Origin of the sequence: Streptomyces sp. NPDC089424 (assembly GCF_044749345.1) — a bacterium.
In the GTDB taxonomy this organism is placed as follows: Bacteria; Actinomycetota; Actinomycetes; order Streptomycetales; family Streptomycetaceae; genus Streptomyces.
This window is the reverse complement of the sequence record NZ_JBIVHU010000003.1, coordinates 677,849-789,917: the sequence shown is the minus strand read 5'-3', so window position 1 is coordinate 789,917 and position 112,069 is coordinate 677,849. Positions and strand designations below refer to the sequence as shown.

At 71.4% G+C, this 112,069-nt stretch carries 110 protein-coding genes, 1 pseudogene and 1 riboswitch (2 of these 112 cut by a window edge); of the genes and pseudogenes, 37 read left to right on the top strand and 74 right to left on the bottom strand.

Going from position 1 to position 112,069, the window contains the following annotated elements; translation table 11 throughout:
• Nucleotides 1-338 carry the 5' portion of an ATP/GTP-binding protein gene (locus ACIP2X_RS18600; protein ID WP_401673981.1) on the bottom strand. 2,059 nt of this gene lie to the left of the window's left edge, so only the first 338 of its 2,397 coding nucleotides appear in the window; the start codon lies at nt 336-338; its stop codon lies off the left edge, out of view.
• A 283-nt stretch (nt 339-621) separates the two neighbouring features.
• On the opposite strand from ACIP2X_RS18600, the gene gabT reads away from it, so the two are divergent.
• Nucleotides 622-1,956, top strand: a complete 1,335-nt coding sequence (gene gabT, locus ACIP2X_RS18595; RefSeq protein WP_401673978.1) for a 4-aminobutyrate--2-oxoglutarate transaminase — start codon at nt 622-624, stop codon at nt 1,954-1,956.
• A gap of 432 nt (nt 1,957-2,388) precedes the next feature.
• Complete coding sequence (locus ACIP2X_RS18590) at nt 2,389-3,087, top strand: phosphatase PAP2 family protein (protein WP_401673975.1); 699 nt, start codon at nt 2,389-2,391, stop codon at nt 3,085-3,087.
• On the opposite strand, the gene ACIP2X_RS18585 is transcribed toward ACIP2X_RS18590, so the two are convergent.
• From ACIP2X_RS18585 to ACIP2X_RS18550, 8 genes are all read right to left on the bottom strand, one after another.
• Complete coding sequence (locus ACIP2X_RS18585) at nt 3,026-4,822, bottom strand: chitinase (RefSeq protein WP_401673973.1); 1,797 nt, start codon at nt 4,820-4,822, stop codon at nt 3,026-3,028. The two genes, ACIP2X_RS18590 and ACIP2X_RS18585, sit on opposite strands and share 62 nt — an antisense overlap.
• 86 nt (nt 4,823-4,908) lie before the next feature.
• Complete coding sequence (locus ACIP2X_RS18580) at nt 4,909-5,367, bottom strand: hypothetical protein (RefSeq protein WP_401673971.1); 459 nt, start codon at nt 5,365-5,367, stop codon at nt 4,909-4,911.
• Nucleotides 5,368-5,480: 113 nt separating this feature from the next.
• Nucleotides 5,481-6,911 carry an NAD(P)/FAD-dependent oxidoreductase gene (locus tag ACIP2X_RS18575; protein ID WP_401673969.1) on the bottom strand — a complete coding sequence of 477 codons (1,431 nt, stop codon included), beginning with the start codon at nt 6,909-6,911 and terminating at the stop codon, nt 5,481-5,483.
• A gap of 23 nt (nt 6,912-6,934) precedes the next feature.
• Nucleotides 6,935-7,735 (bottom strand): ABC transporter permease, encoded by an 801-nt coding sequence (locus ACIP2X_RS18570; RefSeq protein WP_401673967.1) that lies wholly within the window; start codon nt 7,733-7,735, stop codon nt 6,935-6,937.
• A complete protein-coding gene (locus ACIP2X_RS18565; protein WP_401673965.1) occupies nt 7,736-8,662 on the bottom strand; it encodes an ABC transporter permease in 927 nt (308 codons plus the stop codon).
• The gene (locus ACIP2X_RS18560) at nt 8,662-9,807 is read right to left on the bottom strand and encodes an ABC transporter ATP-binding protein (RefSeq protein WP_401674505.1); all 1,146 of its coding nucleotides are present in this window, start codon (nt 9,805-9,807) and stop codon (nt 8,662-8,664) included. The genes ACIP2X_RS18565 and ACIP2X_RS18560 overlap by 1 nt, the downstream gene beginning before the upstream one ends.
• A gap of 8 nt (nt 9,808-9,815) precedes the next feature.
• Entirely contained in the window at nt 9,816-11,060 is a 1,245-nt protein-coding gene (locus tag ACIP2X_RS18555; protein WP_401673963.1) for a spermidine/putrescine ABC transporter substrate-binding protein, read from the bottom strand.
• A gap of 52 nt (nt 11,061-11,112) precedes the next feature.
• Complete coding sequence (locus ACIP2X_RS18550) at nt 11,113-12,648, bottom strand: gamma-aminobutyraldehyde dehydrogenase (protein ID WP_401673961.1); 1,536 nt, start codon at nt 12,646-12,648, stop codon at nt 11,113-11,115.
• A 212-nt stretch (nt 12,649-12,860) separates the two neighbouring features.
• On the opposite strand from ACIP2X_RS18550, the gene ACIP2X_RS18545 reads away from it, so the two are divergent.
• A complete protein-coding gene (locus ACIP2X_RS18545; protein WP_401673959.1) occupies nt 12,861-13,475 on the top strand; it encodes an NADAR family protein in 615 nt (204 codons plus the stop codon).
• 177 nt (nt 13,476-13,652) lie between these two features.
• On the opposite strand, the gene ACIP2X_RS18540 is transcribed toward ACIP2X_RS18545, so the two are convergent.
• Nucleotides 13,653-14,615: a DUF4190 domain-containing protein gene (locus ACIP2X_RS18540; RefSeq protein ID WP_401673956.1), complete on the bottom strand. Its 963-nt coding sequence runs from the start codon at nt 14,613-14,615 to the stop codon at nt 13,653-13,655.
• Between the two features lie 109 nt (nt 14,616-14,724).
• On the opposite strand from ACIP2X_RS18540, the pseudogene ACIP2X_RS18535 reads away from it, so the two are divergent.
• From ACIP2X_RS18535 to ACIP2X_RS18520, 4 genes and pseudogenes are all read left to right on the top strand, one after another.
• Nucleotides 14,725-15,905, top strand: a pseudogene (locus tag ACIP2X_RS18535) (adenosine deaminase); the annotation flags it as partial.
• Between the two features lie 20 nt (nt 15,906-15,925).
• Nucleotides 15,926-16,612, top strand: coding sequence for a glycerophosphodiester phosphodiesterase (locus tag ACIP2X_RS18530; protein ID WP_401673954.1), 687 nt, complete (start codon nt 15,926-15,928; stop codon nt 16,610-16,612).
• A gap of 197 nt (nt 16,613-16,809) precedes the next feature.
• Nucleotides 16,810-17,967, top strand: coding sequence for a serine hydrolase domain-containing protein (locus ACIP2X_RS18525; protein WP_401674502.1), 1,158 nt, complete (start codon nt 16,810-16,812; stop codon nt 17,965-17,967).
• A 121-nt stretch (nt 17,968-18,088) separates the two neighbouring features.
• Nucleotides 18,089-18,751, top strand: coding sequence for a LuxR C-terminal-related transcriptional regulator (locus ACIP2X_RS18520; protein ID WP_401673951.1), 663 nt, complete (start codon nt 18,089-18,091; stop codon nt 18,749-18,751).
• Nucleotides 18,752-18,782: 31 nt separating this feature from the next.
• Here ACIP2X_RS18520 and ACIP2X_RS18515 read toward each other — a convergent pair whose 3' ends face one another.
• Nucleotides 18,783-19,973 carry a spermidine/putrescine ABC transporter substrate-binding protein gene (locus ACIP2X_RS18515; protein WP_401673949.1) on the bottom strand — a complete coding sequence of 397 codons (1,191 nt, stop codon included), beginning with the start codon at nt 19,971-19,973 and terminating at the stop codon, nt 18,783-18,785.
• A gap of 263 nt (nt 19,974-20,236) precedes the next feature.
• Nucleotides 20,237-21,676, bottom strand: a complete 1,440-nt coding sequence (locus tag ACIP2X_RS18510) for a gamma-aminobutyraldehyde dehydrogenase (RefSeq protein ID WP_401673946.1) — start codon at nt 21,674-21,676, stop codon at nt 20,237-20,239.
• 165 nt (nt 21,677-21,841) lie between these two features.
• Between ACIP2X_RS18510 and ACIP2X_RS18505 the strand changes: the two genes are divergently transcribed.
• The 7 genes from ACIP2X_RS18505 (at nt 21,842) to ACIP2X_RS18475 (ending at nt 28,651) form a co-directional block, all read left to right on the top strand.
• Nucleotides 21,842-22,390 (top strand): Lrp/AsnC family transcriptional regulator, encoded by a 549-nt coding sequence (locus ACIP2X_RS18505; protein WP_385379241.1) that lies wholly within the window; start codon nt 21,842-21,844, stop codon nt 22,388-22,390.
• Between the two features lie 2 nt (nt 22,391-22,392).
• Entirely contained in the window at nt 22,393-23,757 is a 1,365-nt protein-coding gene (locus ACIP2X_RS18500; protein ID WP_401673944.1) for an aspartate aminotransferase family protein, read from the top strand.
• Between the two features lie 216 nt (nt 23,758-23,973).
• Nucleotides 23,974-24,714 carry an ABC transporter ATP-binding protein gene (locus ACIP2X_RS18495; protein ID WP_401673942.1) on the top strand — a complete coding sequence of 247 codons (741 nt, stop codon included), beginning with the start codon at nt 23,974-23,976 and terminating at the stop codon, nt 24,712-24,714.
• Nucleotides 24,696-26,111, top strand: coding sequence for a hypothetical protein (locus tag ACIP2X_RS18490; protein ID WP_401673940.1), 1,416 nt, complete (start codon nt 24,696-24,698; stop codon nt 26,109-26,111). Before ACIP2X_RS18495 ends, ACIP2X_RS18490 begins: the two co-directional genes overlap by 19 nt.
• Before the next feature lie 118 nt (nt 26,112-26,229).
• Complete coding sequence (locus ACIP2X_RS18485; protein ID WP_401673938.1) at nt 26,230-26,637, top strand: VOC family protein; 408 nt, start codon at nt 26,230-26,232, stop codon at nt 26,635-26,637.
• A gap of 26 nt (nt 26,638-26,663) precedes the next feature.
• A complete protein-coding gene (locus ACIP2X_RS18480; RefSeq protein WP_401673935.1) occupies nt 26,664-27,794 on the top strand; it encodes an LOG family protein in 1,131 nt (376 codons plus the stop codon).
• Nucleotides 27,795-27,955: 161 nt separating this feature from the next.
• Nucleotides 27,956-28,651, top strand: coding sequence for an LAETG motif-containing sortase-dependent surface protein (locus ACIP2X_RS18475; RefSeq protein WP_401673933.1), 696 nt, complete (start codon nt 27,956-27,958; stop codon nt 28,649-28,651).
• 116 nt (nt 28,652-28,767) lie between these two features.
• On the opposite strand, the gene ACIP2X_RS18470 is transcribed toward ACIP2X_RS18475, so the two are convergent.
• The 5 genes from ACIP2X_RS18470 to rlmN form a co-directional block, all read right to left on the bottom strand.
• Nucleotides 28,768-28,932 carry a hypothetical protein gene (locus ACIP2X_RS18470; protein WP_401673931.1) on the bottom strand — a complete coding sequence of 55 codons (165 nt, stop codon included), beginning with the start codon at nt 28,930-28,932 and terminating at the stop codon, nt 28,768-28,770.
• A 21-nt stretch (nt 28,933-28,953) separates the two neighbouring features.
• Complete coding sequence (locus ACIP2X_RS18465) at nt 28,954-29,985, bottom strand: ABC transporter ATP-binding protein (RefSeq protein ID WP_401673928.1); 1,032 nt, start codon at nt 29,983-29,985, stop codon at nt 28,954-28,956.
• Nucleotides 29,985-31,649: an ABC transporter permease gene (locus tag ACIP2X_RS18460; RefSeq protein ID WP_401673926.1), complete on the bottom strand. Its 1,665-nt coding sequence runs from the start codon at nt 31,647-31,649 to the stop codon at nt 29,985-29,987. The genes ACIP2X_RS18465 and ACIP2X_RS18460 overlap by 1 nt, the downstream gene beginning before the upstream one ends.
• On the bottom strand, nt 31,625-32,704 hold the full coding sequence (locus ACIP2X_RS18455; RefSeq protein ID WP_401673924.1) for a thiamine ABC transporter substrate binding subunit: 1,080 nt from the start codon (nt 32,702-32,704) through the stop codon (nt 31,625-31,627). Before ACIP2X_RS18455 ends, ACIP2X_RS18460 begins: the two co-directional genes overlap by 25 nt.
• Nucleotides 32,705-32,784: 80 nt before the next feature.
• Nucleotides 32,785-32,890: riboswitch (TPP riboswitch) on the bottom strand.
• 21 nt (nt 32,891-32,911) lie between these two features.
• A complete protein-coding gene (rlmN, locus tag ACIP2X_RS18450; protein ID WP_401673922.1) occupies nt 32,912-34,018 on the bottom strand; it encodes a 23S rRNA (adenine(2503)-C(2))-methyltransferase RlmN in 1,107 nt (368 codons plus the stop codon).
• 822 nt (nt 34,019-34,840) lie between these two features.
• On the opposite strand from rlmN, the gene ACIP2X_RS18445 reads away from it, so the two are divergent.
• From ACIP2X_RS18445 to ACIP2X_RS18435, 3 genes are all read left to right on the top strand, one after another.
• Nucleotides 34,841-35,209 carry an amphi-Trp domain-containing protein gene (locus ACIP2X_RS18445; RefSeq protein ID WP_401673919.1) on the top strand — a complete coding sequence of 123 codons (369 nt, stop codon included), beginning with the start codon at nt 34,841-34,843 and terminating at the stop codon, nt 35,207-35,209.
• A 63-nt stretch (nt 35,210-35,272) separates the two neighbouring features.
• Nucleotides 35,273-35,506, top strand: a complete 234-nt coding sequence (locus ACIP2X_RS18440) for a hypothetical protein (RefSeq protein ID WP_401673917.1) — start codon at nt 35,273-35,275, stop codon at nt 35,504-35,506.
• A 44-nt stretch (nt 35,507-35,550) separates the two neighbouring features.
• The gene (locus ACIP2X_RS18435) at nt 35,551-35,775 is read left to right on the top strand and encodes a hypothetical protein (RefSeq protein WP_401673915.1); all 225 of its coding nucleotides are present in this window, start codon (nt 35,551-35,553) and stop codon (nt 35,773-35,775) included.
• Between the two features lie 43 nt (nt 35,776-35,818).
• On the opposite strand, the gene ACIP2X_RS18430 is transcribed toward ACIP2X_RS18435, so the two are convergent.
• Nucleotides 35,819-36,256, bottom strand: a complete 438-nt coding sequence (locus tag ACIP2X_RS18430) for an ArsI/CadI family heavy metal resistance metalloenzyme (protein WP_401673912.1) — start codon at nt 36,254-36,256, stop codon at nt 35,819-35,821.
• Nucleotides 36,257-36,336: 80 nt separating this feature from the next.
• Between ACIP2X_RS18430 and ACIP2X_RS18425 the strand changes: the two genes are divergently transcribed.
• From ACIP2X_RS18425 to ACIP2X_RS18410, 4 genes are all read left to right on the top strand, one after another.
• A complete protein-coding gene (locus tag ACIP2X_RS18425) occupies nt 36,337-36,735 on the top strand; it encodes an ArsR/SmtB family transcription factor (RefSeq protein WP_401673909.1) in 399 nt (132 codons plus the stop codon).
• Complete coding sequence (locus ACIP2X_RS18420; protein ID WP_401673906.1) at nt 36,732-37,490, top strand: aquaporin; 759 nt, start codon at nt 36,732-36,734, stop codon at nt 37,488-37,490. Before ACIP2X_RS18425 ends, ACIP2X_RS18420 begins: the two co-directional genes overlap by 4 nt.
• Nucleotides 37,491-37,517: 27 nt before the next feature.
• The gene (locus tag ACIP2X_RS18415; RefSeq protein WP_401673904.1) at nt 37,518-37,931 is read left to right on the top strand and encodes an arsenate reductase ArsC; all 414 of its coding nucleotides are present in this window, start codon (nt 37,518-37,520) and stop codon (nt 37,929-37,931) included.
• Between the two features lie 257 nt (nt 37,932-38,188).
• Nucleotides 38,189-38,956: a chaplin gene (locus tag ACIP2X_RS18410; RefSeq protein WP_401673901.1), complete on the top strand. Its 768-nt coding sequence runs from the start codon at nt 38,189-38,191 to the stop codon at nt 38,954-38,956.
• Between the two features lie 356 nt (nt 38,957-39,312).
• Here the strand turns inward: ACIP2X_RS18410 and ACIP2X_RS18405 are convergent, their stop codons facing one another.
• Nucleotides 39,313-39,588, bottom strand: a complete 276-nt coding sequence (locus tag ACIP2X_RS18405; RefSeq protein WP_401673899.1) for a hypothetical protein — start codon at nt 39,586-39,588, stop codon at nt 39,313-39,315.
• A 74-nt stretch (nt 39,589-39,662) separates the two neighbouring features.
• Nucleotides 39,663-40,436, bottom strand: coding sequence for a hypothetical protein (locus tag ACIP2X_RS18400; RefSeq protein WP_401673896.1), 774 nt, complete (start codon nt 40,434-40,436; stop codon nt 39,663-39,665).
• A gap of 467 nt (nt 40,437-40,903) precedes the next feature.
• Between ACIP2X_RS18400 and ACIP2X_RS18395 the strand changes: the two genes are divergently transcribed.
• From ACIP2X_RS18395 to ACIP2X_RS18385, 3 genes are all read left to right on the top strand, one after another.
• Nucleotides 40,904-41,392, top strand: coding sequence for a hypothetical protein (locus ACIP2X_RS18395; RefSeq protein WP_401673894.1), 489 nt, complete (start codon nt 40,904-40,906; stop codon nt 41,390-41,392).
• A 209-nt stretch (nt 41,393-41,601) separates the two neighbouring features.
• Complete coding sequence (locus ACIP2X_RS18390; protein WP_401673891.1) at nt 41,602-41,883, top strand: hypothetical protein; 282 nt, start codon at nt 41,602-41,604, stop codon at nt 41,881-41,883.
• Nucleotides 41,884-42,001: 118 nt separating this feature from the next.
• Entirely contained in the window at nt 42,002-42,286 is a 285-nt protein-coding gene (locus tag ACIP2X_RS18385; RefSeq protein WP_401673888.1) for a hypothetical protein, read from the top strand.
• Between the two features lie 131 nt (nt 42,287-42,417).
• Here the strand turns inward: ACIP2X_RS18385 and ACIP2X_RS18380 are convergent, their stop codons facing one another.
• The 11 genes from ACIP2X_RS18380 to rpsB form a co-directional block, all read right to left on the bottom strand.
• Complete coding sequence (locus ACIP2X_RS18380; protein ID WP_401673886.1) at nt 42,418-42,765, bottom strand: hypothetical protein; 348 nt, start codon at nt 42,763-42,765, stop codon at nt 42,418-42,420.
• A gap of 322 nt (nt 42,766-43,087) precedes the next feature.
• The gene (locus ACIP2X_RS18375; protein ID WP_401673883.1) at nt 43,088-43,363 is read right to left on the bottom strand and encodes a hypothetical protein; all 276 of its coding nucleotides are present in this window, start codon (nt 43,361-43,363) and stop codon (nt 43,088-43,090) included.
• Between the two features lie 170 nt (nt 43,364-43,533).
• Nucleotides 43,534-43,875: a hypothetical protein gene (locus tag ACIP2X_RS18370; RefSeq protein ID WP_401673880.1), complete on the bottom strand. Its 342-nt coding sequence runs from the start codon at nt 43,873-43,875 to the stop codon at nt 43,534-43,536.
• A gap of 76 nt (nt 43,876-43,951) precedes the next feature.
• Nucleotides 43,952-44,197, bottom strand: a complete 246-nt coding sequence (locus ACIP2X_RS18365; RefSeq protein WP_401673878.1) for a hypothetical protein — start codon at nt 44,195-44,197, stop codon at nt 43,952-43,954.
• A 197-nt stretch (nt 44,198-44,394) separates the two neighbouring features.
• Nucleotides 44,395-45,807 (bottom strand): condensation domain-containing protein, encoded by a 1,413-nt coding sequence (locus ACIP2X_RS18360; protein WP_401673876.1) that lies wholly within the window; start codon nt 45,805-45,807, stop codon nt 44,395-44,397.
• A gap of 161 nt (nt 45,808-45,968) precedes the next feature.
• Nucleotides 45,969-47,600, bottom strand: coding sequence for an FAD-dependent monooxygenase (locus ACIP2X_RS18355; RefSeq protein WP_401673874.1), 1,632 nt, complete (start codon nt 47,598-47,600; stop codon nt 45,969-45,971).
• A 151-nt stretch (nt 47,601-47,751) separates the two neighbouring features.
• Nucleotides 47,752-48,873, bottom strand: a complete 1,122-nt coding sequence (locus ACIP2X_RS18350; protein ID WP_401673871.1) for a phosphatidate cytidylyltransferase — start codon at nt 48,871-48,873, stop codon at nt 47,752-47,754.
• Nucleotides 48,873-49,430 (bottom strand): ribosome recycling factor, encoded by a 558-nt coding sequence (gene frr, locus ACIP2X_RS18345; RefSeq protein ID WP_365446906.1) that lies wholly within the window; start codon nt 49,428-49,430, stop codon nt 48,873-48,875. Before frr ends, ACIP2X_RS18350 begins: the two co-directional genes overlap by 1 nt.
• 184 nt (nt 49,431-49,614) lie before the next feature.
• A complete protein-coding gene (gene pyrH, locus ACIP2X_RS18340; RefSeq protein ID WP_401673869.1) occupies nt 49,615-50,373 on the bottom strand; it encodes a UMP kinase in 759 nt (252 codons plus the stop codon).
• A gap of 209 nt (nt 50,374-50,582) precedes the next feature.
• Nucleotides 50,583-51,419, bottom strand: a complete 837-nt coding sequence (gene tsf / locus ACIP2X_RS18335) for a translation elongation factor Ts (protein WP_401673867.1) — start codon at nt 51,417-51,419, stop codon at nt 50,583-50,585.
• A gap of 167 nt (nt 51,420-51,586) precedes the next feature.
• A complete protein-coding gene (gene rpsB, locus ACIP2X_RS18330; protein ID WP_401673864.1) occupies nt 51,587-52,507 on the bottom strand; it encodes a 30S ribosomal protein S2 in 921 nt (306 codons plus the stop codon).
• A gap of 271 nt (nt 52,508-52,778) precedes the next feature.
• Between rpsB and ACIP2X_RS18325 the strand changes: the two genes are divergently transcribed.
• On the top strand, nt 52,779-53,429 hold the full coding sequence (locus ACIP2X_RS18325; protein ID WP_401673861.1) for a murein hydrolase activator EnvC family protein: 651 nt from the start codon (nt 52,779-52,781) through the stop codon (nt 53,427-53,429).
• A 153-nt stretch (nt 53,430-53,582) separates the two neighbouring features.
• Here ACIP2X_RS18325 and ACIP2X_RS18320 read toward each other — a convergent pair whose 3' ends face one another.
• The 17 genes from ACIP2X_RS18320 to ACIP2X_RS18240 all read right to left on the bottom strand — a co-directional run bounded on the left by ACIP2X_RS18320 (nt 53,583) and on the right by ACIP2X_RS18240 (nt 66,566).
• Entirely contained in the window at nt 53,583-54,137 is a 555-nt protein-coding gene (locus tag ACIP2X_RS18320) for a TetR/AcrR family transcriptional regulator (protein WP_401674499.1), read from the bottom strand.
• A gap of 94 nt (nt 54,138-54,231) precedes the next feature.
• Nucleotides 54,232-55,074, bottom strand: a complete 843-nt coding sequence (gene whiG / locus ACIP2X_RS18315; protein ID WP_385379145.1) for an RNA polymerase sigma factor WhiG — start codon at nt 55,072-55,074, stop codon at nt 54,232-54,234.
• Between the two features lie 271 nt (nt 55,075-55,345).
• Nucleotides 55,346-56,506, bottom strand: coding sequence for a DNA-processing protein DprA (gene dprA, locus ACIP2X_RS18310; protein ID WP_401673858.1), 1,161 nt, complete (start codon nt 56,504-56,506; stop codon nt 55,346-55,348).
• Nucleotides 56,503-58,128, bottom strand: coding sequence for a YifB family Mg chelatase-like AAA ATPase (locus ACIP2X_RS18305; protein ID WP_401673856.1), 1,626 nt, complete (start codon nt 58,126-58,128; stop codon nt 56,503-56,505). The genes dprA and ACIP2X_RS18305 overlap by 4 nt, the downstream gene beginning before the upstream one ends.
• Nucleotide 58,129: 1 nt before the next feature.
• On the bottom strand, nt 58,130-58,492 hold the full coding sequence (locus ACIP2X_RS18300; RefSeq protein WP_401673854.1) for a YraN family protein: 363 nt from the start codon (nt 58,490-58,492) through the stop codon (nt 58,130-58,132).
• A 130-nt stretch (nt 58,493-58,622) separates the two neighbouring features.
• Nucleotides 58,623-58,931 carry a DUF2469 domain-containing protein gene (locus ACIP2X_RS18295; protein ID WP_003965949.1) on the bottom strand — a complete coding sequence of 103 codons (309 nt, stop codon included), beginning with the start codon at nt 58,929-58,931 and terminating at the stop codon, nt 58,623-58,625.
• A gap of 56 nt (nt 58,932-58,987) precedes the next feature.
• Complete coding sequence (locus tag ACIP2X_RS18290; RefSeq protein ID WP_401673852.1) at nt 58,988-59,509, bottom strand: NUDIX hydrolase; 522 nt, start codon at nt 59,507-59,509, stop codon at nt 58,988-58,990.
• Complete coding sequence (gene lepB / locus ACIP2X_RS18285; RefSeq protein ID WP_401673850.1) at nt 59,499-60,263, bottom strand: signal peptidase I; 765 nt, start codon at nt 60,261-60,263, stop codon at nt 59,499-59,501. Before lepB (ACIP2X_RS18285) ends, ACIP2X_RS18290 begins: the two co-directional genes overlap by 11 nt.
• A gap of 104 nt (nt 60,264-60,367) precedes the next feature.
• The gene (gene lepB, locus ACIP2X_RS18280; protein ID WP_401673848.1) at nt 60,368-61,339 is read right to left on the bottom strand and encodes a signal peptidase I; all 972 of its coding nucleotides are present in this window, start codon (nt 61,337-61,339) and stop codon (nt 60,368-60,370) included.
• Nucleotides 61,227-62,321: a signal peptidase I gene (lepB, locus tag ACIP2X_RS18275; RefSeq protein ID WP_401673845.1), complete on the bottom strand. Its 1,095-nt coding sequence runs from the start codon at nt 62,319-62,321 to the stop codon at nt 61,227-61,229. Before lepB (ACIP2X_RS18275) ends, lepB (ACIP2X_RS18280) begins: the two co-directional genes overlap by 113 nt.
• Entirely contained in the window at nt 62,314-63,030 is a 717-nt protein-coding gene (gene lepB / locus ACIP2X_RS18270) for a signal peptidase I (protein WP_401673842.1), read from the bottom strand. The genes lepB (ACIP2X_RS18275) and lepB (ACIP2X_RS18270) overlap by 8 nt, the downstream gene beginning before the upstream one ends.
• Nucleotides 63,031-63,075: 45 nt before the next feature.
• The gene (gene rplS / locus ACIP2X_RS18265) at nt 63,076-63,426 is read right to left on the bottom strand and encodes a 50S ribosomal protein L19 (protein ID WP_401673840.1); all 351 of its coding nucleotides are present in this window, start codon (nt 63,424-63,426) and stop codon (nt 63,076-63,078) included.
• A 135-nt stretch (nt 63,427-63,561) separates the two neighbouring features.
• A complete protein-coding gene (gene trmD, locus ACIP2X_RS18260; protein ID WP_401673837.1) occupies nt 63,562-64,395 on the bottom strand; it encodes a tRNA (guanosine(37)-N1)-methyltransferase TrmD in 834 nt (277 codons plus the stop codon).
• Nucleotides 64,395-64,937, bottom strand: a complete 543-nt coding sequence (gene rimM / locus ACIP2X_RS18255; protein ID WP_401673835.1) for a ribosome maturation factor RimM — start codon at nt 64,935-64,937, stop codon at nt 64,395-64,397. Before rimM ends, trmD begins: the two co-directional genes overlap by 1 nt.
• An 86-nt stretch (nt 64,938-65,023) precedes the next feature.
• Nucleotides 65,024-65,263 carry an RNA-binding protein gene (locus tag ACIP2X_RS18250; RefSeq protein ID WP_003973401.1) on the bottom strand — a complete coding sequence of 80 codons (240 nt, stop codon included), beginning with the start codon at nt 65,261-65,263 and terminating at the stop codon, nt 65,024-65,026.
• Between the two features lie 2 nt (nt 65,264-65,265).
• Nucleotides 65,266-65,691 carry a 30S ribosomal protein S16 gene (gene rpsP / locus ACIP2X_RS18245; RefSeq protein ID WP_401673832.1) on the bottom strand — a complete coding sequence of 142 codons (426 nt, stop codon included), beginning with the start codon at nt 65,689-65,691 and terminating at the stop codon, nt 65,266-65,268.
• 278 nt (nt 65,692-65,969) lie between these two features.
• Nucleotides 65,970-66,566 (bottom strand): hypothetical protein, encoded by a 597-nt coding sequence (locus ACIP2X_RS18240; protein ID WP_365458061.1) that lies wholly within the window; start codon nt 66,564-66,566, stop codon nt 65,970-65,972.
• A 658-nt stretch (nt 66,567-67,224) separates the two neighbouring features.
• Between ACIP2X_RS18240 and ACIP2X_RS18235 the strand changes: the two genes are divergently transcribed.
• The gene (locus ACIP2X_RS18235; RefSeq protein WP_401673829.1) at nt 67,225-68,109 is read left to right on the top strand and encodes an SAM-dependent methyltransferase; all 885 of its coding nucleotides are present in this window, start codon (nt 67,225-67,227) and stop codon (nt 68,107-68,109) included.
• Nucleotides 68,110-68,188: 79 nt separating this feature from the next.
• Here the strand turns inward: ACIP2X_RS18235 and ftsH are convergent, their stop codons facing one another.
• From ftsH to ACIP2X_RS18205, 6 genes are all read right to left on the bottom strand, one after another.
• Nucleotides 68,189-70,129 carry an ATP-dependent zinc metalloprotease FtsH gene (ftsH, locus tag ACIP2X_RS18230; protein ID WP_401673826.1) on the bottom strand — a complete coding sequence of 647 codons (1,941 nt, stop codon included), beginning with the start codon at nt 70,127-70,129 and terminating at the stop codon, nt 68,189-68,191.
• A gap of 127 nt (nt 70,130-70,256) precedes the next feature.
• On the bottom strand, nt 70,257-71,807 hold the full coding sequence (ffh, locus tag ACIP2X_RS18225) for a signal recognition particle protein (RefSeq protein WP_401673823.1): 1,551 nt from the start codon (nt 71,805-71,807) through the stop codon (nt 70,257-70,259).
• A 115-nt stretch (nt 71,808-71,922) separates the two neighbouring features.
• Nucleotides 71,923-74,367, bottom strand: a complete 2,445-nt coding sequence (locus tag ACIP2X_RS18220; RefSeq protein WP_401673821.1) for a [protein-PII] uridylyltransferase — start codon at nt 74,365-74,367, stop codon at nt 71,923-71,925.
• Between the two features lie 24 nt (nt 74,368-74,391).
• Nucleotides 74,392-74,730 (bottom strand): P-II family nitrogen regulator, encoded by a 339-nt coding sequence (locus tag ACIP2X_RS18215; protein ID WP_030990174.1) that lies wholly within the window; start codon nt 74,728-74,730, stop codon nt 74,392-74,394.
• Entirely contained in the window at nt 74,727-76,070 is a 1,344-nt protein-coding gene (locus ACIP2X_RS18210; RefSeq protein WP_401673818.1) for an ammonium transporter, read from the bottom strand. Before ACIP2X_RS18210 ends, ACIP2X_RS18215 begins: the two co-directional genes overlap by 4 nt.
• A 338-nt stretch (nt 76,071-76,408) precedes the next feature.
• Nucleotides 76,409-77,884 carry a hypothetical protein gene (locus tag ACIP2X_RS18205; RefSeq protein ID WP_401673816.1) on the bottom strand — a complete coding sequence of 492 codons (1,476 nt, stop codon included), beginning with the start codon at nt 77,882-77,884 and terminating at the stop codon, nt 76,409-76,411.
• 444 nt (nt 77,885-78,328) lie between these two features.
• Between ACIP2X_RS18205 and ACIP2X_RS18200 the strand changes: the two genes are divergently transcribed.
• Nucleotides 78,329-78,991 (top strand): bifunctional DNA primase/polymerase, encoded by a 663-nt coding sequence (locus ACIP2X_RS18200; RefSeq protein WP_401673813.1) that lies wholly within the window; start codon nt 78,329-78,331, stop codon nt 78,989-78,991.
• 353 nt (nt 78,992-79,344) lie between these two features.
• Here ACIP2X_RS18200 and ftsY read toward each other — a convergent pair whose 3' ends face one another.
• On the bottom strand, nt 79,345-80,553 hold the full coding sequence (ftsY, locus tag ACIP2X_RS18195) for a signal recognition particle-docking protein FtsY (protein WP_401673810.1): 1,209 nt from the start codon (nt 80,551-80,553) through the stop codon (nt 79,345-79,347).
• 159 nt (nt 80,554-80,712) lie between these two features.
• On the opposite strand from ftsY, the gene ACIP2X_RS18190 reads away from it, so the two are divergent.
• On the top strand, nt 80,713-81,684 hold the full coding sequence (locus tag ACIP2X_RS18190; RefSeq protein ID WP_401673808.1) for an LLM class flavin-dependent oxidoreductase: 972 nt from the start codon (nt 80,713-80,715) through the stop codon (nt 81,682-81,684).
• A gap of 121 nt (nt 81,685-81,805) precedes the next feature.
• Here ACIP2X_RS18190 and ACIP2X_RS18185 read toward each other — a convergent pair whose 3' ends face one another.
• The 4 genes from ACIP2X_RS18185 to ACIP2X_RS18170 all read right to left on the bottom strand — a co-directional run bounded on the left by ACIP2X_RS18185 (nt 81,806) and on the right by ACIP2X_RS18170 (nt 88,158).
• Nucleotides 81,806-83,224, bottom strand: a complete 1,419-nt coding sequence (locus ACIP2X_RS18185) for a sugar porter family MFS transporter (RefSeq protein ID WP_401673806.1) — start codon at nt 83,222-83,224, stop codon at nt 81,806-81,808.
• A 196-nt stretch (nt 83,225-83,420) separates the two neighbouring features.
• On the bottom strand, nt 83,421-87,044 hold the full coding sequence (gene smc / locus ACIP2X_RS18180) for a chromosome segregation protein SMC (protein ID WP_401673804.1): 3,624 nt from the start codon (nt 87,042-87,044) through the stop codon (nt 83,421-83,423).
• A 246-nt stretch (nt 87,045-87,290) separates the two neighbouring features.
• Entirely contained in the window at nt 87,291-87,497 is a 207-nt protein-coding gene (locus ACIP2X_RS18175) for a hypothetical protein (protein WP_401673801.1), read from the bottom strand.
• Nucleotides 87,498-87,876: 379 nt separating this feature from the next.
• Complete coding sequence (locus ACIP2X_RS18170) at nt 87,877-88,158, bottom strand: acylphosphatase (RefSeq protein WP_401673798.1); 282 nt, start codon at nt 88,156-88,158, stop codon at nt 87,877-87,879.
• Between the two features lie 159 nt (nt 88,159-88,317).
• On the opposite strand from ACIP2X_RS18170, the gene ACIP2X_RS18165 reads away from it, so the two are divergent.
• Complete coding sequence (locus tag ACIP2X_RS18165; protein WP_401673795.1) at nt 88,318-89,571, top strand: CAP domain-containing protein; 1,254 nt, start codon at nt 88,318-88,320, stop codon at nt 89,569-89,571.
• An 88-nt stretch (nt 89,572-89,659) separates the two neighbouring features.
• Entirely contained in the window at nt 89,660-90,055 is a 396-nt protein-coding gene (locus ACIP2X_RS18160) for a winged helix-turn-helix transcriptional regulator (protein WP_401673792.1), read from the top strand.
• Here the strand turns inward: ACIP2X_RS18160 and mutM are convergent.
• From mutM to recG, 8 genes are all read right to left on the bottom strand, one after another.
• Entirely contained in the window at nt 90,028-90,888 is an 861-nt protein-coding gene (mutM, locus tag ACIP2X_RS18155) for a bifunctional DNA-formamidopyrimidine glycosylase/DNA-(apurinic or apyrimidinic site) lyase (RefSeq protein WP_401673789.1), read from the bottom strand. The two genes, ACIP2X_RS18160 and mutM, sit on opposite strands and share 28 nt — an antisense overlap.
• Nucleotides 90,889-91,003: 115 nt before the next feature.
• A complete protein-coding gene (gene rnc, locus ACIP2X_RS18150) occupies nt 91,004-91,948 on the bottom strand; it encodes a ribonuclease III (RefSeq protein WP_401673787.1) in 945 nt (314 codons plus the stop codon).
• Between the two features lie 7 nt (nt 91,949-91,955).
• Nucleotides 91,956-92,129: a 50S ribosomal protein L32 gene (rpmF, locus tag ACIP2X_RS18145; protein WP_003951102.1), complete on the bottom strand. Its 174-nt coding sequence runs from the start codon at nt 92,127-92,129 to the stop codon at nt 91,956-91,958.
• A 2-nt stretch (nt 92,130-92,131) separates the two neighbouring features.
• On the bottom strand, nt 92,132-92,785 hold the full coding sequence (locus ACIP2X_RS18140) for a YceD family protein (protein WP_401673784.1): 654 nt from the start codon (nt 92,783-92,785) through the stop codon (nt 92,132-92,134).
• Nucleotides 92,786-92,916: 131 nt separating this feature from the next.
• Entirely contained in the window at nt 92,917-93,954 is a 1,038-nt protein-coding gene (locus ACIP2X_RS18135; RefSeq protein WP_401673780.1) for an ATP synthase F0 subunit B, read from the bottom strand.
• Nucleotides 93,955-94,064: 110 nt separating this feature from the next.
• On the bottom strand, nt 94,065-94,544 hold the full coding sequence (gene coaD / locus ACIP2X_RS18130) for a pantetheine-phosphate adenylyltransferase (RefSeq protein ID WP_401673778.1): 480 nt from the start codon (nt 94,542-94,544) through the stop codon (nt 94,065-94,067).
• 26 nt (nt 94,545-94,570) lie between these two features.
• Entirely contained in the window at nt 94,571-95,158 is a 588-nt protein-coding gene (gene rsmD / locus ACIP2X_RS18125) for a 16S rRNA (guanine(966)-N(2))-methyltransferase RsmD (RefSeq protein WP_401673776.1), read from the bottom strand.
• Between the two features lie 174 nt (nt 95,159-95,332).
• On the bottom strand, nt 95,333-97,537 hold the full coding sequence (recG, locus tag ACIP2X_RS18120) for an ATP-dependent DNA helicase RecG (protein ID WP_401673774.1): 2,205 nt from the start codon (nt 97,535-97,537) through the stop codon (nt 95,333-95,335).
• Between the two features lie 188 nt (nt 97,538-97,725).
• On the opposite strand from recG, the gene ACIP2X_RS18115 reads away from it, so the two are divergent.
• Nucleotides 97,726-99,570 (top strand): HSP90 family protein, encoded by a 1,845-nt coding sequence (locus tag ACIP2X_RS18115; RefSeq protein WP_401673771.1) that lies wholly within the window; start codon nt 97,726-97,728, stop codon nt 99,568-99,570.
• The gene (locus ACIP2X_RS18110; protein WP_401673768.1) at nt 99,567-102,572 is read left to right on the top strand and encodes a tetratricopeptide repeat protein; all 3,006 of its coding nucleotides are present in this window, start codon (nt 99,567-99,569) and stop codon (nt 102,570-102,572) included. Before ACIP2X_RS18115 ends, ACIP2X_RS18110 begins: the two co-directional genes overlap by 4 nt.
• 85 nt (nt 102,573-102,657) lie before the next feature.
• On the opposite strand, the gene ACIP2X_RS18105 is transcribed toward ACIP2X_RS18110, so the two are convergent.
• Nucleotides 102,658-104,343, bottom strand: coding sequence for a DAK2 domain-containing protein (locus ACIP2X_RS18105; protein ID WP_401673766.1), 1,686 nt, complete (start codon nt 104,341-104,343; stop codon nt 102,658-102,660).
• 304 nt (nt 104,344-104,647) lie between these two features.
• Between ACIP2X_RS18105 and rpmB the strand changes: the two genes are divergently transcribed.
• Nucleotides 104,648-104,833 (top strand): 50S ribosomal protein L28, encoded by a 186-nt coding sequence (gene rpmB, locus ACIP2X_RS18100; RefSeq protein WP_004924906.1) that lies wholly within the window; start codon nt 104,648-104,650, stop codon nt 104,831-104,833.
• A gap of 127 nt (nt 104,834-104,960) precedes the next feature.
• Here rpmB and thiD read toward each other — a convergent pair whose 3' ends face one another.
• Together thiD and ACIP2X_RS18090 are read right to left on the bottom strand one after the other, a co-directional pair.
• Entirely contained in the window at nt 104,961-105,752 is a 792-nt protein-coding gene (thiD, locus tag ACIP2X_RS18095) for a bifunctional hydroxymethylpyrimidine kinase/phosphomethylpyrimidine kinase (RefSeq protein WP_401673763.1), read from the bottom strand.
• On the bottom strand, nt 105,749-106,714 hold the full coding sequence (locus tag ACIP2X_RS18090; protein WP_401673760.1) for a thiamine-phosphate kinase: 966 nt from the start codon (nt 106,712-106,714) through the stop codon (nt 105,749-105,751). The genes thiD and ACIP2X_RS18090 overlap by 4 nt, the downstream gene beginning before the upstream one ends.
• Nucleotides 106,715-106,962: 248 nt before the next feature.
• Between ACIP2X_RS18090 and ACIP2X_RS18085 the strand changes: the two genes are divergently transcribed.
• Together ACIP2X_RS18085 and ACIP2X_RS18080 are read left to right on the top strand one after the other, a co-directional pair.
• Nucleotides 106,963-107,196, top strand: a complete 234-nt coding sequence (locus ACIP2X_RS18085) for an Lrp/AsnC family transcriptional regulator (protein WP_401673758.1) — start codon at nt 106,963-106,965, stop codon at nt 107,194-107,196.
• Between the two features lie 20 nt (nt 107,197-107,216).
• Nucleotides 107,217-107,714, top strand: coding sequence for a DUF3515 domain-containing protein (locus tag ACIP2X_RS18080; protein ID WP_401673756.1), 498 nt, complete (start codon nt 107,217-107,219; stop codon nt 107,712-107,714).
• A gap of 25 nt (nt 107,715-107,739) precedes the next feature.
• On the opposite strand, the gene ACIP2X_RS18075 is transcribed toward ACIP2X_RS18080, so the two are convergent.
• The 3 genes from ACIP2X_RS18075 to ACIP2X_RS18065 are packed head-to-tail and all read right to left on the bottom strand — an operon-like array spanning nt 107,740 to nt 110,851.
• Entirely contained in the window at nt 107,740-108,897 is a 1,158-nt protein-coding gene (locus ACIP2X_RS18075; RefSeq protein ID WP_401673754.1) for a D-alanine--D-alanine ligase family protein, read from the bottom strand.
• 59 nt (nt 108,898-108,956) lie between these two features.
• On the bottom strand, nt 108,957-109,967 hold the full coding sequence (locus ACIP2X_RS18070; RefSeq protein WP_401673752.1) for an NAD(P)H-dependent glycerol-3-phosphate dehydrogenase: 1,011 nt from the start codon (nt 109,965-109,967) through the stop codon (nt 108,957-108,959).
• Complete coding sequence (locus ACIP2X_RS18065) at nt 109,964-110,851, bottom strand: lysophospholipid acyltransferase family protein (protein WP_401673749.1); 888 nt, start codon at nt 110,849-110,851, stop codon at nt 109,964-109,966. Before ACIP2X_RS18065 ends, ACIP2X_RS18070 begins: the two co-directional genes overlap by 4 nt.
• Nucleotides 110,852-110,994: 143 nt before the next feature.
• Here ACIP2X_RS18065 and cofC point away from each other — a divergent pair, with 143 nt between their 5' ends.
• Both cofC and ACIP2X_RS18055 read left to right on the top strand, forming a co-directional pair.
• Entirely contained in the window at nt 110,995-111,633 is a 639-nt protein-coding gene (gene cofC / locus ACIP2X_RS18060; RefSeq protein WP_401674497.1) for a 2-phospho-L-lactate guanylyltransferase, read from the top strand.
• 9 nt (nt 111,634-111,642) lie between these two features.
• Nucleotides 111,643-111,846, top strand: a complete 204-nt coding sequence (locus ACIP2X_RS18055) for a hypothetical protein (protein ID WP_365450676.1) — start codon at nt 111,643-111,645, stop codon at nt 111,844-111,846.
• 75 nt (nt 111,847-111,921) lie between these two features.
• On the opposite strand, the gene ACIP2X_RS18050 is transcribed toward ACIP2X_RS18055, so the two are convergent.
• Nucleotides 111,922-112,069, bottom strand: partial view of an HU family DNA-binding protein gene (locus ACIP2X_RS18050; protein ID WP_401673747.1) — the 3' portion only. It continues 497 nt past the right edge of the window; only the last 148 of its 645 coding nucleotides appear in the window; its start codon lies off the right edge, out of view; it ends in the stop codon at nt 111,922-111,924.

The window sequence follows — 112,069 nt, the reverse complement described above, 5'->3', positions numbered from 1 at the left end:
AACATGCGCAGCGGCAGGTACTGGTACGGGATCACGCCACGGTGCAGCAACGACCACACCGCGGCGGCCAGGACCAGGGGAATCAGCATGCCCGCGACCGTCACGGGGGCGAGCCTCCCGCCCGACTCGGGCCTGGGCGGGCGGTAGCCGTACCGCCAGATCCCTGGCCCGGCGGCCGGGCGCGCCGCGTCCAGCCAGCCGGCGACGGTGGATGCCGGCCGGGGCACCTGCTGGGGAACGGGGGGTACGCCCGGTGCCCGGCTCGGCCGGGGCGGCGCGGCGGGCGGCACCCGATCAGCATGCGCGCCCCGCGCGTCCAGGTTCCCGTCGCTGTCCATCGCCCTTGCCCCCTGAGCAGCCGCTCCGTCCACCGTCCGCGAGCCAATCTAACGCCCCCGCAAGGGGAGTTCGTCGATTGCGTGCTCGGGTCGCGTCGGAGGGTCCGCGGCTCGCTATGTCCACCACGGACAAGCCGCTACCGCGACACCGCCCACATGGAGCATGCCCCGACCCCGTTCCCGGCCCTAGCCTGCGAAGAAACAAGGCAAGCGTCCGAAATCCCCACCCGGAACCTCCGGCTCGCCCGGAATCACCGGTTTGCACGATCATCAGGGAGCCCTCATGACCGCAATCCCGCAGGAGCGCCGCGTCGTCACCGCCATCCCCGGCCCGAAGTCGCAGGAGCTGCAGGCCCGCCGTACCGCCGTGGTCGCCCAGGGCGTCGGCTCCGTGCTGCCGGTGTTCACCGCGCGCGCGGGCGGCGGGATCATCGAGGACGTCGACGGCAACCGCCTGATCGACTTCGGTTCCGGCATCGCCGTCACGTCCGTCGGCGCGTCCGCCGAGGCCGTCGTACGCCGTGCGACCGCGCAGCTCGCCGACTTCACGCACACCTGCTTCATGGTCACGCCGTACGAGGGCTACGTCGAGGTCGCCGAGGCGCTGGCCGAGCTGACGCCGGGCGACCACGCCAAGAAGACCGCCCTGTTCAACTCCGGCGCCGAGGCCGTCGAGAACGCCGTCAAGATCGCCCGTGCGCACACCAAGCGCCAGGCCGTCGTGGTCTTCGACCACGGCTACCACGGTCGCACCAACCTCACCATGGCGCTGACCGCCAAGAACATGCCGTACAAGCACGGCTTCGGCCCGTTCGCGCCCGAGGTCTACCGGGTGCCGGTGGCCTACGCCTACCGCTGGCCGACCGGCCCGGAGAACGCCGGACCGGAGGCCGCCAAGCAGGCCATCGACCAGATCAGCAAGCAGGTCGGCGCGGACAACGTCGCCGCGATCATCATCGAGCCGGTCCTCGGTGAGGGCGGCTTCATCGAGCCGGCCAAGGGCTTCCTGCCGGAGATCGTGAAGTTCGCGAACGACAACGGCATCGTCTTCGTCGCCGACGAGATCCAGTCCGGCTTCTGCCGCACCGGCCAGTGGTTCGCCTGCGAGGACGAGGGCATCGTCCCGGACCTGATCACCACCGCCAAGGGCATCGCGGGCGGTCTGCCGCTCGCCGCCGTCACCGGCCGCGCCGAGATCATGGACGCCGCGCACTCCGGCGGCCTGGGCGGCACCTACGGGGGCAACCCGGTCGCCTGCGCCGGCGCGCTCGGCGCGATCGAGACGATGAAGGAGCTGGACCTCAACGCCAAGGCGAAGAACATCGAGGCGATCATGAAGAGCCGCCTCGCCGCCATGGCCGAGAAGTTCGACATCATCGGCGACATCCGCGGCCGGGGCGCCATGATCGCCATCGAGCTGGTCAAGGACCGCGCCACCAAGGAGCCCGACGCGCAGGCCACCGCCGCCCTCGCCAAGGCCTGCCACGCCGAGGGCCTGGTGGTCCTGACCTGTGGCACCTACGGCAACGTGCTGCGCTTCCTGCCGCCGCTGGTCATCGGCGAGGACCTGCTGAACGAGGGCCTCGACATCATCGAGCAGGCGTTCGCGCGCATCTGAGCGCGGGGGCGTTCATCCCTCGACTCCCCGGCGGAGCGTGTGAAGAACGTGTGCGAGGTGGATGGCGGGAAGGGAATCCGCCTGTCGCAGCCGCTGAGCCTGCCGTAAGTTCTTCTCAGTTGAGAGATACACCCCCACCCGCGGGAAACCGCGGGTGACAGGGCGAGGCCTCCCCAGCTTCGGCCTGGTCGTGCCCTCGCGCACACCCCGGTGCCCTCGGCTCCGGATCTCCTCACCGATCGGACGGTCGCCCGCCCCAAACCCCCCGGGGCGTGCGACGTTCCGGTCCGGACGGCCGCCAGGGAGCGGTACGCCCCGGAAGGGCCGGCGCACCCCCCCTTGCGCCGGCCCTTCCGCGTGTCCGGCGCCGTCAGAGGTCCAGACCTATGGCCGCGACATCACGGCACGTCGCCACCTGCGAAGCTGGTCCCCGTGTTTCCTCTGCTGCTCGCCCTGCCCGCCCTCCTCTTCGCGCTGATCACCTGGCAGGTCGTCGCCGGCGGTCCGCTGGTGCGACTGGACGAGCGGCTCAGCGGCGCCCTGGTCCGGCCGGACCGGCTCTCCAACTTCCTCGCCGATCTCGGCAACGCCCAGGTGGCCCTGCCCGTTCTCCTTCTGGTCGCGGGGTACGCCGCGTGGCGGGCCCGGCGGGCGGGGGCGGTCCGCTGGTGGCTGCCGGGCACGGCCGCCGTCGCGCTGATGGCGCTGGTGCCCGCCCTCGTCGTCCCCCTGAAGGAACTGACCGACCGCCCCGGCACGCCGGTCGTCCCACCAGCCACCGGCTACTACCCGTCCGGCCACACCGCGACCGCCGCCGTCGCCTACGGCTGCGCGGCGCTGCTCCTCCTCCCCCTGCTGCGCTCCACGGCCGCGCGCCGCGCGCTGGTCGTCGCGTGCGCGGCCGTGGTGCTCGGTGTCTCCTGCGGTCTGGTCCGCCGTGGCTACCACTGGCCACTGGACGTCGTGGCCAGTTGGTGCCTCTGCACGGTGCTGCTGGCCTGCTACGTGCGGGTGCTCACCCGAAGCGGCCCGAGCGGGCCCACCCGAAGCGGGCCCACCCGAAGCGGCCTCATCCGAAGTAGCCGTCGAACGTCCGCTGGAACTCCCAGTTCGCGAACCGGTCCCAGTTGATCGACCAGGTCATCAGGCCCCGCAGACCGGGCCAGGTGCCGTGGGTGGCGTACGAACCGCAGCTGACCTTCCTGGTCAGGCAGTCGAGGGTCTTCACGACCTCGGCGGGCGCCACATGGCCGTTGCCCGCGTTCACGGACGCCGGCATGCCGATGGCGATCTGGTCCGGCCGCAACGGCGGGAAGACGTTGTTCTGGTCGCCGGCCACGGGGAAGCCGGTGAGCAGCATGTCGGTCATGGCGATGTGGAAGTCGGCGCCGCCCATGGAGTGGTACTGGTTGTCGAGGCCCATGATCGGTCCGGAGTTGTAGTCCTGGACGTGCAGCAGGGTGAGGTCGTCGCGCATCGCGTGGATCACCGGGAGGTAGGCGCCCGCCCTCGGGTCCTGGCCGCCCCACTTGCCGGTGCCGTAGTACTGGTAGCCGAGCTGGACGAAGAAGGTCTCCGGCGCCATCGTCAGCACGAAGTCGTCACCGTAGCGGGCCTTCAGGGACTTCAGCGCCGAGATCAGGTTCACGATCACCGGGGTCTTCGGGTTCTTGAAGTCGGTGTCGTCGGCGTTCAGGGACAGCGAGTGGCCCTCGAAGTCGATGTCGAGGCCGTCCAGGCCGTACTCGTCGATGATCCTCGACACCGAGGAGACGAAGGTGTCGCGGGCCGCCGCGGTCGTCAGCTGGACCTGGCCGTTCTGGCCGCCGATCGAGATCAGCACCTTCTTGCCAGCCGCCTGCTTGGCCCGGATCGCCGCCTTGAACTCGGCGTCGGACTCGACGTTCGGGCACTCGGCCGCCGGGCAGCGGTCGAAGCGGATGTCCCCGGAGGTGACCGAGGTCGGCTCGCCGAAGGCCAGGTCGATGACGTCCCAGCTGTCGGGGACGTCGGCGAGGCGGGTGTAGCCGGAGCCGTTGGCGAAGCTGGCGTGCAGATAGCCCACCAGCGCGTGCGGCGGGAGGCCCGGGGTGCCGCCACCGCCCTGCGCGGTCGTCGCGGTCACGGTCGCCGACCTCGCCGACTCGCCCGCCTCGTTGACGGCGGCGACCTGGAAGCCGTACGCCGTCGAGGGCGCGAGGCCGGACACGGTGGCCGACGTCCCGGTCACCGTCTGGACCTTGGCGCCGTCGCGGTACACGGCGTATCCGGTGGCGCTCGGCACCGCCGACCAGGACAGGGCGACGCTGGAGGACGTGACCGAGCCGGCCCTCAGGCCGGTCGGCGGGGCGGGCGGCTGCCCGGTGTCCACGGCCGGTCCGACCAGCGTGATGTCGTCGGCGTGGTAGGCCCCGGTGCCGTACCAGCCGTGGGTGTAGACGGTGACGCGGGTGGTGGCGGGGCCCGTGCGGAAGGTGGTCGTCAGCTTCTGCCAGTCGGGGGCGGACTGGGTCCAGGTGGACACGTCGGTGGTGCCGGTGCCGGAGGCGCCGAGGTAGGCGTAGGAGCCGCGGACGTAGCCGCTGAGCGTGTAGGAGGAGTCGGGCTTCACGGTCACCGTCTGCGCGCAGCGGGCGTTGTCGCCGCCGGCCGGGGTCGCCCTCAGCGCGGAGGCGCCGCTGCGCACGGGTGAGGTGACCGTCGTTCCGGATCCGGCGGAGCAGGCCCAGCCGTCGAGGCCGGACTCGAAGCCGCCGTTGCGCGCGAGGTCCGCGTCGGCCGCCAGGGCGGCCGACGAGAGTGCCGTGACGCCGGACAGCGTCAGCGCGGCGGCGGCGAGCAGGGCGAGAGGTCTGAAGCGGTCCACAAGTGCCTCCAGGGACGGGGGGATTGGAGGGTGGAGCGCCCACAACTTGGTCCAGACCAATTGCTCTTGTCAAGGGTTCACGTCGACTAGCCCTCCCTCTCCCTGTCCATCGCGAGGCCCGCCGCCGCCTCGTGCATCGCCAGTTCCAGCAGGGTCGGGTCCGTCAGGGTGCCGGAGCCGTCCGGGGGGAACAGCCAGCGCACCCCGCCGGTCGAGCGGCCCGGATAGGGGACGACGATCCAGGTGCCGGCGCCTGCGGTGCGGATGCCCGTGCCGACCCAGCGGGCCGCCGTTCCGGGCGGCACGAAGAACCCCATCCGGGAGTCACCGAAGTCGACCAGCACCGGGCCGGGTTGGTCGAGGATGCGGGTGAGGACGTCGAGTGTGGGATAGCCGAGCTCGCCCGGCAGGATCAGTACGTCCCAGGCGCGGCCGGCCGGCAGCAGCGCGATCCCCTGGGGGTTGCGCTCCCATTCCCACCGGCAGGCCTCGGGGTCCGGCGCCACGGATGCGAGCCACTCGACCGCCGTCTTCGCCCCAGTCATGAGAAGACCTCCCTCGTTACGCGTCGACGCTGGTCGCGTCACGGGAGAGAGGGAGGTCTGGCCCAGGCATTACGCGGGTTCCGGCGCCCCGTTCGAGTGAACCGGATCACACCTCAGCTGTCGAAGCCGAGCCCCATCCGGTCCATGGCGCGCAGCCACAGATTGCGCCGGCCGCCCTGGGCGTCCGCCCTGGCCAGCGACCACTTGGTGAGCGCGATGCCGGTCCAGGCGAACGGCTCCGGCGGGAAGGGCAACGGCTTCTTGCGCACCATCTCCAGCTCGGTCCGCTCGGTCCGCTCCCCCGCCAGCAGATCCAGCATCACGTCGGCGCCGAAGCGGGTGGCGCCCACGCCGAGGCCCGTGTAGCCGGCCGCGTACGCCACCTTGCCGCCGTGCGCGGTGCCGAAGAAGGCCGAGAAGCGCGAGCAGGTGTCGATGGCACCGCCCCACGCGTGGGTGAAGCGGATCCCCTCCAGCTGCGGGAAGCAGGTGAAGAAGTGCCCGGCGAGCCGGGCGTAGGTCTCCGGGCGGTCGTCGTACTCGGCGCGCACCCGGCCGCCGTACGGGTAGATCGCGTCGTAGCCGCCCCACAGGATGCGGTTGTCGGTGGACAGCCGGAAGTAGTGGAACTGGTTGGCGCTGTCGCCGAGGCCCTGCCGGTTCTTCCAGCCGATCGCGCCGAGCTGCTCGGCGGTGAGCGGCTCGGTCATCAGGGCGTAGTCGTAGACCGGGACGGTGTACGGGCGGACCCGCCTGACCAGGCTCGGGAAGATGTTCGTGCCGAGCGCGACCCTGCGGGCGCGGACCCGGCCGTAGGGGGTGCGTACGGCCATGCCCGCGCCGTAGGGCTTCAGGGTGAGCGCGGGGGTGTTCTCGAAGACGCGCACGCCGAGGTCCAGGCAGGCCCGTTTGAGGCCCCAGGCGAGTCTGGCGGGGTTGAGCATGGCGACGCCGCGACGGTCCCACAGGCCGGCCCGGAACGTCGGTGAGTCGACCTGGGCCCGCACCGCCTCGGCGTCCAGGAACTCGACGCCGTCGGCGAGGCCCGCGCGCTCCATCTGGCCGTACCAGTCGCGCAGTTCACGCTCCTGGTAGGGCTCGGTGGCGACGTCGATCTCGCCGGTGCGCTCGAAGTCGCAGTCGACGGCGTACCGGGCGACCGCCTGCTCGATGCCGTCGAGGTTGCGGTCGCCCAGTTCCTGGAGCTTGTGCACCTCACCGGGCCAGCGTGTCAGGCCGTTGGGCAGACCGTGGGTGAGGGAGGCGGCGCAGAAGCCGCCGTTGCGGCCCGAGGCGGCCCAGCCCACCTCGCGGCCTTCCAGCAGGACGACGTCGCGCCCGGGGTCGCGCTCCTTGGCGTTGAGCGCGGTCCACAGTCCGCTGTAGCCGCCACCGACGACCAGCAGGTCGCAGGTCTCGGCGCCGGTCAGCGCGGGCTCGGGGCGGGGCCTGCCGGGGTCGTCCAGCCAGTACGCGACCGGCTGGGCTTCGGAAAGGGACTTGGTCCAGTTGTCGTTTCCACGGCTCATGGCGCTTGGGGCCATGATTTCAACTCCCTACGGGTGCATTACGCCTGTCGGCGCTTTCGGCGGCTGCCGATGGCCATGGAGGCCAGTACGAACAGTACGGCGACGACGAACATGGCCGTACCGATGACATTGATCTGAACGGGCGTTCCGCGCTGGGCCGATCCCCAGACGAACATGGGGAACGTGACGGTCGAGCCCGCGTTGAAATTGGTGATGATGAAGTCGTCGAAGGAGAGCGCGAAGGCCAGCAGCGCGCCCGCGGCGATTCCGGGGGCCGCGATCGGCAGGGTGACGCGGAGGAAGGTCTGCAGCGGCCCGGCGTACAGATCGCGCGCGGCCTCCTCCAGCTTCGGGTCCATGGACATCACGCGCGCCTTCACGGCGGTCACGACGAAGCTCAGACAGAACATGATGTGCGCGATCAGGATCGTCCAGAAGCCCAGCTGGACACCCATGTTGAGGAAGAGCGTCAGCAGCGAGGCCGCCATCACCACCTCGGGCATCGCCATGGGCAGGAAGATCAGCGAGTTGATGGCCCCGCGCGCCCGGAAGCGGTACCGGACGAGCGCGAAGGCGATCATCGCGCCCAGCAGGGTGGCGCCGAGCGTCGCCCACAGCGCGATCTGGAGGCTGAGGGAGAGCGAGCCGCACAGGTCGGCGACCCCGCACGGATCCCGCCAGGCGGCCGTGGAGAATTCCTGCCACTCGTAGTTGAAACGGCCCTTCGGCTTGTTGAAGGAGAAGACCGTCACCACGACGTTGGGCAGCAGCAGGAATCCGAGCGTGAACAGCCCCGCGAGGACGACGAGATGGCGCTTGAACCAATTGACGAAGGCCATTTAAACCAGATCCTCCGTCCCGGACTTGCGGATGTAGAGCGTCACCATGACGAGAATCGCGAACATCAGGATGAAGGAAAGGGCTGCGGCCGTCGGGTAGTCGAGGATCCGCAGGAACTGCGACTGGATGACGTTTCCGATCATGCGGGTGTCGGTGGAGCCGAGCAGGTCGGCGTTCACGTAGTCGCCGGCGGCCGGGATGAAGGTCAGCAGCGTGCCGGAGACGACGCCCGGCATCGAGAGCGGGAAGGTCACCTTCCGGAACGTCGTGGAGGGCTTCGCGTACAGATCGTTCGCCGCCTCGTGCAGCCGGCTGTCGATGCGCTCCAGCGAGGTGTACAGCGGCAGGATCATGAACGGCAGGAAGTTGTAGGTCAGACCGCACACCACCGCGAGCGGGGTGGCGAGCACACGGTCCCCGGCGGTCATGCCGAGCCAGCTGGTGACGTCCAGGACGTGCAGGGTGTTCAGGGCGCCGACGACCGGGCCGCCGTCCGCGAGGATCGTCTTCCAGGCGAGGGTGCGGATCAGGAAGCTGGTGAAGAACGGCGCGATCACCAGGATCATGATCAGGTTCCGCCAGCGGCCGGCGCGGAACGCGATCAGATACGCCAGCGGGTAGCCCAGGAGCAGGCACAGGATCGTCGCGGAACCGGCGTACAGCACCGAACGCAGGAACTGCGGCCAGTACTCGGTCAGGGCGTTCCAGTACGTGGCGAAGTGCCAGGTGACCTTGTAGCCCTCCTCCAGGGAGCCCGTCTGCACGGACGTGGAGGCCTGGTAGACCATCGGCAGGGCGAAGAAGACGATCAGCCACAGGATGCCGGGCAGCAGCAGCCAGTACGGGGTGAGCCGGCCGCGCCGGCGAACCGGCTTCTGCACCGGTTCGGGCGCGAGCGGCGGTGGCGCCTCGGTGAGCGTCGACATCAGGCGGCCTCTTCCTCGATGCCCGCGTCGATGTCCTGGGTGGCGTCCAGCCCGAAGGTGTGCGCCGGGCTCCAGTGCAGGACGACGTCGGCACCCGGGGTGAGCCGGCCGTCGCGCTCGACGTTCTGCACGTAGACGGCGAACTCGGGGCAGACGGCGCTGTCGACGACGTACTGCGTGGAGACGCCGATGAAGCTGGCGTCGGCGATCTTGCCGGTGATCCGGTTGCGGCCGGCCGGGATCTCCCCGGCGTCGTCCGCGTGGACGAGGGAGATCTTCTCGGGGCGCACGCCGACCAGCACCTTGCCGCCGGTCTCCGTGGAGGCCGTACATCGCCCGGCGGGGAGCGTGAGCTTGCCGCCGCCCGCCTTGACGACGACCTCGTCGCCGGACCTGCCGTCGACCTCGGCCTCGATCAGGTTGGAGGTGCCGAGGAAGTTGGCGACGAACGTGGAGCGCGGGTTCTCGTACAGCTCGGCGGGGGCGCCGAGCTGCTCGACCCGGCCCGCGTTCATCACGGCGACGGAGTCGGCCATGGTCATGGCCTCCTCCTGGTCGTGCGTGACATGGATGAAGGTGATGCCGACCTCGGTCTGGATCCGCTTGAGCTCCAGCTGCATCTGGCGGCGCAGCTTGAGGTCGAGGGCGCCGAGCGGCTCGTCGAGGAGCAGCACCTCGGGGTGGTTGATCAGGGCGCGGGCGACGGCGACGCGCTGCTGCTGGCCGCCGGAGAGCTGGTGCGGCTTCTTGCGGGCCTGCTCGCCGAGCTGGACCAGGTCGAGCATCTCGTCGACCTGCTTCTTCACCGACTTGATGCCCCGCCGGCGCAGGCCGAAGGCGACGTTCTCGTAGATGTCGAGGTGCGGGAAGAGCGCGTAGGACTGGAACACCGTGTTCACCGGCCGCTTGTAGGGCGGCAGCGCGGTCACGTCCCGCTCGCCGAGCGAGACGGTGCCGCCCGACGGCTCCTCAAGTCCCGCGATCATCCGCAGGGTTGTGGTCTTGCCGCAGCCCGAGGCGCCGAGCAGGGCGAAGAAGGAGCCCTGCGGGACGGTCAGGTCCAGCGGATGTACGGCGGTGAAGGAGCCGTAGGTCTTGCTGATTCCGGAGAGGCGGACGTCGCCGCTGCTGTCCTTCGTCGTCATCGTCGTCGTCACGCCCCTGTGAGCTTCGCGAACTTCTCTTCGTAGGCCGTCTCTTCCTTCGAGCTCAGGGAGCGGAAGGCGCGAGACTTCGCGGCCATGTCCTTGTCGGGAATGATCAGCGGGTTGTTCGCCGCGTCCGGGTCGATCTTGGCCAGCTCCGGCTTCACCCCGTCGACCGGGCACACGTAGTTGATGTACGCGGCGAGCTGTGCGGCCGGTCCCGGCTCGTAGTAGAAGTCGATGAGCCGCTCGGCGTTGGTCTTGTGGCGGGCCTTGTTGGGCACCAGGAGGTTGTCGGTCGACGTCATGTAGCCGCTGTCGGGTATGACGAAGTCGACGTCCGGGCTGTCCGCCTTGAGCTGTACGACGTCGCCCGCCCAGGCGATGCAGGCCGCGAAGTCGCCCTTGCTGAGGTCCGAGGTGTAGTCGTTGCCGGTGAACCGGCGGATCTGGCCCCGGTCGACGGCCTTCTGCATCCGGGCGATCGCCGCGTCGAAGTCGTCGTCGCTGAACCTGCCCGGGTCCTTGCCCATGTCCAGCAGCGTCATGCCGACGCTGTCGCGCATCTCGGACAGGAAGCCGACGCGGCCCTTGAGCTTGGGGTTGTCGAGCAGGTCGGAGACGGATCGCACCTCGACGCCGTCCAGCGCCCTCTTGTTGTAGGCGATGACCGTGGAGATACCGGTCCAGGGGTAGGAGTACGCCCTGCCCGGGTCCCAGTCGGGGCTGCGGAACTGCTGGGAGAGGCGGGCGTAGGCGGTGGGCAGGTTGGACGCGTCCAGCTTCTGCACCCAGCCGAAGCGGATGAGGCGCGCGGCGAGCCAGTCGGTCACGCAGATCAGGTCGCGTCCGGTGGCCTGCCCGGCCGCCAACTGCGGCTTGATCTTGCCGAAGAACTCGACGTTGTCGTTGATGTCCTCGGTGTACTTGACGGTGACGCCGGTGCGCTTCCTGAACTCGTCGAGCGTCGGATGGCTCTTGCCGCTCTCGTCGACGTCCATGTACTCGGTCCAGTTGGAGAAGCTGACGGTCTTCTCCTTCGCCGAGTGGTCCTCGGAGGACACTCCGGCGTTCTGTGCCGCGGGCGGGATGCCGCAGGCGCTCAGCGCTCCCGCTCCGCCGACCGCGAGCGCGCCGCCGGCGGAGGCGCGCAGCAGCGAACGGCGGGTGAGGGAGGCCCTGCCGCTGCGCAGGCTGCGCCGCATGGCGGCCACCTGGGCCGCGGACGGGCGGTCGGGCTCGTACTGCTCCATGCGCGTGGTGCCCTTTCGGGAGGGGCGGCCGCGGTCGGGCGGCCTGTCGTGGTTATCGGTCCCCGAAGATCGTGCGGTGCCAGTCCTTGCGAACGACCGCCGTATTATCGAACATAACGTGCTTGAGCTGCGTGTACTCGTCGAACGAGTACATGGACATGTCCTTGCCGAAGCCGGACTGCTTGTAGCCGCCGTGCGGCATCTCGCTGATGATCGGAATGTGGTCGTTCACCCACACGCAGCCCGCCTTGATCTCGCGAGTGGCGCGGTTCGCACGGTAGACGTCACGGCTCCAGGCGGAGGCCGCGAGACCGTACGGCGTGTCGTTGGCGAGCCGGATCCCCTCCTCGTCCGTGTCGAAGGGCAGGACGACGAGGACCGGCCCGAAGATCTCGGACTGCACGATCTCGCTGTCCTGCGGCGCGTCCACGACGAGCGTGGGCCGGTAGTAGGCGCCCCGCTCGAACTCGCCCCGCGGCGCCTCGCCACCGGTGACCACGCGCGCGTAGGCACGCGCCCGGTCGACGAAACCGGCGACCCGGTCCCGCTGGACGTGCGAGATGAGCGGGCCCAGGTCGGTGCCCGCGGCGAACGGGTCGCCGAGCCGGACGCTCTCCATGAGGGCGGCGGTCCGCTCCACGAACGCCTCGTAGAGCGGCCGCTGCACATACGCGCGCGTGGCGGCCGTGCAGTCCTGGCCGGTGTTGATCAGCGCGCCCGCGACCGCGCCGTTGGCGGCGGCCTCCACATCGGCGTCGTCGAAGACGAGGAACGGCGCCTTGCCCCCCAGCTCCAGATGGAGCCGCTTGACGGTGGCGGTGGCGATCTCGGCGACGCGCCTGCCGACGGCGGTGGAGCCGGTGAAGGACGTCATCACCACGTCCGGGTGGCCGACGAGGTGCTCGCCGGCCTCCCTGCCGGTGCCGGTGACGATGTTGATCACACCGTCCGGGACACCCGCGTCGGTGGCGGCCTGCGCGAACAGCAGGGAGGTGAGGGGAGTCAGCTCGGCGGGCTTGAGGACGATCGTGTTGCCCGCGGCGATCGCCGGGAGGATCTTCCACGCGGCCATCTGGAGGGGGTAGTTCCAGGGCGCGACCGAGCCGACGACACCGATGGGCTCGCGGCGGACGTAGGAGGTGTGGTCGCCGGAGTACTCACCGGCCGACTGGCCCTGGAGGTGCCGGGCGGCGCCCGCGAAGAACGCGGTGTTGTCGACCGTGCCGGGCACGTCGAACTCGCGGGTCAGCTTGAGGGGTTTGCCGCACTGCAGGGACTCGGCGCGGGCGAACTCCTCGGCGCGCTCGGCGAGTACGGCGGCGAACCGGTGCAGGGCGTCGGAACGCTCGCCGGGGGTGGCGGCCGCCCATGCCGGGAAGGCCTCGCGGGCGGCGGCGACGGCCGCGTCCACGTCGTCCCGGCCCGCCAGCTCGTAGGTGAGGACCTCCTCGCCGGTGGCCGGGTCGACCACCGCGTGCGTGCGTCCCGAGGTGCCCTTCGTGAGGCGGCCCGCGATGTACTGCGCGCCGTCCGCGAAGCGCTCCTGGGCGGGGAATCGTTCCGGGTTGCTCTTGCCCGGGTTGTGCATGTCGCTCTCCTCCGCCGTCGCCCCGCTGGTCCCTCGGAGCGGGTGGCGTAGCTCCAGCTCGAATTGAGTGCCGATCCTGACAGAGGGGTGGTCGACCAACAAGTGATTCCGTTGTTTCCTTTTGGTTAAGCGACGGAATCTGTCGACCAGGTGTCGAGTCGGCGGCGAAAAGGAGGGACGGAGTGTCAGTGGTGCCTGCCAGACTCGCATGCATGGAGAACATCAGGGGAGTGATCGACTCCAGGGACGCGCTGGTCAGAGCGGTCCGTGCGGGTGCCCGCCTGAAGTATCTGCACTTCTGGGGGCACCGTCCGCGTGCGGACGGTCGGGTCGGCGCGAGCTGTCTGAGTCAGTGGTGGCCGTCGCCGTTCACCGTGGACGGCGTGGAGTACGCGACGGCGGAGCACTGGATGATGGCCCGCAAGGCGCGGCTCTTCGAGGACCCGGAGGGGGAGCGTCGGGTGCTGGCGGCCGGGCATCCCGCCGAGGCGAAGAAGGCGGGGCGGCTGGTGCGCGGCTTCGACGGCGAGGTGTGGGAGCGCGAGCGGTTCCGCATCGTCGCCGAGGGCAGCTTCCACAAGTTCGCCCGCCACGCCGAGCTGCGGGAGTTCCTGCTGGGCACCGGTGAGCGGGTCCTGGTAGAGGCGAGCCCCGTGGACCCGGTCTGGGGAATCGGCCTGGCGGCCGACGACGAGGCCGCGAACGACCCGGAGCGGTGGAAGGGGCTGAACCTGCTGGGGTTCGCGCTGATGGCGGCCCGCGAGAGACTGCGCACCGCGCCGGACACCCCGGCGACCTCAGAGGGATCCGACTCCGACGGCTCCTGACCAGCAGGAGGCGGTCAGCGGCGAAACGACCCGGAGAGCGGTGGCCAGGGTTGAACCCCGCGGGTTCGCGCTGATGGTCGCCGGGAGACGAGAGGCTGCGGACCGGGACGCACGCCCCGGCCGCGCCAACAGCCGCCTAAGGATCCGGCCCCGACGGCTCCTGACCCGAAGGAGCCGTCAGCCCAGCGACCCCCCGATGACGATGACGCCCAGCACGACCGCGAGGACCACGCCCGCGGCGCCGCAGATGATGCCCGCCAGGGCCATGCCGGGATTGGTGGCCTCGCCACGGCTCGCCTTGGCCCGGCCGAGGGCCCCGAAGATCACGGCCAGGATGCCCAGGACGATCGCCACCGGCCAGAGGCAGAAGAGGACGACCCCGACGATGCCGACGACCATGCTGGCGGTGCCCATGCCGTTGCTGGGTTCGGCCTGACCGCCGGGCCAGCCGTAGTAGCCGGGGGCGCCGTGCGTGTGCGGGCCGCCGTAGACCTGCTGCGGGGGTGTGGGGTAGCCGTACCCGGCCGCCGGATAGCCGTACGGGACCTGGCCGGGACCGCCCGGGGCGATCGGCGGGGGCGGGACGTCCTGGGGACCCGGCGCCGGCGCGGCGAAGGGGTTGTCGGCCGCCGGTTGGGGCGGCGGGAAGGACGCGGGGGTACCGGAGGAGGGCGTGCCGAATCCGGGCTGCGCGGTCGGCGCCGCCCACGGCGGGGAGGCGTCCGGCGCCGGGAAGGACGTGACCGTCTGCTGGTCGTGCACCGAGGGCGGTACCGGAGCGCCGGGGCCGCTCGGCGACACCATGGTCTCGCCGGGACCCGCCGGGGCGCGGTGCGCCGGAGGCGCCCACGGGTCGGGCTCGGGGCCGCGCGGATCCGCGGTGGCCCCCTTGTCCAGCGGGACCTGGGCCGGGGCGTCCTGGCCGACCTCGGGAATCGCGCCCGCGTCCAGCGAGGTGTCCGTCGTCTCCGGGGCCGCGTCCTCGGGCCAGCGCGGAGGCGTCCACGCACCCCCGGCGGCAGGGGCACCACCCGGCGCGGCGGCACCGGGCGTCGCACCGCTCGGCGCCGCCCCCGTTCCGTCGGCACCGTGCCCGCCGTTGCTCTCCGGCGCGGCCGGCCGCTGCGCGTCGTCGGTCATGCGCGGAGTCCCCTCTGTCGAACGTTCCGTCATGCTACGGCCCGGACGTGACGCCTCGGGTGCCGACCTCCCCCGGTTCCCGGAAACCCCTTCCACTCCCCCTCGCCCCCCGGCCTACGATGATCCGGTACCGCCGATCAGCCGATCACCCGCGTCCCGCCGCCGCGCGCGGCCCGGACGCCGTTCCGGGGAGGAACCTTGACCGACCACTCCACCGCGCCCGTGCCCGCCGGACCCACCGGGTCCGCCATCGCCGGCGCCCGCGACCAGCACGCCTTCATCGCCGGACTGCCCAAGGCCGAACTGCACGTGCACCACGTCGGCTCCGCCTCCCCCCGGATCGTCGCCGAGCTCGCCGCCCGCCACCCCGACTCCAAGGTGCCCACCGATCCCGAGGCCCTGGTCGACTACTTCACCTTCACCGACTTCGCCCACTTCATCGAGGTGTACCTGTCGGTCGTCGACCTGATCCGCACCCCCGAGGACGTGCGGCTGCTGACCTACGAGGTGGCCCGGGACATGGCCCGCCAGCAGGTGCGGTACGCCGAGCTGACCATCACCCCCTTCTCCTCCACCCGGCGCGGGATCGACGAGAAGGCCTTCATGGACGCGATAGAGGACGCCCGCAAGGCGGCCGAGGCCGAGTTCGGGACCGTGCTGCGCTGGTGCTTCGACATCCCCGGCGAGGCCGGCCTGGAGGCCGCCGAGGAGACCGCGCGGCTGGCCACCGACGACCGGCTGCGCCCCGAGGGCCTGGTCTCCTTCGGCCTCGGCGGGCCCGAGATCGGCGTGCCACGGCCGCAGTTCAAGCCGTACTTCGACCGGGCCGTCGCCGCCGGGCTGCACTCCGTGCCGCACGCCGGTGAGACGACCGGCCCGGAGACGGTGTGGGACGCGCTGCACCATCTGCACGCCGAGCGGATCGGGCACGGCACCAGTGCCGCCCAGGACCCGAAGCTGCTCGCGCATCTCGCCGAGCACCGGATCGCGCTGGAGGTGTGCCCGACCTCCAACATCGCCACCCGCGCGGTCCGCACCCTCGACGAGCACCCGATCAAGGAGTTCACCCGGGCCGGCGTCCTGGTCACCGTGAACTCCGACGACCCGCCGATGTTCGGCACCGACCTCAACGGCGAATACGCCGTCGCCGCCCGCCTCCTCGACCTCGACGAGCGCGGTCTCGCGGACCTCGCGAAGAACGCGGTGGAGGCGTCGTTCCTGGACGAGGCCGGCAAGGGCCGTATCAGGACCGAGATCGACCAGTACACCTCGGCGTGGCTCGCGCGCTGAGCCACCACCACAATGGCTCCATGCCGAACGTGACCGCCGTGGCCCACCGTGGCGCCCCCTATCACTTCCGCGAGAACACGATCGACTCCCTGCGCTCCGCGCTCCGGCTGGGCGCGGACGCGGTGGAGATCGACGTGCGGCTGACCCGCGACGGTGTGCCCGTGCTGCTGCACGACGCGACGCTGAAGCGGCTGTGGGGGCGCGACCGGCCGCTGCGGTCGCTGTCGGCGGACGAGGTGCGGGGGCTCACCGGCGGCCGGGTGCCGACGCTCGCGGAGGCGCTCACGGCGACCGAGGGGCACCGGGTGATGCTCGACCTGCCGGGCACGTCCGACGTCCGGGCGGCCCGCCGGGTCGTCGACGTCGTACGGGAGTGCGGCGCCGCGGAGCGTGTGTACTACTGCGCGGACGCCGGCGCGATGCTCGCGGTACGGGCCGCCGACCCGGCCGCCGAGATCGCCCTCACCTGGACGACCCTCGCGCCGCCGCGCCCGGCGCTGCTGGACGCGGTGCGCCCACGCTGGCTCAACTACCGCTTCGGCCTGGTGAGTCGCGAACTGTCGGCGCGCGTCCACAAGGACGGCTACCTGCTGTCCGTGTGGACCCCCGACACCCGCCGCACCATGCGCCGCCTGCTGTCCCTGGGCGTCGACTCGATCACCACCAACCGCGTCGACACCCTCTGCACCCTGCGCACACCGGCGTAGGCGCACGGCGGCACAGGCCGACAGCGCACGCCGGGACGCCGACCCTTACGGCAGGTCCCCCACAACTCCCCTGACCGGCCGCGCACTTGGGTCGGGGCTCCACCAGGGCCGGGGTCGTCCTCGGCGACGATCCGGGTGAGGTCGTGACGCCCAAGGATGATCACGACCACCTCGTCCTCGGCAACTGGAGCCCGCCCATGCGCCCCCTCACCCGCAGAACCGTCCTGGCAACCTCCGGCGCCCTCACCCTCGCCGCCGGCGGCCTCGCCACGCCCGCCTCGGCGGCACCGGCACCGGCACCCGCACCCGCACCCCCGTCCGCCCCCGGCCCGGACGGGAAGGCCCTGCGGGCCGCGATCCACGGGCTGCCCGACCAGTACGCGACCGCCGCGCTGGTACGGATCGGCGGCAGGAACGGCTGCTGGCACGGCAGTTCAGGCGTGCGGGATCTGGTGAGCGGGCGGGCGGCCGATCCCGACGCCAGGTTCCGGGCGGGTTCGACGACCAAGGTGGTGACGGCGGCGACCGTACTGCACCTCGCGGCGGAGGGACGTATCGATCTGGACGAACCCGTGCAGCACTACCTGCCGGGGCTGCTCGGGTCGCTGTTCACGCTGCCGATCGCGGTGCGCCGGCTGCTGAACCACACCAGCGGCATCCCGGCGGGCGACGGATTCACCGACCCGTACGCCCACCGCTTCGACACACTGCCGCCCGAGCGGCTGGTGGAGTCGGCGGCGGCGAAGGGTCCGGAGTTCGCTCCCGGCGACCGGCAGCACTACCTCAACATCAACTACACGATCCTCGGCATGCTGATCGAGCAGGTGACCGGGGACTCCTACGCCATGGCGGCCACCCGGCGCGTGCTGCGCCCCGCCGGGATGCGGAACTCGTACTTTCCCGGCACCGACCCACGCATCCACGGCCCGCACCACCGCGGCTACCAGGTCATGGCGCGACCGGACGGCTCGACCCGGCTCGTCGACGTGACGGAGTGGAACCAGGCGGACCGCTGGGCGGCCGGCGACATGATCTCCACGACGGCGGATCTTGAGCGGCTCATCACCGCGCTGGTGCGGGGCCGGATCGTGCCGCGACCCCAGCTGCACGAGATGTTCACCGGACCGGCGAACCTGCCCGAGGACGAGGCGCCGTACAGCGCCGGGCTGCAACGGCATGTGGTCGGGGAACGTGAGTTCTGGTTCAAGTCCGGGGCGCGGTACGGATACGCCACCGCGGTCGCCGCCGATCTCGAACTCGACCGCACGCTCGTGTACTCGGTCAACGCGACCGACGCCAAGGACGAGTCGATGAACCCGGTCGCGGCGCGGATCGTGCAGGCCGCCCTGCGCTAGCGGGACACCTCGTGTGATCCAGCCCACCGGGAAAACGATGCCGTTTCGATGACGTGCGGGGCTACGCTGGACATCTGAACGAAACCGTTTCGTTCGCCAGCGGGAAGGGCAGGACCGCAGCATGGTCTCCGTACTCGTCGTCAGCGACGACCAGTCCCTCCAGCGCCACGCCCTGCGCCTGCTGCTGGCCGCCGAGCCCGACCTGCACGTGCTGGGCGAGACCTCGGGCGGCGAGGCGGTCCGCGCGAGCGCCGCGCTGCGCCCCGACGTCGTCCTGCTGGACAGCGAACTCTCGGAAGCGACCGGCACCGAGGTCGTCCAGCGGATCGCCCGGCTCCCGGACCCCGCTCCCCGTGTCCTCGCCCTGGCTCCCGCGAACGACGAGGGCCAGGCCGCCGCCACGGTGCGGGCCGGGGCCACCGGCTTCCTGCTCAAGGATGCCACCCCGGGCGAACTGACCGCGGCGATCCGGGTGGTGGCCTCCGGCGACGCCGTCCTCACCCCGGCGCTGACCCACGCCCTCATCGAGGCCGTCCGCCGGCAGGACGCCGTGAACGCACCCCCTCCCGGTCCGGGGCCCCTCCTCCTCACGCAACGCGAGCGTGATGTCCTGGTCGCCGTGGCCTCCGGCTCGACCAACGCGGAGATCGCGGCCCGTCTGTCCATCGCGACGACCACCGTGAAGTCCCACGTCAGCCACATCCTGACCAAGATCGGAGCCCGCGCCCGGGTCCAGGCGGTGACCTTCGCCTACGAGACCGGCCTGGTACGCCCGGCGGCCTGATCGCCCGCACGGCCCGGCGCCCCGCCCCGTCTCACAACCCCACGATGCCGTTCCACCGCCGCGCGAACTCCACCCGCTCCTGCGCGTCGATGTCCCGTGCGATCGCGAGGCGCCGGCGCATCGCCGTGTCCGGGAAGATCAGCGGGTCCTCGGCCAGAGCCGCGGTCTCCGCGTCCTTGGCGGAGGCCAGGACGTCCTGCGCGGCGGGCACGGGGCAGACGTAGTTCACCCACGCCGCCAGCTCCGCCGCGACCTCGGGCTCGTAGTAGTGGTCGACGAGCCGCTCCGCATTGGCCTTGTGGGCGGCGAGGTTGGGGATCATCAGGGACTCGGACCACAGCTCGGCACCCTCCTCGGGGACCACGAACTCGATGTCCGGGTCGTCCGCCTGGAGCTGGATCACGTCGCCCGAGTAGGCCTGGCACGCCAGGACGTCGCCGCTGGACAGGTCCTTGATGTAGTCGTTGCCGGTGAAGCGGCGGATGTGACCGGCCTTGACCCGCTTCTCCAGGTGGTCGCACATCCGGTGGAAGTCGTCGGCCGTCCACCGCGTGATGTCGACACCGTCGCCCTGCATCAGCAGGGCGAACGCCTCGTCGAGCCCCGACAGGAGCGTGACCCGGCCCTTGAGGTCGTCCGCCCACAGCTCGGAGACATGGCGCACCTGCCGGCCCAGCGCCCTGCGGTTGTACGCGATGCCGGTGATGCCGGACTGCCACGGCACGGTGAACTTGCGGCCGGGGTCGAAGGCCGGGGAGCGCAGCAGCGGATCGAGGTAGCGCGTGACGTGTGCCTGGCGGGCGCGGTCCATCTCCTGCACCCACCCCAGCCGCACGAACCGCGCGCACATCCAGTCACTGATGACGATCAGATCGCGGTCGGTGGACTGGTGGTTCATCAGGGAAGGGCTGATCTTCCCGAAGAACTCGTCGTTGTCGTTGATCTCCTCGACGTAGTCGACGGCGATGCCGGTACGCCGCTCGAAGGCGTCCAGCGTCGGCCGCTTCCTGCCGGAGTCGTCGGTGTCGATGTACAGCGGCCAGTTGGCCCAGGTCAGCCGCCTGTCACGGTCCGAGCGGTCGACGGCGGCCCGGTCGCCGGCCCTCACGTACGCGGCCGGTACCCCACAGCCCGCGAGCGCGCCCGCCGCGGCGGTGCCGCCGAGGGCGAGCAGCAGGGAGCGACGGGACAGGTTCGGCGCATGCGCGGGTGGGAGGGCCATGACTTCCAGCATGCCGCGCGCGTCACGGCACGGACAATGGACGCTGCGTCGAGCCCCTCGGCGCCGCGCGGACACCTTGTCGATCACCCCGGGGCAGACGCGGGAGAGCGGCCCGGGGACACCGTCCCGGCGCACCCTTCGGACGCACCACGGCCCCGGACGGTCCGTCCTCCGTCCGGGGCCGAGCTCTGAACACCGGCGCGTGCGCGACGCCTTGCGGAAGGCGCGGGGAGAGGCACTCCCCGAACGCCCCCGGGGGCGCGCTACGCGTCCAGCGAGGTCATGACGTGCTTGATCCGCGTGTAGTCGTCGAAGCCGTAGCCCGACAGGTCCTTGCCGTAACCGGACTTCTTGAAGCCGCCGTGCGGCATCTCGGCGACCAGCGGGATGTGGGTGTTGATCCACACACAGCCGAAGTCGAGCTTCTTCGACATCCGCATCGCGCGACCGTGGTCCTTCGTCCAGACCGAGGAGGCGAGGGCGTACTCGACGCCGTTGGCGTACTCGACGGCCTGGTCCTCGTCGCGGAAGGACTGGACGGTGATGACGGGGCCGAAGACCTCGTTCTGCACGATCTCGTCGTCCTGCCGCAGGCCGGAGACGACGGTGGGGGCGTAGAAGTAGCCCTTGTCGCCGACCTGGTGACCGCCGGCCTCGACCTTGGCGTGCGCGGGCAGCCGCTCGATGAAGCCGGTGACCTGCTTGAGCTGGTTGGGGTTGTTCAGCGGGCCGTAGAGCACGTCCTCGTCGTCCGGCTCACCGGTCTTGGTCTCGGCCGCGGCCTTGGCGAGGGCCTGCACGAACTCGTCGTGGATCGCCTCGTGCACCAGCACGCGGGTGGCCGCGGTGCAGTCCTGCCCGGCGTTGAAGAAGCCCGCCACCGAGATGTCCTCGACGGCCTTGGCGATGTCGGTGTCCTCGAAGACGACGACCGGCGCCTTGCCGCCCAGCTCCAGGTGGACCCGCTTGACGTCCTTGGCGGCGGACTCGGCCACCGACATGCCGGCGCGCACCGAGCCGGTGATGGAGGCCATCGCCGGGGTGGGGTGCTCGACCATCATGCGACCGGTGTCACGGTCACCGCAGATCACGTTGAAGACGCCCTTGGGGAGGACCTCCCCGAGGATCTCGGCGATGAGGACGGTGGAGGCCGGGGTGGTGTCGGACGGCTTCAGCACGACCGTGTTGCCCGCGGCGATCGCCGGGGCGAACTTCCACACGGCCATCATCATCGGGTAGTTCCACGGCGCGACCTGCGCGCAGACGCCGACCGGCTCACGCCGGACGATCGAGGTGAGCCCCTCCATGTACTCGCCGGCGGAGCGGCCCTCCAGCATCCGGGCCGCACCCGCGAAGAAGCGGATCTGGTCGACCATCGGCGGGATCTCCTCGGAGCGGGTCAGCCCGGTCGGCTTGCCCGTGTTCTCCACCTCGGCCGCGATCAGTTCCTCGGCGCGCGTCTCGAACGCGTCCGCGATCTTCAGGAGGGCCTTCTGCCGCTCGGCCGGGGTCGTGTCACGCCACGCCGGGAACGCGGCCTCGGCGGCCGCCATGGCGGCGTCGACGTCGGCCTGCCCGGACAGCGGCGCGGTGGCGTACGCCTCGCCGGTCGCCGGGTTCACCACCTCGGTGGTCCGTCCGTCGGCGGCGTCCCGGAACTCTCCGTCGATGTAGTTGCGCAGACGACGCAGCTCGGTGCTCACTGCCGGCCCTCCAAGTTCGGGTGTCCAATCACTGAGACACCCACCCTAATCGCTAGTCCCACGGTTTCAACACCCCCCGGGCCGCCAGATCTGCGATATCCGCAAGATTCGAACGCCTACACAACGAATTTCATCGATGCGGCCTTGCAAAACTGTCGAGACGTCGTGCACAGTGTGGCCGTGGCCAGTCGAAGCGCAGACCAGAGGAACTCGCGGGACCTCCGCGAGTCCTTCCGTGAGTCCTCCCGCGAGTCCCGGAACGGCACCCCCCAGCTGGACGCCGTCTCCCTCGCGATCATCGAGCAGCTCCAGGAGGACGGCCGCCGGCCGTACGCCGCCATCGGCAAGGCCGTCGGCCTGTCCGAGGCGGCGGTGCGCCAGCGCGTCCAGAAGCTGCTCGACCAGGGCGTGATGCAGATCGTCGCCGTGACGGACCCGCTCACCGTGGGCTTCCGCCGGCAGGCGATGGTCGGTGTCAACGTCGAGGGCGACACGGAGAACGTGGCCGACGCTCTGACCGGCATGTCGGAAGTCGAGTACGTGGTGATGACCGCGGGCTCGTTCGACATCCTCGCCGAGATCGTCTGCGAGGACGACGACCACCTGCTGGACGTCATCAACAAACGCATCCGGGCACTGCCCGGCGTGCGCTCCACCGAGAGCTTCGTCTACCTCAAGCTCAAGAAGCAGACCTACATGTGGGGAACCCGATAACCGTGAGTACCAAGGACCTCAGCAAATCCGCGTACGACCACCTGTGGATGCACTTCACCCGGATGTCCTCGTACGAGAACTCGCCCGTGCCGACGATCGTGCGGGGTGAGGGCACCTACATCTACGACGACAAGGGCAAGCGCTACCTCGACGGTCTGGCGGGTCTGTTCGTGGTCCAGGCCGGTCACGGCCGCGTCGAGCTCGCCGAGACCGCGTTCAAGCAGGCCCAGGAGCTGGCCTTCTTCCCGGTCTGGTCCTACGCCCACCCGAAGGCCGTGGAGCTGGCCGAGCGCCTCGCGGACTACGCCCCGGGCGATCTGAACAAGGTCTTCTTCACCACCGGTGGCGGCGAGGCCGTCGAGACCGCCTGGAAGCTCGCCAAGCAGTACTTCAAGCTGCAGGGCAAGCCGACCAAGTACAAGGTCATCTCGCGCGCGGTCGCCTACCACGGCACCCCGCAGGGCGCCCTGTCCATCACCGGCCTGCCGGCCCTCAAGGCCCCCTTCGAGCCGCTCGTCCCGGGCGCGCACAAGGTGCCGAACACCAACATCTACCGCGCCCCGATCCACGGCGACGACCCCGAGGCCTTCGGCCGCTGGGCCGCCGACCAGATCGAGCAGGAGATCCTCTTCGAGGGCCCGGACACGGTCGCCGCCGTCTTCCTGGAGCCGGTGCAGAACGCCGGTGGCTGCTTCCCGCCGCCGCCCGGCTACTTCCAGCGGGTGCGCGAGATCTGCGACCAGTACGACGTGCTGCTCGTGTCGGACGAGGTCATCTGCGCCTTCGGCCGCCTGGGCACGATGTTCGCCTGCGACAAGTTCGGCTACGTACCGGACATGATCACCTGCGCCAAGGGCATGACCTCGGGCTACTCCCCGATCGGCGCGTGCATCGTCTCCGACCGCGTCGCCGAGCCCTTCTACAAGGGCGACAACACCTTCCTGCACGGCTACACCTTCGGCGGCCACCCGGTCTCCGCGGCCGTGGGTCTCGCCAACCTCGAACTGTTCGAGCGCGAGAACCTCCCCCAGCACGTGCTCGACAACGAGGGCGCCTTCCTGCAGACCCTGCAGAAGCTGCACGACCTGCCGATCGTCGGCGACGTCCGCGGCAACGGCTTCTTCTACGGCATCGAGCTGGTGAAGGACAAGGCCACCAAGGAGTCCTTCGACGACGAGGAGACCGAGCGCGTCCTGTACGGCTTCCTGTCCAAGGCCCTGTTCGACAACGGCCTGTACTGCCGTGCCGACGACCGCGGCGACCCGGTCATCCAGCTCGCCCCGCCGCTGATCTCCGACCAGGGGACCTTCGACGAGATCGAGCAGATCCTGCGGGCCACGCTGACGGAGGCGTGGACGAAGCTCTGATCCTCCGGCACGACGATCCTCCTCCGGCAAGTCCGGAATGATCGGCAACGGCCCCGGCGCCGCCGTTCGAGTGAGAACGGCGGCCCGGGGCCGTGTGCTGTCCGGGAGCCCGGTGGCCGCTGCCTAGCGTGCCCAGTGACCGATCGGCCCAGCCTTCGTTCCCCCGCACGAGGGACCAGGCACGGCACATACGGATCAGAACTGAGGTGTACGCCCATGGTGGCTCCGCCGGACAACGACGTCCTCTGGGCACGCGCCCTGCACTTCCAGCACCCCGACGGCACCCCCGCGCTCGGCGGGGTCTCGCTGGGCGTCCGGGAGGCCGAGATCCTCGCCGTCACCGGCCCGCGCGGAAGCGGCAAGAGCACGCTCCTGGCCTGCCTGTCCGGACTGCTGCGCCCCAAGGACGGCGAGGTCTGGTTCAACAGCGTGCCCGTGCACACCATGGGCCCCGTCGCCCGCGAACGGCTGCGCCGCGACCGGTTCGGCTGGATCGACCCCGCCCCCGTCCTCGTACCGGAACTGAACGTCTGGGAGAACGCCGCGCTCCCGCTGATGCTGCGCGGCACCAGCCGGCGGCGCGCCAAGACGGTCGCGCGCGAGTGGCTGGACCGTCTCGACGTGGGTGACTGCGCCCGCAAGCGCCCGCACGCGCTGCGCCAGGCGGAGCGGCAGCGGGTGTGCATCGCCCGCGCGCTGGCCCCGGCACCGACGGTCCTGTTCGCCGACGAGCCCACCGCGCCGCTGCACCACGCCGACCGCGGGCACGTGCTGCGCACCCTCACCACGGCGGCCCGCTCGCACGGCATCACGGTGGTCCTGGCCACCCACGACCCGACCACCGCGGCCCTCGCCGACCGCACGGTCTCCCTGCTGGACGGGCGGTGCGTCACCACCCTGCAGCTGCCGCCGGTCACCGAGTCGGAAGGCCGGGCCGCGTGCTCGCTCTCCGTCTGACCCGCAGCGCCCGTCCGGCCGTCCAGCTGCGGCGGCTCCTCGTCGCGGCGGCGTCGGCCGGCACGGGGCTCCTCCTGCTGGGCACCCTCGGCTACGCGCTCGGCCACCCCGACGATCCCCCCGCGGCCGCTCTCCGATTGGCCTGGTGCGCGGTCCCGCTGGCCGCCACGGTCCAGTTCGCGGTCGCCGTCGCCCGCACCGACCCCGGCACCCGCCCCCGTCCGGGCCTGTCGGCGATCGGCCTCGGCCCGGCCCGCCTGATGACGATCTCGGCCACGACGACGGCCCTGTCCACGGCCCTCGGCTCGATGCTGGCGCTGTTCTTCTTCCTGCACCTGCGCGGCACCATCACGGGCATGCCCTTCGACGGGGCGGGCGCCCAGTTCCTGGCCGCCGACCGGCCCCTGCCGGTGGCGGGCGCCCTGACCCTGCTCGCCCTGGTCCCGGCGGCCGCGTCCCTGTCGGTGGCCCTGGTCCTGCGCCCGCGCGAGGCCCGGCCGGCTCAGCCGGGCGGCGCGCGGAAGGCCTTCGGCCGCTTCGGGGCGTACGGGACCGGGGCGATGCGCGAGACGTTCGGGGCGTACGGCCGTTTCGGCGCGCGTCTGCGGCGGGGCCCGGACGACGAGGGGCATGGGGCGGACGGCGGCGCTGTCGCCACGGCCGCCGAGCAGTCGCCCCCGCGCACGGCCGGCCCGGCCCCCCTGCCGCGCAACGGCGACGCCCCCCAGGGGCCGGACGCCCAGGTGGCCCTCCTGCCCCTGACGCCCGGCGCCCCCGCGTCCCCGGACCGGCGGCCCCACCCCACCGCGGCCCTCCCCTGGGGCATCTCCACCCTCGCCGCCGGCCTCGCCGTGGAGGCCTACGCCGGCCACACCACCGCGACGACCGACATGCCCGGCGGACTCACCAGCGGGCCCTTGGGCGTCCTCCTCGGCTGGCTCCTGACCGCCGTCGGCCTCGCCCTGGCCGGCCCCGGCCTGACCCATGTCTGCGGCCACCTCCTGCAGGCGGTCCGCCCCGGCGCCCTGCGCCTGCTCGCGGGCCGCGTGCTGATGGAGGAGTCCTCCCGCATCGGCCGCCCGCTGGGCATCGTCTGCGCGGTCGCGTCCGCCGCCTACGCCATGGCCGCCCTGCAGAACCCGGACGGACCCACCTTCGGCCCCCTGACCACCCTCGGCGCGCTCCTCGTCGCCGGGTGCACCCTGGCCACGCTGCTCACCGCGGCCGTGGAGGCCAAGCACGCCCGCGCCGACACCACGGCCGCCCTGCTCCGCCTCGGCGCCCCCGCGACCATGCTGCGGGCCGCCGCCACCCTGCGCGCCGCGGCCCTGGTCGCCCTGTTCGCCCCGCTGACCCTGGTCGTCGCCGCCCTCGCGGCGCAGCCGCTGACCCGCTGAGGCCCGCCGCGCGGCCACGGAAAACACGTGCGAAAAAAATCTCCGGCCGGCGATGAGTTCCGCACGGGTCCCGGGTCTATCCCACCGAACGGCACGACACCGATGGGAGAGGCCCCAGATGTACCAGCAGATGATCTTCGTGAACCTGCCCGTGAACGACCTCGACGCCTCGAAGAAGTTCTTCACGCAGCTCGGCTACACGATCAACGAGCAGTTCAGCGACGAGTCCACGGCCTCGGTCGTGATCAGCGAGACGATCGTGGCGATGCTGCTCACCAAGCCGAAGTACGCCGGGTTCACGAAGAAGGAGATCGTGGACGCAACGAAGTCCAGCGAGGTGCTGCTGTGCCTGAGCGCGGAGAGCCGCGAGAAGGTCGACGAGCTGGTGGACAACGCGATCGCGGCCGGTGGCTCCGCCTCCGGCGAGACCCAGGACTACGGCTTCATGTACGGCCGCGCCTTCGACGACCCCGACGGGCACACCTGGGAGGTCATGTGGATGGACCCGGCGGCCGTCGAGGGCTGAGCGACCCGCGCGCCTAGCATGGGCGGGTGCATCCGACGCCACCCGCCCACGCCGCCCACACCGCCGCCCACGACCGCGAGATCGAGTCCCTCCCCGAGTTCGACGAGGTCCTCTCCGCGCACGGCACGCTGGCCCTGTTCCGCGTCCAGGCCGTCGACCTGACGGACCGTACGCAGGAGCTGCTGTCCGTCGACGTCACCGGCGCCGTCTTCCTCGGCTGCCCCATGGCCGACGCCGCGGCCACCCGTGTCGCCGCCGCCGGCGCCCTGGTCTTCCCGCCCATACCCGACCTGCCCTTCGACCCGTACCGCGGCCTCGTCTACACGCCCGGCGAACTGTTCGAGGGTCTGGCGGACGGGTACGAGGGCACCCCGGACGCGCTGTCCTACGCCTGGTTCCAGCGGACCAAGGCGGACGGCGACGTCTTCGCGTCGATGCTCCGTGCGGTGCACGACGACGCCGTCTCCGACGCGCTGGACGAACTCCTAGCCGGCCACCGCGTGGTGGGCGTGATGGGAGGGCACGCGATGGCGCGCGGCTCGGAGGCGTACGCCGGAGCCGCGCGCCTGGGCCGGGAACTCGCGCGCGCCGGGTTCACCGTCGCGACCGGTGGCGGCCCCGGCGCGATGGAGGCGGCGAACCTGGGCGCCTACGCCGCCCCGCACCCCGACGGGATGCTGGACCAGGCACTGCGGCTCCTGGCGAAGACACCGAAGTTCGTCCCGTCGATCACGGACTGGGCCCGCGCCGCCTTCGAGGTGCGCGAGCGCTGGCCGGACGGCGGGCCCTCGGTCGGCGTCCCCACCTGGTTCTACGGCCATGAGCCGCCCAACGCCTTCGCGGCGCACATCGCCAAGTACTTCGCCAACGCCACCCGCGAGGACGGCCTGCTGGCCCGCTGCACCGCGGGCGTGGTGTTCCTGCCGGGCGCCGCCGGAACCGTTCAGGAGATATTCGACAACGCGACGCCGAACTACTACGAATCCCGTGGCGAACCCACCCCTATGGTGCTGGTCGACCGTGAGCACTGGACGGAGCGGTTGCCCACCTGGCCGCTGTTGCGGTCGCTGGCCCGGGAGCGGGCGATGGAGGCACGCATCGCCCTGGTCGACCGGATCGAAGAGGCTCCGGACGCCTTGAAACGTCTGGGCGGTTAATAAGAGGGCAAAGCCAACGGCCGGGACCCGCTTACGGATTGACACTGCTTATGGCGCGCTTATAAACCTGTGAGCCTCGTGGGGGTGATGGGACCGGCCGGTGCCGGCGCCTCATCTCCCCCTCAGCCCCCCGCAATTTGCGCATCCCATGAAGGACAAACGTGTCCATAAATCACCGTAACGCACGCCGTTCCGTGCGCATCCTCGGTGTCACCGCCGCCTCCGCCGCGCTCGCGCTCGGCGTCGCGGGCAACGCGCTCGCCTGCAACATCAGCGAGTTCTCCGCCGCGGCCGCGTGCGAAGGCACCAAGGGCGTCATCACGGTCACCGACAAGGACCCGTCCGGGGTCCCGGCGACCGTGTCGGTCTACCTGGAGAACAAGGGCGCCGACGAGCGGCTCGTCGGCTCCCAGGAGGTCAAGGGCTCGCGCGAGGGCGTCACGATCACCTTCGCCGAGGACTGGAAGCCGAACGCGACGTACCGCGTCCACGTCAAGGCCGGCAACCAGGTCGACGAGGACATCAAGCCCAACCTGACCACCCCGGCCACGGCCTGCACCACCGAGGACACCCCGAAGCCGACCCCGTCGGAGACGGCTCCGGAGCCCTCGGACACCCCCTCGACCCCGGCCGAGTCCGACAGCCCGGCCCCGACGCCCTCCGAGGACGGCAGCACCCCGCCCGCGGACGCCCCGAGCAACGCCCCCTCCCCCGCGGTCGGTGACTCCAACCTCGCCGAGACCGGCGCCAACTCCAGCACCGGCATGATCGCCGGCATCGCGGCGGCCCTGGTCGTCGTCGGTGGCGGAGCGGTCTTCCTCGGCATGCGCCGCCGTGGGGCGAACAGCAACCGCTGATCCCTCGCGCACGGTGTGCACCACGATGGCCCGTCCCCTTCACGGGGGCGGGCCATCCGCCTTCTCAGGACCGGCCGCTCCCTGTGCCCTACCGGCCCACCTCCCGCGCGGGCCCCTCAACCGACCGTCGCCTTCTCCGCGTGCAACTCCCGCCCGGTGTCGGTCGCGTGCAGACGGATGCTCCTGCCCGCCCCGCGCAACTCCCGCACCGCGTCGTGCGGCATCGTCCGCCGCGCGAACCGCACGACCTCCAGCCACTCGTCGATCGCATCAGCCGCCACCTCGGGCGCCGCACCCTACGATCAGCCGGATCGGCCGAGCACCACGACGTCCGCCGCGTCGAACTCGACGCCCACGCTCCCGCCCACCTCGGGCGCGTCCCGCAGCGCACAGGCCGCCTCCAACCGCGGCGCGCCGTCCATCGGTTGCAGGTGTACGGCGACATGCGTGCCCTTGAACGTCCGCGCGGCCACCGTGCACCGCAGCCCGGCGTCGGGGGCGACGAGGCGCACTCCGGCGGGCCGTACGAGCACGGTCCGCGCCCCCTGCTCCGCACCCTCCGGCACCGGCAGCTTCCCCCACACCGTGTCGGCGGCCTGCGCGCTCACCGTCGCCGCGGTGACGTTCTCGAAGCCCAGGAAACGCGCCACGAACTCGTCCGCGGGCCGTTGCCAGACCTCGAGCGGCGTACCGGACTGGGCGATGCGCCCGTCCCGCATGACCACCACCCGGTCGGCCAGCGCGAAGGCCTCCCCCTGGTCGTGGGTCACCGCGAGCACGGTCGTCCCCAACCGGCCGAACAGCTCCCGCAGTTCCACCACGAGCCGCTCCCGCAGCGACCGGTCCAGCTGGCCGAGCGGCTCGTCCAGCATGAGCAGCCGGGGCCGGGGCGCCAGCGCCCGGGCCAGCGCCACCCGCTGCTGCTCACCTCCGGACAGAGCGGCGACCGCCCGGCGTTCGGCGCCCGGCAGCCCCACCAGGTCGAGCAACTCCGCCACCCGCACCTGCTGCTGGGCCCTGGGCGTCCCGTGCATGCGCAGCCCGAAGGCCACGTTGCCGCCCACGTCCCGCTGCGGGAAGAGCTGGTGGTCCTGGAACATCAGCCCGACGCCCCGCTGATGCGCGGGCACCCCGGACTGGTCGCGGCCGTCGAGCACCACCCGCCCGGCGTCCAGCGGTTGCAGCCCCGCGACGGCCCGCAGCAACGTCGACTTTCCGCTGCCGCTCGGCCCGAGCACGCACACCACCTCGTGCTCGGCCACCTCCAGTCCGACGCCGTCCAGCACGGGCCGGGCGCCGAACCGCACGGTCGCGTTCTCCAGGCCGAGCAGCATCAGAACTCCCCCGTCCGGTCGGTCCGCAGCCGCTCAAGCACCAGCAGGGCCACCGCGCACACCACCATCAGAATCGTCGAAAGGGCCATCGCCTGCCCGTAGTTGAGATCGCCCGGCCGCCCCAGCAGCCGCGCCACGGCGACCGGCAGCGTCGGGTTGTCCGGCCGCGCGATGAAGACCGTCGCCCCGAACTCCCCGAGCGACACGGCGAAGGCGAACCCTGCCGCCACCAGCAGCGCCCGCCGCACCATCGGCAGATCCACCGCACGCCAGGCCCGCCACGGCGACGCCCCGAGCACCGCCGCGGCCTCCCGCAACCGCACGTCCACCGCCCGCAGCACCGGCAGCATGGTCCGCACGACGAACGGCACCCCGACCAGCGCCTGCGCCAGCGGCACCAGGATCCAGGAGGCACGCAGGTTCAGCGGAGGCTCGTCGAGCGCGATCAGGAAGCCGAACCCGACCGTCACCGCGGACACGCCCAGCGGCAGCATCAGCAGCGCGTCGAAGCCGCGCACGAACCGCCCCGCGTCGCGCCGGGTCAGCGCCACCGCGGCGAGCCCTCCGACCAGTACGGCGATCGCGGTGGCGACGACCGCGTACGACAGCGAGTTGCCGATCGCGTCGATCGGCGGGACGAGGAAGGTGCCGCCGTCCTCACTGGTCAGCGCCCGGTAGTAGCCGAAGCCCGGCGCGTCGAGGGAACGCTGCACCAGCACGGCGAGCGGCAGCAGGATCAGCAGGGCGACGACGGCAAGGACACCGGCTGCCAGTGCCCACTGCCCGGTCCCGCGCGGCCGGCGCGCGGTCACGGACGCGTCCACCAGCCGCAGGGTGCTCTCCCGCCGCCGTACGGTCCAGGCGTGCACGGCGAGCACCGCGCCCACCGCCGCGAACTGGACCATCGTCAGCACGGCGGCGGTGGCGAGGTCGAAGACCTCCGTGGTCTGCCGGTAGATCTCCACTTCGAGGGTGGCGAAGGTGGGCCCTCCGAGGATCTGCACCACGCCGAAGGAGGTGAAGGTGAACAGGAAGACCATCAGCGCGGCGGCGGCCACGGCAGGTCCGAGCGCCGGCAGGGTCACGCTCCGCCAGGCGCCGAGGCGTGAGGCGCCGAGCACACGCGCGGCCTCCTCCTGGCGCGGGTCCAGCTGCGCCCAGAGCCCGCCGACCGTCCGTACGACGACCGCGTAGTTGAAGAAGACGTGCGCGAGCAGGATCGCCCACACGGTGGAGTCCAGCCGTACGCCCCACAGGTCGTCCAGCAGCCCGCCGCGCCCCACCAGCGCCAGGAACGCCGTGCCGACCACGACCGTCGGCAGCACGAACGGCACGGTCACGACCGCCCGCAGCACCTGCTTGCCGGGGAAGTCGAGCCGGGCGAACACATAGGCGCCCGGCAGCGCGATCAGCAGCGTCAGCGCGGTCGAGACGAGCGCCTGCCAGGTGGTGAACCACAGCACGTGCCGGATGTCGGACTGGGCCAGCACGTCGGCGAGCCGCCCGAACTGCCAGGTCCCGTCGGTCTTCAGCCCGCGCCCGACGATCGCGGCGACGGGATAGGCGAAGAAGACCGCGAAGAACGCGACGGGCAGGGCGAGGAGCCCGAGCCGCGCCGCGTTCCCGCGCGCCTTGGCGGCTACTTGAGTACGAGCGACGTCCACGCCTTGACCCACTCGTCACGGTTTTCGGCGATCTTCGCCGGGTCCATGGTCTGGGGATCCTCGGCCTGCGGGCCGAACTTCACGAACTCCTGCGGCACCTGGGCGGCCTCCCGCACCGGGTAGACGAACATGTTGAGCGGCATGTCGTCCTGGAACTCCTTGGTGAGCATGAAGTCCAGGAGCGCCTTGCCGCCCTCGGGGTTCTTCGCGTTGCTCAGCAGCCCCGCGTACTCGACCTGCCGGAAGCAGGTGCCCATGGCGACGCCGGTCGGCGCGGTCTTGGGCTTCGGGTCGGCGAAGAGGACCTCGGCGGGCGGGGAGGAGGCGTAGGACACGACCAGCGGCCGGTCGCCGCCCGCCTTCCTGCCGCCCGCGGAGCCCGAGAACTCCTCGTTGTAGGCCTGCTCCCAGCCGTCGACGACCTTCACGCCGTTGGCCTTGAGCTTCTTCCAGTAGTCCACCCAGCCGTCGTCGCCGTACTCCGCGGCGGTGCCGAGCAGGAAGCCGAGACCGGGCGAGGAGGTGGACGCGTTCTCGGTGACGAGGAGGTTCTTGTACGCCGGGTCGGCCAGGTCGTCGAGGGTCTTCGGCGGGTCCAGCTTGCGCTCGCTGAACCAGGCCTTGTCGTAGTTGACGCAGATGTCGCCGGTGTCGACGGGAGTGACCCGGTGCTTGTCCTTGTCCGCCCAGTACTCGGCCAGGACCATGTCGCCGCCCTTCGCCCGGTACGGCTGGAAGAGCCCGTTGTCGAGCGCGCGCGACAGCAGGGTGTTGTCGACACCGAAGAGGACGTCGCCCTGCGGGTTGTCCTTGGTCAGGACGGCCTTGTTGACGGCCTGACCGGCGTCGCCGTCCTTGAGGACCTTGACCTCGTAGCCGGACTGCTTCTCGAACGAGGCGATCACGCTCTTCGACACGACCCACGAGTCGTGGCTGACGAGGGTGACCGTCTTGGAGTCCGCGCCCTCGCCGCCGGACTCCGAGGACCCGCACGCGGACAGCGTGACGAGGCCCAGCCCGATGACGGCGGCGGTCAACTTCGTGGTGTGGCTCACTGATTTTCCTCCTGGCTGACCAGGAAGAGACGCGGCCCTGCCCGGGGACCTGGAACGGGTTCCCGGGCAGGGCGCAACAGCTTGAGTGACGACCGATCTCCCTACCCAGAATGACCTGGGCGAGGTTCAGAGGGTCTGCGGACTGTCCCGCACTCTCAGCGCTGTGGCGCTCCCCTGCCGGAATATGAAGATGTGTACGGCGTCAGACTACCGCTCGGTGGCGGCGAGCTGACCACACGCCCCGTCGATCTCCTGGCCGCGGGTGTCCCGGATCGTCACCGGCACCCCATGGGCGGCGATGGCCTCGACGAACGCCTTCTCGTCCTCGGGCCGGGACGCGGTCCACTTGGAGCCCGGAGTCGGGTTCAGCGGGATGAGGTTGACGTGCACGGGCTTGCCCTTGAGCAGCCGGCCGAGCCGGTCACCGCGCCAGGCCTGGTCGTTGATGTCCCGGATCAGCGCGTACTCGATGGACAGCCGCCGACCCGACTTCTGGACGTAGTCGAACCCGGCGTCCAGCACCTCGCGCACCTTCCAGCGGGTGTTGACCGGCACCAGCGTGTCGCGCAGCTCGTCGTCGGGGGCGTGCAGCGAGATGGCAAGACGGCACTTGAAGCCCTCGTCGGCGAAGCGGTGGATCGCCGGCACCAGTCCGACCGTCGAGACGGTGATCCCTCGCTGCGACAGACCCAGCCCGTCCGGCTCGGGGTCGGTCAGCGCCCGGATGGCCCCGACGACCCGCTTGTAGTTGGCCAGGGGCTCGCCCATGCCCATGAAGACGATGTTCGACAGCCGCGAGGGCCCGCCGGGCACCTCACCGTCGCGCAGCGCCCGCATGCCGTCCACGATCTGGTGGACGATCTCCGCGGTGGACAGATTGCGGTCGAGTCCCGCCTGCCCGGTGGCGCAGAACGGACAGTTCATCCCGCACCCGGCCTGTGAGCTGATGCACATCGTCACCCGGTCCGGGTACCGCATCAGCACGGACTCCACGAGCGTCCCGTCGAACAGCCGCCACAGCGTCTTACGGGTGGTGCCCTCGTCCGTCGACAGATGCCGCACGACGGTCATCAGCTCCGGCAGCAACGCCTCCCGCAGCTTGCCGCGCGACCCGGCGGGGATGTCGGTCCACTGCTCCGGCTCGTGCGCGTACCGCGCGAAGTAGTGCTGCGAGAGCTGCTTGGCACGAAACGGCTTCTCACCGATCTCGGCAACGGCGTCCTTGCGCTCCGCAGGCGTGAGATCGGCAAGATGCCGCGGCGGCTTCTTGGCTCCGCGCGGGGCGACGAATGTGAGTTCTCCGGGCTTAGGCATGGCCCCACCAGTGTCGCAGATCCACTTGAGTGACCTACGGCTGCCGCTACGACCGTCGTTAGTAGCCGCCACCGGTCGCACCGAGGGGCTCTGGCCACTTGATGTACAGCCAGCAGAACTGACCGGGCTCGCTCACAGCGCGCCGGTCAGCATCATCCGACGCACACGACAGCGTCACACCACCAGTTCGGAAGGTGGTTCTTCGCTGAATGCCCGTCAGGCGAGCAGGCTGAAGGCCGGGATCAGTCCGCCAGCGGGGTCAGAGGGTCCGGTCGGGACAACGCCTCGGACAGCGGCAGCCCATCTCTTGCGGCGACGGTCCGACGGACCCGCAGTTCGGCTCGTGTCCGCGGGCGATACTTGGGTTCCTTGCCACACCCGCAAGGCGACATCCCCTCGTAGCGCAGCCCTTCACCCAGCACCGCAGCCACCACAGACCAGCCGCGGACATCGCGCCTGGGCGGCGGAGCGAAGTCATGACCAGCGCAAATGAGGGGCTGAGAGCAGTTCGGGCACACGTGCTCTCGCTCCGGATACACATGCCGCTTGAAGCTGACACGGCACGAGACACACGCGTAGTGCAGCTTGTAGGAGGTCATGGCGTAGAAGCACACGCGGGCACCGTACCGAGGCGCCCTGCAAGGGGACCACTCGTTTCCGGCGGCCGAGAGTCCACCGTCAGAAACGGTGTCTTAGCCATGGCCTACACCCGGTGCCGCAGCCGCCGACCGCCCCGGCGCTTCCGCGCTCGGGTGGGCCCGCCCTGTGCAGCAGGTCAGAATGGGACTTACGTGGCTTATTGCTTCAAATGGGAGGTCACCCATGAAGGATCTCAAGTTTGAGCAGAAGCGCTCACTGTCACGCGAGGAGGCCGCCGACCAGCTCACGGCACTCGCGGAGGCACTGAGGGAAGGCGGGGACGCCGAACTGGAACTCAGCCCCGGAACGCTGAGCCTGCGGATCCCCGACGACCTGCGCAGCGAGATCGAGGTGGAGATTGGCAGCGGGGAGATCGAGCTGGAGATCGAGTTCAAGTGGCCGGCCGCGACGACACGAGCAGCGCCCTCGCGTGCGGGGTCAGACACGGAGAGGGCGCCGAAGCGGAAGACCGCGCCCGCCGGCGCGACGCGGAGCAGCTCGGAGACCGGCAGGAGCAAGACCGCGAGACAGCCCGCCACCAAGACACCCTGAGCGCCACCACCGGCACAGCCTCCTCGGTGGACTCAAAAATCGAACACATGCTTGAATTCGGTCATGCGAACGTTCCCCGCCGACCTCGCCCGGGCGCAGCAGGAATGGAGCGCCACATACCGGCAGCTCGCCGACCGGCCCGGCCGTACCGAACTGCGTCGGCGCCTGTACCGGCTGTCGACCCAGGTCTTCTTCCATCCCTACTGGGAGCAGCGCCGCCCGGACCCCGCGACGTGGTGGGCCCTGCGGGACCTGGGACGGCCGGGCAGGGACCTCGGCGAGCGGCCGCGACGGTGACCCGCCGGCATGCGGGGCCGCACGGCCCGGATGATCCTGAAGGCATGTCCGGACCGCTGCGCGTGATCGTGCATCCGCCGTCACCCACGGGCGGTCGGCGCGTACGCGTGGACGGCGAGATCCTCGGACTGGCCCACAACCTGACCGACGTCGCGGAATTCCTCCGCCGCGCCGGACTGGACGTCGACCCGGCGGAACTCCCGGGTGCGCCGTGGATCGACTGGCGAGGCGTCGGGCCGGAGAGCTGGGGACCGGAGTCGGCGAGCTGAGCCGGCGGATGCCCGCCTCACGGAAAACCGTCCCCCGAGCGCCTCACCCGGCCTTCCGGCCGGCACAGCAGCCGTCATCCGCGCCGTCGGGCCGGTCCTCCCTGCCGAGCGAGTCGACGTCCGCCTTCACCACGTACACCTCCCAGGGCTCGCGGCCGGGGCCGTGGACCCACACCTTGTCCTGGAGGGCGTAGCAGCATGAGGTGTCGTTCTCCTCGACGGTGGCCAGACCGGCGGCCGCCAGCCGGGCGGCGGCGGCGCCCACCTGTTCGGTGGACCCGACCTCGACGCCGAGGTGGTCCAGGCGCGTCTCCTCGCCCGCCTCGCCCTCGATCAGCACGAGCTTGAGCGGGGGCTCCGTGAGGGCGAAGTTGGCGTAGCCGTCGCGGCGCTTGGCCGGTTCGGCGCCGAAGAGCTTCGAGTAGAAGGCGATCGACGCTTCGAGGTCGCCGACGCGCAGGGCGAGCTGAGCACGAGACATGACGTTGCCCCCATCTCCTTGCATTGATGCCTGTCGATACAGACCTTGCTCTCTGGATAGATGCTTGTCAATATAGAGAAATGTCGAAGCAAGAACTCACGGTGCTCGGGCAGGACGACGGGTCCACCGGCTGCTGCCCCTCGCTGCTGACCACGCCACTGGACGAGGACCGGGCGACCGATCTGGCGAAGGTCTTCAAGGCGCTGGGGGACCCCGTACGCCTGCGCCTGCTCTCGCTGATCGCCTCACGGGCCGGCGGCGAAGTCTGCGTGTGCGATCTGACTCCCGCCTTCGACCTCTCCCAGCCGACGATCTCGCACCACCTCAAGTTGCTGCGGCAGGCGGGGCTGATCGACTGCGAGCGCCGGGGCACGTGGGTCTACTACTGGGTGCTGCCGGACACCCTCGATCAGCTCACGGCGTTCCTCGCCACGACCACCACCGCGACCACCACGCACGGGTCCGAGGTGACCGCGTGAGCGCTTCGCTCGGGCGCCGGACCCTCGCCGAGGCCGTCGGGTCGGCCGCCCTGGTCACGGTCGTGGTCGGCTCCGGCATCCAGGCCACCGAACTGACCGAGGACGTCGGCGTGCAGTTGCTGGCCAACTCCCTGGCGACGGTGTTCGGCCTGGGCGTACTCATCGCGCTGCTCGGTCCGGTCTCCGGCGCGCACTTCAACCCCGTCGTCACCCTCGCGGCATGGTTCACCGGCCGCCGCACGCCCGACGGGCCGAGCCTGCGTGACGTTGCCTCGTACGTCCCCGCGCAGGCGGTCGGGGCGATCGGCGGTGCCGTCCTGGCCGACGCCATGTTCGCCGAACCGCTGCTGCGGTGGTCCGCCCATGACCGCTCGTCCGGCCACCTGCTGCTCGGCGAGACCGTCGCGACCGCGGGCCTCGTCTTCCTGGTCCTCGGGCTCGCCCGGACCGGGCGGGTCCGGCACGCGCCGGTGGCCGTGGCGTCCTACATCGGAGCGGCGTACTGGTTCACGTCGTCCACGTCCTTCGCCAACCCGGCCGTCACCGTCGGCCGCGCCTTCACCGACACGTTCGCGGGCATCGCCCCCGCCTCCGTCATGCCGTTCATCGCGGCGCAATTCGTCGGCGCGGCACTCGGCCTGGCCCTGGTGGCCGCCGTGATCCCCCAGCCCACCACCCCGGCACCCGCGCCCACACCCACACGGACCGTTCCTCGCCCCAACGAACCCACCCCCATCCCTCCCACCACCTCCTGACCGACCCCAGCCACAAGGACACTCGTCATGCCCACCCCTCCCCCACCACCCTCCGTCCTCTTCGTCTGCGTCCACAACGCCGGGCGCTCGCAGATGGCCGCCGCCTTCCTGACCCACCTGGCCGGAGATCGCGTCGAGGTGCGCTCCGCCGGCTCCGCGCCCGCCGACACCGTGAATCCCGCCGTCGTCGAAGCCCTGGCCGAGGTGGGCATCGACATCTCGGCCGAGGTCCCCAAGGTGCTCACCGTGGACGCGGTCCAGGCCTCCGACGTCGTCATCACGATGGGCTGCGGTGACACCTGCCCGTTCTTCCCGGGGAAGCGTTACCTCGACTGGGAGCTCCCGGATCCGGCCGGTCAGGGGGTGGACGCCGTTCGCCCGATCCGCGACGAGATAGAAAAGCGCGTCCACGAACTGCTCGGCGAGATCACGGGCAAGTGAACCCATTTCGGTACGGTGCGTTTATCGGATTTGAAGTCTCGACGTCCGCACCCGACCCATACCGACGTCAATAGCACCACCAAAACCCCTTCCCCGTACGACATCGCGAAGCCAGGCCCCGTGTCGAACCGTTGACGAAGTCCGAGGGCTAGTGCCCCCGGGTGGCCTAGGAGTCCGCACCCATAACTCTGATCGTGAAGCGGCGTTTTATGAGTGCGGGTGAGTACCCGCGATGGTGTCAGGAAGGTAATTAACCTATGAAACGGGTTACCCGAAACAGTGTGTTCGCCGTCGCCGCGTCGGGCGCGATGGCCATGGCGCTCCCCATGTCCGCCGCCCTCGCGGCCGACGGAAGCAGCGCCGAGGGAGTGGCGGCCGGCTCGCCCGGGGTGGCCTCCGGCAACGCCATCCAGATCCCGGTGCACGTGCCGGTGAGCATCTGCGGCAACACGGTCAACGTCGTGGGTCTGCTCAACCCGGCCGCGGGTAACTCCTGCGCGAACAAGGGCGGCTCGAAGGCTGCCGGTTCGAAGGACAGCACCGCCACGGATGCCGGCAGCACCTCCGAGGACAGCACCACCTCCTCGGAGGAGACCGCTGCGTCCGGCGGGGCCTCGGCTCAGGGCCTCGCCACGGATTCGCCCGGCCTGCTCTCGGGCAACGGCATCCAGCTCCCGATCGACCTGCCGGTGAACGTCTCCGGGAACAGTGTCAACGTGGTCGGCCTGGGCAACCCGGTCTTCGGCAACACCTCGGTCAACGGCCCCGGCGAGCAGCCCACCCAGCCGCCGAAGACCTCGACCCCGAACATCCCGGCCCCGACGCCGGCGCCCAGCACCCCGGCGAAGCCCGTGACCCCGAAGTCCCCGGCTCTCGTGCCGGCCCAGCCGGGCCCGCACGTCGAGGTGCCCCAGCTGGCTCACACCGGTGCGGACCTGGCGGCCCCGGCCGCCGCCGGCACCGCCGCGCTGCTGATCACCGGCACGATCCTGTTCCGCCGTGCCCGTGCGGGCCAGTCCCGCTGACCTGGACGCCGTCGATCCCGGTCGCCGCAGCAGAACCGCAGCCTGATTCCTGATCTTCGATCAGTTCCTGCGGGTGAAGCCGCCGTCACTGCCGCCACCTCGGGCGTCAGGACGGCGGCTTCCGCTTTGTGTCGGCGTCCACTGCCGCGGGACCGGTGCGCGTGACCCCGGGGCCGCCTCCTCGTTAGAAGGATGCGTTCCTTGGAGAGACAGGGCCCCGGGAGAAGTCAGTCGTACGTTCTCCCGGGGCCCACTCGCGTTTCGCCGCACGGCGGACACACGCCGGCAGACACACGCCAGCGGCCGCCCTTCGGCGGCCGCTGGCGTGGATTTGCTCTGTACGGATCGGTGATCGGTCAGAGGGCCTGGCTGTTGCAGCCCATGTCCGAACCGAGGTGGCTCTGCTGCGCCCCCGGGTTCCCTTCACCGTTCAGAATGTTGCCGGCCAGGCCGGTGAGGGCGCCGACGCTGCCGATCAGCTCGATGTTCATGTCGTGCGAGCGGCACTCGATGCCCTGCGTGAGCTCGAGGTCGTTGCCCCAGTCGTCCGCGACGGCGGTGGTGGCGCCGCCGAGGGAACCGACGCTGCCGAGGAGGGCGCCGACGAGGACGGCCTTGTGGAACGTGCGCATTACTACTCCGTTGATCGAGCGGTTGGGGGGTGCAACAGAGGGATCTGGTCTGGCGGGTGGTGACGCGGCGACCCTCAGCCGAGTCGGGGAAGCCCCAGCTGTCCGACGGGCGGGGCCGCGATCTGGCCGAGGCCGACCGGCGACAACTCCGGCGCGGTCGGCGGCGCGACGAGCGGGTTGACGATCGGGTTCACCTGCGGGTTGATCTGCGGGTTCAGCTGCGGCATGACCTGCATCGGGGGCTCCGGGGCGAAGGTCTGGGGCACGGCCACCTGCGGAGCGACCTGGGGCATGACCTGAGGTACGACCTGAGGCATGACCTGCGGCTGCTGCGGCGGCGGAGCGGCCTGGACCGGCTGCTGCGGGTACGGCGCCGGAGCGGCCTGCTGGTACGGAGCGGGGGCGGCCTGCTGGTACGGGGCGGGGGCGGCCTGCTGGGGGTAGGGCGCCTGCTGCTGGTAGGGCGCCGGGGCGGCCTGCTGCGGATACGGCGCCGGAGCGGCCTGCTGGGGCTGCGGCGACGCGGCGGCCTGTGCCGTGCCCTGCGACGAGGCGGCGGAGTAGGCGTAACCGGTCTGCTGCGGCGCGGGCGGGGCGGCCTGGTACTGCTGCGGCGGCGCGGCCTGCTGCTGCGGGTAGGGCGACGCGGTGGCCTGTGCCGTTCCTTGCGAGGCGGCGGCAGCAGCGGGACCTGCCTGCTGCGGGGCGGCCGCGGGGTGATCGGGAGCCGCCATCGGAGCGCCGTTGCCGTATCCGGCGGGACTGTCGGCATGGCTGACGCCGGCGCCGATGCCGGTCAGACCGCCGGCCGCTGCTACCACGAGCGCGGCCTTGTGAAGCTTGCGCATTAAACCCTCGGCCCTTCGATACCTGTAACGGTAATCCATTGCTTTTCAGTGCGTGATCACGCGCGCGGAAGGCGCGGCACCGCACTGCTCTTCAGCAGCGGTCAATCTTGAGGAGCACGCGGACTTCGCATCTCAGCCAGCAGCGAATTCCCGCACGCCTCTTCAGGTTCACGGTTGCTGCCCTCCCCCGTGGAACGAGGTCTTCTTCGCCACGGTCACGGCACATGGCGGCCCGTCACCCATTTGCCGCTACCGAGCAGGGAGTTGGGTGTGGGCGTCGGCACCCTTGCGTCAAATGGGTGACCACGATCCGGCGCCCGTATCTGCGTCCGCGCCAACTTCGTTCCCCACGGGGCGAGAACGACGGTCGTCGCAGCCGCAGAGGGCGGCAGAACTGCGGCAACCGCGCCGCCTCATCAGCATTTCACCAGGTTCCGTGCACAGGTCAATGAAGGGCCGAGGATTCCATGCGCAAGCTTCAGCACGTCGCGCTCATCGTCGCAGCAGCCGGCGGTCTGTCCGCCGTCGGCGCCGGCCCCAGCTCCGCCGCCACTCCCGCCAACTACGACGGATCCGCGCCGCCTCCCGTTTCGCAGCCGGACGCCCAGGCCGCCTCGGCCACTTCCGCGCAGGCGTCCGCGCAGACCTACGGCTCCCCGGCTCCGCAGCAGGCGGCTCCCCCGCGGGGCACCCAGGTCAACCCGCAGGTCAACCCGCAGCTGAACCCGCAGATCAGCCCCCAGCTCTCGCCGCAGGCCCCGCAGGCCCGGCCGGCCGGGCAGGCCGCCCCGGTGAGCCAGGCCAATCTGTTCCGCCCGTCCCAGGAGTGCAGCCCGCAGAACCTGCTCGCCGCGAATGTGCCGGTCGCCCTGCTCGCCGCCTCCCAGACCCGCGGCGTCGACTGCACCCAGGCCAACAGCCAGGCGAACTCGTTCGCCAATGCGCGGGCGAACTAACGCAATTGAACGGCGCGGCGTCGCTGTCGGCACTCCGATATCGACGCCTGCACCCTTTCCCGTGCGATACGGCTTTCGGGTGCTATTACCGCAGGATCACGAGATCGGCGCGTCGCCGCCCAGTTCTTGACATATTTCGCATTAATCTCCCGTAACTGTAGAAAGTCGATCTTCCGCAGATCGCACCCACTCACTTCACCGGAGATGACATGCGCAAGCTTCGCAACGTTGCCGTCCTGGTCGCTGCAATCGGCAGCATCGGACTCGTGGGCGGCACGGCCCACGCCGACCAGGGCAAGGGCGGCGACGGCGACAAGTTCAACATCACGCAGAGCTCGCAGTGCAAGTCGCACGACCTGAACCTTGACGTCCTCGGCCAGGTCGGCCTGCTCAACGGCCTGCTGGGCAACGGCCTCAACGGCGAGGGCAACCCGGGCGCCCAGTCCACCCACATCGGTTCCACGATGGGCTGCAACAACAGCGCCTTCTGAGGTCGCGGCCGACGCCACGTCGTCAGTCAGTTGATGGTCCCGGCACCCGGCCACAGGGCAGGGCGCCGGGACCTCTTGCGTGCACTGATCGTTCACTCTCACACTCCTTGGAGATGCCATGCACAAGCTCCGCACCGCCGCCCTCCTCGTCGCCGCGCTCGGCAGCGCGGGACTCCTGGCCGCCGGGACCGCCCACGCCGACCAGGGCGGCAACGGCAAGGGCGGCTACGAGATCGTTCAGAACACCAGCTGCGGGTCCCACGACTCGAACGTCGACATCCTCGGCCAGGTCGGCGTCGGCAACGGCCTGGGCGGCAACCTCCTCAACGGCGAGGGCAACCCGGGTGGGCAGCAGACTTCCCTGGGCTCGACGATGGGCTGCAACAACGAGATCGGTCAGTAGGACGCGATCCAGAGCCCGTTGCGCCGGCCGTCGGCCGGGGCAACGGGCTTTTCCGTGTTCACCGCCGGGCCGGCACACAAAAAACAATGCCGGGCCGGGACGAATCCCAGTCCGGCATCGGCCGAAATCTCTCAGAAGTCGAAACGCGGCTTCGCACCTTCCGGGATCTTCGCCGTGTTGGAGCAGTCCACCACCGCGCCGGTTCCCGCCGTCTCCGGCTTGTCACCGAGCAGTTGGTACTCCCGGAACACCACGTTCGGCCGGTCGGCGGTCGTGCACTGCTGATCCTGCTTGATGATGTGCTCGCCGTCCTTCTCGACGTGCGTCTCGGTCTTGCGGATGCAGACGGACTCACCCTTGGTGGTGCTGTGGCAGTCACCTGAGTGTCCGTCTGCGTGTGCGTGTCCGGCGCCGACGGAGATCGCGGCGAGACTTCCGACGATCGCCGAGAGGGTGGCGAACTTCCGCGGAGTGAACATGTGCTGCATTCCTTTACGACGCAGGCCCGGGCGCATGGACCGGATGACCGGTTGCGCCCGGGCCGAGAAGGGAAAATGATCATTCTGCGTCTGGCCGCGCTGTCAGATGTACCAGACGGCGGAATTGCCGCAGCCCGGACGCACACCGGGTGGAACTGCCGTGCGTCCGGGCTGCCTTCGCCACTGCAGTCACTCGGCACAAGGTGGAGCGGGCCGAGTCGTCACCGGGCGAGGTCGTTGCGATGGTGCGATGTGCATCGGCCTCCACGAGAGGTCGACGCGTGAGGGGCGGTACAGAGAAGGGTGAGCCCCGGTACGCCTCTTACTCGCCTTCGTGCTGGCCCTCGCCGTGCTGGCCGTAGTCCTGCTCGGGCGCGGCCTGGTGCTCCTCCGGCCCGGTCTTCTGCTCCGGCTGCGCCTGCGGCTGCTGCGGCTGCGCGTAGTAACCGCCCCCGACAGCCAGCGCGGTGGCCGACGAGTTGGCAACGGCGGAGACGGGGACCGGGGGGTTCTCGCCCGCAAAGCTGACCCCGGCACCGAAGGCGGACAGGCCCGTGACCGCCACGGCTACGACAGCGGCACGCTGAAACTTACGCATGGTATGACCCTTTCTTGTCCAGGCAGGACGCCTGGCTTGACTACTCAGTGTGAGGATATACACACGTTTCGTCACATCTCAGGATCTACACCTCTGGTGTCGTGTCGGCCGTTTCACCGCGTCACGGGAAGGCGGCGCAAACCGGCGGGAAGGACCGGGGTCGTTCGGACTCAGCGCGGCATACCGAAGGTCCCGAGCACGGCGTCGGCCTCGTCGGCCGCTCCCGTCGTCGCGGGATTGCAGGTCACCTTCGGCCCGAGCTGCGTCGTCCCGTTGCCCATGGCCGCGGGCAACGTCAGGGGCTGCACCGGGGTGCAGGTCTCGTAGTGCGGGATGACCCCGTCCTCGGGGACCTCGCCCACGATGTGCTGGCTGCAGCTGATGTTGCCCAGGAGGTCACGGTTGCAGGAACCCGGACCCCTGACCTCGGACGCGTGGGTGACACCGGTGGTGGTCACCATGAGGCCGCCGGCGAGCACCAGGACAGCGGCGATCTTCTTGCTGCTGGACATGTGATGCGCTTTCCTTCGTTCGGATGCCCGGTCCGCTCGGACGACGGGCGCGCCGGGCACGATGACGCCGCGAATGTCAGCTGGTGAAGTCGTTGTTGAACTGGCCGCAGGTCGTGTCCATGGTCCCGGCGATACCGAGCACGCCGATCGGGACGTCGTTCTCGGACACCGTCTGCGGGCTGCACTCCTGGTAGGGGCGGTAGAGGTCGTACACCTTCTGCCCGTTGTCGGCGGTGTCGGCGACAGCGGTGCCGGCGCCGACGGCGGACAGGCCACCCGCCGCCGCCACTGCTGCGATCACGACCTGCTGAAGCTTGCGCATGGAACCCTCGGCTTTTCGCTCGTACATCGAGGCTGATTGCCTAACGTGACTGCCCAGACGCTATCAGTTACCAAGCGCGGCTTTCCACACCGGACATCCCTTACGCGGGCCATTGACGCACAACAACACCGCATGGGCGAATTGGCCTGATAAGAAGTTGAATTGCCTCAACGCTCGGGAAAGTCGGCGAAGTTGCGTCACCGGAGTGCCGGGTCCTCAACTCCCGTGTGCTCGCGCGTGGGCACGGACACGATGAGGTCCCGCAGTCTCTCCATGTAGCGCCGCACGTTCTTGTACGCGAGGTCGGTGTCCGGGTAGCGGCACGCGAACCACAGGCCCTCGTGCAGGCGGTTGACCCAGGCGCACACCTGGTCTCCGTAGGAGACCCGGATCAGTCCGTACGCCTTTCCCTCGGTCCAGCGGGCCGAGCCGGGAATGAGGCGGGCGTCCACGTACGAGACGATCGAATACATGTCCGGCGACGTCGGCCTGAAGTCCGCGCCGAGCAACCGCAGTACGCGGGCCAGCGGAATACGTGCCAGCGACCTGTTGGCCCGCAACTCGCCCCGGACCGTCTCCAGCGCCTCGTCGAAGTCCCGTGCCGCGGGCACCTCGACGGGGGCTCCACCGACGTACCAGCCGACGGAGTCCGACCACGCGGACTTCAGCCGGGTGTGGAACGGCACGACGGTGCGGTAGACCGGCCGGCCACCGAGTTCGTGGACGATCAGGCTGGTGGCGGCCAGGATGCCCACCAGGCTTCCGCCGTAGGGCCGGCAGTACGACTCGAACGCGGCGGCGGCGTCCGCGTCGACCAGCGGCTCGCACATGAGTTGCTGCGCGGGCAGGACGTCACCGGGGCGCAGGCCGAGATCGACCGGGAACTCCGGCAGCCTTCCGTCGCACCGGCCGATGAACTCCCGCCAGCGCGCGACGATCGTGTGGGTGTCGTCGATCCCGTCCGCGTTCGCCCGCTCCTGCCGGCAGAAGTCGACGTAACTGCCCGCGGTACTGCCGACGCCGGGGCGTCCGGTGACGTCCGCGACGTACAACTCGTGGATCTCGTCGGGGATGCGCTGGAGGGAGTAGGCGTCGACGTTGGTGTGGTCGAAGGCCGTGTACACGCTGGTGGAGTCGTCGCGGACCACCGCCGCGTAGAGGAAGTTCGGCCAGCCGAGGGCGTCGGCCGCGACATCGAATCGGTTCTGCAGGTACCGGATCAGCGCCTCGGAGTCGCCGAAGTCCCCGACGATTCGGCGTTGCAGCGACACGTCGGTCTCGGGGAGCGTGAACCGCTGCATGTCGTCGCCGGCCCATCGGAAGCCGCTGCGCAGCGTCTCGTGGCGCAGGGTCCAGCCGTGCAAGGCCCGTTCCAGCGCGTCGAGGTCGGCGCTGCCCGGCAGGTCGAAGGCCGCGCCGAGCCAGGTCGGGACGAACAGCCCGTCCTCGCGCACCGATCGCGCGGTGCGGATGTGCGACTCCTGGATGTATGCCGGCGGTCGCGGGTCCGCCGGCAGCGTCGCCGCGGCCGCGACGGTCGCCTTGCTCAACGTCCACTCGACGAGCTGTCCGGGCCGGACCTCACAGCGCTGAATGTCAGAAATTCGCACGGCGGCGTCTCCTTCGCAGAAGACACCAGCTTGATCAAGGGGGGCCTGCGCGTACGCGGTGATCGCTGTGTCGTCGGCTTTTCAGCAGGACGTGTGACGTCTCGAACGGTGAAGCGGTTGTGCGGCGTTGGCCGCTGTCCGGCCCGCTCTCCCGTCCTCGGTCAGCGCGTGAAGACCTGCGCGAGGTGATGCGACAGGGCCGTCGCGGACGGGGGCGTGAAGCGTGCTCCGATGTGCCCGTCGGGCCGGACGAACAGGGCCGTGGGGCCCGCCTCGACCCGGTAGCCGCGACGGAACTCGCCCTCGCTGTCCCACAGGACGGGCAGCCCGGCCCGGTCGGCGTCGGTCCCGGGCGCCAGCACCGCGTACGCCCGCACATCACCGTGACTCGCCGCGCGCGCCTGGTTGGCCAGGTCCGCGAAGGGATCCGCCTGTCCGTCCGCGTCCGCGTAGAGCAGCAGGACGTGCCCCCGGTCGCGCAGCACGTCGTGCAGGCGCATCGGGTAGGCGGCGATGCTGTCGGTCAGGCCGCCGCAGTCGGGTGCGCGGTCCCCGGCGTCGGGGCGGGCGTTGCCCGGGGCGCGCGGGCCCACGACGGGGCTGGCCGGGTAGGCGACGAGGAGTTGCGCCTCGCGCATCATGATCGTGCCGGGGTCGTCGGGGTCCGCCTGGATGCCCTCCCTCGCGTGCCGGACCGTGCGGCCCACCACCTCCTCCCCGACCGGCCGCCGTTCGGCGTCGTAGCTGTCGAGCAGGCGTGGCTGGGCCAGGCCGCGCACGGCGAGCGCCATTTTCCAGGCGAGGTTGACCGCGTCCTGGATGCCGGTGTTCATGCCCTGCGCGCCGGTGGGCGGGTGGATGTGCGCGGCGTCGCCCGCCAGGAACACCCGGCCGGCGGAGTACCGGTCCACCAGGCGGTGGCTGATGCGGAAGACGGAGGACCAGCGCATGTCGGAGGCGGTGGCCCGTCCCGGGGCGAGCCGGTCGAACACCGCCTGGACGTGCGCGAGGGCCGGGCGCCGGCCGCCTTCGAGTCCGTGCGTGACGTCCTCGGCCCCGGGTTCGGGACGGACCTGCCCCGCCTGTGGGGAGAGTTCCGGCGGGACCAGCATGGAGGCGCGGTAGCGGGAGCGGCCGGGAAGCGGGATGCACACGAGGAGGTCGTCGACGTCACCTTCGCGGAGGCGCATGGCGCGTACGCCGTAGCCCTGGGGCAGGTCCCAGTCGACCTCCACGTCCGCGAGCATGTACTCCTCCGGGAATGCGCCGCCGCCGAAACCTAGTCCGAGCGCCTTGCGGACGGTGCTGTGGGCGCCGTCGCAGCCGACGAGGAAACGGGACCGGATCTCGTGCTCGGACCCGGCGGTCGTGCGGAGGCGGCCGGTGACCCCGTCGGCCTCCTGCGTGAGCGACCGCAGTTCGGTGCCGCGCTCGATCCGTGTGCCGTAGCGGGCGAGGTGCTCCTCGAGGAGGCGCTCGGTCTCGTACTGCGGCAGGGCGGCGAACCGGTAGGGGACCTCGGGTGGGAGGGCGAGGTCGACGCGTCCCCGCTCCTCGCCGTTGACGTAGACCAGTTGCCCGCGCATGAGGACGGCGCTGTCCAGCGCGTCGCGCACGAGGCCCATGCGGTCCCACAGTTCCAGGGTCCGTGGCTGGATGCCCACGGCCTTGGCGTACGGCAGCCGTTCGGGAAGCCGGTCGACGATGCGGCAGCCGACACCGTGCCGGCGCAGTTCCGCGGCCGCCGTCAGACCTACGGGGCCGGCACCCACGATCAGCACGTCGGTGTCCATCCCGCACCTCCCGTCACTTCAGCCTCGCAGGGCTGCCGCCGCACCGCAGGTCGGAGGGTCGGCACCCCGCGCGGGTGAGACGGGCCCCGGGAACGACCGGAGCCCCCGCCCGTCACCGGGCAGGGGCTCCTCGACGCGAAGAAAAGACGGCTCAGCCGGAACCCACGAACAGCACCAGCAGCAGCCAGACCACGGGGGCCGTCGGCAGCAACGAGTCCAGCCGGTCCATGATCCCGCCGTGCCCCGGCAGGAGCGTGCCCATGTCCTTGATGCCGAGGTCGCGCTTGATCATCGACTCACCCAGGTCGCCCAGCGTGGCGCTGGCGGCGACCGCGAGGCCCAGGAGCAGGCCCTGCCACCATGTGCCGTCGTCGATCAGGTACTGCATGCACAGCGCACCGGCGGCCATCGCGAAGCTGACCGCGCCGACCAGTCCCTCGCGGGTCTTGCCGGGGCTGATGCGCGGGGCGAGCTTGTGCCGCCCGAAGCGCCAGCCCACCGCGTAGGCGCCGGTGTCGCTGACCACGGTGAGCAGCAGGAACATGAAGACCCGCTGCGGACCGTCCTGCGCGGTCAGCATCATCGCGACGAAGGTCGCGAGGAACGGCACATAGAAGGCCGCGAAGACCCCTGCCGTGACGTCCTTGAGATAGCCCTCCGGCGGTTCCGTCATCCGCCAGACCAGTACCGCGAGCGCGGTGAGCGCCATCGCCACCCATGCGCCCTCGGCGCCCCGCACGTACCCGGCGACGACCATGCCGGCACCGCCCACCGCGAGCGGCACGAGCGGCGCGTGGATGCCCTTGCGCTCGTCCAGCCGTTTGGTCAGCTCCCACAGGCCGACCACGACGGCCACCGCCACGACCCCGACGAACACCGCCTTGACGATGAACAGGGACGCGACGATCACCGCACCCAGTCCGGCCCCGACCCCTATCGCCGCGCCCAGGTCACGGCCCGCACTCTTCTTCGGTGCGGGGGCCGGCTGAGGGGCGTCGTGCATGGGCTCCGGATTCTGCGGCACCGCGCCGTAGGGCGGCGCCGACGGGCTCTGGTCGCGGAACAAGGGGCCGCCCGGCCGAGCGGCCCCCCGGTCGTCATCCTGGCCTCCGCCATGGGCGGATACGTCGGGCACGATGGGCATGGGGCGAGTCTGCTGCGCGTCAAGCGCATCGTACGTGGGACCCGCCGGGGCAGCCCCCTGGACAGGCCCCCGGTCGGACGGCCCCCAGTACCCGGCGTGGGGCGGCGCCCCCCAGGAAGAGTCGTTCATCAGACCTCGAGCAGCTCGGCTTCCTTGTGCTTGAGCAGCTCGTCCACCTGGGCGACGTACTTCGCCGTGGTGTCGTCGAGCTCCTTCTCGGCACGACGGCCCTCGTCCTCGCCGACCTCGCCGTCCTTGACGAGCTTGTCGATGGCGTCCTTGGTCTTGCGGCGGACGGAGCGGATGGACACCTTGGCGTCCTCGCCCTTGCCCTTGGCGACCTTGATGTACTCGCGCCGGCGCTCCTCGGTCAGCTCGGGGAACACCACCCGGATGATGTTGCCGTCGTTGCTGGGGTTGACGCCCAGGTCGGAGTCCCGGATCGCCTGCTCGATGTTGCGCAGCGCGCTCTTGTCGAACGGGGTGACGACCGCCATCCGCGGCTCCGGCACGGAGAACGAAGCCAGCTGGTTGATCGGCGTCGGCGCGCCGTAGTAGTCGGCCACGATCTTGTTGAACATCGCCGGGTGCGCACGGCCCGTGCGGATCGCGGCGAAGTCCTCCTTGGCGACCACGACGGCCTTCTCCATCTTCTCCTCGGCTTCGAGGAGGCTCTCTTCGATCACCACTTGCTCCTGCGTGTCTTGAGTAGGCCCGGCTGCGGTTCCTTGGCGGCGGCGGCCGGCTGCGTCGCGTCTTCTTCCTGCACGGTTCCCGACCGGTGGAACATTGTCCATCCCCCGGCCTGGGTCCGTCCCGTCCGTCCCCCGGACAGGTGGCGTTCCGGCGGACGGCGTGGCGGAAACCGGGTCAGCCCCGGCTGTCCTGGTCACCCACCAGCGTGCCGATCTTCTCACCCTTGACCGCGCGGGCGATATTGCCCTCGGTCAGCAGCTCGAAGACCACGATCGGCAGCTTGTTGTCGCGGCACAGGGTGATGGCGGTGGCGTCGGCGACCTTGAGGTCGCGGGTGATGACCTCGCCGTAGCCGAGCGAGTCGAACTTGACCGCGTCCGGGTTGGTCTTCGGGTCGGAGTCGTAGACCCCGTCCACACCGTTCTTGCCCATCAGCAGGGCCTCGGCGTCGATTTCCAGGGCGCGCTGGGCGGCGGTGGTGTCGGTGGAGAAGTACGGCATGCCCATACCGGCGCCGAAGATGACCACGCGGCCCTTCTCCAGGTGCCGCACGGCGCGTAGCGGGATGTACGGCTCGGCGACCTGCCCCATGGTGATGGCGGTCTGCACCCGGCACTGGATGCCCTCCTTCTCCAGGAAGTCCTGGAGGGCGAGGCAGTTCATCACGGTGCCGAGCATGCCCATGTAGTCCGAGCGGGCGCGGTCCATGCCGCGCTGCTGGAGTTCGGCACCGCGGAAGAAGTTGCCGCCGCCGATCACGATCGCGATCTGCGCGCCGTCACGGACGACGGCCGCGATCTCGCGCGCCATGGCGTGCACCACGTCCGGGTCGACGCCCAGGCCCCCGCCACCGGAGAAGGCCTCTCCGGACAGCTTCAGCAGAAACCGGCCGCGTACTTTGCCGTCGTCGCTCTTCTGGGCCTTGGTGCTCATGGGGTTCTCGCCTCTTTTACGGGTTGCACATACGAAGAAGGCCATTGCCGGTGGTGGGTTTCTCTCCCCTACGCGGCAATGGCCTCCTCGTCAGATCTGCTGTCGTCCGTCGCGGGCGCCGGCGCGCCGGCCGATACCGACGACGTGGACGACTGCGGTCGACCCTAGCGGCATTCCGCCCCGGGCCGCGCGTCGATCGCGGTACGGACTCAGATGCCGACCTTGATGCGCGTGAAGCGCTTCAGGGTGACACCGGCCTCGTCCAGGACCTTCTGGACCGACTTCTTGTTGTCGAGCGCGTACGGCTGGCCGAGCAGCGTGGCGTCCTTGAAGAAGCCGTTCACACGACCCTCGACGATCTTGGCGATCGCGGCCTCGGGCTTGCCCTCGGCGCGGGTGGTCTCCTCGGCGATCCGGCGCTCGGTCTCGACGACCTCGGCCGGGACGTCCTCCTTGGAGAGGTACTTCGGCGCGAACGCGGCGATGTGCTGCGCGATGCCCTTGGCGACCTCGGCGTTCGGCTTGTCGAGCTCGACGAGGACACCGATCTGCGGGGGCAGGTCGGGCATCGTGCGGTGCATGTACGCGGTCACGAAGCCGTCGGAGAACTGCGCGAAGCGGTCCAGGACGATCTTCTCGCCGAGGTTGGCGTTGGCCTCGTCCACGTACGCCTGGACGGTCTTGCCGGCCTCGATCTCGGAGGCGAGCAGGGCCTCCAGGTCGGCCGGGGAGGTCTTGGCGACGTGCTCGGCGATGGCGAGGGCGGCGGCCTGGAACTTGTCGCCCTTGGCGACGAAGTCCGTCTCGCACTTCAGCTCGACCAGGACGCCGGAGGAGTTGTCGTCGGCGATGATGGAGACCACGGCGCCGTTCTCGGCGGAGCGGCCCTCACGCTTGGCGACGCCCTTCTGGCCCTTGATGCGCAGCGCCTCGACAGCCTTCTCGACGCTGCCGTCGGCCTCGTCCAGCGCCTTCTTGCAGTCCATCATGCCGGCGCCGGTGAGCTCACGGAGCTTCTTGACGTCGGCGGCGGTGTAGTTCGCCATGAGTCTGTGAATCTTTCTCGAAGTCTGGAAGATCGAAGATCTACGGGTTCTTACGCCTGCGGGTTCTACGGTCTACATGTAGATCCAGACCCTGGACGTACCCGTGACCTACGGGTGAACGGCGGGAGCGGACTGCGTGTCACCGCTCCCGCCGTCACACCGACGGGTCAGGCCTGCTCGGCGTCGGCGGCCGGAGCCTCCGGGGCGGCCTCGGCAGCCGGAGCCTCGGCGGCCGGAGCCTCGGGGGCGGCCTCGGCGGCCGGAGCCTCGGGGGCGGCCTCGGCAGCCGGAGCCGCTTCCTCGGAGTCGGCCTTCTTCTCACCCTCGAGCAGGTCGCGCTCCCACTCGGCGAGCGGCTCGCCGGCGGCCTTCTCGCCCTTGCCCTCACCGGCACCGCCGGAGCGGGCGATCAGGCCCTCGGCGACGGCGTCGGCGATCACGCGGGTGAGCAGGGTGACGGAGCGGATCGCGTCGTCGTTGCCCGGGATCTTGTAGTCGACCTCGTCCGGGTCACAGTTGGTGTCGAGGATGGCGACGACCGGGATGTTCAGCTTCCGGGCCTCGCCGACCGCGATGTGCTCCTTCTTGGTGTCCACGATCCAGACGGCGCTGGGCACCTTCTGCATCTCGCGGATACCACCGAGGGTCTTCTCCAGCTTGGCCTTCTCGCGCGAGAGCACGAGAAGCTCCTTCTTGGTCAGACCGGAGGCGGCGACGTCCTCGAAGTCGATCTGCTCGAGCTCCTTGAGGCGCTGCAGACGCTTGTAGACGGTCGAGAAGTTGGTGAGCATGCCGCCCAGCCAGCGCTGGTTGACGAAGGGCATGCCGACGCGGGTGGCCTGCTCGGCGATGGCCTCCTGCGCCTGCTTCTTCGTGCCGACGAACATGACCGTGCCGCCGTGGGCGACGGTCTCCTTGACGAACTCGTAGGCGCGGTCGATGTACGACAGCGACTGGAGCAGGTCGATGATGTAGATGCCGTTGCGCTCCGTGAAGATGAAGCGCTTCATCTTCGGGTTCCAACGACGGGTCTGGTGACCGAAGTGGACGCCGCTTTCCAGCAGCTCCCGCATCGTGACGACGGCCATGGCCGTTCTCCTCGTGTTTCTCGGTTGTGCCGCGGGGACCGGACGGCTCCCGCGCCTGACGCCCGCGTGCGCCGTGCCACAAGGGACCGAGGGGCGCTGATACGGACCGTCTCCGGCCTGGTATCGGGGCGTGCGAAGTCGACCCGGTGACCCGGATCGCCACCAGAAGTGTACGGGACCGCCGACCCCCCGGGTGACGCCGCTGTCCACAACCGGGCGGTACTCCACAGGCCGGGGCCCGTGCCGTGGCCGGTACGGCACGGTTCGTTCCATGCGAGCGAAGCGAAGCGCACATGCGATGGGGGTGCTGTTGCTGGCCCTGACGGCGGCCGCGCCGGCCGAGGCGGCCGGTGCGCAGCCGGTGTCCGCGACCGGTCCCGAGGTGGTGGCCGTTGCCGGTCCGGAAATGGTGGCCGCGGGCGGTCCGGAAGCGCGGGTTCCGGCTGATCAGGACGGCTCGGTTCCGGCGATCGGCCGCAGCTGGCCGGTCGGGGAGCGGCCGCCGATCCTGCGCGGCTGGGAGCCCCCGGCGACCCGCTACAGCCGCGGCCACCGCGGTGTGGACCTCTCGGCCCCACCCGGAACACCGGTGCGGGCCGTCGCACCGGGCCGGGTCTCGTACGCGGGCAGGGTGGCCGGAAAGGGGGTGGTCTCGGTGGAGCTCACGGGAACCGGCGACCCACCCCTGCGAGTGACCTACCAGCCGGTGCACGCCTCGGTACGCAAGGGCGACGAGGTCGCCGCCGGAGAGGTGATCGGCACGACGGAGACCTCCGGCTCCCACTGCGCGAGCCCCTGCCTGCACTGGGGCCTGCGCAGAGGGGAGGCGTACCTGGACCCCTTGTCGCTGCTGCCGCCATGGCTGCTGCGGAACGGGCCGTCCCGCCTGCTCCCGGTACTGGGGGTGCCGCTCCCGACCTAGCCCGAGCCGACCGAGGGCGAGGAGGGCACGGTCCGCCGGCCTTCGGGGTCGGCCCGTCCGACGCCCACGGCAGCCCGCCGCTCGTCCCACTGGGCCAGCCGCTCGCAGCGCATCCTGCCCAGGCCCGCCGACGAACCCGGGTTCGGTGGAGGTTCAGCCGCGTACGCCCCGCAGCACCATCGACACCGCGGCCTCGGCCACGACCGACGGCTCCTCAAGGCCCAGCTCGATCCGTCGCACGGCCGAGTCCACGACTCCCTGCACCAGCATCGCCGCCAGGCGGGGCTCCTCGTGCCCGAGGTCCCGCAGCGCGTCCACGATCATCGAAACGAGCCCTCCGTGTGCCGCCCGGATCTTCTCCCGGGCCCCGGCGTCCAGCTCGCTGGCGGAGATGGCCACGACGGCCCGGTGCCGCCGGTCCCCCACCAGCGCGAGCTGCGCCCGCACATACGCCTCGGCCTTGGCATCGGCACCGTCCACCGCGGCCATCGCCGCCTCGACCTCCGCCGCCCAGACCGGGAAGTCGACCTCGCACAACTCCTCGACCACGGCGGCCCGGGACCGGAAGTACTCGTACACGGACGAACGCGCGAGCCCCGTCCGCTCGGCGAGGGCCGGAAAGGTCAGCGCCTCCGTCCCGCCCTCGGACAGCAGGGAACGGGCCGCGTCCAGCAAGGCGGCTCGCTGCATCGACCGGTGCTCGGCCACGGAGGCCGCTCGAATCCTTGGCACGTCGTCCACTGTACGGACGCGCCGCCCCCGGCGGGAGTGCAGCACACCACGCCGTCGGCATCGGGCCAGGTCAGCGACCGAAGCCCGCCAGTTTCGCGCGCAGCTGCAGGACCGACTTGGTGTGGATCTGGCTCACCCGGCTCTCCGTCACCCCGAGCACATTGCCGATCTCGGCGAGCGTGAGCCCCTCGTAGTAGTACAGCGTGACCACGGTCTTCTCCCGGTCGGGCAGCGTGTTGATCGCCCGCGCCAGAAACCGCCGCAGCTCCCGGTCCTCGGCCACCTCCACCGGATTGTCCGCGGCGGTGTCCTCCAGCGTGTCCATCAGGCTGAGCCGGTCGCCGCCCTCGCCCCCGACATGCAGCAGCTCCTCCAGCGCCACGACGTTGGCGAGCGACAACTGGCTGAAAACCGCGTGCAGTTCGTCCACCGGGATGCCCAGCTCGGCGGCCACCTCCCCCTCGTTCGGCGTCCGTCTGAGCCGCGCCTCCAGCGTCGCGTACGCCCGTTCCACGTTCCGCGCCTTCTGCCGCACGGACCGCGGGATCCAGTCCAGGGCCCGCAGTTCGTCGATCATCGCGCCCCGGATCCGCGTGATCGCGTACGTCTCGAACTTGATCTCGCGGTCGATGTCGAACTTCTCGATCGCGTCGATCAGCCCGAACACCCCGGACGAGACGAAGTCCGCCTGCTCGACATTGGGCGGCAGCCCCACGCTCACCCGTCCCGCCACGTATTTCACCAGCGGCGAGTAGTGCAGAATCAGCTGCTCCCGCAGCCGCTCGTCCCCTGTCTCCTTGTACGACCGCCAGAGCTCGTCGAGCGTCGAGGGAGCGGGCGGCCGATCGCTGCCACCGTCGCGGGCGGCTGGGGGGATCGCCGCCCGGTCGGACCCGGAGGTGTGCTGGGGCATTCGTCGCCTTGTGCCGTTCTGCCGTGAAGGGTGGTACGTGGGTGAGCTGTCGCTCTGGTGTCGAGTTGCCGGACTGTGTCTGGATCCTCGTGAGCGTAGCGTGACTGAAGAGTCGCGGTGTGCGAAGGATGGGGCGGGCGCCGTGCGCAGAAACGTTCCACAGGACGCTCCACCGAGGCATGCCGGTAGCTCTCCGTGACCACCACGCCCAGCCCAACTGCCGGATTTCCCAAGGGCATCGGGATTCCCCCGGACGGCCGAACACGCTCGGTCAACATACCTCCCGGCCACCGCGAAGGGAGATCATCGCCTGGCGTGTCAACTTCCAGCCATCGCCGTGTCGTTCGACGTATCCAAGTGCTCTGAGTTCGTACAGCCGGGCGATCGCGTCGTCCTCGGTCGTGGGCACCCCCCTGGCGATCTCCGTCGCGGTCGACGCCCCGTGCCCTGGCAGCGCGGCCAGGACCTGCCGCGCTCCGGCCGGGAGCAGGTCGCGCGGCAGTACCGGCCCGCGCCGGGCCGGCGCCAGCTCGCCCATGTCGCCCACCAGCTCCACGATCTCCGCCGCGTCGGTGACCAGCGTCGCCTCCCCGCGCAGCAACTCGTGCACCCCCGCCGACTGCGCGCTGGTGGCCGGCCCCGGCACGCCCATGGTGTGCCGTCCCAGTCGCTGCGCGGCCCGGGCGGTGACCAGCGAACCGCTGCGCAGCGCGGCCTCGACGACCACGGTCCCCCGGGTCAGCGCGGCGATCAGACGGTTCCGCACGATGAACCGGCTGGGCGTCGGATGGTCCCCCGGTGGCAGCTCGCCCACCACCAGCCCCTGCTCGGCGATCCGGTCGATCAGGCGCGCGTGCCCGCGCGGATAGGGCCGGTCGACTCCGCAGGCCAGCACGGCGACCGTGGCACCGCCGGCGCCGAGGGCGCCCCGGTGGGCGGCGCCGTCGACACCGTAGGCGCCGCCGGAGACGACCACCCAGCCGCGCTCGGCGAGGCCGGCGGCGAGGCCGAGGGCCATGTGGGCGCCGTACTCCGTGCAGGCCCGGGCGCCCACGACGGCGACGGACCGAAGCGCCCACATCCGCAGGCCCGCCGGCCCTCTCACCCAGAGCCCCAGTGGCCGGCCGTCGCCGAGGTCGTCGAGCTGACCGGGCCACTCCATCGTCCCCGGGCGCACGAACCGCACCCCCGCGGCCCCGGCCACCTCCAGGTCCCGCTCGGGCTCGGCCCGCCCGGCCCGCGCCCGCAGCCCGGCCCACCGCTTCTCGCTCACCCCGGGCAGGGGCGCCCCCTCGCCGCGCAGCCGCCGCACCACCTCGCCGACCCCCAGCTCGCGCACCCACCGCCCGGCCACCTCGTCGCCCGGCTCCAGCACCCGGGTCAGGAGGATCCGCCCGAGCAGCTCTCCGTCGGGATCGCCGGCGCCCGTCACGTCAGCGCCCCGATGGCCATCGGCACACCGCGCGGCACTCCGGTGCGCAGTTGCAGGGCCAGCGTCACGTCCGTCGCGCCGGGCCGGTCGTGGCCCACCAGGTCCGCCACGGTCCAGGCGACGCGCAGGACCCGGTCGAGTCCACGGGCCGTGAGCGCGCCTCGCTCCAGTTGGCGCTCGGCCTCGTCCATCGCGCCGATGTCGGCGTACCAGCGGCTGCGCAGCTCCCTGCCGGGCACCTCGCTGTTGGTCCGCCACGGTGTGCCCGCGAGGCGCGCGGCCGCCCGCTCCCGGGCCGTGCGCACCCGGTCCGCGACGGCCGCCGTGGGTTCGCCGCGGGCCCCGCGATCGGTGAGCTCGGCCCGGGTGACGCGGTCGACCTCGACGCGGAGGTCGACCCGGTCCAGCAGCGGCCCCGAGAGCCGGGCCTGGTAGCGGCGGATCGCGGAGGGCGGGCACTCGCACAGGTCGTCGCGCTGCGAGAAGCGCCCGCACGGGCACGGGTTGGCGGCGAGCACCATCAGGAACCTGGCGGGGAATCGCACCACCCCCGCGCTGCGGGCGATCACGACGTGCCCCGCCTCCAGGGGCTGGCGCAGGGCGTCGAGGGCCTGGCTGCTGAACTCGGGCGTCTCGTCGAGGAAGAGCACCCCCCGATGGGACAGCGACACGGCGCCGGGCCGGGCGACGCCGGCGCCGCCGCCGACGAGGGCCTGCATGGTCGCCGAGTGGTGCGGGGCGCAGTAGGGGGCGACGTCGATCAGCGGCTTGCCGGGCGGCAGCAGCCCGGCGACCGAGTGCACCGCCGTCACCTCCAGGGACTCCTGCCGGGTGAGCCGGGGCAGGATTCCCGGCAGTCGCTCGGCGAGCATGGTCTTGCCTGCGCCGGGCGGGCCCTCCAGGAACAGGTGGTGTCCGCCGGCCGCGGCGACCTCCACCGCCGTGCGTGCCGAGATCTGGCCCACGACGTCCGCCAGGTCGTGCCCGTGGTCGTGCTGGGCGGCTCCGACGCTGTGCATGCCGGTGGCCGAGCCCGCTCCGGGCACCCGCAGCCCGGCCAGCAGCGGATCGGGGCGGCCGTGCGCGTCGGGTTCCTCCTCCGGCACGGGCTCGTCCGCCAGCACGGCGATCAGCTGGCGCAGGGTGCGCACGCCCAGTACGGACATTCCGGGGACGAGCGCCGCCTCGGCGGCCGCGCACTCGGGCACGACCACCTGCTCGTAGCCCGCGTCGGCCGCGGCCAGCACGGCCGGCAGGATGCCGCGCACCGGCCGCACCCGGCCGTCCAGGCCGAGCTCCCCGATCATCACGATGTCGGCGAGCACCCGTGGATCGATCCGCTCGCCGGCACCGAGCACCGCGCACGCGACGGCCAGGTCGAACCCGCTGCCGGCCTTCGGCACGGACGCCGGGCTGAGCCCGACCGTGAGCTTCTTCTGCGGCCACTGGGCTCCGGAGTTCACGACGGCCGCCCGCACCCGGTCGCGGCTCTCGGTCAGGCTCTTGTCGGGCAGCCCCACCAGCGTGAACGCGGCCACGCCCGGTTCCAGGTCGGCCTGGACCTCCACCACCACGCCCTCGACGCCGACCAGGGCGACGGAGCACGTACGCGCGAAGCCCATCTCAGGCCACCCCCCGCGCGTGCTCCACGGCGGGCGCGCCGCGATCGGGCAGGACGACACCGATCAGATCGATGCGGACCCCTCCGGGCGGGGCGCCGCCATGGGCGTGGATCCACTGCTCGGCCAGGGCGCGCAGCCGCTCCGCCTTGTCCGGCCGGACGGCGGCCATCGGATGCTGGAAGCGGCCGGCCCTGCGTGTCTTGACCTCGCAGACCACCAGGACGTCCCCGTCCCGCGCCACGATGTCGATCTCGCCGGTCCGGCCACAGCGCCAGTTGCGCTCCAGGACCGTCATACCGGCCGCCACCAGCCGTCGGGCGGCCAGTTCCTCGCCGTACCTGCCGAGTGCGTCTCGTGCGTTCATGTCGGCACCTCCTTGGGCGCCAACGGTCACGCATCCACCACCACGAAGTGGATCTTGGTGGGCTACTCGGCGGTTGTGGACAACTTCGTCACCCACACGAGCGACACGGACGGGACGGCTCCGGGAATCATCAGCCGCCCGGCAGTTCGAGGTCGCTCTTGTTCAGCTCCTCGATGTTCACGTCCTTGAACGTGAGGACACGCACCTGCTTCACGAACCGAGCCGGCCGGTACATGTCCCAGACCCAGGCGTCCGCCATGGACACCTCGAAGAACACCTCACCCTGGACCGAGTGCACCTGCATCTCGTAGTCGTTGGTCAGGTAGAAACGCCGCTCGGTCTCGATCACGTATTTGAACAGACCGACGACATCGCGGTACTCCCGGTAGAGCTTCAGCTCCATCTCGGTCTCGTACTTCTCGAGGTCCTCGGCGCTCATGGCATGTTCCCCTTCAGCCGTGCGATCCCACCATTGTGCGCCAGTCCCGTGAGCCCCTAGACGATTTCCGTGTCAAGGATCTCCGGCTTGGCGGGGGGACCTTCGTCGAGCAGCCTGCGCAGCAGCTCGGCGAGTCTGGTCGGATACACCGTCTCATGAGCCCGGGTCAGATCCTCACAGGTCCACCACCGGGCCCCCACCACACTGCGTCGCTCCAGCTCGGTGAGCGCCACCGCCTCCGTCACCGTCTGGGTGGTGCGGGCCAGGTAGTACCACTCGTCCTGGTCCCAGCGCCGCCCGGCGAACGGGAAGGAGCACAGCCGCCGCCACAGCACCGGCCCGAGCTGGACCTCCGTGATTCCGGTCTCCTCCGCGAGTTCCCGCAGCGCGGCCTCCTCACGGGTCTCGGTGCCCTCCAGTCCCCCGCCCGGCGTGAACCACCAGTCGTCCGCCGGATCGTCCGGCTCGTGACCGTGCAGCAACAGGATCCGGTCGTCGGGGTCGAGCAGCACGACCCGGGCCACCTTGCGGGCCCGGCCGCCGTCGATCTCGTACCCCTCCGTCGCCTCAGCGGGCACCCGCGGACCCCGTCCGCTTCCGGGACCCGAGGATCTTCGCGACCGGCCCGTACGCACCGCCGCCCAGCACCAGCACGGCGCCCGCGACGATCATGAAGCCGATGGTCCGCAGCGGGCCCGGCGAGGAGAGGCCGCCGAGGACCTCGAAACCGGTGGGGCGGGCCAGCATGCCGTCCAGGGGGAAGACGACGGCGTCCACCCGGGCGGAGACGTCGCCGCGCGCCACGGTGCCGCTCGCTGCGTCCGTGAGGTGGGCGGTGGAGTCCAGCGAGCCCTGCCGCTCGTCGCCGAGCAGGAACAGGCGTCCTTCGGGCACGTTCACCGTGAAGTTCATGTCCTCGGCCGGCTGTCCCCCGGCCAGGTACGGCTCCTCGATCGCCTTGCCGTTGACGGTCAGCCTGCCGCTCTGGCAGCAGGACACCCGGTCACCGCCGACGGCCACCACGCGCTTGATCAGGGGGGCGTCGCCCCAGGTCGCGTCCTTGAACACGACGACGTCACCGCGGCGCACCTCGGAGCCGTCGACGCGCTGCGCCAGCACCCGGTCACCGGCGTCGATGGTCGGTGTCATGGAGGGGGTGGGCACGGTGTAGGGCAGATAGGTCAGCGCCGCCCAGCCGAAGCCGCCCAGGAACAGCACAAGGCCCAGCGCGACCGCCAGCCCGGACAGTCGCTGTCCGGTCCGGCCGCCCGCCGGGCCCTTGCTCGTTCCACCGCGGTGCGGTGCCGTACGTGTCGCGCTCTCGCCACCCATGGATCCGCACCCTACCCGGGGGTACCAGACCCGGTCAGCCCCTCATCCCGCCCGGTCCGGCAGCTCCACGAGGACTTCACGCCCCCGGGAGGCCGGACGCGGGATCAGGCGGCCGTACGACGGCGGCGCCACAGGGCCACCGGCACGACGCCGGCGAGCGCCAGCGCGTTCGGGGCGCCGGTGAGCACCGCGGCGGCCGACGACTGCTCGTTCAGGCCGGGCTGGTCGAAGGTGTCCGGCACGGGGAGGGTGCCCCAGCGGTTGATCGGCCAGGCCTTCACGATGGCGCGTCCGACGACCTTGTCGACGGGGACCATGCCCTTGTTGGCGTCGCCCTGGTTGTAGCGCGAGTCCCGGGAGTTCTGCCGGTGGTCGCCCATGACCCACAGGAAGCCCTCGGGGACCTTCACCTTGAACTGACCGCCCTGGTCGTCCTGGCTGCACGGCGTGTTGCCGGGGTAGACGTACGGCTCGTCCAGCGCCTTGCCGTTGACCTTCAGCGGGCCCGTGCCGTTGCACTCGACGGTGTCGCCGCCGACGCCGATCACGCGCTTGATGAGGTCCTTCTCCTCGGCGGACGGCATCAGGCCGATCCAGCTGAGGAACGTCTGCAGGGCGTTCGGGTCCGCGGTGGGCTCACCCGCCAGCCAGTTGTCGGGGTCGTGGAAGACGACGACCTCGCCGCGCTCGGGCTCGGAGCCGAACCACGGGGTGAGCTTGTCGACCAGGACGCGATCGCCCTCCTGCAGGGTGTTCTGCATCGAGTCGGAGGGGATGGAGAAGGCCTGCACCAGGAATGTCTTGATCAGCAGCGCCAGCACCAGCGCGATACCGATCAGGATCGGCAACTCCTTCCAGAAGGAGCGCTGCTTCTTCGGCTGCTGGGGATCGGGGCCCTCCGGCCCGTGCTCCCCGGTCTGGCTCTGTTCTTCCGTCACCGTGCCGTCCTCGGCCCTTCGGCCATCATTCCCGGAGTTCACAGCGCGGGCCGCGGCCTGGTGGCCCGCTTGCACGGGGCGTCCGCGGTGCTCCTCGCCGTCGTGTCCGGACCGTGCGCCAACCGCCACATCCCCCACGCCATCTCCTCAGTCTGTGCCGCCGCCCGCGCCACCCAAGACGCAGGCCCACCACTCCCATAACGAGCGGGAGTTCCGCAGGGGTCGGGAGGTGGATCGTTCCGTTCGGATCGTCGGGGGCAACCCTATGCGACGCCTGGGGGGCCGCGGTCGACCCGGCTGCCGAGTCGGACACGGAAGCGTAGGTATTCGGTTCGTTCAGCGTGGTCCAGTGGCCCAGCGGCCAGGCGATCACGACGGCCCGGCCCACCACCTCGTCCTGCGAGACGGTGCCGCCGTAGTCGGTGTCCTGGTGCGAGCGGGAGTCCGCGGAGTTCGACCGGTGGTCGCCCATCACCCACAGGCGGCCCTGCGGCACCGTGATGTCGAACGGCGTCGCGGACGGCTCGTTGCCGGGGTAGAGGTAGTCCTCGTCCAGGGGGACGCCGTTGACCGTGACCCGCCCTTGCGCGTCGCAGCACTGCACCCGGTCGCCGCCGACGCCGACGACCCGCTTGATGAGGTCCTTCTCGTTCTCGGACGGCAGCAGGCCGATGAAGGTGAGCCCCTCCTTGACCTGCTTGACGACGACGGGGTCGTCCTTCTTCTGCGTCGGCTGCTCGTCCTGGAGCCAGCCGCCGGGGTCCTTGAACACCACGACGTCGCCGCGCTCCGGCTCGGTGCCGAACCACGGCGTGAGCTTGTCGACCAGGACCCGGTCGCCGATCTGGATCGTCTGCTCCATGGAGCCGGACGGGATCACGAACGCCTGGACGAGGAACGTCTTCAGCACGAGCGCTATCAGCACGGCCACGCCGACCAGGAGCGGTATCTCCTTGATGGCGGACCGGCGCCGGCGCCGCTTGACCTTCCGCTGGAGTTTGCGCCGCTCGGCGCGGGAGCGCCCGCTCCCGGCCGCGGCGAAGGTCCGCCGGGAGCCGGTGGGCAGCAGGTTCTCGGCGGCGCTGACGGGCGCGCCGCGCGGCTTGCCACGGTTACCCATGGGCACCGTCCGCCGCGGGCACGCGCGCGTAGACGCCGGTGCGGTCCAGCCGGGTGGCGTGGCCGGCCGGCCAGACGATCCAGTCCGCCCGGCCGATCACCCCGGCCACGGGGATCATGCCGCCGCCTGGTGAGCCGAGGTGGTCGCGGGAGTCGCTGGAGGCGCTGCGGTGGTCGCCGAGGACGAACAGGGTGCCGTCGGGCACCACGACGTCGAAGGCCACCGTGGAGGCGCCGTCGCCGGGGTACAGGAACGTCGACTCGTCGACCGACCGGCCGTTCACCTGGAGCCGTCCCTCCTTGTCGCAGCAGACCACGTGATCTCCACCCACACCGACGACGCGTTTGACGTAGTCGGCGTTCCCGAAGTAGCCGGTGCCGTCGAACACGACCACGTCACCGCGTCGCGGCTGAGCACCGAAACGGTACGCCAACTTGTTTACGAGAACGCGGTCGCCGATCCTCAATTCCCGCTCCATCGATCCACTGGGAATGCGGAACGGCTGCACCACGAAGGTGTTGAGCAGCAGCGCGAACACCAGGCAGACCAGCACGGACAGGGTGATCCGCCCGCCCGGAACCCACGCGGCGACCCGCGCCACCAACGCGGAACGCGACCGATCCTCCGGCCCCCCTGTGTCCGAGGTCTCCTCGGTTCGGGAAGGGCGGGAGGAGCGGTCGCGCTCCGTCTGCTGTGCTTCGGTGTCCATCGGGGCCAGATGCTATCCGGCCCCGCGCGGAACCCCGGGAGGCGCTCAGTTCTCGCGCTTCTCCTTGATCTTCGCCGCCTTGCCGCGCAGGTCGCGCAGGTAGTACAGCTTGGCGCGGCGGACGTCACCCTTGGTGACGAGCTCGATCTTCTCCACGATCGGGGTGTGCACCGGGAAGGTGCGCTCGACGCCGACGGAGAAGGAGACCTTGCGGACCGTGAAGGTCTCGCGCACGCCGGCACCCTGGCGGCGGATCACCACGCCCTTGAACTGCTGCACACGGGAGCGGTTGCCCTCGATGACGCGGACGTGCACGTTGACGGTGTCGCCCGGGCGGAAGGCCGGGATGTCGCTGCGCAGCGACGAGGCGTCGACGGTGTCGAGCAGGTGAGCCATTTCTTCTGCTTTCCTCGCTAATGCCACAGGTCATCAACGGAAACTAGGTTTCTGGTGAGAGTGCCGTGCGGGTCGGGGCGGGCGTCGTGTCCCCCTGTGGCAGGGGCGCACGCCGGACAGGCGCACAACAGCGGCCTATTCTTCCACGCCCTCGGTCCTGCGCCAAAATCGGCCGAACGGCTCACCGTCGGGGTCCGGCGCCCAGCCCAGGATGGAGAGCATCTCGCGGTCCTTCTTGTCGAAGGCCTTGGGGTCGCACCGCTCGATCAGGTCCGGCCGGTTGGCCGTCGTACGCCGCAGGGCCTCGTCGCGCCGCCAGCGGGCGATCCTGCCGTGGTGCCCGCTGAGCAGCACGTCCGGGATCCCCTGCCCGCGCCACTCGGGCGGCTTCGTGTACACGGGCCCTTCCAGGAGGCTCTCCATGGCGCCGGGCGCGAAGGAGTCGTCCCGGTGCGACTCGGCGTTGCCGAGGACGCCGGGCAGCAGCCGCGCCACGGCCTCCGTGACGACCAGCACGGCCGCCTCGCCGCCGGCGAGGACGTAGTCGCCGATGGACACCTCGTAGACCGGCATCCGGGCGGCGTACTCGTCGACGACCCGGCGGTCGATGCCCTCGTAGCGGGCCGGGGTGAAGATCAGCCAGGGGCGCTCGGAGAGCTCGACGGCGAGTTCCTGGGTGAAGGGTCGTCCGCTGGGCGTGGGCACGATCAGGGCCGGTCCGTGCGCGCCCGTCTCGTAGCCGTCGGCGAGGACGGAGTCGAGGGCGTCGCCCCAGGGCTCGGTCTTCATGACCATGCCGGGGCCGCCGCCGTAGGGGGTGTCGTCGACCGTGTGGTGCCGGTCGTAGGTCCAGGAGCGCAGGTCGTGCACGTGCACCTTGAGCTGTCCCCGCGCGCGTGCCTTGCCGACCAGGGAGACGTTCAGCGGGTCGAGGTACTCGGGGAAGATCGTGACGACGTCGAGCCGCATCAGGACTCGTCCCTGGACGAGGCGATGTCCGCGCGGTCGTCGATCAGGCCGGGCGGCGGGTCGATGACGGCCCGCTGCTCCTCCAGGTCGATCTCGGTGACGATCTCCGCGACGAACGGGATCATGACCTCGCTGCCGTCGGGGCGCTCCACGATGAACAGGTCCTGCGAGGGCAGGTGCGAGATCTCGGTGATCCGGCCGACCTCGGCCCCGTCCGTGGTGACGACGTCGAGGTCCATGAGCTGGTGGTCGTAGTACTCGTCCTCGCCCTCGGGCAGTTCCTCCGGGTCGATCTCGGCGATGAGGAGGGTGTTGCGCAGGGCCTCGGCGCCGCTGCGGTCGCGCACGCCCTCGAAGCGCAGCAGCAGGCGGCCACTGTGCACACGGCCCGTCTCGATCGTCAGCGGCCCGGTGGAGGCCGGGTCGGTGGCGAGTACGGCGCCGGGCGCGAGCCGGAGTTCGGGCTCGTCCGTACGTACCTCGACGGTGACCTCGCCCTTGATGCCGTGGGCACGGCCGATCCGTGCGACTACCAGCTGCACTGTGCTTGTTCTCCTGTCGTACGACTACGGGCCGGGGACGGCCCATTGGCCCTCCCCGGCCCGAGCCGGTGCTGCGCTGCCTTGTGTCAGCGGACGTGGTCCACGTCGACGAGGTCGACACGGACACCGCGGCCGCCGATGGCGCCCACGACGGTGCGCAGGGCGCGCGCGGTGCGGCCGTTGCGGCCGATCACCTTACCGAGGTCGTCGGGGTGCACCCGGACCTCCAGCACACGCCCGCGACGCAGGTTGCGCGAAGCGACCTGCACATCGTCCGGGTTGTCGACGATGCCCTTCACGAGGTGCTCGAGAGCCTCCTCGAGCATGCTCAGGCCTCGGTGGACTCAGCCGCGGACTCGGCCGGGGCCTCGTCCTTCTTGTCGGCCTTCTTCTTCTGGGTGATGGCCTCACCCTTGCCCTCGTCGTCACCGCCGAGAGCCTCGAAGGACGGACGCGCGGCCTTCGGCTCGGCGACGAGCAGCGGAGCCGGGGCGGGCTCGCCCTTGAACTTCTGCCAGTCGCCGGTCTTCTTCAGGATGGCGAGCACGGGCTCGGTCGGCTGGGCGCCGACACCGAGCCAGTACGCCACGCGCTCGGCGTCGACCTCCATCACCGACGGGTTGTACGTCGGGTGGTACTTGCCGATCTCCTCGATCGCACGGCCGTCACGGCGGGTGCGGGAGTCGGCGACGACGATGCGGTAGTGAGGCGAACGGATCTTGCCCAGACGCTTCAGCTTGATCTTGACTGCCACGGGAGTGGGTTCTCCTGGATTTGACGTGGTTGGGCACGGCGAGAATGCCGCGTGGGGTTGCGGTACCCGAGTGCCCGATGGACGCGTCAGCCGGAGGAGAGAGGGGTCCTGTGCGGCTGTCGAGTACAGCTGTCCATTGTGCCACAGCCCACGAGCCGCTCCCGACCACGGGGGCGCCCGGGCACACCGGAGCGGCACCCGGCGTCCCCGCGACGGACACCGGGCGCCTGACCCGCGGCACTACGGGTGCCGCACGGCTGCCACGAACAGCCGTGCGCTCACCTCGCGCCCGCGCCCACCACCTCGGGGATCCGGAACGGCTTGCCGCAGCCGCCGCACATGATCGGAGCCTGGGCCAGAACGGACGGGACGACCCGTACGTTGCGGCCGCAGTCGCACACCGCCTTGACCCGGACGCCGCCGCCGGAGGAACCGTGGCGGGCGGCCGGGCCGCGGAAGCTGCGGCTGGTGTCGGTGGTGGTGGCGGCGGTGTGCGCCTTCAGCGCGCGCTGCAGGCGCTCGATCGTCGGGCGGTACCGCCGCTTCGCCTCGGGGTTGAGCGTGACCAGCGAGAAGCCGCTGCTGGGATGCGGCTCCTCCGGGTGGTCCAGGCCCAACTCCTCGGCGATCGCGAGGAATCTGCGGTTGTGGTACCGGCCGGCGCGGGAGGTGTCGCGGATTCCGCGCGCGGCGGCGATGCCGTGGACTGCCTCGTGAAGCAGCCGCTCGAAGGAGAGTTCGTGTCCGCAGGCGGACGAGGACTCCCCGATCAGGGACTCGGGCGCGGCAAGGTCCGGCAGCTCGGGGTGGTACCGCTGAATGTCGGCCCACGCCTGTGCCAGCTCTGCGGCGAGAACAGGTGGTGTCGTGCTCACGTAATGACAACGAGCCTGAGTGCCGCTGTGTTCCTATTCCGGGGCATCCCAAATAATTTGCACGTACCCGTCAGTTGCCGCTGATGCGTCCTGACGAGGGCGGGTGCGCTGATCTGCGGAGAAGCCGCACAGCTGCCTACAAGGTGGTACGTAGCCTGACGTACGACCCGGCGCGTAGGGCGCGTCCGCACGGCGGAGTGGAGGGATCCACGGGTGCGCAAGAGGCGTTTCGGCCGCCTCACGCCCTCACCCGGCCGGTACGCGGTACGACCGTGACCCTACCGGGTCCTTCCCGGGGGTCCGCCGTCGCCCCGTCCTTCCCGGCCGGGCCGGTCAGCGGGAAGCGACCCGCGCTCTCGACCTTGGCCGGAACCGGACCATGGCCCCGCGCCGCGACCCACCGTCATCGCCCACGGCACGATCGCGCCACTCCTCGGGTCCCCCGGACGGAGCAATTCCGTCGTGAGGAGGGACAGCGGCGTTGCCGGAATGTGAATTCTCGCCACTCAGGGGGGCACCTCACAAGCGGGGCGCCGAGACCCCTGGACGCGGTCGCGGGCTCGGAGTTACCTGGCATACGGGGGAAGGCTGGGCGTACGCGACGGGGGGCGACGAAAACGGGTACAGCGGCAACTCGCTGCGGATTGGGGCGCTTTCGATGACACCTACGCTCGTGCGGCAGCACCTGCCACACGCGGGACCCGCACCCCGCGTGGACCTGTGTGCACGCGCGCGTGACTGGTCGGAGATCCAGGAGCGGATGCTGGTACCGCTCTACGAGGCCGTCTACGAGCGACTGGACGTGGGACCCGGCACCCGGCTGCTGGGGCTCGGCTGCGGTTCGGGACTCGCCCTGCTGATGGCGGCCGCCCGGGGCGCCGCCGTCACCGGTGTCGAGTCCTCCTCGCCCGAGCGGCTGGCCCTCGCGGGCGAGCGCCTGCTGCCAGGGGCGGCGGAGCCGGCTCGCCCGTCTGCGCGGGCCGCGCGGGCGCGGCTCGTCCAGGGCTCGCCGGGGGACGCCGGGCCCGAGGAGGCGGACGGGGCGCGGGCCGCGCCGTACACCGTCGTCACCTCGTTCGAGCCCATCGGCTGTCTCGCGGGGGACGCGGAGGGTCTCGCCGAGCTGCTCGCCGCGGCGACCCCGCTCGCCGGCCGGGGCGTGCCGGTGGTGCTGGCCGGGTGGGGGCCGCCGGAGCGCTGCGCCACGTCGTCGGTGCTGCGGGTGGCGACCAAGCTGGTGGATCCGCTGCGCGGCGGCGGCAGCTGGCGGCCGGCGCTCCGCGACGACCTGGAGGAGGTGGCCGAGCGGGCCGGGCTCAGGCCGGACGGCTCGGGCCGGGTGGCCTGCCCGTTCGGGTACGCCGACGTGGACAGCGCGGTGCGCGGTCTGCTGTCGACGGGGTTGTTCGACGCGGCGATCGCGGCGACCGACCAGGAGCAGGTCGACAAGGAGCTGGCCGAGGCGCTGCACCAGCACCGCCGCCCGGACGGCACGGTGTGGATGCCGAACGTGTTCCGCTACCTGATCGCCCGGACGCCCTGAGCGGCGGGCCGGTGGGCCCGCCCGTGAGGGGACCGGCGGGGACGAGCAGGGGCGGGCCACCCGGGACGCCGCGCCCCGGCTACCCCTCCCCGTTCGTCCTGGCCGACCGCGTGATCCCGGCGATCCGGTACGCGTCGGCCTCCTCCAGCGTCTCCCGCTCCAGCAGCGCCGCCGCCAGCGCGTCGAGCTGATCGCGGTGGTCGCGCAGCTTGCGGCAGGCCTCCTCGTAGCACTCGTCGACGACCCGCCGCATCTCGCCGTCGATCACGTCCAGCGTCTGCGGCGCCGCCGCCAGCCCGTACGCCTGCTGGGCGTCGCCCGGCAGGGCCGACAGCCGGCCCACCTGCCGGCTCATGCCCCAGCGGGCGACCATTCCGCGCGCGATGTTGGTGACCTGTTCCAGGTCGTTCTCCGAGCCGGTGGTGATGACCCCGTAGACGACGTGCTCCGCCGCCATCCCGCCGAGCGCGCCGATGATCCGGCCCCGCAGATAGTCCTCGGTGTACGCGTACTTGTCCGATTCCGGCGTCGAGAGCGTCACCCCCAACGCCCTCCCGCGCGGCACGATGGTGATCTTGCGGACGGGGTCGGCGCCCGGCTGGAGCATGCCCAGCAGCGCGTGTCCGCTCTCGTGGTACGCGGTGCGCCGACGTTCCTCCTCGGGCATCACCAGCGCGCGTTCGGCGCCCAGCTGGACCTTCTCCAGCGCTTCCGAGAGGTCGGACTGGTTCACCTCGTCCTGGCCCCTCTTGACGGCGAGCAGGGCGGCCTCGTTGGCCAGGTTGGACAGTTCGGCGCCGGTCATCCCCGGGGTCGTGCGGGCGACCCGGGCGAGGTCGACGTCCGGGGCGAGCGGGATCTCCCGGGTGTGGATCCGCAGGATGGCCTCGCGGCCGCCCCGGTCCGGCGGCGCGACCTGGACGATCCGGTCGAAGCGGCCGGGGCGGGTCAGGGCGGGGTCCAGGACGTCGGCCCGGTTGGTCGCGGCGATCACGATCACGCCCTCCGACCCGGAGAAGCCGTCCATCTCGGTCAGGATCTGGTTGAGGGTCTGCTCGCGCTCGTCGTGCCCGCCCACGGACGCGCCACCGCCGCGTGCCCGGCCGATGGTGTCGATCTCGTCGATGAAGATGATCGACGGCGCCACCTTGCGCGCCTCCGCGAACAGTTCCCGCACCCGGGACGCGCCCACGCCGACGATCATCTCGATGAACTCGGACGCGGACGCCGAGAAGAACGGCACCCCCGCCTCACCCGCGACCGCCCGCGCGAGCAGCGTCTTGCCGGTGCCGGGCGGGCCGGCGAGCAGCACACCGCGGGGCAGCTTGGCGCCCATCCGCCGGTAGGCGTCCGGGTTCCTCAGGAAGTCGACGACGTCGTTGAGCTCGCCCGCCACCTCGTCGATGCCGGCCACGTCCGCGAACGTCGTGCGCTTTCCCCCGGGCTCCAGCTCGACCGGCTTGGGCGGCGGCTTGCGCCCGAACATGCCGCCCGCCCCGCCGAGCCCCGCTCTCGCCCGCCGCGCGATGAAGACCCACAGCAGGACGAGGAGCAGGATCGGCGCGAGCGAGAGCAGCAGATTGGCCACGATGCCGCGCTGCTGGACCACCGGTTCCGCGGTCACCATGACGTTGTGCCGGGTCAGGTCCTCCCAGAGCGGGTCGTCCGCGAAGGCGGGCCGCTGGGTCTTGAACCGGGTGTAGGTGCCGTCGCCGCCGGGGTTGTCCTGGGCCTTCTTCAGCTCGCCCTGGATGGAATCACCCTTGGCGTAGATCTTGCTGACGTTGCCGGCGTCGACCTGCTTGCTGAACGCCGTGTAGGAGATCGTGGGCTCCTCCTCGTCGAGGAACGACAGCACGACGTTGGCGATCAGGAACACGACCAGCGCGGTGACGGCGAGGCCCCACCAGCCGCCGGGCATCTTCCGCCAGCCGGACGGCGACCTCGGCGAGTCCTCGGGGGTGCCCTCCGTGCGCCAGGGCTGGTCCGGCGACTTTCGCGACGGCGCGGCGTTGGTCATATCGGGACGTTACGACACACCGGGCCCGCAAGCATGTGCGGATGCGGCGCCGGGGGCATCCCTGGAAACGGCGCCGGGGCACCCCTGGGATAGGAGTGCCCCGGCGCCGTCACGGCAGGGGGTGCCGTCAGCCCATGAACTTCTTGAACTCGTCCGGCAGCTCGAAGTCCTGCGCGCCCTGCTGCGGGACCCCGAAGGCGTTGCCGCCCTGGGCGGCGGCGGCGCGGCGGGCCGCGGCGTCCTGCTCCTGCTGCTTGCGCTTCATCGGGTTGCCGGAGCGCTGCTTGCCCTTGGCCTTCTTCTGCTGCTTCTTCGCCCGGCCGGGACCGCCGCCCATGCCCGGGACCCCCGGCATGCCGGGCATGCCGCCGCCCTGCGCCATGCGGGACATCATCTTGCGGGCCTCGAAGAACCGCTCGACCAGGTTCTTCACGGCGCTGACCTCGACGCCGGAACCCCGGGCGATACGCGCGCGGCGCGAGCCGTTGATGATCACCGGGTCCTGGCGCTCGCCCGGGGTCATCGACTTGATGATCGCGGCGGTGCGGTCGACGTCCCGCTCGTCCAGGTTCTGGATCTGGTCCTTGATCTGACCCATGCCGGGCAGCATGCCGAGCAGCTTGGAGATGCTGCCCATCTTCCTGACCTGCTCCATCTGGGCCAGGAAGTCGTCCAGGGTGAAGTCCTGGCCCTTCTTGGACGCCAGCTTGGAGGCCATCTTCTCGGCCTCTTCCTGGCTGAACGTCTTCTCCGCCTGCTCGATCAGGGTGAGCAGGTCACCCATGTCGAGGATGCGGGAGGCCATCCGGTCAGGGTGGAAGGCGTCGAAGTCGTCGAGCTTCTCGCCGTTCGAGGCGAACATGATCGGCTTGCCGGTGATCTGGCGGATCGACAGGGCCGCGCCACCGCGGGCGTCACCGTCGAGCTTGGAGAGCACCACGCCGTCGAAGCCGACGCCGTCACGGAAGGCCTCGGCGGTGTTGACCGCGTCCTGACCGATCATGGCGTCGACGACGAAGAGGATCTCGTCCGGGGAGACGGCGTCGCGGATGTCCGCGGCCTGCCGCATCATCTCCTGGTCGATGCCGAGGCGGCCGGCGGTGTCCACGATCACGATGTCGTGGACCTTGGACTTCGCGAAGTCGATGGAGTCCTTGGCGACCTTGACCGGGTCACCGACGCCGTTGCCCGGCTCCGGCGCGTAGACGGCGACGCCCGCGCGGTCGGCGACCACGCTCAGCTGGTTCACGGCGTTCGGGCGCTGGAGGTCGGCGGCGACCAGCAGCGGCGAGTGGCCCTGCTCCTTCAGCCACCGGCCGAGCTTGCCCGCGAGGGTGGTCTTACCGGCACCCTGCAGACCCGCCAGCATGATCACGGTGGGCGGCTGCTTGGCGAAGCGCAGCCGCCGGGTCTCGCCGCCGAGGATCGTGACGAGCTCGTCGTTGACGATCTTCAGGACCTGCTGGGCGGGGTTCAGCGCCTTGGAGACGTCGGAGCCGAGCGCACGCTCCTTGACGTTCTTGATGAAGCTCCGGACGACCGGCAGCGCCACGTCCGCCTCGAGGAGCGCGATCCGGATCTCGCGAGCCGTGGCGTCGATGTCCGCTTCACTGAGTCGCCCCTTGCCCCGCAGGGACTTGAAGGTGGCTGAGAGGCGGTCGGAAAGGGTATCGAACACGGCGGCGTCGGTCCTCGGCAGTAGGCGACAGTGTGGGTCGCCCTCCAGGGTATCTGCCCCGCCAAGGGAATCGTCCTCGTCCCGCAGATGAAGGAGCGCCCCGGCCGCCCGGCGGTCACCCCCTGAGCATCTCCTCCAGCTTCCGTGCCACCGCCACCGCCTCCTCACCCGGCAGGGGCGCTCCCCGCGGGTCTGTGACGTAGAACGCGTCCACCGCGTTCGCGCCCAGCGTCGAGACATGGGCGCTGCGCACCCGCACCCCGGCGTCCTCCAGGGCACGCCCGATGCGGAAGAGCAGCCCCGGGGCGTCCTGGGCGCGCACCTCGATCACCGTGGCGAGACGGGAGGCCGCCGAAGCGACCGTCACGCGGGGCGGGGGCGCGACGACACCCCGGCGGCGCGGGTAGGCGGCGTCGCGTTCGGCCAGCCGGCCGGCGATGTCGAGCGAGCCGTCCAGGGCCCGGACCAGGTCCGCGCGCAGCCGGGCGGCCTGCGGCAGGGAGCCGTACTCGGCGGCGACCCGCCAGTCCAGCAGCAGCACCGAGCCGTCGACACCGGCGGGCAGCTCCAGGGCCCGCAGCTCGGCCGCGCGCACGGTCAGACGGTGCATGGCCAGCACGCCGGACACGGCGGGCAGCACACCGGGCTGGTCCGGTACGGCGATCAGGAGCTCCACGCCGAGCGGCTCGGGCTCGCCGGACGGCTCCTCGGTGGGCACCTCGGTCTGGGCCCGCAGCGACAGCACCGGGCCGCCCGTCGCGATCGCCTCCAGGGCGAGCCGTTCCTGCTCGGCGGTGGGCGCGGCGGCCTCCGGGTCGGCCGGGGCGTCCCCCGCGAGCACCGCCGAGACCCGTTTCACCAGGTCGGCGACGAGGGAACCGCGCCATGACGACCAGGCGGCCGGCCCGGTGGCCAGGGCGTCGGCCTCGGTGAGCGCGTGCAGCAGCTCCAGCGTGCCGTGCGAGCCGACCGCCTCGGCGACCGCGCGCACGGTGGCGGGGTCCTCCAGGTCACGCCGGGTCGCGGTCTCGACGAGCAGCAGGTGATGGCGTACGAGGGTGGCGAGGACGGACACGTCCGCGCGGTCGAAGCCGATCCGGCCCGCCACGTCCCGCGCGATGACCTCGCCCGCCACCGAGTGGTCGCCCGGCCAGCCCTTGCCGATGTCGTGCAGCAGCGCGGCGACCAGCAGCAGGTCGGGCCGGCTGACCCGGCGGGTGAACTCGGAGGCGCGGACGGCGGTCTCGATGAGATGCCGGTCGACGGTCCAGATGTGCACGGCGTTGCGCTGCGGCCGGCAGCGCACCCGCTCCCAGTCGGGGAGGAGGCGGGTGATCAGGCCCTCCGCCTCCAGGGCCTCCCAGACCTCGACGGTCGGGCGACCGGAACCTAGCAGGGTGACCAGTAGTTCGCGGGCCTCGGCCGGCCAGGGCGTCGGCAGCGGGCGCGCACCGGCCGCCATGCGCCGCACGGCGTGCAGGGAGAGCGGCAGCCCGGCCTGGGCGGCGGCGGCCGCGGCGCGCAGCGGGAGCACGGGATCGCGGTCGGGACGTGCGGCGCGGGCGAGCACCACCTCGCCCTCCTGCTCGACGACGCCCTCCGCCAGCGGGGACCGCTCGGCGACCTGCTTGCCCCCGCCCAGCATGGACCGCAGCCGGGGCCGCACGGCCCGCGACCGCAGCACCCGCCCCACCTCACGCCAGGTGACGTCGCCGGCGTACGAGATGAGCCGCGCCGCCTCGTACACCTGCCGCAGCAGGGTGTCGGCGTCGAGCAGGCCCAGGCCGGCGGCGACCTCGTCCTGTTCCTGAAGGGCGAGCCGGTCGGTGGCCCGTCCGGTGGCGAGGTGCAGGGCGTCCCGGACGTCGAGCAGCCGGCGCCGGGCCTCGTCGAGGCCTTCGCGGGGGGCGTCGGCCAGCCAGGAGGCGGCGACCGCGCGCAGGGCGGTGGCGTCCCGCAGACCGCCGCGGGCCTCCTTGAGGTCCGGCTCCAGCAGGTACTGCAGTTCGCCCTGTCGCTCCGCGCGTTCCGCGCAGAGTTCCTGGAGTTCCGGGAGGCGTTTGGGTGCCTGGTTGCGCCAGTCGGCGAGGACCGCCGTGCGCAGGCCCGCGGTCAGGCCGAGGTCGCCCGCGAGGTGGCGGGCGTCCAGCAGGCCGAGCTGGACCTTCAGGTCCTCCCCTGCCGTCCTGCGGGCCTCGGCCGGGGTGCGCACGGAGTGGTCGAGGGCCAGGCCCAGGTCCCAGACCGGGTACCAGATGCGGTCGGCGAGGGCGGCGATCGCCGCGGGGTCGCCGTTGTCGTGCAGCAGGAGGAGGTCCAGGTCACTGCGTGGGGAGAGCTCGCCGCGGCCGTACCCGCCGACCGCGACGAGCGAGACCCCGCGAAGCCCCTCGGCGCCCGCCCCGAACAGGCCCGCGAGCCAGTCGTCGGTCAGCCCGGCCAGGGCGGCACGGCGCGGCGGCCCGGACCGCGCCCCCTCGGTGAGGAGGCGCAGCCGGGCCGCCGCGTAGCCGCTGGGTCCCGAGTCCTCTGCTTCCGTCCGTACGCCCGTGCTCGTCACCCGGCGACTCCTGTTCTCTGCGTGTCAGAGCGCGTCCGGTCCGCGCTCGCCCGTGCGGACCCGGACAGCGGTCTCGACCGGAAGGGACCAGACCTTGCCGTCACCGATCTTGCCGGTGCGGGCCGCCTTCACGATCACCTCGATCAGTTGCTCGGCGTCGTCGTCCTCGGCCAGCACCTCGATACGGATCTTGGGGACCAGGTCGACGGTGTACTCGGCACCGCGGTAGACCTCGGTGTGCCCCCGCTGGCGACCGTAGCCGCTGGCCTCGGTGACCGTGAGTCCGTGTACTCCGAACGCCTGGAGGGCTTCCTTGATCTCGTCGAGCCGGTGGGGCTTGACGACGGCGGTGATGAGCTTCATGCGTCCACCTTCTTGTTCGCGGCTGCGCCGGGCGTGACCGGCACCGTGCTGGTGCGGGAGGCACCGCCGCCGGCGCCGCTGAAGTCGTATGCGGTCTCGGCGTGCTCGGCCTGGTCGATGCCGGTCACCTCGTCGTCCTCCGGTACCCGCATGCCGATCGTCCTGTCGATCAGGAAGGCGAGGATCGCGGAGACGATCAGCGAGTAGGCGAGGACGGCGAAGACACCGGCGCACTGCTTCCAGAACTGGTCCAGGCCGCCACCGTAGAACAGGCCCTCGACCTCGGACTGGCCCTTGCCGCTGGCGAAGAAGCCGATCAGCAGGGAACCGAGCACACCGCCGACGAGGTGGACGCCGACGACGTCCAGGGAGTCGTCGTAGCCGAACCTGTACTTCAGGCCGACCGCCATGGCGCAGAGCAGACCGGCGATGGCGCCCACGGCGATCGCGCCGAGCGGGTCGACCGCGCCGCCGGCCGGGGTGATGGCGACCAGACCGGCGACCGCGCCGGAGGCGGCGCCCAGCGTGGTGAACGCGCCGTGGCGGAGCTTCTCGTAGATCAGCCAGGCCAGCATGGCGGCGGCGGTGGCGATCTGGGTGTTGACGAACATCAGCGCGCCGACGCCGTCGTCGTTGCCGAGCCAGGAGCCGGCGTTGAAGCCGAACCAGCCGAACCACAGCAGGCCGGCGCCGAGCATCACCAGGGGCAGGCTGTGCGGACGCATCGGATCCCGCTTGAAGCCGATGCGCTTGCCGATCACCAGGATCACGCCGAGGGCCGCGGCACCGGCGTTGATGTGCACCGCCGTACCACCGGCGAAGTCGATCACGCCCAGCTCGAAGGCCCAGCCGCCCGTGCCCCAGACCCAGTGGGCGACCGGGAAGTACACGATCGTGGCCCACAGGGTGATGAACAGCGCCCAGGCCGTGAACTTCACGCGGTCTGCGAGGGCGCCGCTGATCAGGGCGGGTGTGATGATCGCGAACATCAGCTGGAAGACGGCGAAGACGAAGACCGGGATGGTGTAGCCGTCCCACAGGTCGCCGATGCCGATCCCCGTGAAGCCGACGTAGTCGGAGTTCCAGCCGATGAGGCTGCCGGAATCCGTACCGAACGCCATGGAGAAGCCGTACAGCACCCACAGAATGGTGACGATTCCCAGGCTGATGAAACTCATCATCAGCATGTTCAGGGTGCTTTTGACGCGGACCATGCCTCCGTAGAAGAAGGCCAGGCCCGGGGTCATGAGCATCACCAGGGCGGAACAGATGAGCATGAAGCCTGTGTTCGCGGACGACAGCGTGGGTGCGTCCGCCGCAAGCGTGATGGCTGGAGCCATCGGCGTCTCCTCGTCGTTGGATACGGCCCCGTGCGGGCGAAGCCTTGAGCGGGATGAGGGGTGGGCCGGTTATGCGCCACGACATTGACGCAGCGCGGTTTCGGTGGAGGCCCCTCGTTGTTTCGCCGGGGTGACGAAGGCGCCGTGCGTGTTACGCGTCCATGAACTGCCTGCTACGGGGCCGCGGGATCGTTATCGTGGCGCAACCTTCCCCCGCCGCTTTTCCGGGGGAAAAGGACCGGCCGCGGGCGGCCTTCCGATGACCTGGCATGGGGGAGCCGAGTCGGGCAGTTCGGGAGGGCCGGCCGCGGCCGGGGTCAGGGGTTTCGCCGCTGTGCTCAGACCGCTTCGGCGGTCTCCGGCAGCTCCATCGCGAGCTTCTCGGTGAGGTCCACGACCTCGGCGACGTCACCGAAGTCACGGGCCGCGGTGTCGACGGTCTTTCGGATACGAGTGTTGACGCGCTCGGAACGGACCGGCTTGGCGACGGTCATGGCCTGATCGGCGAAGACCGCGCTCTGCTCGGGCTCCCGCTGGAGCAGGTGCACGCTGGCCATGCCGATCAGGTTCAGCGCGTACGACCGCTGGTGCTCGGTGTCCTGCGCGAACAGCTCCACGGCCTTGCGCATCAGGGGTTCGGCCAGGGAGGCGTAGGCGGGGCTGCGGCCCGCGACGTAGGCGAGGTCGCGGAAGGAGTGGCTGTTCTCGGCGAACAGCTCGGCCTCGGAGAAGAAGCGGATCCAGTCGGGGTCCGGCTCGTCCCAGTCGTCGGCCTCGGCGAAGGTGTCCTCGGCCATCCGCACGGCCCGCTTGCACTTGCCGGGCTGACCCATGTTGGCGTACGCGCGGGCCTCCATCGCATACAGCATCGCCTGGGTGCGCGGGCTCGCGCAGTCCCTGCTGCCGTACTGCGCGAGGTGGATCAGCTCCAGCGCGTCCTCGGGGCGCCCGAGGTGGATCATCTGGCGGCTCATGCTGGACAGCACGTACGAGCCGAGGGGGCGGTCGCCGGCCTCCTTGGCGGCGTGCAGCGCCAGCACGAAGTACTTCTGCGCGGTGGGCTGGAGCCCCACGTCGTACGACATCCAGCCGGCCAGCTCCGCCAGCTCGGCGGCGAACTTGAACAGCTTGCGGGTGGTGGACTCGGGCTGGGGCTCCTGGAGCAGGTCGGTCACCTCGTGCAGCTGGCCGACGACCGCCTTGCGGCGCAGGCCGCCGCCGCACTGGGCGTCCCACTGCCGGAACATCACCGTGGTGGACTCCAGCAGGTCCAGCTCCGGCTTGGACAGCCGGCCCCGCGCGCGGGTGGACGGCACCGAGGAGGGCTCCGGCCGCGGGGAGGGCGGCGAGGGGACCAGCCAGCGCTGCATGGGCTCGATCAGGGCCGGTCCTGCGGACAGCGCCAGCGAGGTGCCGAGGAAGCCGCGGCGGGCCAGCATCAGGTCGCTGCGCGAGAACTCGCCGAGCAGGGCGACCGTCTGAGGGCCCGTCCAGGGCAGGTCTACGCCGTGGGAGGAGGGTGACTGGCGGGCGGCGCGCAGACCGAGGTCCTCGATGGAGACGACGCAGCCGAACCGCTCCGAGAACAGCTCCGACAGGATGCGCGGGATCGGCTCGCGGGGGTTCTCACCGTCCAGCCAGCGGCGCACGCGCGAGGTGTCGGTGGAGATGTGGTTGGCGCCCAACTGGCGTGCCCTGCGGTTCACTTGCCGCGCCAGCTCGCCCTTCGACCAGCCGCTGCGCACGAACCACGAGCCCAACAGCTCATTCGGGCGCTTCTCAGCGTTCGTCCCGCTTCCGCCGCTGCCGCCCACTGGAACGCCCCCATCCCTCGGATCGCCTGCCACCGACTGCGCCAAGCCCTATCAGAATGCCCGTCAGTACGGTTGCCCGTCCGGAAGTTCTCAGTCTTCGAACGAGGAACCTGCTTGCCTCCGGCATACCCACCGGTGCATGTGCCCCTGCTGCCGTGCACACACGGTAATCCTACGATCACCCGCCCGGCCACGGCGATCCCGGAAACGCCACCATTCGCCACCCCTTCGAATGAACTCGCCGTCGCCTGCGCACGATTCACTTGACATAGGCCGGACGGAAGTGGGCGGACGGGTGCGCTCAGGGGCGCACAGTCCTGCGTACACCACCCGGGATGCTTCCGGAAGCCGTCTGGACCGCGCGGCAGCGGGAAATCGGAAACGGAGAGTCACGTTCTGATTCCGTCTCGTAACCACCGATGTGTCGGACCCGTTGGAGGGGGCATGGGCTTCACGATCGGCAGCAGTCGGGGGATCCGCGACATCAGGTCCGGCTCGCGTCGCCGGGGCCGCGCCTCGGAGTGCACCGCCGTGGCGGAGTACACCGGCCTGTGGGGCTGGGACGTCGTCCCCGGCGCACGGGCCGCCGCGAGCGCCTGCTCCTGCGGGCGCTCCGACTGCCGCGCGCCGGGCGCACATCCACTGGACTTCGCGCCGGAGGTGCCGGCCGGGGCGACCCTGGACGAGGTGACCACCGCGTGGGACCAGTTCCCGGGCGCCGCGGTGATGCTGCCGGTCGGGCGGGCGTTCGACGTCATCGAGGTGGCCGAACCCGCGGGGCGGCGCGCGCTGGTCCGGCTGGAACGCATGGGCCTGCCCCTCGGCCCCGTCGCCGCCACCCCCGACGGCCGCGCCCACTTCCTCGTCGCGCCGGGCGCCGCGCCCGAGCTGCCCGCGTTGCTGTACCGCATGGGCTGGGACGACCCCCGTCTCGACCTGCGCGGGCTCGGCCGGGGTACGTACATCACGGCCCCGCCCTCCGACCGCGGCGGCCTCGGTCCGGTGCGCTGGCTGCGCCCCCCGGACCTGGACTCGGCTCGCAAGCCCCCGGCGGCCCGGCTCCTGCTGGGCACACTGGCCTACGTGGCCCACCGCTCACGGGCGTAGCCACACCCGGCTGGGGGCAGGCGTCCGGCACCGCGCGGCCAACGTGCCCGCGCGCCGACACCGGTCTGCCGGACAGACGGCTGATGCCCTGGCATGCGCACACCTCGGTCGCCGCCGGACGTCACCCCAGGACGGGCACCGCACCACGGCGGACGCCCTGGCGACCATGCCGCCCAGCCACACCGCCGACCCGAGCCCGCCGCCATGAGACAACCACCCGCCGGCACGCGCCACCACGGCGACCTGGCCGCAGCGCCGGGGTACCGCCTCTTCGGTCAGGCCCTGGCAGGACGAAGCGCCCGCCACCTGTGACTCGGGGCGGGCGCTTCCTCGTGTGGGATGTCGGTGGGCACTCACTCCCCGATAAGCGCATCCACGAACGCTTCCGGCTCGAACGGCGCCAGATCGTCCGCGCCCTCGCCGAGCCCGATCAGCTTGACCGGGACGCCGAGTTCACGCTGCACGGCGACGACGATGCCGCCCTTGGCGGTGCCGTCCAGCTTGGTGAGGACGATGCCCGTGATGTCGACGACCTCGGCGAAGACGCGCGCCTGGACGAGGCCGTTCTGGCCGGTGGTGGCGTCGAGGACGAGGAGGATCTCGTCCAGCGGAGCGTGCTTCTCGACGACCCGCTTGACCTTGCCGAGCTCGTCCATGAGGCCGGTCTTGGTGTGCAGCCGTCCGGCGGTGTCGATGAGCACCACGTCGGCGCCCATCTCCTTGCCCTCCTTGACGGCGTCGAACGCGACGGACGCGGGGTCGCCGCCCTCCGGTCCCCGCACGGTGTAGGCGCCGACCCGCTCGCCCCAGGTCTGGAGCTGGTCCGCGGCGGCGGCCCGGAAGGTGTCGGCGGCACCCAGGACGACACTGCGGCCGTCGGCCACCAGGACGCGGGCGAGCTTGCCGGTGGTGGTGGTCTTGCCGGTGCCGTTGACGCCCACGACCATCACGATGCCGGGCTTGCTGGCCTCGGGCTCGGTCTTCACGACCCGGTCGAGGTCGGTGCCGACCAGGGTGAGCAGTTCCTCGCGCAGCAGGCCGCGCAGCTCCACGGGGGTGCGGGTGCCGAGCACCTTCACCCGCTCGCGCAGCCGGTCGACCAGCTCCTGGGTGGGCTGCACACCGACGTCCGCGGTGAGCAGGGTGTCCTCGATCTCCTCCCAGGTCTCCTCGTCGAGGTGCTCGCGCGACAGCAGCGTGAGCAGCCCCTTGCCGAGGGCGTTCTGGGAGCGGGACAGACGGGCGCGGAGACGGACGAGCCGCCCCGCGGTGGGCTCCGGGACCTCGATCTCGGTCGGCGGGAGCTCGACGACGGGCGGTTCCTCGACGGCGACCGGGGCCGAGCCGTCGGGCAGGTCCACCTCCTCTATCGTGCGGCGCGGTTCCTCCCGCGGCGTCTCGGCCTCGTCGCCGACATGCGGCTCGGCCGGAGGTGCGGTGATGTCGGGCGTCGTGGGCGGCGGCGGGGGCAGCGACTTCTTCCGCCGGCTGCCGATGACGAGCCCGCCGATCGCGCCGATCACGACCACGGCGATGACTACAGCAAGGATGACGATTTCCATAACCCGTCCAGTATCAGCCATGGGGCTCCGGCGGCCCAGTTTGTGCGTTCGTCCAAGTGACGCGTGGCTCCGGTGGCCCTGCCCGGCGGCCCGCCCCTGGAAACCTGACGCCTCGTCAGCTACCGTCCCCCTCCACATCCGCCCGGCGAAGGGGATCCCATGCCCGTCTCGGTCGTCCGTTTCAACCTCGTCGAACCCGGTGCCACCCCCGCCTCCCTGCACGCCCGCTACCGGACGGCCCTGGAGATGGCCCGGTACGCCGACGACCACGGGATCACCACCGTGCAGACGGAGGAGCACCACGGGGTGCCCGACAACTGGCTGCCCTCGCCGTTCACCTTCGCGGGAGCGGTGCTCGGCGCCACCCGCCACCTCGCGGTCACCGTCTCGGCGGTCATCGGCCCGCTGCACGACCCGCTGCGGCTGGCCGAGGACATCGCCGTACTGGACCTGCTGAGCGGCGGACGGCTGGTGACCGTCGCGGGGATCGGGTACCGGCCGCAGGAGTACGAGCTGTTCGGCGTGGACTGGGCGGCGCGCGGGCGGTTGCAGGACGAGGTGCTGGAGACGGTGCTGAGGGCCTGGACCGGGGAGGAGTTCACCTACCGGGGACGGACGGTGCGCGTCACACCGCGTCCGTACTCCGACCCGCACCCGCTCTTGCTGGTCGGCGGCTCCTCCCGGGCCGCCGCCCGCCGCGCCGCCCGCCTCGGACTGCCGTTCTTCCCCAGCGCGCACCTGCCCGAGCTGGAGGCGTACTACAAGGAACGCCTGGTGGAGTACGGCACCGGGGGCTGGACCATGATGCCGGCCGCCGAGACGCCGCTGCTGCACCTCGCCGAGGACCCGGACCGGACATGGGCGGAGCACGGCGGGCACTTCCTGCACGAGGCGCGCACGTACGCCTCCTGGCAGTCGGCGGACATCCGCTCGGCCGTGCGGTCGGCGGCGACGACGGTGGCGGAACTGCGTGCCGAGGGCGTCTACCGGGTGCTGACACCGGACGCGTGTGTGGCGCAGGGCCTGGACAACCTCGTCCTGCATCCGCTGGCCGGCGGGATGCCGCTGGAGGAGGGCTGGCGCAGTCTGCGGTTGTTCTGCGAGAAGGTGCTGCCCCGGCTCAGTGGCTGAGCCTGGGCAGCACCTCCCCACGAGGACGAGGAGAAGGGCAGCGGGGACTTGGCCCCTCTCCTCGGGCTCTGGTCGAGCCCTCTTCGGGCCCTCCTCGACATCGAGGGCCTCAAAGTGGGACTCAGCCCATCTCCTCCAGCGACTTGCCCTTCGTCTCCTTCACGAACTTCAGGACGAACGGGATGGAGAGCGCCGCGAAGACGGTGTAGATCACGTAGGTCGCGGAGAGGTTCCAGTCGGCCAGCGACGGGAAGCTCGCGGTGATGGCCCAGTTGGCGATCCACTGCGCGGCCGCGGCCACGCCCAGCGCGGCGGCGCGGATCCGGTTCGGGAACATCTCGCCGAGCATGACCCAGACGACCACACCCCACGACAGGGCGAAGAAGAGGACGAACACATGGGCGGCGATCAGCGCGACCCAGCCCTGCGTCGCGGGGAGCCTGCCGTCCACGAGGTCGAAGGAGAACGCCCAGGCCTCCAGCGCGAGGCCGATCACCATGCCGACCGAGCCGATGATCGCGAGGGGCCGGCGGCCGATGCGGTCGACGAAGATCATCGCGATGACCGTGCCGACGATGTTGATGATCGACGTGGTGAAGGAGTAGAAGAACGAGTCCGCCGGGTCCACGCCGACCGACTGCCACAGCGTGGCGGAGTAGTAGAACGCGACGTTGATGCCGACGAACTGCTGGAACACCGACAGGCCGATGCCGACCCAGACGATCGGCTTGAAGTAGAAGCTGCCGCCGAGCAGGTCCTTGAAGGTCGACTTGTGCTCGCGCTTCATGGCGTGCTCGATCTCGGTGACGCGCGAGTCGAGATCGATGTCACGGCCCTCGACCTCGGCGAGGATCTCGCGGGCGCGCTCGCGCTTGCCGACGGAGATCAGGTAGCGCGGGGACTCGGGGATGGCGAAGGAGAGCAGGCCGTACAGGACGGCCGGGACGACCATGACGCCGAGCATCAGCTGCCAGGCCTCCACGCCCAGCAGCTCACCGCGCTGGTCGCCGCCGGCGGCGTTCAGGATGCCCCAGTTGACCAGCTGCGAGATGGCGATGCCGACCACGATCGCGGCCTGCTGGAAGGAGCCGAGACGGCCGCGGTATGCGGGCGGGGCGACCTCAGCGATGTAGGCCGGGCCGATCACGGACGCCATGCCGATGGCGAAGCCGCCGATCACACGCCAGAAGGCGAGGTCGTACAGCGAGAAGGGCAGGGCGGATCCGACGGCGCTCACGGTGAACAGCACCGCGGCGATCTGCATGCACCGGATGCGGCCGATGCGGTCGGCGATCCTGCCCGCCGTCGCGGCGCCGATCGCGCAACCGATCAGCGCGACGGCGATGACCTGCGCCAGCGCCGCGGAGCCGATGTCGTAGCGGTCCCTGATGGCCTCGACGGCACCGTTGATCACGGAACTGTCGTAGCCGAAGAGGAAGCCGCCCATCGCGGCCGCCGCCGCGATGAAGATGACGTGCCCGAGATGTTCGGGCTGAGCCGGCCTGGCTCCTGACTTGGGTGCCTGCGGTGTGCTGGTCACGTGTACTCCTCGGGCCACCGGCGACACTGCCGGAGTGGGGGGTCAGCCCTCGCAGGTGGCGAAACCTGAAGGCAAAAACAACGTGGGAGAGACTATGCGTTCAAGTTTCGAAGTCAATACGTTGATGTTAAGAATCTTAGCCCGAAAAGTGAGGGACCTGTGTTCATAACTTGAACACCGACGGTCGTACGGGTCCTCAGCGCAGCCGCTGGCTGATGACCTTAGACACACCGTCGCCCTGCATGGACACGCCGTACAGCGCGTCGGCGACCTCCATCGTCCGCTTCTGGTGCGTGATGACGATGAGCTGCGAGGCCTCCTGCAGCTCCTGCATGATCCGGATCAGCCGCTGCAGGTTGGTGTCGTCGAGCGCGGCCTCGACCTCGTCCATCACGTAGAACGGACTGGGCCGCGCCTTGAAGATCGACACCAGCAGCGCTACGGCGGTCAGCGACCGCTCACCGCCGGAGAGCAGGCTCAGCCGCTTGACCTTCTTGCCCGGGGGACGCGCCTCGACGTCCACACCCGTGGTGAGCATGTTGTCGGGATCGGTCAGCACCAGCCGTCCCTCGCCCCCGGGGAAGAGCCTGCTGAAGACGCCCTCGAACTCGCGGGCGGTGTCCCAGTAGGCCTCGGTGAAGACCTGCTCGACCCGCTGGTCGACCTCCTTGACGACCTGGAGCAGGTCGGCGCGGGTCTTCTTCAGGTCCTCCAGCTGCTCGCTGAGGAACTTGTGCCGCTCCTCCAGCGCCGCGAACTCCTCCAGCGCCAGCGGATTCACCTTGCCGAGCTGCTGGTAGGCCCGCTCCGCCGACTTCAGCCGCTTCTCCTGCTCGGCCCGCACGAAGGGCTTCGGCTGGTTGCGCGGGTGCTCGGGATCCTCCGGCAGCTCCTCGCCCTCGGCGGGTGGCGACGGCGGTACGAGCTGACGCGGACCGTACTCCGCGATCAGACCGGCGGGTTCGACGCCCAGCTCCTCCAGCGCCTTGCTCTCCAGCTGCTCGATCCGCATCCGCTTCTCGGCGCCGAGCACCTCGCCCCGGTGCACCGAGTCGGTGAGCTTGTCGAGTTCGGCCTTGAGGTCACGGCCCTCGGTACGGGCTGCGGTGAGTTCCTGCTCGCGGCGCGCCTTGGCGGTCTCGGCGGCGGTGCGCTCCTCCTCGGCGCGGGCGAGGGAGACCTCGACGTGCGCCAGCAGCTGACGGGCACCGGAGGCGACGGCCTGGGCGACGGCCGCCTCGTGCCGAAGGCGCGCCTTGCGCTGCTCGGCACGCGCGCGTGCCTCACGTTCGGCGCGGGCGGCCCGGTCGAGGGAGTCGGCCCGTCCGGCGAGCCCCTTGACCCGCTCCTCATGGGTACGGACCTGGAGGCGGGCCTCCATCTCGGTCTGCCGGGCGTTGGCGCCGTCGGCGGCGAGCCGGTCCCGTGCGGAGGTGTCCGGCTCCTCCTCGATCGGCATCTCCTCGGCGACCGCGAGCCGTTCGGCGAGTTCCTCGACGTCCATGAGGGCCTTGTCGAGCGCGTCCTGCGCCCGCGCGGCCGCGGCCACGCTCCGCTCGGCCTCCCCGGCGGCGGCCCTGGCCTGCCCGGCGAGGCGCCCGAGCTGCTGCGCCACGGACGACTTCTCCCGGTCGGCGGACCGTCGCCGCTCCCCCAGCTCCTCGACGAGCCCGGCGATCTCCTTGCGCCGCTCACCGGCCGCCCGCTGCGCCTCGGCGAGCTCCTCGCAGCGCACGGCCAGCTCCTCGAGCTCGGCGGCGGCCTCGTCGACGGACGCCTGCACCTCCAGCAGGCTGGGCGCGCCCGCGGAACCGCCGTGCGCGAAGTGCGCCCCGAGCAGGTCGCCTTCGGCGGTGACGGCCGTGAGGTCCGGCCGCGCGTAGACGAGGTCCTCGGCGTCCTCCAGGGTGCCGACGACGACGATGTTCCGCAGCAGCCGCCGTACGGCGGGCATCAACTCGGCCGGGCCCCGGACCAGCTCCGCGGCGAAGGGCTGCGAGGACGGCCCTGCGGCAGACCGGCGGTCGGGCGCGGGCCCGTCAGCACCGTGCGTCCCGGCGTCCGCCCGCGGCGTTCCGGGCCCCGGCGCCGGCTGCTCCGGAGCGTTCGCCAGCAGCAGGGCCGCGCGGCCGCCGTCCTGCTTGCGCAGCAGGCGGATCGCCTCGGCGGCCGAGGCCGGGGTCGTGGCGGCGATCGCGTCGGCCGCCGCCCCGAAGGCCGCGGCGAGCGGTACCTCGTAGCCCGGTGTCACCGAGAGGAGCTCCGCCGCCGGGCCCAGGACTCCGGTGAGCCGGTCGCGCGCTCCGAGCAGTATTCCGGTGCCGTCCTTGCGCCGCAGGCCCATGGCGAGGGCGTCGTGGCGGGCCTGCGTCGCGGCCCGGCTGCGTTCGGCCGTCGTGGCCGCCTCCCGGGCCGCGGCGAGCGCGGACTCCGCCTCGGTCAGCTGCCGCTTGGCCGCCTCGTGCCGCTCGGCGAGTTCGGCGTCGCCCGCGTCGAGACCGTCGACCTCGGCCTTGAGCGCCTCGTACTCCTCCTGCGCGGCGACCGCCCGCTCCTGCGCCTCGTCGCGGGAGGCGGCGAGGCGGTCGATCTCGGCCTGGGCGGAGGCCGCGCGTGAACGGGCCGCGCCGACCTGGCCGTTCAGCCGGGCCAGCCCCTCACGGCGGTCGGCGATGGCGCGGGCCGCGTCCTTCAGCCGGCGCTCCTCGGACGCCAGCTCGCGCTCCAGCTCGGCGCGGTGGGCGACCGTGTCGTCGAGGGCGCGCTGCGCCGCCTCCAGGGCGGCCTCCAGCTCGGCCTCCTGCTCGCGGACGCGGTGGGCCTCGCGCTCCATGTCCTCGGGGTCACGGCCGCGCCGCTCCTCGGGCGGGGCGGAGGTGGCGCTCTTGACCCGCGCCTCGGCCAGCGAGATCGTGCCGCGCACCCGTTCGGCCAGCTGGGACAGCTCGTACCAGGTCTGCTGCGCACGCTGCAGGCGCGGGGTGAGGCGGCGGACCTCGTCCTCCAGGAGCGCCTCGCGCTGGAGCGCCTTGCGCAGCTCCTGCTCGGCGGCCTCCTTGCGATCCTTCAGCGCGGCCTCGTCGGCGACCTCCGCCTGGAGGGCCTCCTTGAGCCGGACGAGATCGTCGGCCAGCAGCCGCAGCCGGGCGTCGCGCAGATCGGCCTGGATGACGGCGGCCCGGCGGGCGACCGCCGCCTGCCGGCCCAGGGGCTTCAGCTGGCGCCGCAGCTCGTCGGTCAGGTCCTGCACCCGCGCCAGGTTGGCCTGCATCGCGTCCAGCTTCCGCAGCGCCTTCTCCTTGCGCTTGCGGTGCTTGAGGACTCCGGCGGCCTCCTCGATGAAGGCGCGGCGGCCCATCGGATCGGCGTGCAGTACGGAGTCGAGCTGGCCCTGGCCGACGATGACGTGCATCTCGCGGCCGATGCCGGAGTCGGAGAGCAGCTCCTGGATGTCGAGGAGACGGCAGGTGTCGCCGTTGATCTGGTACTCGCTGCCGCCGTTGCGGAACATGATCCGCGTGATGGTGACCTCGGCGTACTCGATGGGCAGCGCCCCGTCGGAGTTGTCGATCGTGAGGGACACCTCGGCCCGGCCGAGCGGCGGGCGGCCGGTGGTGCCGGCGAAGATGACGTCCTCCATCTTGCCGCCGCGCAACGACTTGGCGCCCTGCTCGCCCATGACCCAGCTGAGCGCGTCCACGACGTTGGACTTGCCCGAGCCGTTCGGTCCGACGACGCACGTGATGCCCGGCTCGAACCGGAGCGTGGTCGCGGAGGCGAACGACTTGAACCCACGGAGGGTCAGGGCCTTGAGGTGCACGCCGCTGGACTCTACCTTCCGGGGTTGTCCCACTCCATGAACCCACGGTTTCGCCGCTGAACGCGCAGGGCACACCAAACGTTAAAGACGCTGAAAGGATGCGCGGAGCAAGAAAGCGCGGGGGGTCGGAGGCACGGGGGCAGGAGACAAGAAAGAAGGGACGCCGAAGCGTCCCTTGCGACTTCTGACAACTGAGCGGTTGATACGGGCAGCCCAACCACTGTGTGTCGTCGTGCGACGCAGTGATCAGGTGAGCGCAGGCTCCGCCTGGTGTGCGTCGACGCTCTCCATGATCCTGTCGTGGTGAGAAGCGGCAGCCGTCAGCGCCTCGTTCTCGGCCTGGATCCGTCCGAGCTCGGATTCCAGGTCCTGTACGCGCTGCTGGAGCCGTCGCATCTCGGCGAGGAGTCGAGGGTCGGAGCCGCCGACGTAACCGAGAAGCGCCTTTGCCATGATGGATGGTCCTCCACACTGAGTGACCGACCGATGCGGTGTGGGTCGTGAGGGATTCGCACCCGCGGCCGCTTGGCACTGTGGAGTTGTGCTGGCGTTCGTACATGCCAAACAGCTAAGGTGCGCGGGGCTTTCAGCGTCTCACCAAAAAGTTTGACGGTCAACACGATCACGCCCTGTATTGGGGGTCAACCCGCCGACGCGCGGCCGGAAACGGCGGCGCGGGGATTTCCGCGGGGCACTCAGGGCGTGGCGATCATCCTTGCGTGTGGAGCCTGCCAAGGCAAGCGGTTCTCGGCAATCACCTGCTCGTTTCCCCTCCCGGCGGGGGCGGGCGGCGCCCGGCGGGCCGGTCCGCCGGGCCTCGCGCCTCGTCGGGTCAGCGGATGGCGAAGCCGTCGTAGCCGCCGCGCGGTGTGTCCCAGATCTCGGTGACGCCTTCCACCCGCCCGGGCGTGTCGTCCCCCTCCAGCCAGTCCAGGAGGCCCTGGCAGCCCCGGCGCGGCCCCTCCGCGACCACCTGGACGCGGCCGTCGGCCAGATTGAGAGCAAAACCACTGAGGCCGCCGATCTCCAGGGCCTTGGCCCGCGTGAACCAGCGAAAACCCACACCTTGGACGCGTCCCCGCACCCAGGCGACCAACCGCACATCCTCACTCATGGCTGCAACCTAACCGGCCAATGTCCCTGGGGACACTTCCTCCCCGAGCGCCATGCGGTACCGTCCAGCCCCAATGAATCTCATATGAAACTCACTCGATCGAGTGGGTTTGGTTGGCCGGGGGGACGAGTCGACCGCGAGACCGAGGAAGGCCATCACATGGGACGCCACCGACGCTCCGCCGCCGGCCGCGCCACCACGGGGGACCACGAGACGCATGGCTCCTCCCTGGGGGGCCTCGACCCGCAGTACGCGACCGAGGCCGGCCCCGCACGGGGTATCGCCCCGTATCTGAACCCCGAGGCGTACGCCGAGACGGTCTCGCGGAGCGAGGCCTACCTCTTCGCCGGCGACTCGGTCGGCTCCGGCGCCTTTGCCGCCTCCGTCGCCGACACTGCGGCCTTCCCGGTGGCCGACGTCCACGGCGGCCACGGCCACGTCGACCGCGGCCCGGACCTCTACGACCTGGCCGCCTACGACCTGGCCCCCCGCGGCACGGACGCGTTCGGACCGGACTCCTACGGCCCGGATTCCTACGGTCCGGACGGCCGCGGCCTCGACGGCGGGTCGCGGCACGGCCGCTCGCACCGCCGCAAGAAGAAGAACATGGCGCCCGTCCGCAACGGACTCCTCGGCGTCTCCGCGGCGGTCGCCCTCGGCACGGTCGCGGTCGCCGCCGGCGTCCTGCCCGGCGGCGACACCTACACGCTGGGCGGAGGCGGCGCCGACAAGGTGCAGGCCGAGGACACGCCGAGCAACACCGAGTCCCAGCAGGGCGGCACCTACGGCACCGCCGAGGCGGGCGACCGCGACGGCGGTACGCCCACCAGCCGTGACGCCGGGCGCAGCACCTCGCCGTCCCGCTCGACCCCGTCGGCCCGGCCGACCACCGAGGCGCCGACGTCCAAGGCCCCTTCCCGGAAGAAGCCGTCTACCGAGCCGTCGTCGAAGAAGCCCTCGCCGAGGACCACCCCGTCGCGCAAGCCCCCGAAGGTGCCGCCGCAGAAGGCGACCCCGCCGGTGACGGTCTCCCCGGAGACCGCCGCCGAGACCGAGGTGCTCAGGCTGGTCAACGACGAGCGCGCCCAGGCCGGGTGCAGCCCGCTGGCCGCGAACAGCGCGCTCGCGGATCTGGCCGGGGACTACAGCGACGCCATGGCCGAACAGGGCTTCTTCGACCACACCGACCCGAGCGGCAGGACGCCCTGGGACCGTGCCGAGGCCGCCGGCATAGGCAACCTCGGCGGCGAGAACATAGCCCGGGGCCAGGCGGACGCGGCGGCGGTCATGGAGGCCTGGATGAACAGCCCCGGCCACCGCGCCAACATACTGAACTGCGACTTCAAGACCCTCGGCGTCGGCGTGCACCACGGCCAGGGCGGCCCGTGGTGGACCCAGAACTTCGGCTACTGAGACAACAGCGGGTCAGCCCCAGGGGACGGCGCTTTCCTGAAGTGAGCGCTGGCTGTCGGAGGGCGCTGTGGGGGCGTACGCTGCGCGTATGAGCGGCGAGCCGGCAGTGGAGAGGGATCTGCCGTACGACGTGTTCTCCAGGGCGTGTCCCTCGCGGGGGACGTTGGAGCATGTGACGGGTCGCTGGGGGGCGCTCACCCTCGGCGCGCTGCACGACGGGTCGCTGCGGTTCAACGAGCTGCGGCGCCGGGTCGACGGGGTGAGCGAGAAGATGCTCTCGCAGACGCTGCACGCGCTGGAGCGCGACGGCCTGGTGCACCGGGAGGCGCAGCCGACCAACCCGCCCCGCGTCGACTACGAGCTGACGCCCCTGGGGCGGGAGGTCACCGAGCGCCTGCTGGCGCTCATCCGTCATCTGGAGGGGCGGATGGGCGACGTACTGGCCGCCCGGGAGCGTTACGACGCGATGCGCGGCGGGCGCTGACACTTCGGGCAGTAGTAGCTCGACCGGTTCATCCACGGGCGCCGGCGCATCGCCGTGCCGCACCTGCGGCACGGCAGCCCCTCGCGACCGTAGGCGTCCAGCGAGCGGTCGAAGTAGCCCGACTCGCCGTTGACATTCACGTACAGGCTGTCGAAGCTCGTGCCGCCCACCGACAGGGCCGCGTTCAGCACGTCCCTGATGTGGCCGAGGAGTTCGAGCGTGCGGGGACGCGTGAAGGTGGACGTCGGACGGTCGTAGTGGAGGCGGGAGCGCCAAAGGGCCTCGTCCGCGTAGATGTTGCCGACGCCGCTGATCAACGACTGGTCCAGCAGGGCGCGTTTGACGGTGCTGCGCTTACGGCGCAGCGCCTGGTGGAACGCCTCGTCGTCGAACTGCGCGTCCAGCGGGTCGCGGGCGATGTGCGCGATGACGTCGGGCAGGCCGTCGGGGGTGGTGTCGTGCAACGACAGTCCGCCGAAGGTGCGTTGGTCGACGAAGCGCAGCTCGGTGCCGAGGGCGTCGGCGAACCGGACGCGGATGCGCAGATGCTTCTCGTCGGGTGCCGCGTGCGGCTGGACCAGGAGCTGACCGCTCATGCCGAGGTGGGCCAGGATCGCCTGCCCGGTGTCCTCCAGCGGCAGCCACAGGTACTTGCCGCGGCGGTTCGGGACACCGACGCCGTGGCCCTTCAGGCGGTGCGCGAAGTCGTCGGGGCCGGCGAGGTGTCGGCGCACGGCACGCGGGTGCAGCACCTCGACGTCGGCGACGGACCGGTGGGCGACCCACTGTTCCAGTCCGCGCCGGACGACCTCGACCTCGGGCAACTCGGGCATCGCGCCTCCCCCGTCCACACCGTCGTACGAACCGAGCGCCCGCCCCGGGGCTGGGGCGGGCGCTCGGGTCTGCTCGTCTCCCGCGTCGCCGCGGGTGCCGTACCGCCGGGGCGGCTCAGCCCGACGCCGAGGAGGCGTCCGTGCTGTCGCCGTCGACGGACCTGGAGGCCGGGGCGTCGAGGACCCGGCCGGCCGATGCCGCGCCGTCGGCCTCCGCCGCGGTGGCCTCGCCGGACGGCACGCCGTCGACCGGGACCGCGTCGACGGCCGGTCCGGTGCCCGCCGCCGCTGCGGCCTTGGCACGCTCGTCGGCGGCCGCGCGGATGGACCGCCAGGCCGACTCGGCGGCCTGCTGCTCGGCCTCCTTCTTGCTGCGGCCGGTGCCGGTGCCGTACGAGACGCCTCCGACGCGGGCGGCAGCAGTGAAGGTCTTCTCGTGATCGGGGCCGGCCTCCGTGACCAGGTACTCGGGCACGCCGAGTCCCTCAGTCGCGGTGAGCTCCTGGAGTGACGTCTTCCAGTCGAGCCCGGCCCCGAGGTTGGAGGACTTCTCGATCAGCGGGTCGAACAGGCGGTGCACCAGCTCCGCCGCCGAGTCCAGGCCCTGGTCGAGATAGACCGCGCCGATCACCGCTTCAAGGGTGTCGGCGAGGATGGAAGCCTTGTCCCGGCCGCCCGTGCCCTCTTCACCGCGGCCGAGCCGGATGAAGGCGCCGAGATCCAGCGTCCGCCCCACGTCCGCCAGCGCACGCGAGTTCACCACCGCGGCCCGCAGCTTGGCCAGCTGGCCCTCGGGCAGGTCGGGGTGGGTGCGGTACAGCGTGTCCGTGACGACGAGGCCGAGCACGGAGTCCCCGAGGAACTCCAGCCGCTCGTTCGTCGGCAGACCGCCGTTCTCGTACGCGTAGGAACGGTGGGTCAGCGCTCGCACCAGAAGGGCGGACTCGAGCTTGTAGCCGAGCCGCCCTTCCAGAAGCGTGTGGGACGAGGCCTGGTTGTCCGGTCCACCCCCGCTCGCGCGGGAAGACTGCTTCTTCGGTGTGGACACAGTGCCTCTCACCAGCCGCTCAGACCTCGAGGACCTGGCGCTTGTTGTAGGTGCCACAAGACGGGCACGCGATGTGCTGCTGCTTGGGCTCGTGGCAGCGCTCGCACGCAACCAGGGTGGGGACCGCAGCCTTCCACTGCGACCGGCGGTGGCGCGTGTTGCTGCGCGACATCTTCCGCTTCGGAACAGCCACGGCTACTTCTCCTGCTTCTCGTCGGCGCGTGCTGAAGGAAGCGCGCCGCCGCTCATCTCGTCCTTCTCGCCGTCTTCGAGTGAACCGGCGAGTCCCTGCAAAGCCGCCCAACGGATGTCGACGGCGTCATGGTGGTGGTCCGGGTCGTCCGCGAGCCGCGCTCCGCATACGGAGCACAGACCCGGGCAGTCCTCCCGGCACACCGGCTGCATCGGCAGTGCGAGCACCACCGCGTCGCGCAGCACGGGCTCGAGGTCGAACATGCCGTCCTCGAGGAAGAGCCTGTCCTCGTCGTCCTCGGCGTCGTCGCCCGGTTCCGCGCTCACACGGCCCCGGTCGTCGGCGTCAGGGTACGAGAACATCTCCTGGAATTCCGCTTCGAGCTGCTGCTCGACCGGCTCCAGACACCTTACGCACTCCCCCTCGGCCCGTGCACGGGCGGTGCCTGTGACGAGCACACCCTCCATGACGGACTCCAGACGGAGGTCGAGCTCCACCGGCGCGCCTTGCGGCACCCCGATGACGTCCTTCAGACCGAGGTCCTTCGGGGCGTCGACCGTGCGGGTCAGGCGCTGGAGCGCACCAGGACGCCGACCCAACTCGTGTGTGTCGAACACGAGAGGGTTGCGGTGGTCGAGGCGGGCGTTCAGAGCCATTCCTGCTTTCGATCTTGTGAACTCGCTGGAGACGCCGCCCTGCGGTGTCCCGGGGCAGCGCTGATCGCGGACGTATGCGCGACCGAACAGTCAGGATACTGGACCTTTCGCTGAGGGCCCAATCGGAGGTCTCAGCCGTTGCCGCGACCCTGCTCGTAGGCCCGCAGCTGCTCCGCGCTGATCATGCTGGTGTCGAAGAGGCTGGTCTCGTCGAGGGCCTGCGGCTGCTGCTGATAGCCGTGGTGGCCCGGGTCCTGGTGCGGATCGTAGGCGGGCTGCTGCGGGTACGCCGCGTACGGGTCGGCCTGCTGGTAGCCGTACGGGTCCTGCTGGGCGTACTGCTGCTGGTAGCCGTACGGATCCTGCTGCTGCGGCTGCTGGTAGGCGTAGGCGTCCTGCGGCGCGTAGGGCTGCTGGGCGGGCATCGCCGGGGGCTGGGCGGGCTCGGCCGGGGCCTCGGCCATGGCGGCGAGGTCGGCGAGGTAGTCGGCGTCGCTGCTGTGCTGGACGGTGGCGGTGTCCAGGGAGCCCAGGTCGTCGCTGGCGATCCGGCCGTGCAGGGTCTGCCGGCCGCGGCCCACCGCCTCCAGGGTCTTGGCGAGGACCGCCTCGAAGGCGCCGAGCTTGACGTCGACGTACTCGTCGGCGGTGCGGCGCAGCGTCTCCGGGTCGTGACTGCGCTCGGGGGCGTCCTCGTCCTCGTAGCCCTGCTCGTCGAGGCCGGGGCCGGTGCCGAGCAGCTTCTCGCGGCCGCGGCCGACGGAGCCGAGGGTCTTGGTGAGGACGACCTCGAAGTTGGCGAGCTTGGAGTCGACGTAGTTGTCGGCCTCGGCGCGGACCTCCTCGGCCTCCTTGCGGGCCTCGGCGAGGATGCGGTCCGCCTCGGCCTGGGAGCGGCGGGCGACCTCGGTGTCGGAGATCAGCGAGCCGCGCTCGGCGTGCGCGCCCTGGATGATCCGGTCCGCCTCCTGGCGGGCCTGCTCGACCATCTGCTCACGGCCGCCGATCAGCTCCTGGGCCTCGGCCAGGGAGCCGGGCAGCGCCGCGCGCACCTCCTCCAGCAGGGCGAGCAGGTCGGCGCGGTTGACCACACACGAGGCCGACATGGGCATGCCCCGGGCGGTGGAGACCGCCGCGACGATCTCGTCGAGCTTCTTCTGTACGTCCACCGGTTGCTCGCCACTCTCTACAGCTGTGTTGGAGACGGACGTGACGACTGTACGGCCATGGGATGCCCGCGGGACACCGGATGACGGGGTGTCAGCCGGGGCCCGCGGGGTCAGCCCTTCGCGAGGCGCTCGGTGAGGGCGGCCAGGATCCGCGGCGGCACCAGGTGGGACACGTCGCCGCCCCAGGCCGCGACCTCCTTGACCAGGGAGGACGACAGGAAGCTGTAGGTGGGGTTGGTGGGCACGAAGAGGGTCTCCACGCCCGAGAGGCCGTTGTTCATCTGGGCCATCTGCAGCTCGTAGTCGAAGTCGCTGACCGCGCGCAGCCCCTTGACGATGGCGGGGATGTCGCGCTGCTTGCAGAAGTCGACGAGGAGGCCGTGGAAGGCCTCGACCCGCACGTTCCCGTAGTCGGCGGTGACCTCGCGGATCAGCTCGATCCGCTCCTCGACCTCGAAGAGGCCCTTCTTCGACTGGTTGATCATCACCGCGACGTAGACCTCGTCGTAGAGACGGGAGGCGCGGGCGATGATGTCCAGGTGACCGTTGGTGATCGGGTCGAACGACCCGGGACAGACGGCTCGGCGCACGTGAGATCCCTCGCTCTCAGGTCCGGTCATGGTGCGTCTTCGCACGTGGAGGCGGCGCGACCGTACCAAAACGTTCCCTCACCGTACCGGCGGGTACGCAGGGCTTCGAAGCCCCCCGGCCACCCGAATTCGCCACCCCGGGTGCTGCGCTCCACGGTGACGAGGGCTTCCTCGGCGAGCCAGCCCTCCGTGCGGAGTGTGAGCAGGATCTCGCGAAGATCGTGGTCCGTGACCGCGTACGGCGGGTCGAGGAACGCGAGGTCGTACGGCTCCTCCGGCGGGGCAGTTCGGATGATCTGTTCCGCTTTGCCCGACCTGACCTCGGCGCCGGGGAGACGGAGGTTCCGGACGTTCTCCCGGATCACGCGGGCGGCCCGGGCGTCCGCCTCGACCAGCAGGGTGTGGCCGGCGCCGCGTGAGAGCGCCTCCAGGCCCACGGCGCCGGACCCGGCGTACAGGTCGAGCACGCGCTCGCCGTCCAGGGGGCCGCCGAGCAGGGACTGCCAGGTGGAGAACAGTCCCTCGCGGGCGCGGTCGGAGGTGGGGCGCGTGCCGGTCCCTGGCGGGACGGCCAGGCGGCGTCCACCGGCTGCGCCGGCGATCACGCGGGTCATCTTGGGTCCTCGGGGTGGGGTCCTGTACGCGTTCAGTCTGGCAGGCGGCGGAAGGGGGTGCGTGCTCCCGCGGGCGTCCGGGGCTCCGCCGTGGCCGGTCTCGCCTGGGCGTCCAGGGCTCCGCCGTGGCCGGACTCGCTGTCCCCGCACCCCCGGTGGGCCGGCGGGCCGCCCTCACCCCTTCTCCAGGTACTGCTCCCTCTCCTCGTCCAGCAGGGCGTCCAGTGCCGTGCGCAGGCCCGGCAGGCCGGCGAGGTCGGGGTCGGCGGCGACCAGGGCGGCGGCCTCCTCGCGGGCCTCGGCGATGATCTCCTCGTCCTCGATGACGGCGAGCACCCGAAGACTCGTGCGGGCGCCGGACTGGGCCTGGCCGAGGACGTCTCCCTCGCGCCGCTGTTCGAGGTCGATCCGGGAGAGCTCGAAGCCGTCGAGGGTGGCCGCCACCGCGTTCAGCCGCTGCCGGGCCGCGCTCGCCTCGGGCATCTCGCTGACCAGCAGACAGAGCCCCGGGGCCGCGCCACGGCCGACGCGCCCGCGCAGTTGGTGGAGCTGTGAGACGCCGAAGCGGTCGGCGTCCATGATCACCATCACGGTGGCGTTGGGGACGTTCACACCGACCTCGATGACCGTGGTGGCCACCAGCACGTCCGTCTCGCCGGCGGCGAACCGGCGCATCACGGCGTCCTTGTCGTCGGGCTGCATCCGGCCGTGCAGGACCTCGACCTTGAGCCCCTGGAGCGGACCGGCCGAGAGCTGGGCGGCCATGTCCAGGACGGCGAGCGGCGGGCGCTTCTCCGCCTCGTCCTCGGCCGACTTCTTCTTCGCGGCCCGGGGGTCGTCCTCCTCGTCGCCGATGCGCGGGCAGACCACGTACGCCTGGTGGCCCTGGGAGACCTCCTCGCGCACCCGCTCCCAGGTCCGGGCGAGGAAGTGCGGCTTGTCGGCGGCCGGGACGACATGGCTGGCGATCGGGGAGCGGCCGGCCGGGAGCTGGTCGAGGACCGAGGTGTCCAGGTCGCCGAAGACCGTCATGGCGACCGTGCGCGGGATCGGGGTGGCGGTCATGACCAGCAGGTGCGGGGGCTGCTTGCCCTTGCCGCGCAGGGCGTCGCGCTGTTCGACACCGAAGCGGTGCTGTTCGTCCACGACGACCAGACCGAGGTCGTGGAACTGCACCTTGTCCTCGATCAGCGCGTGCGTGCCGATCACGATCCCCGCTTCCCCGGTGACCAGGTCGAGCAGGGCCTGGCGCCGGCCGGCCGCCCCCATCGAGCCGGTCAGCAGCACGACCTTGGTGGCGTGCTCGGTGCCGCCGAGCATGCCGCCCTCCGCGAGGTCCCCCATCATCTCGGTGACCGACCGGTGATGCTGCTGGGCGAGGACCTCGGTGGGCGCGAGCAGGGCGGCCTGCCCGCCCGTGTCGACGACGGCGAGCATCGCCCGCAGGGCGACCAGCGTCTTGCCGGAGCCGACCTCGCCCTGGAGCAGTCGGTGCATCGGGTGGTCGGTGGCCAGGTCGTCGAAGATCTCCCGGGAGACCTTCTGCTGGCCCTCGGTGAGGGTGAACGGCAGGCGGTCGTCGAAGGCGGAGAGGAGGCCGTCCGGGGCGGCGCTGCGGGGCACCGCCGGGAGCTGGGCGTCCGCGTGGCGACGGCGGGCCAGGGCGACCTGGAGTACGAAGGCCTCGTCCCACTTCAGGCGATCGCGGGCGGCGGCGATGTCCGCCTTGGTCTGCGGGCGGTGGATCCTCAGCAGGGCCTCGGGCAGGGAGACGAGGCCGCGGCCCTCGCGCAGGGAGTCCGGGAGCGGGTCGAGGGCCTCCTGGGCACTGGGGAGCACGGTCTGGACGGCCTTGCCGATCTTCCAGGACTCCAGCTTGGCGGTGGCCGGGTACATCGGGATCAGGGCGCCCGCCCAGGTGTCGACCGCCTCCTCGGCGTCCCCCTTCAGCAACTCGTACGCCGGATGCGCCAGTTGCAGCCGGCGGTTGAAGACGGAGACCTTGCCCGCGAACATCGCGCGGGTGCCCGGCAGCAGTTCCTTGTGGGGCTTGTGCACTCCGGCGCCGAAGAAGACCAGTTGGAGGCGGCCGCTGCCGTCGGTGATCGTCACCTCCAGACGCTGGCCCTTGCCGCGGGGCGCCTTGGCGGAGGCGAAGCTGTGCAGGCGGGCGTCGGCGACCTGGGCGACCACCGTGACGTGCTCGTCCATGGGGAGGTCGGCGAGGTGGGTGAGCTGGCCCCGCTCCTCGTATCTGCGCGGGTAGTGGTGCAGGAGGTCGCCGACGGTGTGCAGGCCGAGATGCTCGGCCATCACCTTCGCGGTGGCGGGGCCGAGCACCTTCTTCAGTGGTTCGTCCAGTGCGGGCACGAGATCCATTGCACACCACGGCACCGACAACGGCGCCCACGCCCCGGCGTCGGATCCGTATACGTCTTGGGAAACCCCTGGTCAGACGCCTCGCTCCGGCTCTAGGATGACGCGCTCCGGCCATCCTTTCGCGGTCACCGCCTCACCGGGACCGCCCGACCCCGCGCCGACGCGCTCCCCCCACCGGCGCTGTGACGATGGACTCCCAGACCTCACAGGCATCACAGGCCTCTCCCTCACCTCATACCTTCCAGGTCGACCTGCGCGGCTTGGTGGACCTGCTCTCCCATCACCTCTACTCCAGCCCCAAGGTCTACCTGCGCGAACTGCTGCAGAACGCGGTCGACGCGATCACCGCCCGCCGGGCCGAGCAGCCCGAGGCCCCGGCGCGGGTGCGGCTGTACGCCGAGGCGGGCGCCCTGCGGGTGGAGGACTCCGGCATCGGGCTCACCGAGGCCGACGTGCACCATCTGCTGGCGACCATCGGACGCAGTTCCAAGCGGGCCGACGGCATCCAGGAGGTGCGCGGCGAGTTCCTCGGGCAGTTCGGCATCGGACTGCTGGCCTGTTTCGTGGTGGCCGAGCGGATCCGGGTCGTCAGCCGCAGCGCCCGTACGCCGGACGCCCGGCCCGTGGAGTGGACGGCGACGGACGACGGCTCGTACACCGTCCGGACGCTGCCGGACGCGGCCCGGCCCGAGCCGGGCACCACCGTGCACCTGGAGGCTCGGGCCGGAGCCGGCGAGTGGCTCACCGAGGAACGGGTGCTCGCGCTGGCGCGGGACTTCGGCTCGCTGCTGCCGTACGACGTCCGGGTGGGCGACGAGGAGGTCACCGACCTGCCCGCGCCCTGGGACCGGCCCTACCCCTCCCCCGCCACCCGGCGGGTGGCCCTGGCCCGGCACTGTCACGACCTGTTCGGGTTCACCCCGCTGGACGCGATCGAGCTGAACGTGCCGCTCGCGGGGATCCGCGGGGTGGCCTACGTGCTGCCCTCCGCGGTCAGTCCGGCGCAGCGCGCGCGGCACCGCGTCCACCTCAAGGGCATGCTGCTCACCGAGCGGGCCGAGCAGCTGCTGCCCGACTGGGCGTTCTTCGTGCGCTGTGTGCTCGACACCGACAGCCTGCGGCCCACCGCCTCGCGTGAGTCGCTGTACGAGGACGAGACGCTGGCCGCCGTACGGGACGCCCTGGGCGAAAGGATTCGGTCCTGGCTCACCGGCCTCGCCGCCGGTGACCCGGAGCGGCTGGCGGCGTTCCTGTCGGTGCACCACCTGGGAGTGAAGTCCCTGGCCCGGCACGACACGGAGATGCTGCGCACGATGCTGCCGTGGCTGCCGTTCGAGACGACCGACGGGCAGCTGTCGCTGGAGGAGTTCGCGCTGCGCCACCCGGTGGTGCACTTCACGCGCACGGTCGAGGAGTACCGGCAGGTCGCCCCGATCGCCTCCGCGCAGGGCGTCGGGGTCGTCAACGGCGGCTACACCTACGACAGCGAGCTGGTCCAGGCGCTGCCGTCGGTGCGGCCCGGGACGGTCGTCGCCGAGCTGGACGCGGACACCGTGACCGCCCACCTGGACGCCGTCGACCCGGCAGAGGAGCTGGCCCTGTCGGGCTTCCTTGCGGCCGCGCGGGCCAAGCTGGACCCGCTGGGCTGCGACGTCGTCCTGCGTGCCTTCCACCCGCTGTCCGTGCCCGCGCTGCACCTGGACGACCGGGCGGCCCGGCACGAGCAGGCCCGGGCGGCGGCCGAGGAGGAGGCCGACGACCTGTGGGCCGGCATCCTGGGCTCGCTGCGCGGCAGCGCCCCCCGCGCGCGGCTGGTGCTGAACCACCTCAACCCGCTGATCCGCAGGATCAGTTCGGTGAGCGATCCGGAACTCGTCGGCACCGCCACGGAGTCGCTGTACGGCCAGGCCCTGCTGATGGCGCAGCGTCCGCTGCGGCCCGCCGACTCCGCGCTGCTCAACCGGGCGTTCATCGGCCTGCTGGAATGGGCCACCCACAGCGACTCCGACTCCCCGGGGGACGGTCACCGATGAGTGAGATCACGGACTTCGACGCGCTGCGCCGGGCGATGGCGGAGAACTCCGAGCAGCCCGAGGGACCCGCGCGCAACGCGCGCGCGGAGCAGCTGCTCGCCCAGGCCGAGCGGCTGAACGTGCCGCTCGCCGTGATCGAGGCGCTCGGACATCAGCTGAAGGTCTACAACTACAGCTCCGAGAAGGACAAGATGTTCGTCCCCTTCGCGCGCCTGCTGCGCATGTGGGACGAGCACCCCGAGGACTTCGACGAGTACGAGACCCTCTCGCTGCACTGGGTCTTCAAGTGGATGTCGGCCGGGATGCTCGACCAGCCGCACGTGCCGCTGGCGTCCGTCGAGAAGTGGCTCGGCGAGATGGAGCACCGCTACCGCCTCGCCGGGCACTCCGAACGGGCGGTGCGCAGCGCCGAGTTCAGCGTGGCCGCGCACGTCGGTGACGTGGAGCGCGCGGAGCGGGCGTACGCGGCGTGGCTGGCCGCGGACCGGGACGGCATGGCCGACTGCCACGCGTGCGAGCTGCACGGGCAGGGCTGGTGGCAGGTGGAGCGCGGCCGGGACGCCGAGGCTCTTCGGCTGTGGGCGCCGGTCCTGGACGGCGAGTTCGCGTGCGCCCACGAGCCGCACACCGTCCTGGCGTCCTCCCTGGGGCCGCTGCTGCGGCTGGGCCGCCTCGACGAGGCGCGCGCGAACCACCTGCGGGGCTTCCGGCTCGTGCGGGCCATGGAGAGCATGCGCGGCGCGTACGCGGACCACGTCGAGTTCTGCGCGCTCACCGGCAACGAGGCGCGCGGCCTGGAGCTGCTGGCGGAGCGGCCGGCGTACTTCACGGACGCCGGGCAGCCGCGCAGCCGGATGGACTTCATGAGCGTGGTCGCCCTGATCATGGACCGGCTGACCGCGCTGGGCCTCGGCGACCAGGGGGTGCCGGGCCCCGCGGACCGGTCGTGGACCGCGCGGGAACTGGCCGCACACGCGCGCGAGGAGGCCCTCGCACTGGCGGCGCGCTTCGACGCCCGCAACGGCACGACCCACGTGAGCCAGCGGGTCCGCGAGCGCATGGAGCAGCGTCCGATCGTCGAGCGGCTCGCTCTGGGAGTGCGCTCGGACCGGCTCGGGTACACCGCGCGTCCGGTCACCACGGCGACCGCGCCGTCCCCGTCCGCCGCGAGCGCGCCGGAGCCCGACCTGGCCGCGCTGCTGGCCGAGGCGCGGCGCCTGTCGGACAGCTTGCGGCCGAACGCCGTCGAGGCCTGGGCGGCCGTCGCGCGGGCCGCCGAGGGCGCCGAGGGCGCCGAACTGGACGCCCGTGACCGGGCGGAGATCGCCGACCACGAGGCGATGGACCTGGGTCCGGCCGGCGCCGAGCTCTTCGAGCAGGCGGCCGAGCTGTACGCGGCGGCCGGCGACCCGGGCGAGGCCCTGGCCGCACGCGCGCGTGCGGCGTACGTCCGCGCGCTCGCCGGTCGCGTCGACGAGGCCGTCGAGGCGGTCGCCGGCCCCTACGACGAGGTCCTCGCGCTGTACGCCGAGGACGGCACGGGCGTACGACAGACCGCGTCCGTGCTGATGGGCCGGGCGCGGATCCTGATGCGGCGGGTGCACGAGGGCGACGACGCGGCCGGTGGCGGCACCTCCCAGGACACCGTCCTGGCGGAGGCCGAGGCGGCCGTCCGGGAGGTGCTGGCGCTCGTCGAGGGCCACAGCGGGGCCGACGTGCGGCTGGCCTCGCGGGCGGCCGAGGCCCGGGCGATGCTCGCCGAGCTGGCCGTCCACCACGGGGACGTCGAGAAGGCCGCCGTGCTGTTCGGGCGGGCCGCTACGGCGTACGTGGAGGCGGGGCTGCCGTGGTTCGCGGTGGAGTACGAGGCGCGGCTGGCCGGTCTCGCCCAGCACCTCGGGGACACCACGGAGGCCGAGCGGGCGCTGCGGGCGGCCCTGGAGCACGGCGGACCGCATCTGGAGGCCACCGGACGGGCCCAGCTGCATCTTCAACTGGCCGAGGTCCTCGGCGGCCGTGGGGAGTCCGAGGAGGCGGCGGAGCACGCCCTGGACGCGGCGCACTGGGCCGACGAGGCGGGCGAGGGCCCGACCTTCGGCGTCTGGGCCCGGCACCTGCTCGGCGGTTTCCTGCTGCGCCAGGGCCGGTGGGCGGAGGCCGCGGAGGTGCTGGAGTCGGCGCTGCCCGATCTGAGCGCCGAGACGCACGGCGACGGCGCGATCGTGCAGACGCAGTGGTGGCTCGGCGACTGTCTGAGCGAGCTCGGCGAGCACCGGGCGGCGGCCGAGCGGCGTCTGCAGGCCGCCGAGATCGCCCGGCACTGGCCCGAGCAGCACGACCACGCCACGCTGGCGCACCTCGCCGCCGAGTCCTTGGGGCACGCCGGGATGCCGGCCGAGGCGGACCAGGCCTACGCGCGCGCGGGTGAGCTGTGGCGCTCCCTGGGCAACGTCCACGGCCTCGTCCGCTCCTTGCGCGCCCGCGCGTGGCTCGCGCTGCGCACGGACGACGGCACGGAGCCCGCACGGGAGTTGATGGCGGCCGGCGTCCACGAGTGTGTCAGCGCCCTGAGCACCGCCGCCGACGAGGAGTCCCGCCAGCGCCTCACCGCGGAACTCGGGCACACCCACCGTCAGTTCGGTGACCTGCTCGCCCGCTCGTCGGCCGAGGACGCCGAGGACGGCTCGATCCGGGCCACGTTCGAGGAGGCCCTGACGGAGGTGGAGGAGGCCGTCTCCGTGTTCGCCTCGCTCGGCGCCGACGCCCGGCACGCCCGCACCGGCGCCGAACTCGCCGCGGGCTGGCTGGCGGCCGACCTGGGCCGTGGCACCGAGGCGGCGGCACGCGCGCGTGCGGTGCTGGAGGAGTACGCCGACGCCGACGAGGACGACGAGAGCGCCCGGGAGCGGCAGGCCGAGGCGGAGCAGATGCTGCGCGTCGTGCGCGAGGGGCAGGAGGGGCGGGAGGGACCGGAGGGGCGGGAGGCGCTGGAGGAGGACTGACCGGAACCGGGTCGGCCGCTCCGCTCCGCCCCTGTGCACTTCGCCTCTGCTCCACCCTTCTACTCCACCTCTCTACCCCACCTCTCTACTCCACCCCGATCAGCAGCAGCGCGCCCTGCCGACCGCCTCGGTACACCACCGTGTCGACGGCCAGATAGGCCTCCCGTACCCGGCCCTCCAGGTGTTCGGCGACGGACTCCGGGGCCTCGTCGCCGAGGACCAGCGTCACCAGTTCGCCGCCCGCGGCGAGCATCCGGTCCAGCACGGTGGCGGCGACGCCCGTGACGTCCGTCCCGATCATGGCGACGTCCCCGTCGATGAGCCCGAGGACGTCTCCGGCCTGGCAGATGCCGGCCATGGTCCAGGCCTGGCGTTCCGCGACGGCGACCTCGCCGTACCGGGTGGCGCCGGCCGCGGAGGTCATGGACACCACGTCCTCGTCGAAGCGGCGCTCCGGTTCGTGCACCGCGAGCGCCGCTATGCCCTGGACCGCGGACCGGGTGGGGATCATGGAGACGCGGATGCCCTCGGCGCGTACCTGCTCGGCCGCCGCGGCGGCGGTGTGGCGCAGCTCGGGATCGTTGGGCAGCAGTACGACCTCGCGCGCGTGGGCCCGCCGCAGGGCCTCGACCAGTTCCCCGCTCACGGGGAGCTCTCCGGGGCGCGCCAGCACGGTCGTGGCGCCGGCCTCGGCGTACAGCCCGGCCAGCCCCTCCCCCGGCACGACGGCCACCACGGCCCGCTGGACGCGCTCCCTGGGGCGCCCCTCGCCTCGTACCGTGTGCACGTCGTCCGCGCCGAAGTGCGTGATCCTGATCCGGTACGGCCGTCCCGCCTCGACGCCCGCCTCCACGGCCGCGCCTGCGTCGTCCACATGCACATGGACGTTCCACAGCCCGTCGCCGCCGACCACCACGAGCGAGTCGCCGAGGGCGTCGAGCCGCTCCTTCAGACGCGCCACGGCGAGATCGCCGGCCTCCAGGAGATAGATCACCTCGTACGCCGGGCCGTCCTCCTCGGTGGCGTCCGCGCACTCCGTCCCGGCGCCGGTGCTCTGGTCGTCGGGCGTGCGCACGCGCGTGTGCCGTGCCCCGGCCGCCACCGCGACGGCCCCCTGCACCTCCCCGGTGAGCGTCTCCACCAGCGCCGCCAGCATCGCGACGAGCCCCCGCCCGCCGGCGTCCACCACCCCGGCGCGCTCCAGCACGGCCAGCTGCCCCGGGGTGGCCGCGAGGGCCGTCCGGGCCCCTTCGTAGGCGGCCCGCGCGACCGCACCGCAGTCGCCCTGCGCTCCCCCGGCCGCGGCGGCGGCGGCGGAGGCAACCGACAGGACCGTGCCCTCCACGGGGTGGGCCACGGCCTGGCGGGCGGCGTCGGCCGCGCGGCGCAGCGCGAGCCGCAGGCCCTCCCCGTCGGTGTGGGCCTCGTCACCACCGTCGGCGAGCACCTGTGCCATGCCGCGCAGCAGTTGCGCGACGATGGTCCCGGAGTTGCCCCGGGCGCCGATCAGCGCACCGTGGGCCATGGCCTGGGCGGCCTCCGCCAGCGAGGGCCGGTCGGGGTCGGCCGCGTCGACCTCGTGGGCGGCGAACACCGCCTCGACGGCGGCCACCGCGGACTCGACGGTCAGGTAGAGATTGGTGCCGGTGTCCCCGTCCGCGACCGGGTACACGTTGATCGCGTCGATCTCCTCACGCGCGCGTCCGAGCGCCTCCAGCGCGAGTCCGCACCAGGTGCGCACCGCGAGGGCATCGAGGAACGTCTGCGGCACCTGCGCCTCCTTGGACCTGCCCGGCCGATCATGTCGCAGACGCGGAGTCTGACTGCTGGACGTGGGACGCAGCGTAGCCCTGGGGCCCGTGGCCGCCGGAAGAGGGCGGGGCGGGCCCCTGAGCAGCCATGGTAATTTCGTTGTACGGACGCAGCCGTTGTATGCTGCTCCGGTTGCCCGATCCTGATCGGGCCATTCCCCTGGCAGCGCCACTCAGATCTCTGACGGCTCGCAAGAGCCCACGATTTCGGTCCCGGCATGCCGGGATCAACCGTAAGTGCATCTGAAGTCTTTGGAGTGACCCGTGGCTGCCAACTGCGACGTCTGCGGCAAGGGGCCGGGCTTCGGCAACAACATCTCGCACTCGCACCGCCGTACGCCCCGTCGCTGGAACCCGAACATCCAGCGTGTGCGTACCGTGGTGGGTGGGACGCCGAAGCGCGTGAACGCTTGCACCTCGTGCATCAAGGCCGGCAAGGTCTCGCGCTGACGCACCTCCCCCGAGCTCTGGGCTTCGCTCGAGCAGGGGGGACCCCTGACGCGCGCGGCCACTGCTGGTTCGCTGCATCAAGCCGGTCCACCTCAGGTGGACCGGCTTCTTGCTGTGCCCGCTTCCGTCAGTCCCGGAACCGCCAGCCATGATCCACCGGCCCGATCCCGCCGCCGAGCGCGAAGCCGGCCGCGATCGCCCCGGTGACGTACTCCTTCGCCGCCCGTACCGCCTCCGGCACGCTCAGCCCGCGCGCCAGCCCGGACGCGATCGCCGACGCCAGCGTGCAGCCCGTGCCGTGGGTGTGCCGGTTGTCGTGACGGGGGGCGCGCAGCCAGAGCTCCTCGGAGCCGTCGGAGAGCAGGTCCACCGCCTCTCCCCGCAGATGACCGCCCTTGATCACGACCCACCGCGGCCCGTACGCGAGCACGGCCGCGGCCGCCTCACGCATCCCGGCCTCGGACTCCACCCGCAGCCCGGTCAGTTGCGTCACCTCGTCGAGGTTCGGCGTGACCACGGTCGCGGCCGGCAGCAGCTTGGTCCGTACCGAGTCCAGCGCGGAGGCCGCCAGCAGCGGGTCGCCGTGCTTGGAGACGCCCACCGGGTCGACGACGGCCGGCGCGTCCGTGCCGGTGATCAACTCGGCGACCGCCTCGACAAGTTCCGCCGAGGCCAGCATCCCGGTCTTCACGGCCTGTACGCCGATGTCGTCGACGACGCTGCGGTACTGGGCCCGCACGGCCTCCACGGGCAGTTCCCAGGCGCCCTGCACGCCGAGGCTGTTCTGCGCCGTCACCGCCGTGATCACGCTCATGCCGTGCACACCGAGCGCGAGCATGGTCTTCAGGTCGGCCTGGATGCCGGCGCCGCCACCGGAGTCGGATCCGGCGACGGTCAGCACCCTGGGTGGTGCGCTCATGACTCGATCCCTCCGAAGTGGTCCCAACCGCCCTTGGAGGTCCAGGGTGCCCCGTCGACGGTCACCTGGGGCAGCGCGGACGGGTTGAGCACCTCGCCGATCACCTTCCAGCGGGCGGGCAGCTTCACGTCCGGCGGGAAGGTCGCCACGATCGCGTGGTCCTCTCCCCCGGTCAGCACCCACTGGAGCGGGTCCACGCCCACCGCCTGACCGATGTCGTGCATCTGCGAGGGGATGTCGATCGCGCCGGAGCGCACGTCGATCCGGACCTTGCTCGCCTCCGCGATGTGCCCGAGGTCGGCGATCAGCCCGTCGCTGACGTCGCACATCGCCGTCGCGCCGAGCCCTGCCGCCGCCGGACCCGCGTGGTACGGCGGCTCCGGGCGCCGATGCGCCTCGACGAAGGCACGCGGCGAGCGGAAACCGCGCGAGAGCACCGCGTATCCGGCCGCCGACCAGCCGAGCCACCCGGTCACCGCGACGAGGTCGCCGGGCCGCGCGCCGGCCCGCGTCACGGGTTCCTGGTTGCGCAGGTCGCCGAGTGCGGTGATCGACACCGTGATGGTGTCCCCGCGCACCACGTCGCCGCCGACCACGGACGCGCCCGCGACCTGGCACTCGTCGCGCAGCCCGTCCATCAGCTCGGTCGGCCAGGTGACCGGGAGTTCGGCCGGCACGACGAGGCCCAGCAGCAGCGCGGTCGGCACGGCACCCATGGCGGCGATGTCGGCGAGGTTCTGCGCCGCCGCCTTGCGCCCGACGTCGTACGCCGTGGACCAGTCCCGGCGGAAGTGCCGTCCCTCCAGCAGGATGTCGGTGCTGGCCACGACCCGGCGGTCGGGCGCGGCCACCACCGCGGCGTCGTCCCCCGGCCCGACGCGCACCGCCGGGGTGGTGGTGAGGCGGGAGGTGAGCTCCCTGATGAGCCCGAACTCCCCGAGCTCACCAACAGTCCCCTTCATTTCCCTTACGCCCCTTCTGTCCCTGTGCGTGCCCGGTCGCGGGTCAACAGTGTCCTCGATACGGTCGTACCGACCGCCGCCCGGCCCCCCATGGCCGCATGTCCGGCCCACCCGTTCGTCGACTTCCGTCGTGTCCGCACCCCGGCGCGCAGAGCCCGGACACCGTAGGTCTCCCCGCGACGAGCGGGGACGCGATACCGTGGCGTTCCTTTTCCCCACATGATCCTCGTAGCCGCCCTGGAGGTTCCGTGGTACAGGCGTACATCCTGATCCAGACGGAGGTCGGCAAGGCGTCGACCGTCGCCGACATGATCAGCAAGATCCCGGGGGTGATCCAGGCCGAGGACGTGACAGGGCCGTACGACGTCATCGTCCGCGCCCAGGCAGACACCGTCGACGACCTGGGCCGCATGGTGGTCGCCAAGGTCCAGCAAGTGGACGGCATCACCCGCACCCTGACCTGCCCGGTCGTCCATCTGTAGTCCCCGTCTACCCTTGGCCGGTGAAGTCTTCCCGTCACCGGCTCATCGGTCTGCCCGCGTCCGCGTTGCTGATCACTGTCGTGGGCTGCTCCTCAGCAGACGACAGTGCGGGCGTCGCGGTTCCCAGCCCCTCTCCGGCGGTCACGAAGCTGTGCCAGAACCTGGACAAGGCGCTGCCCCGCAAGGTGGACGGTCTGAGCCGGAACGACCCCGAGCCCCGTTCCGTGCTCACCGCGGGCTGGGGAAGCCCGGTGATCATACTGCGCTGCGGGGTCGTCCGGCCGCCGAAGATGGTCGACCCGAAGGTGGCCGAGGGCGGGGATCCCGACGCCGTGGCGGGGGGTGTGAACGGCGTCGACTGGCTGCAGGAGAAAAGCGCCGGGGGCTACCGGTTCACCAGCGCGAACCGCACGGCGTACGTCGAGGTGAGCGTGCCCGAGGGGCAGGACAGCGCGGGGGTCCTGGTCGACCTGGCCCCGGCGGTGAAGTCGGCGATTCCCGAGGGAATCGCCGACTGATGGCTCAACGCCCCACGGGGACGGGTCAGCGCAGGCCCGTCGAGCGGTCCAGGGCCGCCTGGATCAGGCGGTCCACCAGCTCCGCGTAGGTCACTCCGCTCGCCTGCCACATCTGGGGGTACATCGAGATCGGCGTGAAGCCGGGCATCGTGTTGATCTCGTTGATCACGAACTCGCCGTCCTCGGTGAGGAAGAAGTCCGCGCGGACCAGACCCTCGCACGAGGCGGCCTCGAAGGCGTCCACCGCGAGCCTGCGCACCTCGGCGGTCTCCTCGTCGGTGAGGGGGGCCGGGACGAGGCCGGGGGTGGAGTCGATGTACTTCGCCTCGAAGTCGTAGTACGCGTGCGTGTCCGGCGGCGGAATCTCGGCGGGGACGGAGGCCCGGGGGCCGTCCTCGAACTCCAGGACGCCGCACTCGATCTCGCGGCCGCGCAGCGCCGCCTCGACGATGATCTTCGGGTCGTGGCGCTGGGCCTCGGCGATCGCCTCGTCGAGGCCGTCGAAGGACTCGACCTTGGTGATGCCGATCGACGACCCCGCGCGCGCGGGCTTCACGAACAGCGGCCAGCCGTGCTCGCCGGCGAACTCGGCGATCCGGCGCCGCGCCCCCGCCTGGTCGGTGCGCCACTCACGGGGCCTGACCACCAGGTACGGGCCCACCCGGAGCCCGAACGAGGTGAACACCCGCTTCATGTACTCCTTGTCCTGGCCGACGGCGGAGGAGAGCACTCCGGAACCGACGTAGGGGACACCGGAGAGCTCCAGGAGGCCCTGCAGGGTGCCGTCCTCGCCGTACGGGCCGTGCAGCACCGGGAAGACGACGTCGACCTCGCCCAGGGCCTTGGGCACGGACCCCGGCTCGCTGTAGACGACTTCGCGGTTGGCCGGGTCGACGGGGAGCACGACGGCGCCCTCGCCCGAGTCGGCGAGGTCCTCGACGGTCGGCGTACGGCGGTCGCTGATCGCCATCCGCTCCGGCTCGTCGGCGGTGAGCGCCCACCGACCGTCCTGGGTGATGCCGATCGGCAGGACCTCGTACTTGGTCCGGTCGACGGCCCGCAGTACGGCGCCGGCGGTGACCACGGAGATCCCGTGCTCGGAGCTGCGCCCGCCGAACACGACGGCCACACGCGGCTTGCGAGACGGCTGCTCGGGGCTCTGGGGGAGGTTCTCGGTGCTCATATCGCGTTGAGAGTACCCGGTGGTAGGGGCCGGATACAGCGTCCGTACGCCCGCGTCGCTCAGCGTCGTTCGGCCTTCGCGCTGCGCGACATCAGCTCCTTCAGGGCGACCACCGGGGGCTTGCCCTCGTGCACGATTCCGACCACCGTCTCGGTGATGGGCATGTCGACGCCGTGCCGTCGCGCCAGATCCAGCACCGACTCGCAGGACTTGACGCCCTCGGCGGTCTGCCGGGTGACCGCGATGGTCTCCTCCAGGGTCATGCCCTTGCCGAGGTTGGTGCCGAAGGTGTGGTTGCGCGAGAGCGGCGAGGAGCAGGTGGCGACCAGGTCGCCGAGGCCGGCGAGGCCGGAGAAGGTCAGCGGGTCCGCGCCCATGGCCAGGCCCAGCCGGGTCGTCTCCGCGAGGCCGCGGGTGATCAGCGAGCCCTTGGCGTTGTCGCCGAGCCCCATGCCGTCCGCGATCCCGACGGCGAGGCCGATGACGTTCTTGACCGCGCCGCCGAGTTCACAGCCGACGACGTCGGTGTTGGTGTACGGGCGGAAGTACGGCGTGTGGCAGGCGGCCTGGAGCCGCTGGGCGACGGCCTCGTCGGTGCAGGCGACCACGGAGGCGGCCGGCATCCGGGCGGCGATCTCGCGCGCGAGGTTGGGCCCGGTGACCACGGCGACCCGCTCGGCGGGCACGTCGGCGACGTCCATGACGACCTCGCTCATCCGCATGGCGGAACCGAGTTCGACGCCCTTCATCAGGGAGACCAGGACGGTGTCGGGGGCGAGCAGCGGCGCCCAGGCGGCGAGGTTGCCACGCAGTGTCTGGGAAGGGATGGACAGCACCGTGAAGTCGGCTCCGGCGGCCGCCTCGGCGGGGTCGGTGGTGGCGCGCAGGTTCCCGGGGAGTTCGAAGCCCGGGAGGTAGTCCGGGTTGGTCCGGCCGGAGTTGATGGCCTCGGCGACCTCCGCCCGGCGCGCCCACAGGGTGACCTCGCACCCCGCGTCGGCGAGCACCATCCCGAACGCCGTACCCCACGAACCGGCGGCGAGGACCGCCGCCTTGACCGGCTTGCTCACTTGCCCTGCCCCTCCTCGCCACCGGCCTGCCCGGCCGCTTCCCGACCCGCCTGACCAGCCGCTTCCCGTCCGGCCTCGCCGGCGTTCTCCCGGATCGGCCGCCCGAGCGCGACCCCGCCCGTCTCGACGGCGGCGGCCCGGCCGAGCTTCTGCGCCGCGGTCCGGCGCCGCTGCTCGATGCGCTCGCTCTTCGGGTCGTACGGCGACTCGGGGGCCCGCTCGCCGCGGATCTCCTCCAGGTGGCCGGTGATCGCGGCCATGATGACCTCGGTGGCCTCCTTGAGGACGTCCGCGGTCATCTCCTTGCCGTAGAAGCGAGAGAGGTCCACCGGAGGGCCCGCCAGCACCTGGTGGGTCTTGCGCGGGAGGAGGTTGGGCTTCTTGGCGTACGGCGGCAGCAGTTCGTTGGCGCCCCACTGGGCGACCGGGATGACCGGGCACCTGGTCTTCAGCGCCACGCGCGCGGCACCGGTCTTGCCGGTCATGGGCCAGCCGTCCGGGTCCCGGGTGATGGTGCCCTCGGGATAGAAGGCGACGCATTCGCCGCGCTCCACGGCGTCGATCGCGGCCCGGAAGGCACTGAGCGCGTCCGTGCTCTCCCGATAGACGGGGATCTGGCCGGTGCCACGCATCATGGTGCCGACGAATCCCTTCTTGAAAAGGCCGCTCTTCGCCAGGAATCGCGGAACCCGTCCGGTGTTGTACTGAAAGTGCGCGTACGCGAAGGGGTCGACGTGCGAATTGTGGTTCACCACGGTGATAAAGCCACCCGCGGCCGGAATGTGCTCCATTCCGCGCCAGTCCCGCTTGAGCAGAACCACCAGCGGCGGTTTACAGATCACCGCTGCGAGGCGGTACCAGAAGCCGATTCTGCGGCGGGGCACACGGACACCTTCCTTCTGTGGCCTGGGGGCCGGACAAGTGTCGCTCCAGGCCGTCGGTCTGTCGAGAACACCGTACGCCCCGACCCTGCGCCCACCGGGAGGGCCGGGTGACAATGACCGCGACAAGAGAGGGACGAACGCCGGTGCTGTGGACCTTGGTGATACCCGTGAAGTCTTTGGCGCGGGCCAAGAGCAGGCTCGCGGACGCGGCCGCCGACGCGTTGCGCCCGGGCCTCGCCCTCGCCTTCGCCCAGGACACGGTGGCCGCGGCGCTGGCCAGCCCGGCGGTGCGCGATGTGGCAGTTGTCACGGACGACGCCCTGGCCGGCCGGGAGCTGGCCGCACTGGGCGCCCGCATCGTCTCCGACGAACCGGGAGGCGGGCTGAACGCGGCCCTGGCGCACGGGGCGGCGGCCGTGCGGGCCCGGTGCCCCAAAAGCCCGGTCGCGGTCCTGAACGCCGATCTTCCCGCGCTGCGCCCGACGGAATTGGCCCAGGTCCTGGACGCGGCCACGGAATTCCCCCGGGCTTTTCTCGCGGATGCGGCGGCAATCGGTACGACCCTGCTGGCGGCGGCGCCGGGCCGGGAATTGCTTCCGGCATTCGGTACGGATTCACGGGCCCGCCATCGCGCCGGCGGGGCGGTGGAACTCGGCCTGGCGGGCGTGGACTCGGTACGGCAGGACGTGGACACCGCCGACGACCTGCGCGCGGCACTGGCGCTCGGGGTGGGCCCTCGCACGGCCGCCGCGACCGCGCAACTGCTGATCTCCGGGCAGTAGGCTGCCGTCATGCACGCCACCGCTTACACGTACGACGCCGGGACGCGCAGCGGGCAGGTTCTGCTGGACGACGGGACTCCGGTGCCCTTCGACGCCGCCGCGTTCGACGCGGGCGGGCTGCGGCTGCTGCGGCCCGGGCAGCGGGTCCGGATCGAGGTGGAGGGTCCGAAGGAGAGCCCGCGGATCACGCTGGTGACGCTGCAGACCCTCTGACCTGCCCCTGAACATGCCGCGGGCCGGGCTCCCCGACGGAGTCCGGCCCGGCGCGTGAGTACCCTGCGCCCTCGTCTACTTGCGGGCGGTGGCCTTCTTGGCGGTGGTCTTGCGTGCCGACGTCTTCTTGGCCGGGGCCTTCTTGGCCGTCGCCTTCTTCGCCGGGGCCTTCTTGGCGGTCGCCTTCTTGGCGGTCGTCTTCTTCGCGGCGGTGGTCTTGGCG

Excerpts from the sequence above, each read along its gene's own strand:
- gabT (WP_401673978.1), top strand. The coding sequence starts at position 622 with ATGACCGCAATCCCGCAGGAGCGCCGCGTCGTCACCGCCATCCCCGGC.
- ACIP2X_RS18370 (WP_401673880.1), bottom strand. The coding sequence starts at position 43,875 with ATGTCCAGCAGCAAGAAGATCGCCGCTGTCCTGGTGCTCGCCGGCGGC.
- ftsY (WP_401673810.1), bottom strand. The coding sequence starts at position 80,553 with ATGGAAATCGTCATCCTTGCTGTAGTCATCGCCGTGGTCGTGATCGGC.
- ACIP2X_RS18365 (WP_401673878.1), bottom strand. The coding sequence starts at position 44,197 with ATGCGCAAGCTTCAGCAGGTCGTGATCGCAGCAGTGGCGGCGGCGGGT.
- ACIP2X_RS18385 (WP_401673888.1), top strand. The coding sequence starts at position 42,002 with ATGCACAAGCTCCGCACCGCCGCCCTCCTCGTCGCCGCGCTCGGCAGC.
- trmD (WP_401673837.1), bottom strand. The coding sequence starts at position 64,395 with ATGCGGCTCGACGTCGTCACGATCTTCCCCGAGTACCTCGACCCGCTG.
- ACIP2X_RS18170 (WP_401673798.1), bottom strand. The coding sequence starts at position 88,158 with ATGAGTGAGGATGTGCGGTTGGTCGCCTGGGTGCGGGGACGCGTCCAA.
- ACIP2X_RS18520 (WP_401673951.1), top strand. The coding sequence starts at position 18,089 with ATGGTCTCCGTACTCGTCGTCAGCGACGACCAGTCCCTCCAGCGCCAC.
- ftsH (WP_401673826.1), bottom strand. The coding sequence starts at position 70,129 with ATGACCAACGCCGCGCCGTCGCGAAAGTCGCCGGACCAGCCCTGGCGC.
- ACIP2X_RS18540 (WP_401673956.1), bottom strand. The coding sequence starts at position 14,615 with ATGACCGACGACGCGCAGCGGCCGGCCGCGCCGGAGAGCAACGGCGGG.
- ACIP2X_RS18075 (WP_401673754.1), bottom strand. The coding sequence starts at position 108,897 with ATGAGCACCGAGAACCTCCCCCAGAGCCCCGAGCAGCCGTCTCGCAAG.
- pyrH (WP_401673869.1), bottom strand. The coding sequence starts at position 50,373 with ATGAGCACCAAGGCCCAGAAGAGCGACGACGGCAAAGTACGCGGCCGG.
- ACIP2X_RS18375 (WP_401673883.1), bottom strand. The coding sequence starts at position 43,363 with ATGCGTAAGTTTCAGCGTGCCGCTGTCGTAGCCGTGGCGGTCACGGGC.
- ACIP2X_RS18175 (WP_401673801.1), bottom strand. The coding sequence starts at position 87,497 with ATGGCAAAGGCGCTTCTCGGTTACGTCGGCGGCTCCGACCCTCGACTC.
- ACIP2X_RS18445 (WP_401673919.1), top strand. The coding sequence starts at position 34,841 with ATGAAGGATCTCAAGTTTGAGCAGAAGCGCTCACTGTCACGCGAGGAG.
- ACIP2X_RS18525 (WP_401674502.1), top strand. The coding sequence starts at position 16,810 with ATGCGCCCCCTCACCCGCAGAACCGTCCTGGCAACCTCCGGCGCCCTC.
- ACIP2X_RS18400 (WP_401673896.1), bottom strand. The coding sequence starts at position 40,436 with ATGCGCAAGCTTCACAAGGCCGCGCTCGTGGTAGCAGCGGCCGGCGGT.
- lepB (WP_401673842.1), bottom strand. The coding sequence starts at position 63,030 with ATGGACACCGAAGCACAGCAGACGGAGCGCGACCGCTCCTCCCGCCCT.
- ACIP2X_RS18160 (WP_401673792.1), top strand. The coding sequence starts at position 89,660 with ATGAGCGGCGAGCCGGCAGTGGAGAGGGATCTGCCGTACGACGTGTTC.
- ACIP2X_RS18495 (WP_401673942.1), top strand. The coding sequence starts at position 23,974 with ATGGTGGCTCCGCCGGACAACGACGTCCTCTGGGCACGCGCCCTGCAC.
- ACIP2X_RS18415 (WP_401673904.1), top strand. The coding sequence starts at position 37,518 with ATGCCCACCCCTCCCCCACCACCCTCCGTCCTCTTCGTCTGCGTCCAC.
- rlmN (WP_401673922.1), bottom strand. The coding sequence starts at position 34,018 with ATGCCTAAGCCCGGAGAACTCACATTCGTCGCCCCGCGCGGAGCCAAG.
- ACIP2X_RS18555 (WP_401673963.1), bottom strand. The coding sequence starts at position 11,060 with ATGGAGCAGTACGAGCCCGACCGCCCGTCCGCGGCCCAGGTGGCCGCC.
- ACIP2X_RS18055 (WP_365450676.1), top strand. The coding sequence starts at position 111,643 with ATGCACGCCACCGCTTACACGTACGACGCCGGGACGCGCAGCGGGCAG.
- ACIP2X_RS18110 (WP_401673768.1), top strand. The coding sequence starts at position 99,567 with ATGAGTGAGATCACGGACTTCGACGCGCTGCGCCGGGCGATGGCGGAG.
- ACIP2X_RS18565 (WP_401673965.1), bottom strand. The coding sequence starts at position 8,662 with ATGTCGACGCTCACCGAGGCGCCACCGCCGCTCGCGCCCGAACCGGTG.
- ACIP2X_RS18325 (WP_401673861.1), top strand. The coding sequence starts at position 52,779 with ATGCGAGCGAAGCGAAGCGCACATGCGATGGGGGTGCTGTTGCTGGCC.
- whiG (WP_385379145.1), bottom strand. The coding sequence starts at position 55,074 with ATGCCCCAGCACACCTCCGGGTCCGACCGGGCGGCGATCCCCCCAGCC.
- ACIP2X_RS18435 (WP_401673915.1), top strand. The coding sequence starts at position 35,551 with ATGTCCGGACCGCTGCGCGTGATCGTGCATCCGCCGTCACCCACGGGC.
- ACIP2X_RS18550 (WP_401673961.1), bottom strand. The coding sequence starts at position 12,648 with ATGCACAACCCGGGCAAGAGCAACCCGGAACGATTCCCCGCCCAGGAG.
- ACIP2X_RS18380 (WP_401673886.1), bottom strand. The coding sequence starts at position 42,765 with ATGTTCACTCCGCGGAAGTTCGCCACCCTCTCGGCGATCGTCGGAAGT.
- ACIP2X_RS18305 (WP_401673856.1), bottom strand. The coding sequence starts at position 58,128 with ATGGGCTTCGCGCGTACGTGCTCCGTCGCCCTGGTCGGCGTCGAGGGC.
- ACIP2X_RS18575 (WP_401673969.1), bottom strand. The coding sequence starts at position 6,911 with ATGGCCCCAAGCGCCATGAGCCGTGGAAACGACAACTGGACCAAGTCC.
- ACIP2X_RS18430 (WP_401673912.1), bottom strand. The coding sequence starts at position 36,256 with ATGTCTCGTGCTCAGCTCGCCCTGCGCGTCGGCGACCTCGAAGCGTCG.
- ACIP2X_RS18250 (WP_003973401.1), bottom strand. The coding sequence starts at position 65,263 with ATGCTCGAGGAGGCTCTCGAGCACCTCGTGAAGGGCATCGTCGACAAC.
- thiD (WP_401673763.1), bottom strand. The coding sequence starts at position 105,752 with ATGAGCGCACCACCCAGGGTGCTGACCGTCGCCGGATCCGACTCCGGT.
- ACIP2X_RS18115 (WP_401673771.1), top strand. The coding sequence starts at position 97,726 with ATGGACTCCCAGACCTCACAGGCATCACAGGCCTCTCCCTCACCTCAT.
- ACIP2X_RS18215 (WP_030990174.1), bottom strand. The coding sequence starts at position 74,730 with ATGAAGCTCATCACCGCCGTCGTCAAGCCCCACCGGCTCGACGAGATC.
- ACIP2X_RS18425 (WP_401673909.1), top strand. The coding sequence starts at position 36,337 with ATGTCGAAGCAAGAACTCACGGTGCTCGGGCAGGACGACGGGTCCACC.
- ACIP2X_RS18410 (WP_401673901.1), top strand. The coding sequence starts at position 38,189 with ATGAAACGGGTTACCCGAAACAGTGTGTTCGCCGTCGCCGCGTCGGGC.
- ACIP2X_RS18485 (WP_401673938.1), top strand. The coding sequence starts at position 26,230 with ATGTACCAGCAGATGATCTTCGTGAACCTGCCCGTGAACGACCTCGAC.
- ACIP2X_RS18580 (WP_401673971.1), bottom strand. The coding sequence starts at position 5,367 with ATGACTGGGGCGAAGACGGCGGTCGAGTGGCTCGCATCCGTGGCGCCG.
- ACIP2X_RS18545 (WP_401673959.1), top strand. The coding sequence starts at position 12,861 with ATGGAGAACATCAGGGGAGTGATCGACTCCAGGGACGCGCTGGTCAGA.
- tsf (WP_401673867.1), bottom strand. The coding sequence starts at position 51,419 with ATGGCGAACTACACCGCCGCCGACGTCAAGAAGCTCCGTGAGCTCACC.
- ACIP2X_RS18390 (WP_401673891.1), top strand. The coding sequence starts at position 41,602 with ATGCGCAAGCTTCGCAACGTTGCCGTCCTGGTCGCTGCAATCGGCAGC.
- rpsB (WP_401673864.1), bottom strand. The coding sequence starts at position 52,507 with ATGGCCGTCGTCACGATGCGGGAGCTGCTGGAAAGCGGCGTCCACTTC.
- lepB (WP_401673850.1), bottom strand. The coding sequence starts at position 60,263 with ATGGGTGGCGAGAGCGCGACACGTACGGCACCGCACCGCGGTGGAACG.
- ACIP2X_RS18210 (WP_401673818.1), bottom strand. The coding sequence starts at position 76,070 with ATGGCTCCAGCCATCACGCTTGCGGCGGACGCACCCACGCTGTCGTCC.
- rplS (WP_401673840.1), bottom strand. The coding sequence starts at position 63,426 with ATGGCTCACCTGCTCGACACCGTCGACGCCTCGTCGCTGCGCAGCGAC.
- recG (WP_401673774.1), bottom strand. The coding sequence starts at position 97,537 with ATGGATCTCGTGCCCGCACTGGACGAACCACTGAAGAAGGTGCTCGGC.
- ACIP2X_RS18090 (WP_401673760.1), bottom strand. The coding sequence starts at position 106,714 with ATGAAGGGGACTGTTGGTGAGCTCGGGGAGTTCGGGCTCATCAGGGAG.
- ACIP2X_RS18440 (WP_401673917.1), top strand. The coding sequence starts at position 35,273 with ATGCGAACGTTCCCCGCCGACCTCGCCCGGGCGCAGCAGGAATGGAGC.
- ACIP2X_RS18395 (WP_401673894.1), top strand. The coding sequence starts at position 40,904 with ATGCGCAAGCTTCAGCACGTCGCGCTCATCGTCGCAGCAGCCGGCGGT.
- ACIP2X_RS18200 (WP_401673813.1), top strand. The coding sequence starts at position 78,329 with ATGGGCTTCACGATCGGCAGCAGTCGGGGGATCCGCGACATCAGGTCC.
- ACIP2X_RS18300 (WP_401673854.1), bottom strand. The coding sequence starts at position 58,492 with ATGAACGCACGAGACGCACTCGGCAGGTACGGCGAGGAACTGGCCGCC.
- ACIP2X_RS18465 (WP_401673928.1), bottom strand. The coding sequence starts at position 29,985 with ATGCTGCTCGGCCTGGAGAACGCGACCGTGCGGTTCGGCGCCCGGCCC.
- ACIP2X_RS18570 (WP_401673967.1), bottom strand. The coding sequence starts at position 7,735 with ATGGCCTTCGTCAATTGGTTCAAGCGCCATCTCGTCGTCCTCGCGGGG.
- ACIP2X_RS18560 (WP_401674505.1), bottom strand. The coding sequence starts at position 9,807 with ATGACGACGAAGGACAGCAGCGGCGACGTCCGCCTCTCCGGAATCAGC.
- ACIP2X_RS18235 (WP_401673829.1), top strand. The coding sequence starts at position 67,225 with ATGACACCTACGCTCGTGCGGCAGCACCTGCCACACGCGGGACCCGCA.
- ACIP2X_RS18355 (WP_401673874.1), bottom strand. The coding sequence starts at position 47,600 with ATGGACACCGACGTGCTGATCGTGGGTGCCGGCCCCGTAGGTCTGACG.
- ACIP2X_RS18530 (WP_401673954.1), top strand. The coding sequence starts at position 15,926 with ATGCCGAACGTGACCGCCGTGGCCCACCGTGGCGCCCCCTATCACTTC.
- mutM (WP_401673789.1), bottom strand. The coding sequence starts at position 90,888 with ATGCCCGAGTTGCCCGAGGTCGAGGTCGTCCGGCGCGGACTGGAACAG.
- ACIP2X_RS18190 (WP_401673808.1), top strand. The coding sequence starts at position 80,713 with ATGCCCGTCTCGGTCGTCCGTTTCAACCTCGTCGAACCCGGTGCCACC.
- ACIP2X_RS18350 (WP_401673871.1), bottom strand. The coding sequence starts at position 48,873 with ATGAACGACTCTTCCTGGGGGGCGCCGCCCCACGCCGGGTACTGGGGG.
- ACIP2X_RS18165 (WP_401673795.1), top strand. The coding sequence starts at position 88,318 with ATGGGACGCCACCGACGCTCCGCCGCCGGCCGCGCCACCACGGGGGAC.
- ACIP2X_RS18515 (WP_401673949.1), bottom strand. The coding sequence starts at position 19,973 with ATGGCCCTCCCACCCGCGCATGCGCCGAACCTGTCCCGTCGCTCCCTG.
- rsmD (WP_401673776.1), bottom strand. The coding sequence starts at position 95,158 with ATGACCCGCGTGATCGCCGGCGCAGCCGGTGGACGCCGCCTGGCCGTC.
- lepB (WP_401673845.1), bottom strand. The coding sequence starts at position 62,321 with ATGGGTAACCGTGGCAAGCCGCGCGGCGCGCCCGTCAGCGCCGCCGAG.
- ACIP2X_RS18140 (WP_401673784.1), bottom strand. The coding sequence starts at position 92,785 with ATGGCTCTGAACGCCCGCCTCGACCACCGCAACCCTCTCGTGTTCGAC.
- ACIP2X_RS18295 (WP_003965949.1), bottom strand. The coding sequence starts at position 58,931 with ATGAGCGCCGAGGACCTCGAGAAGTACGAGACCGAGATGGAGCTGAAG.
- ACIP2X_RS18405 (WP_401673899.1), bottom strand. The coding sequence starts at position 39,588 with ATGCGCACGTTCCACAAGGCCGTCCTCGTCGGCGCCCTCCTCGGCAGC.